This window comes from Pseudomonas sp. S1(2024) (assembly GCF_046557535.1).
The window spans coordinates 1-114,758 of the sequence record NZ_JBKGFP010000007.1 but is presented as its reverse complement, the minus strand read 5'-3'; the positions used below and the strand labels follow the sequence as shown (position 1 = coordinate 114,758).

The 114,758-nt window shown below is 58.8% G+C and carries 106 protein-coding genes and 1 pseudogene (1 of these 107 running past the window's edge); 48 read left to right on the top strand and 59 right to left on the bottom strand.

The features are described 5' to 3' along the window. Positions 1-1,032 carry the 5' portion of a PLP-dependent aminotransferase family protein gene (locus ACLCGK_RS05340; protein WP_410951442.1) on the bottom strand. The gene continues 513 nt to the left of window position 1, outside the view, so only the first 1,032 of its 1,545 coding nucleotides appear in the window; it begins with the start codon at positions 1,030-1,032; the stop codon falls past the left edge of the window. Between the two features lie 90 nt (positions 1,033-1,122). Between ACLCGK_RS05340 and ACLCGK_RS05335 the strand changes: the two genes are divergently transcribed. From ACLCGK_RS05335 to ACLCGK_RS05325, 3 genes are read left to right on the top strand one after another with little or no spacing between them, the layout of a single operon-like run. Beyond that, the gene (locus ACLCGK_RS05335) at positions 1,123-1,752 is read left to right on the top strand and encodes an FMN-binding negative transcriptional regulator (RefSeq protein WP_410951441.1); all 630 of its coding nucleotides are present in this window, start codon (positions 1,123-1,125) and stop codon (positions 1,750-1,752) included. A gap of 11 nt (positions 1,753-1,763) precedes the next feature. Continuing rightward, entirely contained in the window at positions 1,764-2,210 is a 447-nt protein-coding gene (locus ACLCGK_RS05330; protein WP_039612355.1) for a GNAT family N-acetyltransferase, read from the top strand. A gap of 8 nt (positions 2,211-2,218) precedes the next feature. Next, positions 2,219-2,890 carry a GNAT family N-acetyltransferase gene (locus ACLCGK_RS05325; RefSeq protein ID WP_410951440.1) on the top strand — a complete coding sequence of 224 codons (672 nt, stop codon included), beginning with the start codon at positions 2,219-2,221 and terminating at the stop codon, positions 2,888-2,890. A gap of 147 nt (positions 2,891-3,037) precedes the next feature. Here the strand turns inward: ACLCGK_RS05325 and ACLCGK_RS05320 are convergent, their stop codons facing one another. The 4 genes from ACLCGK_RS05320 to ACLCGK_RS05305 all read right to left on the bottom strand — a co-directional run bounded on the left by ACLCGK_RS05320 (position 3,038) and on the right by ACLCGK_RS05305 (position 8,060). Next, positions 3,038-3,316, bottom strand: a complete 279-nt coding sequence (locus tag ACLCGK_RS05320) for a helix-turn-helix domain-containing protein (RefSeq protein WP_025341142.1) — start codon at positions 3,314-3,316, stop codon at positions 3,038-3,040. After that, complete coding sequence (locus ACLCGK_RS05315) at positions 3,313-4,638, bottom strand: type II toxin-antitoxin system HipA family toxin (protein WP_410951439.1); 1,326 nt, start codon at positions 4,636-4,638, stop codon at positions 3,313-3,315. Before ACLCGK_RS05315 ends, ACLCGK_RS05320 begins: the two co-directional genes overlap by 4 nt. Positions 4,639-4,824: 186 nt before the next feature. Further along, positions 4,825-6,633 (bottom strand): sodium-extruding oxaloacetate decarboxylase subunit alpha, encoded by a 1,809-nt coding sequence (gene oadA, locus ACLCGK_RS05310; protein WP_013974836.1) that lies wholly within the window; start codon positions 6,631-6,633, stop codon positions 4,825-4,827. Positions 6,634-6,644: 11 nt separating this feature from the next. After that, positions 6,645-8,060 (bottom strand): acetyl-CoA carboxylase biotin carboxylase subunit, encoded by a 1,416-nt coding sequence (locus tag ACLCGK_RS05305; RefSeq protein WP_013974837.1) that lies wholly within the window; start codon positions 8,058-8,060, stop codon positions 6,645-6,647. Positions 8,061-8,249: 189 nt separating this feature from the next. Here ACLCGK_RS05305 and ACLCGK_RS05300 point away from each other — a divergent pair, with 189 nt between their 5' ends. After that, complete coding sequence (locus ACLCGK_RS05300) at positions 8,250-9,212, top strand: LysR family transcriptional regulator (protein WP_269806119.1); 963 nt, start codon at positions 8,250-8,252, stop codon at positions 9,210-9,212. Here ACLCGK_RS05300 and ACLCGK_RS05295 read toward each other — a convergent pair. After that, positions 9,154-9,372 carry a PA3496 family putative envelope integrity protein gene (locus tag ACLCGK_RS05295; RefSeq protein ID WP_080563834.1) on the bottom strand — a complete coding sequence of 73 codons (219 nt, stop codon included), beginning with the start codon at positions 9,370-9,372 and terminating at the stop codon, positions 9,154-9,156. The genes ACLCGK_RS05300 and ACLCGK_RS05295 overlap by 59 nt on opposite strands. A 215-nt stretch (positions 9,373-9,587) precedes the next feature. Further along, entirely contained in the window at positions 9,588-10,454 is an 867-nt protein-coding gene (gene hexR, locus ACLCGK_RS05290) for a transcriptional regulator HexR (protein WP_011536461.1), read from the bottom strand. Positions 10,455-10,557: 103 nt separating this feature from the next. Here hexR and zwf point away from each other — a divergent pair, with 103 nt between their 5' ends. The 5 genes from zwf (at position 10,558) to ACLCGK_RS05265 (ending at position 16,351) form a co-directional block, all read left to right on the top strand. After that, the gene (gene zwf, locus ACLCGK_RS05285) at positions 10,558-12,000 is read left to right on the top strand and encodes a glucose-6-phosphate dehydrogenase (RefSeq protein WP_410951438.1); all 1,443 of its coding nucleotides are present in this window, start codon (positions 10,558-10,560) and stop codon (positions 11,998-12,000) included. 87 nt (positions 12,001-12,087) lie between these two features. Further along, positions 12,088-12,402: a hypothetical protein gene (locus ACLCGK_RS05280; RefSeq protein WP_410951437.1), complete on the top strand. Its 315-nt coding sequence runs from the start codon at positions 12,088-12,090 to the stop codon at positions 12,400-12,402. Positions 12,403-12,532: 130 nt separating this feature from the next. Then, complete coding sequence (gene uvrD / locus ACLCGK_RS05275; protein WP_322490641.1) at positions 12,533-14,719, top strand: DNA helicase II; 2,187 nt, start codon at positions 12,533-12,535, stop codon at positions 14,717-14,719. A 255-nt stretch (positions 14,720-14,974) separates the two neighbouring features. Further along, positions 14,975-15,829, top strand: a complete 855-nt coding sequence (locus ACLCGK_RS05270; protein ID WP_003260050.1) for a Tim44 domain-containing protein — start codon at positions 14,975-14,977, stop codon at positions 15,827-15,829. 114 nt (positions 15,830-15,943) lie between these two features. After that, positions 15,944-16,351 carry an SMI1/KNR4 family protein gene (locus ACLCGK_RS05265; protein WP_013974843.1) on the top strand — a complete coding sequence of 136 codons (408 nt, stop codon included), beginning with the start codon at positions 15,944-15,946 and terminating at the stop codon, positions 16,349-16,351. Between the two features lie 211 nt (positions 16,352-16,562). On the opposite strand, the gene ACLCGK_RS05260 is transcribed toward ACLCGK_RS05265, so the two are convergent. Further along, the gene (locus tag ACLCGK_RS05260) at positions 16,563-18,323 is read right to left on the bottom strand and encodes a cation:proton antiporter (protein WP_013974844.1); all 1,761 of its coding nucleotides are present in this window, start codon (positions 18,321-18,323) and stop codon (positions 16,563-16,565) included. Positions 18,324-18,666: 343 nt separating this feature from the next. Between ACLCGK_RS05260 and ACLCGK_RS05255 the strand changes: the two genes are divergently transcribed. Next, positions 18,667-19,152: an acyl-CoA thioesterase gene (locus ACLCGK_RS05255; protein ID WP_003260046.1), complete on the top strand. Its 486-nt coding sequence runs from the start codon at positions 18,667-18,669 to the stop codon at positions 19,150-19,152. On the opposite strand, the gene pdxY is transcribed toward ACLCGK_RS05255, so the two are convergent. Then, entirely contained in the window at positions 19,149-20,021 is an 873-nt protein-coding gene (gene pdxY / locus ACLCGK_RS05250; protein WP_410951436.1) for a pyridoxal kinase PdxY, read from the bottom strand. The two genes, ACLCGK_RS05255 and pdxY, sit on opposite strands and share 4 nt — an antisense overlap. 120 nt (positions 20,022-20,141) lie before the next feature. Between pdxY and ACLCGK_RS05245 the strand changes: the two genes are divergently transcribed. Next, on the top strand, positions 20,142-20,534 hold the full coding sequence (locus tag ACLCGK_RS05245) for a DUF3301 domain-containing protein (RefSeq protein ID WP_013974846.1): 393 nt from the start codon (positions 20,142-20,144) through the stop codon (positions 20,532-20,534). On the opposite strand, the gene ACLCGK_RS05240 is transcribed toward ACLCGK_RS05245, so the two are convergent. From ACLCGK_RS05240 to zigA, 3 genes are read right to left on the bottom strand one after another with little or no spacing between them, the layout of a single operon-like run. Then, on the bottom strand, positions 20,535-21,506 hold the full coding sequence (locus tag ACLCGK_RS05240; protein WP_410951435.1) for a CobW family GTP-binding protein: 972 nt from the start codon (positions 21,504-21,506) through the stop codon (positions 20,535-20,537). 40 nt (positions 21,507-21,546) lie between these two features. Continuing rightward, complete coding sequence (locus tag ACLCGK_RS05235) at positions 21,547-22,173, bottom strand: DUF1826 domain-containing protein (RefSeq protein ID WP_410951434.1); 627 nt, start codon at positions 22,171-22,173, stop codon at positions 21,547-21,549. Then, positions 22,170-23,378: a zinc metallochaperone GTPase ZigA gene (zigA, locus tag ACLCGK_RS05230; protein ID WP_410951433.1), complete on the bottom strand. Its 1,209-nt coding sequence runs from the start codon at positions 23,376-23,378 to the stop codon at positions 22,170-22,172. Before zigA ends, ACLCGK_RS05235 begins: the two co-directional genes overlap by 4 nt. A gap of 202 nt (positions 23,379-23,580) precedes the next feature. Here zigA and folE2 point away from each other — a divergent pair, with 202 nt between their 5' ends. After that, a complete protein-coding gene (gene folE2 / locus ACLCGK_RS05225) occupies positions 23,581-24,486 on the top strand; it encodes a GTP cyclohydrolase FolE2 (protein WP_410951432.1) in 906 nt (301 codons plus the stop codon). On the opposite strand, the gene ACLCGK_RS05220 is transcribed toward folE2, so the two are convergent. Continuing rightward, positions 24,470-24,997 carry a DUF3617 domain-containing protein gene (locus ACLCGK_RS05220; protein WP_015272374.1) on the bottom strand — a complete coding sequence of 176 codons (528 nt, stop codon included), beginning with the start codon at positions 24,995-24,997 and terminating at the stop codon, positions 24,470-24,472. The two genes, folE2 and ACLCGK_RS05220, sit on opposite strands and share 17 nt — an antisense overlap. Positions 24,998-25,128: 131 nt before the next feature. On the opposite strand from ACLCGK_RS05220, the gene cls reads away from it, so the two are divergent. After that, positions 25,129-26,568, top strand: a complete 1,440-nt coding sequence (cls, locus tag ACLCGK_RS05215; protein ID WP_410951431.1) for a cardiolipin synthase — start codon at positions 25,129-25,131, stop codon at positions 26,566-26,568. Positions 26,569-26,708: 140 nt separating this feature from the next. On the opposite strand, the gene cfaB is transcribed toward cls, so the two are convergent. Next, the gene (gene cfaB / locus ACLCGK_RS05210; protein WP_410951430.1) at positions 26,709-27,893 is read right to left on the bottom strand and encodes a C17 cyclopropane fatty acid synthase CfaB; all 1,185 of its coding nucleotides are present in this window, start codon (positions 27,891-27,893) and stop codon (positions 26,709-26,711) included. 207 nt (positions 27,894-28,100) lie between these two features. Between cfaB and lpdA the strand changes: the two genes are divergently transcribed. The 12 genes and pseudogenes from lpdA to guaB all read left to right on the top strand — a co-directional run bounded on the left by lpdA (position 28,101) and on the right by guaB (position 43,792). Then, positions 28,101-29,501, top strand: a complete 1,401-nt coding sequence (gene lpdA / locus ACLCGK_RS05205; protein ID WP_410951429.1) for a dihydrolipoyl dehydrogenase — start codon at positions 28,101-28,103, stop codon at positions 29,499-29,501. 651 nt (positions 29,502-30,152) lie between these two features. Then, a complete protein-coding gene (locus tag ACLCGK_RS05200; protein WP_410951428.1) occupies positions 30,153-31,247 on the top strand; it encodes a competence protein CoiA family protein in 1,095 nt (364 codons plus the stop codon). Positions 31,248-31,944: 697 nt separating this feature from the next. Next, on the top strand, positions 31,945-32,271 hold the full coding sequence (tnpA, locus tag ACLCGK_RS05195) for an IS66-like element accessory protein TnpA (protein ID WP_410951427.1): 327 nt from the start codon (positions 31,945-31,947) through the stop codon (positions 32,269-32,271). Continuing rightward, positions 32,268-32,603 carry an IS66 family insertion sequence element accessory protein TnpB gene (tnpB, locus tag ACLCGK_RS05190; protein ID WP_410951426.1) on the top strand — a complete coding sequence of 112 codons (336 nt, stop codon included), beginning with the start codon at positions 32,268-32,270 and terminating at the stop codon, positions 32,601-32,603. The genes tnpA and tnpB overlap by 4 nt, the downstream gene beginning before the upstream one ends. Positions 32,604-32,750: 147 nt before the next feature. Beyond that, a pseudogene (gene tnpC, locus ACLCGK_RS05185) lies at positions 32,751-34,264 on the top strand (IS66 family transposase). Positions 34,265-34,429: 165 nt separating this feature from the next. After that, positions 34,430-35,191 (top strand): FadR/GntR family transcriptional regulator, encoded by a 762-nt coding sequence (locus tag ACLCGK_RS05180; RefSeq protein WP_410951425.1) that lies wholly within the window; start codon positions 34,430-34,432, stop codon positions 35,189-35,191. A 2-nt stretch (positions 35,192-35,193) separates the two neighbouring features. After that, positions 35,194-36,363, top strand: coding sequence for a siderophore-interacting protein (locus ACLCGK_RS05175; protein WP_410951424.1), 1,170 nt, complete (start codon positions 35,194-35,196; stop codon positions 36,361-36,363). Between the two features lie 29 nt (positions 36,364-36,392). Then, complete coding sequence (locus ACLCGK_RS05170) at positions 36,393-38,597, top strand: TonB-dependent siderophore receptor (RefSeq protein ID WP_410951423.1); 2,205 nt, start codon at positions 36,393-36,395, stop codon at positions 38,595-38,597. Positions 38,598-38,604: 7 nt separating this feature from the next. Beyond that, positions 38,605-39,849 carry a hypothetical protein gene (locus ACLCGK_RS05165; RefSeq protein WP_410951422.1) on the top strand — a complete coding sequence of 415 codons (1,245 nt, stop codon included), beginning with the start codon at positions 38,605-38,607 and terminating at the stop codon, positions 39,847-39,849. 196 nt (positions 39,850-40,045) lie between these two features. Beyond that, a complete protein-coding gene (locus ACLCGK_RS05160; RefSeq protein ID WP_410951421.1) occupies positions 40,046-40,786 on the top strand; it encodes a TrmH family RNA methyltransferase in 741 nt (246 codons plus the stop codon). A 275-nt stretch (positions 40,787-41,061) separates the two neighbouring features. Further along, positions 41,062-42,273 carry an MFS transporter gene (locus tag ACLCGK_RS05155; protein ID WP_410951420.1) on the top strand — a complete coding sequence of 404 codons (1,212 nt, stop codon included), beginning with the start codon at positions 41,062-41,064 and terminating at the stop codon, positions 42,271-42,273. 55 nt (positions 42,274-42,328) lie between these two features. Beyond that, complete coding sequence (guaB, locus tag ACLCGK_RS05150) at positions 42,329-43,792, top strand: IMP dehydrogenase (protein WP_410951450.1); 1,464 nt, start codon at positions 42,329-42,331, stop codon at positions 43,790-43,792. A gap of 10 nt (positions 43,793-43,802) precedes the next feature. Here guaB and ACLCGK_RS05145 read toward each other — a convergent pair whose 3' ends face one another. Then, positions 43,803-44,510, bottom strand: a complete 708-nt coding sequence (locus tag ACLCGK_RS05145) for a FadR/GntR family transcriptional regulator (protein ID WP_410951419.1) — start codon at positions 44,508-44,510, stop codon at positions 43,803-43,805. Between the two features lie 155 nt (positions 44,511-44,665). Between ACLCGK_RS05145 and ACLCGK_RS05140 the strand changes: the two genes are divergently transcribed. From ACLCGK_RS05140 to ACLCGK_RS05130, 3 genes are all read left to right on the top strand, one after another. After that, positions 44,666-45,547 (top strand): fumarylacetoacetate hydrolase family protein, encoded by an 882-nt coding sequence (locus ACLCGK_RS05140; RefSeq protein WP_410951418.1) that lies wholly within the window; start codon positions 44,666-44,668, stop codon positions 45,545-45,547. After that, positions 45,544-46,329: an alpha/beta fold hydrolase gene (locus ACLCGK_RS05135; protein ID WP_410951417.1), complete on the top strand. Its 786-nt coding sequence runs from the start codon at positions 45,544-45,546 to the stop codon at positions 46,327-46,329. Before ACLCGK_RS05140 ends, ACLCGK_RS05135 begins: the two co-directional genes overlap by 4 nt. 118 nt (positions 46,330-46,447) lie before the next feature. Continuing rightward, on the top strand, positions 46,448-47,776 hold the full coding sequence (locus ACLCGK_RS05130; RefSeq protein WP_410951416.1) for an amidohydrolase family protein: 1,329 nt from the start codon (positions 46,448-46,450) through the stop codon (positions 47,774-47,776). Positions 47,777-47,869: 93 nt separating this feature from the next. On the opposite strand, the gene ACLCGK_RS05125 is transcribed toward ACLCGK_RS05130, so the two are convergent. The 4 genes from ACLCGK_RS05125 to ACLCGK_RS05110 form a co-directional block, all read right to left on the bottom strand. Continuing rightward, positions 47,870-48,613 carry a FadR/GntR family transcriptional regulator gene (locus ACLCGK_RS05125; RefSeq protein ID WP_410951415.1) on the bottom strand — a complete coding sequence of 248 codons (744 nt, stop codon included), beginning with the start codon at positions 48,611-48,613 and terminating at the stop codon, positions 47,870-47,872. After that, a complete protein-coding gene (locus ACLCGK_RS05120; protein WP_410951414.1) occupies positions 48,573-49,058 on the bottom strand; it encodes a FolB domain-containing protein in 486 nt (161 codons plus the stop codon). Before ACLCGK_RS05120 ends, ACLCGK_RS05125 begins: the two co-directional genes overlap by 41 nt. Positions 49,059-49,061: 3 nt before the next feature. Continuing rightward, entirely contained in the window at positions 49,062-49,619 is a 558-nt protein-coding gene (gene folE, locus ACLCGK_RS05115) for a GTP cyclohydrolase I FolE (RefSeq protein WP_410951413.1), read from the bottom strand. 81 nt (positions 49,620-49,700) lie between these two features. Continuing rightward, complete coding sequence (locus tag ACLCGK_RS05110; RefSeq protein WP_410951449.1) at positions 49,701-49,955, bottom strand: LysR substrate-binding domain-containing protein; 255 nt, start codon at positions 49,953-49,955, stop codon at positions 49,701-49,703. A gap of 227 nt (positions 49,956-50,182) precedes the next feature. Here ACLCGK_RS05110 and ACLCGK_RS05105 point away from each other — a divergent pair. Beyond that, a protein-coding gene (locus ACLCGK_RS05105; RefSeq protein ID WP_410951412.1) for an IS3 family transposase occupies positions 50,183-51,402 on the top strand; the annotation gives its coding sequence in 2 pieces (ribosomal slippage) (positions 50,183-50,519 and positions 50,519-51,402; 1,221 coding nt in all). A 147-nt stretch (positions 51,403-51,549) separates the two neighbouring features. On the opposite strand, the gene ACLCGK_RS05100 is transcribed toward ACLCGK_RS05105, so the two are convergent. After that, positions 51,550-51,873: an antitoxin Xre/MbcA/ParS toxin-binding domain-containing protein gene (locus tag ACLCGK_RS05100; protein WP_410951411.1), complete on the bottom strand. Its 324-nt coding sequence runs from the start codon at positions 51,871-51,873 to the stop codon at positions 51,550-51,552. A gap of 330 nt (positions 51,874-52,203) precedes the next feature. On the opposite strand from ACLCGK_RS05100, the gene ACLCGK_RS05095 reads away from it, so the two are divergent. Continuing rightward, positions 52,204-53,127, top strand: a complete 924-nt coding sequence (locus ACLCGK_RS05095) for a TniQ family protein (protein ID WP_410951410.1) — start codon at positions 52,204-52,206, stop codon at positions 53,125-53,127. On the opposite strand, the gene ACLCGK_RS05090 is transcribed toward ACLCGK_RS05095, so the two are convergent. From ACLCGK_RS05090 to ACLCGK_RS04965, 26 genes are all read right to left on the bottom strand, one after another. Continuing rightward, positions 53,099-54,577: a TnsD family Tn7-like transposition protein gene (locus ACLCGK_RS05090; RefSeq protein WP_410951409.1), complete on the bottom strand. Its 1,479-nt coding sequence runs from the start codon at positions 54,575-54,577 to the stop codon at positions 53,099-53,101. The two genes, ACLCGK_RS05095 and ACLCGK_RS05090, sit on opposite strands and share 29 nt — an antisense overlap. Positions 54,578-54,601: 24 nt before the next feature. After that, positions 54,602-56,050, bottom strand: a complete 1,449-nt coding sequence (locus tag ACLCGK_RS05085; RefSeq protein WP_410951408.1) for an ATP-binding protein — start codon at positions 56,048-56,050, stop codon at positions 54,602-54,604. Beyond that, the gene (locus ACLCGK_RS05080) at positions 56,047-58,215 is read right to left on the bottom strand and encodes a transposase (protein ID WP_410951407.1); all 2,169 of its coding nucleotides are present in this window, start codon (positions 58,213-58,215) and stop codon (positions 56,047-56,049) included. Before ACLCGK_RS05080 ends, ACLCGK_RS05085 begins: the two co-directional genes overlap by 4 nt. Next, positions 58,208-59,107 carry a TnsA endonuclease N-terminal domain-containing protein gene (locus ACLCGK_RS05075; RefSeq protein WP_410951448.1) on the bottom strand — a complete coding sequence of 300 codons (900 nt, stop codon included), beginning with the start codon at positions 59,105-59,107 and terminating at the stop codon, positions 58,208-58,210. Before ACLCGK_RS05075 ends, ACLCGK_RS05080 begins: the two co-directional genes overlap by 8 nt. A 266-nt stretch (positions 59,108-59,373) precedes the next feature. Then, entirely contained in the window at positions 59,374-61,209 is a 1,836-nt protein-coding gene (gene glmS / locus ACLCGK_RS05070) for a glutamine--fructose-6-phosphate transaminase (isomerizing) (RefSeq protein WP_410951406.1), read from the bottom strand. Between the two features lie 3 nt (positions 61,210-61,212). Beyond that, a complete protein-coding gene (locus ACLCGK_RS05065; protein WP_015268400.1) occupies positions 61,213-61,989 on the bottom strand; it encodes a DeoR/GlpR family DNA-binding transcription regulator in 777 nt (258 codons plus the stop codon). A gap of 307 nt (positions 61,990-62,296) precedes the next feature. Next, on the bottom strand, positions 62,297-63,664 hold the full coding sequence (gene glmU / locus ACLCGK_RS05060) for a bifunctional UDP-N-acetylglucosamine diphosphorylase/glucosamine-1-phosphate N-acetyltransferase GlmU (protein ID WP_410951405.1): 1,368 nt from the start codon (positions 63,662-63,664) through the stop codon (positions 62,297-62,299). A 123-nt stretch (positions 63,665-63,787) separates the two neighbouring features. After that, positions 63,788-64,207 (bottom strand): F0F1 ATP synthase subunit epsilon, encoded by a 420-nt coding sequence (locus ACLCGK_RS05055; RefSeq protein WP_003260039.1) that lies wholly within the window; start codon positions 64,205-64,207, stop codon positions 63,788-63,790. Positions 64,208-64,250: 43 nt separating this feature from the next. Further along, entirely contained in the window at positions 64,251-65,627 is a 1,377-nt protein-coding gene (atpD, locus tag ACLCGK_RS05050; protein WP_013974904.1) for a F0F1 ATP synthase subunit beta, read from the bottom strand. Positions 65,628-65,654: 27 nt separating this feature from the next. Continuing rightward, complete coding sequence (gene atpG, locus ACLCGK_RS05045; protein WP_013974905.1) at positions 65,655-66,515, bottom strand: F0F1 ATP synthase subunit gamma; 861 nt, start codon at positions 66,513-66,515, stop codon at positions 65,655-65,657. Positions 66,516-66,563: 48 nt separating this feature from the next. After that, complete coding sequence (atpA, locus tag ACLCGK_RS05040; protein ID WP_013974906.1) at positions 66,564-68,108, bottom strand: F0F1 ATP synthase subunit alpha; 1,545 nt, start codon at positions 68,106-68,108, stop codon at positions 66,564-66,566. Positions 68,109-68,129: 21 nt separating this feature from the next. Further along, positions 68,130-68,666 carry a F0F1 ATP synthase subunit delta gene (locus ACLCGK_RS05035; protein WP_003260034.1) on the bottom strand — a complete coding sequence of 179 codons (537 nt, stop codon included), beginning with the start codon at positions 68,664-68,666 and terminating at the stop codon, positions 68,130-68,132. Between the two features lie 12 nt (positions 68,667-68,678). Then, on the bottom strand, positions 68,679-69,149 hold the full coding sequence (locus ACLCGK_RS05030) for a F0F1 ATP synthase subunit B (RefSeq protein WP_003260032.1): 471 nt from the start codon (positions 69,147-69,149) through the stop codon (positions 68,679-68,681). Positions 69,150-69,205: 56 nt separating this feature from the next. After that, positions 69,206-69,463 (bottom strand): F0F1 ATP synthase subunit C, encoded by a 258-nt coding sequence (gene atpE, locus ACLCGK_RS05025; RefSeq protein ID WP_003097235.1) that lies wholly within the window; start codon positions 69,461-69,463, stop codon positions 69,206-69,208. 144 nt (positions 69,464-69,607) lie between these two features. Beyond that, complete coding sequence (atpB, locus tag ACLCGK_RS05020) at positions 69,608-70,477, bottom strand: F0F1 ATP synthase subunit A (RefSeq protein ID WP_003260030.1); 870 nt, start codon at positions 70,475-70,477, stop codon at positions 69,608-69,610. Between the two features lie 16 nt (positions 70,478-70,493). Continuing rightward, the gene (locus ACLCGK_RS05015; protein WP_008092225.1) at positions 70,494-70,901 is read right to left on the bottom strand and encodes a F0F1 ATP synthase subunit I; all 408 of its coding nucleotides are present in this window, start codon (positions 70,899-70,901) and stop codon (positions 70,494-70,496) included. Positions 70,902-71,050: 149 nt separating this feature from the next. Further along, on the bottom strand, positions 71,051-71,923 hold the full coding sequence (locus ACLCGK_RS05010; protein WP_003260029.1) for a ParB/RepB/Spo0J family partition protein: 873 nt from the start codon (positions 71,921-71,923) through the stop codon (positions 71,051-71,053). 9 nt (positions 71,924-71,932) lie between these two features. Then, positions 71,933-72,724, bottom strand: coding sequence for a ParA family protein (locus ACLCGK_RS05005; protein WP_012274913.1), 792 nt, complete (start codon positions 72,722-72,724; stop codon positions 71,933-71,935). 18 nt (positions 72,725-72,742) lie between these two features. Beyond that, the gene (gene rsmG / locus ACLCGK_RS05000) at positions 72,743-73,393 is read right to left on the bottom strand and encodes a 16S rRNA (guanine(527)-N(7))-methyltransferase RsmG (RefSeq protein WP_013970242.1); all 651 of its coding nucleotides are present in this window, start codon (positions 73,391-73,393) and stop codon (positions 72,743-72,745) included. Continuing rightward, positions 73,390-75,282 (bottom strand): tRNA uridine-5-carboxymethylaminomethyl(34) synthesis enzyme MnmG, encoded by a 1,893-nt coding sequence (gene mnmG, locus ACLCGK_RS04995; RefSeq protein ID WP_015268403.1) that lies wholly within the window; start codon positions 75,280-75,282, stop codon positions 73,390-73,392. The genes rsmG and mnmG overlap by 4 nt, the downstream gene beginning before the upstream one ends. A gap of 570 nt (positions 75,283-75,852) precedes the next feature. Continuing rightward, complete coding sequence (gene mnmE, locus ACLCGK_RS04990; protein ID WP_410951404.1) at positions 75,853-77,223, bottom strand: tRNA uridine-5-carboxymethylaminomethyl(34) synthesis GTPase MnmE; 1,371 nt, start codon at positions 77,221-77,223, stop codon at positions 75,853-75,855. An 88-nt stretch (positions 77,224-77,311) separates the two neighbouring features. Next, positions 77,312-78,994: a membrane protein insertase YidC gene (gene yidC, locus ACLCGK_RS04985; RefSeq protein WP_013970245.1), complete on the bottom strand. Its 1,683-nt coding sequence runs from the start codon at positions 78,992-78,994 to the stop codon at positions 77,312-77,314. 2 nt (positions 78,995-78,996) lie between these two features. Continuing rightward, complete coding sequence (gene yidD / locus ACLCGK_RS04980; protein WP_080563709.1) at positions 78,997-79,242, bottom strand: membrane protein insertion efficiency factor YidD; 246 nt, start codon at positions 79,240-79,242, stop codon at positions 78,997-78,999. Then, positions 79,235-79,639 (bottom strand): ribonuclease P protein component, encoded by a 405-nt coding sequence (gene rnpA / locus ACLCGK_RS04975; protein ID WP_003253166.1) that lies wholly within the window; start codon positions 79,637-79,639, stop codon positions 79,235-79,237. The genes yidD and rnpA overlap by 8 nt, the downstream gene beginning before the upstream one ends. A gap of 13 nt (positions 79,640-79,652) precedes the next feature. Next, positions 79,653-79,787, bottom strand: a complete 135-nt coding sequence (gene rpmH / locus ACLCGK_RS04970; RefSeq protein WP_003253163.1) for a 50S ribosomal protein L34 — start codon at positions 79,785-79,787, stop codon at positions 79,653-79,655. Between the two features lie 85 nt (positions 79,788-79,872). Next, complete coding sequence (locus ACLCGK_RS04965) at positions 79,873-80,214, bottom strand: hypothetical protein (protein WP_410951403.1); 342 nt, start codon at positions 80,212-80,214, stop codon at positions 79,873-79,875. Positions 80,215-80,382: 168 nt separating this feature from the next. On the opposite strand from ACLCGK_RS04965, the gene dnaA reads away from it, so the two are divergent. The 4 genes from dnaA to gyrB are packed head-to-tail and all read left to right on the top strand — an operon-like array spanning position 80,383 to position 86,609. Next, a complete protein-coding gene (gene dnaA, locus ACLCGK_RS04960) occupies positions 80,383-81,921 on the top strand; it encodes a chromosomal replication initiator protein DnaA (RefSeq protein ID WP_024087935.1) in 1,539 nt (512 codons plus the stop codon). Between the two features lie 40 nt (positions 81,922-81,961). Beyond that, a complete protein-coding gene (gene dnaN / locus ACLCGK_RS04955; RefSeq protein WP_003260019.1) occupies positions 81,962-83,065 on the top strand; it encodes a DNA polymerase III subunit beta in 1,104 nt (367 codons plus the stop codon). A gap of 15 nt (positions 83,066-83,080) precedes the next feature. Next, entirely contained in the window at positions 83,081-84,184 is a 1,104-nt protein-coding gene (gene recF / locus ACLCGK_RS04950; protein ID WP_003260018.1) for a DNA replication/repair protein RecF, read from the top strand. A 4-nt stretch (positions 84,185-84,188) separates the two neighbouring features. After that, positions 84,189-86,609 (top strand): DNA topoisomerase (ATP-hydrolyzing) subunit B, encoded by a 2,421-nt coding sequence (gene gyrB, locus ACLCGK_RS04945; RefSeq protein ID WP_013970249.1) that lies wholly within the window; start codon positions 84,189-84,191, stop codon positions 86,607-86,609. Between the two features lie 63 nt (positions 86,610-86,672). On the opposite strand, the gene ACLCGK_RS04940 is transcribed toward gyrB, so the two are convergent. Next, on the bottom strand, positions 86,673-87,080 hold the full coding sequence (locus ACLCGK_RS04940; protein WP_410951402.1) for an RcnB family protein: 408 nt from the start codon (positions 87,078-87,080) through the stop codon (positions 86,673-86,675). A 241-nt stretch (positions 87,081-87,321) separates the two neighbouring features. After that, positions 87,322-88,614 (bottom strand): sigma-54 interaction domain-containing protein, encoded by a 1,293-nt coding sequence (locus ACLCGK_RS04935; protein ID WP_410951401.1) that lies wholly within the window; start codon positions 88,612-88,614, stop codon positions 87,322-87,324. Between the two features lie 222 nt (positions 88,615-88,836). Between ACLCGK_RS04935 and ACLCGK_RS04930 the strand changes: the two genes are divergently transcribed. The 3 genes from ACLCGK_RS04930 to ACLCGK_RS04920 are packed head-to-tail and all read left to right on the top strand — an operon-like array spanning position 88,837 to position 91,847. Continuing rightward, complete coding sequence (locus ACLCGK_RS04930) at positions 88,837-89,721, top strand: MBL fold metallo-hydrolase (protein WP_015268429.1); 885 nt, start codon at positions 88,837-88,839, stop codon at positions 89,719-89,721. A gap of 39 nt (positions 89,722-89,760) precedes the next feature. Further along, the gene (locus ACLCGK_RS04925; RefSeq protein ID WP_410951400.1) at positions 89,761-91,032 is read left to right on the top strand and encodes an FAD/NAD(P)-binding oxidoreductase; all 1,272 of its coding nucleotides are present in this window, start codon (positions 89,761-89,763) and stop codon (positions 91,030-91,032) included. Further along, on the top strand, positions 91,029-91,847 hold the full coding sequence (locus tag ACLCGK_RS04920; protein ID WP_410951399.1) for a sulfite exporter TauE/SafE family protein: 819 nt from the start codon (positions 91,029-91,031) through the stop codon (positions 91,845-91,847). Before ACLCGK_RS04925 ends, ACLCGK_RS04920 begins: the two co-directional genes overlap by 4 nt. Here the strand turns inward: ACLCGK_RS04920 and ACLCGK_RS04915 are convergent. Then, a complete protein-coding gene (locus tag ACLCGK_RS04915) occupies positions 91,836-92,723 on the bottom strand; it encodes a LysR family transcriptional regulator (RefSeq protein ID WP_013970255.1) in 888 nt (295 codons plus the stop codon). The two genes, ACLCGK_RS04920 and ACLCGK_RS04915, sit on opposite strands and share 12 nt — an antisense overlap. A gap of 232 nt (positions 92,724-92,955) precedes the next feature. On the opposite strand from ACLCGK_RS04915, the gene ACLCGK_RS04910 reads away from it, so the two are divergent. Continuing rightward, the gene (locus ACLCGK_RS04910; protein WP_410951398.1) at positions 92,956-94,602 is read left to right on the top strand and encodes a GMC family oxidoreductase; all 1,647 of its coding nucleotides are present in this window, start codon (positions 92,956-92,958) and stop codon (positions 94,600-94,602) included. A gap of 98 nt (positions 94,603-94,700) precedes the next feature. Next, the gene (locus tag ACLCGK_RS04905; RefSeq protein ID WP_410951397.1) at positions 94,701-96,320 is read left to right on the top strand and encodes an MFS transporter; all 1,620 of its coding nucleotides are present in this window, start codon (positions 94,701-94,703) and stop codon (positions 96,318-96,320) included. A 323-nt stretch (positions 96,321-96,643) separates the two neighbouring features. On the opposite strand, the gene ACLCGK_RS04900 is transcribed toward ACLCGK_RS04905, so the two are convergent. The 4 genes from ACLCGK_RS04900 to glyQ are packed head-to-tail and all read right to left on the bottom strand — an operon-like array spanning position 96,644 to position 101,002. Further along, complete coding sequence (locus tag ACLCGK_RS04900) at positions 96,644-97,429, bottom strand: lysophospholipid acyltransferase family protein (protein ID WP_025337179.1); 786 nt, start codon at positions 97,427-97,429, stop codon at positions 96,644-96,646. A gap of 46 nt (positions 97,430-97,475) precedes the next feature. Next, complete coding sequence (gene gmhB / locus ACLCGK_RS04895) at positions 97,476-98,003, bottom strand: D-glycero-beta-D-manno-heptose 1,7-bisphosphate 7-phosphatase (RefSeq protein WP_015268435.1); 528 nt, start codon at positions 98,001-98,003, stop codon at positions 97,476-97,478. A 3-nt stretch (positions 98,004-98,006) separates the two neighbouring features. After that, entirely contained in the window at positions 98,007-100,058 is a 2,052-nt protein-coding gene (gene glyS, locus ACLCGK_RS04890) for a glycine--tRNA ligase subunit beta (protein WP_003260006.1), read from the bottom strand. Further along, positions 100,055-101,002, bottom strand: coding sequence for a glycine--tRNA ligase subunit alpha (gene glyQ / locus ACLCGK_RS04885; protein WP_013970261.1), 948 nt, complete (start codon positions 101,000-101,002; stop codon positions 100,055-100,057). The genes glyS and glyQ overlap by 4 nt, the downstream gene beginning before the upstream one ends. Before the next feature lie 83 nt (positions 101,003-101,085). Between glyQ and ACLCGK_RS04880 the strand changes: the two genes are divergently transcribed. Both ACLCGK_RS04880 and ACLCGK_RS04875 read left to right on the top strand, forming a co-directional pair. After that, positions 101,086-101,637, top strand: coding sequence for a DNA-3-methyladenine glycosylase I (locus ACLCGK_RS04880; protein ID WP_003260004.1), 552 nt, complete (start codon positions 101,086-101,088; stop codon positions 101,635-101,637). Positions 101,638-101,678: 41 nt separating this feature from the next. Then, positions 101,679-102,566 (top strand): lysophospholipid acyltransferase, encoded by an 888-nt coding sequence (locus ACLCGK_RS04875; RefSeq protein WP_003260003.1) that lies wholly within the window; start codon positions 101,679-101,681, stop codon positions 102,564-102,566. A gap of 97 nt (positions 102,567-102,663) precedes the next feature. Here ACLCGK_RS04875 and ACLCGK_RS04870 read toward each other — a convergent pair whose 3' ends face one another. Genes ACLCGK_RS04870 through def form a run of 5 tightly spaced genes read right to left on the bottom strand, consistent with a single transcriptional unit; the run spans position 102,664 to position 107,193 of the window. Beyond that, positions 102,664-102,978, bottom strand: coding sequence for a tetratricopeptide repeat protein (locus tag ACLCGK_RS04870; protein WP_015268437.1), 315 nt, complete (start codon positions 102,976-102,978; stop codon positions 102,664-102,666). A gap of 11 nt (positions 102,979-102,989) precedes the next feature. Continuing rightward, positions 102,990-104,363, bottom strand: coding sequence for a Trk system potassium transporter TrkA (trkA, locus tag ACLCGK_RS04865; RefSeq protein ID WP_410951396.1), 1,374 nt, complete (start codon positions 104,361-104,363; stop codon positions 102,990-102,992). Between the two features lie 23 nt (positions 104,364-104,386). After that, positions 104,387-105,697: a 16S rRNA (cytosine(967)-C(5))-methyltransferase RsmB gene (gene rsmB / locus ACLCGK_RS04860; RefSeq protein WP_410951395.1), complete on the bottom strand. Its 1,311-nt coding sequence runs from the start codon at positions 105,695-105,697 to the stop codon at positions 104,387-104,389. Further along, positions 105,694-106,626 (bottom strand): methionyl-tRNA formyltransferase, encoded by a 933-nt coding sequence (gene fmt, locus ACLCGK_RS04855; protein WP_410951394.1) that lies wholly within the window; start codon positions 106,624-106,626, stop codon positions 105,694-105,696. The genes rsmB and fmt overlap by 4 nt, the downstream gene beginning before the upstream one ends. Positions 106,627-106,686: 60 nt before the next feature. Then, complete coding sequence (gene def, locus ACLCGK_RS04850; protein ID WP_003260000.1) at positions 106,687-107,193, bottom strand: peptide deformylase; 507 nt, start codon at positions 107,191-107,193, stop codon at positions 106,687-106,689. Positions 107,194-107,400: 207 nt separating this feature from the next. Here def and dprA point away from each other — a divergent pair, with 207 nt between their 5' ends. From dprA to ACLCGK_RS04830, 4 genes are all read left to right on the top strand, one after another. Further along, a complete protein-coding gene (dprA, locus tag ACLCGK_RS04845) occupies positions 107,401-108,498 on the top strand; it encodes a DNA-processing protein DprA (protein WP_410951393.1) in 1,098 nt (365 codons plus the stop codon). Between the two features lie 42 nt (positions 108,499-108,540). Beyond that, positions 108,541-109,098, top strand: coding sequence for an L-threonylcarbamoyladenylate synthase (locus ACLCGK_RS04840; RefSeq protein ID WP_015268440.1), 558 nt, complete (start codon positions 108,541-108,543; stop codon positions 109,096-109,098). A gap of 440 nt (positions 109,099-109,538) precedes the next feature. Further along, positions 109,539-109,850 carry a hypothetical protein gene (locus ACLCGK_RS04835; RefSeq protein WP_410951392.1) on the top strand — a complete coding sequence of 104 codons (312 nt, stop codon included), beginning with the start codon at positions 109,539-109,541 and terminating at the stop codon, positions 109,848-109,850. A gap of 325 nt (positions 109,851-110,175) precedes the next feature. Then, positions 110,176-110,382, top strand: a complete 207-nt coding sequence (locus ACLCGK_RS04830; RefSeq protein ID WP_156510855.1) for a hypothetical protein — start codon at positions 110,176-110,178, stop codon at positions 110,380-110,382. 171 nt (positions 110,383-110,553) lie between these two features. On the opposite strand, the gene ACLCGK_RS04825 is transcribed toward ACLCGK_RS04830, so the two are convergent. Continuing rightward, entirely contained in the window at positions 110,554-111,519 is a 966-nt protein-coding gene (locus tag ACLCGK_RS04825) for an NADPH:quinone reductase (protein WP_410951447.1), read from the bottom strand. A 147-nt stretch (positions 111,520-111,666) separates the two neighbouring features. On the opposite strand from ACLCGK_RS04825, the gene hemF reads away from it, so the two are divergent. From hemF to ACLCGK_RS04810, 3 genes are all read left to right on the top strand, one after another. Beyond that, positions 111,667-112,578, top strand: coding sequence for an oxygen-dependent coproporphyrinogen oxidase (gene hemF, locus ACLCGK_RS04820; protein WP_019098072.1), 912 nt, complete (start codon positions 111,667-111,669; stop codon positions 112,576-112,578). A gap of 25 nt (positions 112,579-112,603) precedes the next feature. Further along, positions 112,604-113,428 (top strand): shikimate dehydrogenase, encoded by an 825-nt coding sequence (aroE, locus tag ACLCGK_RS04815; RefSeq protein WP_410951391.1) that lies wholly within the window; start codon positions 112,604-112,606, stop codon positions 113,426-113,428. Between the two features lie 255 nt (positions 113,429-113,683). Then, positions 113,684-114,634 (top strand): IS110 family transposase, encoded by a 951-nt coding sequence (locus tag ACLCGK_RS04810; protein WP_410951390.1) that lies wholly within the window; start codon positions 113,684-113,686, stop codon positions 114,632-114,634. Positions 114,635-114,758 lie beyond the last annotated feature (124 nt).

Below are 114,758 nucleotides of genomic sequence, written 5' to 3'. Positions count from 1 at the left end.
CCCATGCCGGTCGAGCGCCGCAAGCGGGGCCAAGGGCGCACCGCTGTAGCGATACTCGCCGTCGTAGTCGTCTTCGATGATCCAGCCTTCGCTGCGCTCGGCCCAGGCCAGCAGTTCCAGGCGTCGCGCCAGGCTCATGGTCACCCCGGTCGGGTACTGGTGGGCTGGCGTGACATAGGCCAGCCGGCAATCCGTCAGTTGCCCAAGCCGGCGACAGTCCATGCCGTCCTCGTCCACCGGCACGCCACATAACCTGCCACCGGCCAGCGCAAAGGCATGCCCGGCTGCGCGGTAACCCGGGTTTTCCACAGCCACACCGTCGCCCGGCTGCAACAGCAACTGTGCACAAAGGCTGATGGCCTGCTGTGCACCACTGGTGATCACAATTTGTTCAGCGGTACAACTCAGCCCACGCGAGCGACGCAGGTAGGCCGCGATCAGTTCGCGCAACAGCGGCTCACCTGCCGGGTCACCATAACCCAACTGCGCCGGAGCCGGGTTGCGCCAGAAACCCGCCTGCAGCTTGGCCCAGACGTCGAACGGGAACAGGTCGAACGCCGGAATACCGACGCGAAAAGCCCGCGGTGCATCGCTTATTGGGGGCGGCAGATGGTTACTTTTCAGGCGCTGCAAAGGCTCGCTGGAACAGCGTTTGCTGGATAAATCCTCAGTATTTTCTGAAAGGGATGTGGATAAGTCTGTTGATAACCCACGGGATAACCCTGTGGATACTTTTGTGGATAGTTTTGCACTGGAGAGCTTCGGTAACTGGCTCACATAGGTGCCGTCGCCTACCCGGCTTTCGATGTAGCCCTCGGCATATAGCTGGTCATAGGCCCGCACCACACTGTTGCGTGACAGCGCCAGCATAGCGGCCAGATCACGAGTGGCCGGTAGCCGTGTGCCACTGCTCAGGCGCCCGTCCAGCACCCGCGCACGTAGCGCCTGGTACAGCTGCTGGCTGAGCCCGCGGCGGCGATCGAGGTCGATCCCGGCAGGGTCGAAAGGCAACACGAGGGGGCGCTCGTTCATGGCATTGGACCTATAAAAACAGCTGTTAATGGCTCTTACTATGAACCAATAGCCTGCCTAGGATGGAGCCATCGCACAAGGAAACCGAGCATGTACAACAGCAAACCCCATCAGGAACACGACCTCGGGCGCCTGCACCAGCACATGCTCGACACCCGTCTGGCCATCCTGGTCAGCCAGGGCGAACAAGGCCTGCTGGCCACGCACCTGCCAGTGCTGGTCGATATTGCCGAAGGCGAATTCGGCACCGTCTATGCCCACCTGGCGCGGGCCAACCCCCAATGGCACGACCTGAGGCAAGGCGGCGAAGCCCTGCTGGTGTTCCCCGGCGCCGATGCCTATGTCAGCCCCGGTTACTACCCGAGCAAGGCCGACAACCCCAAGGTGGTGCCAACCTGGAACTACTTGGCCGTGCACGCCTATGGCCCAGCCGAAGTGATCCACGAAGCCGAACCCTTGCTGGCCATTGTCAGCCGACTGACCGAGCGCCACGAACAAGGCCGCGGCGAACCGTGGAAAGTCACCGACGCCCCGCGTGATTACCTCGATGGCATGCTCCGCGCCATCGTCGGTGTTCGCTTGCCCATCACCCGCCTGCAAGGCGCGCGCAAGCTAAGCCAGAACCGCTCTGAGCAAGACATTGCCGGCGTGCGTAAAGGCCTTAGCACCAGCCCTGATTACCTGGATAACCAACTCGCGGCGCATATGCGCCAACTCTGAAGGAATAGCCCATGTCCAGCGTTACCCTGCGTCCTGTCACCACCCAAGACCATGCTGCCTGGCTCGCCCTGTGGCAGGCCTACTTGCACTTCTATGAATCCGAATTGGCCGATGAGGTCAGCCTCAGCACCTGGCAACGCCTGCTCGACCCAAACGAACCGACCCATTCAGCCTTGGCCTGGGTCGATGGCAAGGCGGTGGGCATGGTCAACTTCATCTACCATCGTTCCAACTGGAGCATTGGCAACGCCTGCTACCTGCAGGACCTGTACGTGGACAGCGGGCAGCGCGGCCTGGGCATCGGCCGCCAGCTGATCGAGCACGTCTACGCCCAAGCCAAGACCGACAACTGCATCAAGGTGTACTGGGTGACCCATGAGACCAACGCCACCGCCATCAGCCTGTACCAACAGGTTGCCGAGCGCTCGGGCTTCATCCAATTCCGCAAAGAGTTCTAAGGCCGAACATGACCGACGCATTGAACTGGAAACCCGCCGCAGTCCCACAGGCCGAGCCTATCGACGGCCGTTTCATCCGCCTCGAAAAGCTTGACCCAGCGCGACATGGCGACGACCTCTGGGAGGTGTTGCAAGGCCCGGCTGCCGATCCGGTACTGTGGGACTACTTACCCTATGGCCCATTTGCCGAGCGTGCCGCCTTCGACTGTTGGCTGGAAGGCAACGCCGCCGGCCGCGACCCGCTGTTCTACACCGTCATCGACCGCACCAGCGGCCAGGCCCAGGGCATCCTGAGCCTGATGTCGATCGTGCCCGACCACGGCCGCATCGAAATCGGCCACATCGCCTTCGGCGCTGCCATGCAGCGTACGCCCAAGGGCACCGAGGCGGTGTATTTGCTGGGCAAGCTGGGCTTCGAGCTGGGCAACCGCCGGCTGGAGTGGAAGTGCAACAACGCCAACGCCCGCTCCAGGCGCGCGGCGGAGCGGTTTGGCTTTGTGTTCGAGGGGGTTTTCCGCAAGCACCTGGTGGTGAAGGATCACAATCGGGATACGGCGTGGTACTCGATAACCGATGATGAGTGGCCGACGGTGGCTGCCGGGTTCGAGCGGTGGTTGAGCGAGGAAAACCAGAAGCCCGAGGGGCAGGTGCAGACCTTGGAGGCATGCCGCCAAGGTTGAGAATTGCACTGGGCCAACCGGCCTCTTCGCGGGCTTGCCCGCTCCCACAGGTTTTCCACAAGTCTTGAGACTGGTGGTGTACCTGTGGGAGCGGGCAAGCCCGCGAAGAGGCCGGCAAGCCCAACACAGACCTGATGTTGGGCGCGCTCAGATCACCTTCCGCTGACGCCTGACAACCCCCATTTGCAAACCAAAAGGACGAAACACGGCATTCATTGATTTGAGTGTCGGGTTTCCTTCCCCTTGCTCGATCTGAATAAGCGTGCGCAGTGAAATCTTGCACATCCTGGCAAACTGAGCCTGTTGCAGATTGGCCACCGTGACCCGCAAATGCCTCACTCCAGCACCGAGTTCCCAAGTGCCATCGGCGATGCCTCGTTGAACATCGTCGATTACCTGGGCACGTTGTTCGGGCGTAAGCGTCATAGCAATTTCCACTCTTTCATTCGTTGCTCAAGCAGCCTCAAGTGGACCGCTGGATGATTCATGACGGCATCAGGCAAGCCCGCAGCACTGAGCAGATCAGGTAAAGCCAACAGGCGTGCGGCATCCTGCCGTAACCGGTCAAAGGCCAGCTGCGGGTCGATCAGATCGGCAAGGCTGGTGCATGCTGCCCACCAGTCGATGTCGCCAGCACGCTCTATGTCCGCCGCCCATTTGGTAGTCCGTGTAATACCTTCCGCGTCCAGCACCATCGGCGCCAGATCATAAATGGGCGCCAACCTGACGGAGTTGGCCCCACGGATGACCGCCATGTTCCGCCCATGATTGTCGGCATTACCCACAACCTTGTTGATAAGGTCGCGGCGCAGGTAGTCGGCAATCAGGTCATAGATCTGTTGGTCTTGCCCGGCTTGTGTCCAAAGCGCCGCCAGGTTCCTCAGCACTTCCCCATGGTCCATCCGGCTACCGGGCTGGGTGATGCCTGACAACGAGTAGATGGACTCGACCGCTAGCCGTTGCACACCGTGCGGGCTGATCTCGCGGTCAAAGCGGCGCATCCACAGGCTGGGCTTTGTACCCTCCTCCAACGCCATGTCGTTCGTCGCCACAGTCTCCACGCCCAAGGCTTGCAATGCGCGGTAGTACAGATATTCAGCCCGCAAGATATCCTGGTCGTTGTTCAGGGCCTGATTGCGGGCGAACTTGATGAACCAGTGCCGGCAGGCTTGCCCATCATCGAGTGCAGCATCGGGATAGAGAAGACCGTCATGGTCCTCCGTCATCAGTAGCTTGGGTGCCTCACCGCCCGCGCCCGTAGCCCCACCGATGGCAGCACCTTGCTCGTAGGCGTACTCAAGAAAACGTTGATCGCGAGAGATCACATCCTGCCTGGCAAAGCCCATTGGCTCACGTGTGTCCAGATAGTTCATGGATTCCTTGATGCGCATGTTTCCTACTGGCGCCGGTGTACTCCTTGCCAAAAGAAACATGTCATCACTGACACCGTCGGGCTTTGCCTGGCCGATGTGCGCCATGAGGAAGCGCTTGGCCGCACCGGATGGCGCAATGTCATGAACGAACGCAGGGGCAGCAGGGAGCATGAAGCTGTCGAAGTCTACCGGTAGCCGGGCACTGACCGCCTTGGCGGCAAAGCTCTGGTAGGCATCAAGGTTGTCTCTGACATAGGACGCTTCATAGGCGACGGCGCACGGCCCATGAAAGCCTTGTTCTGGCCGCAAGAACGTCAACGTCATAGCGTCCTGCCAAATGCCGTCTGCAAAGACCTGAAGGGTTAGCGGGTACATGTGTGACCTGCTGCAGCTGTTAAGACAATCTGCAATATAGTGCATTAACCTTTTCAGTAAGCACATAGAGTATGCACTTTACTGCACATACATTATACCAACCCCAGGCCTGAATGCATTTTAATGCATAAAAAAAGGGGAGCATCCGCTCCCCAGAGGTAAACCGCTTGTAGATTAGGGCTTATCTCAGCCCTCGATCTCGATCAGGATCTCGCCCGGTGTCACGCGGTCGCCCTTGGCCACGTGGATGGCCACGACCTTGCCAGCGATACCCGCCTGCACTTCGGTCTCCATCTTCATGGCTTCGGTGATCAGCACGGCCTGGCCGGTCTTGACCATGTCGCCTTCCTTGACCAGCACATCGACGATGTTGCCTGGCATGGTGGTGCTGACGTGGCCCGGGGCGCTGGCCTGCTTGCGCTTGCTGCTGCCGCCACCGACGAATTCGTTGAGCGGCTCGAACACCACTTCTTCCGGCATGCCGTCGATCGACAGGTAGAAGTGGCGCTTGCCTTCGGCCTTCACGCCCACACCGGTGATGTCGACGCGGTAGGTTTCGCCGTGCACGTCGATGACGAACTCGGTCGGTACGCCTTCACCGCTATGGGACGCCACTGCGCCCGCTTCTGGAATTGGCAACAGGACTTCAGGGGTCAGGGTGCCGGCTTCGCGTTCTTCGAGGAACTTGCGGCCAATGTCCGGGAACATGGCGAAAGTCAGCACGTCTTCTTCGCAACGGGCCAGGGCGCCGATATCGGCACGCAGCTTGGCCATTTCCGGCTTCAGCAGGTCGGCCGGGCGCACGTCGATCACTTCTTCGCTGCCGATCGCCTGACGGCGCAGCTGCTCGTTGACCACGCCCGGAGCCTTGCCGTAACCGCCTTGCAGGTACAGCTTCACCTCGTTGGTGATGGTCTTGTAGCGCTCGCCGGCCAGCACGTTGAAGAACGCCTGGGTACCGACGATCTGCGAGGTCGGGGTTACCAGCGGTGGGAAGCCGAGGTCTTCACGCACGCGCGGGATCTCAGCCAGCACTTCGTTCATGCGGTTGAGGGCGCCCTGCTCCTTGAGCTGGTTGGCCAGGTTGGAAATCATGCCGCCCGGTACCTGGTTGACCTGCACGCGAGTGTCCACGGCGGTGAACTCGCTTTCGAACTGGTGGTACTTCTTGCGTACGGCATAGAAGTACAGGCCGATTTCCTGCAGCAGCTCCAGGTCCAGGCCAGTGTCGAATTCGCTGCCCTTGAGCGCGGCAACCATCGACTCGGTACCTGGGTGGCTGGTGCCCCAGGCGAAGCTGGAGATGGCGGTGTCGATGTGATCGGCGCCGTTTTCCACAGCCTTCAGCTGGCACATTGCGGCCAGGCCGGCAGTGTCGTGGGAGTGGATGAACACCGGCAGCGACTGCTCGGCTTTCAGCGCCTTGACCAGTTCGCCGGTGGCGAACGGGGTCAGCAGGCCGGCCATGTCCTTGATCGCGATCGAGTCGCAACCCATGGCTTCCATCTGCTTGGCCTGGTTCACGAAGGCTTCGATGGTGTGCACCGGGCTGGTGGTGTAGGCGATGGTGCCCTGAGCGTGCTTGCCGGCAGCCTTGACCGCTTCAATGGCCACGCGCAGGTTACGCACGTCGTTCATGGCATCGAAGATACGGAATACGTCGATACCGTTGACCGCGGCCTTGGCGACGAACGCCTTGACCACGTCGTCGCTGTAGTGGCGGTAGCCCAGCAGGTTCTGGCCGCGCAGCAGCATTTGCAGGCGGGTGTTGGGCAGCGCTGCGCGCAGCTTGCGCAGGCGCTCCCACGGGTCTTCCTTGAGGAAGCGCACGCAGGCGTCGAAGGTGGCGCCACCCCAGACTTCCAGCGACCAGTAGCCGACCTTGTCGAGCTTATCGCAGATCGGCAGCATGTCTTCGGTACGCATGCGGGTGGCCAGCAGGGACTGGTGGGCGTCGCGCAGGATCGTGTCGGTTACGTGAATTTTCTTGGACATTATGGGGTTCCTCACAGGCCTGCGTGGGCGGCGATGGCGGCGGCGATGGCCAGGGCCAGCTCTTCGGGTTTGCGCTTGATCGAGTAATTGGTCAGTTCCGGGTGGCTTTCGACGAAGCTGGTGTTGAACTGGCCGCTACGGAATTCCGGATTGCGCAGGATTTCCTGGTAGTACGCGGCGGTGGTCTTCACCCCTTGCACGCGCATGTCGTCCAGGGCCCGCAGGCCGCGGTCCATGGCTTCTTCCCAGGTCAACGCCCACACCACCAGTTTCAGGCACATGGAGTCGTAGAACGGCGGGATGGTGTAGCCGGTGTAGATCGCCGTGTCGGTACGCACGCCTGGGCCGCCGGGTGCGTAGTAACGGGTGATCTTGCCGAAGCTGGGCAGGAAGTTGTTCTTCGGATCTTCGGCGTTGATGCGGAACTGCAACGCGTAACCGCGGTGCTGGATGTCTTCCTGCTTGACCGACAGCGGCAGGCCCGAGGCAATGCGGATCTGCTCACGGACGATGTCGATACCGGTGATTTCCTCGGTGATGGTGTGTTCCACCTGCACCCGGGTGTTCATTTCCATGAAGTACACCTCGCCATCGGCGAGCAGGAACTCCACGGTACCGGCGTTCTCGTAGTTCACCGCCTTGGCCGCACGCACCGCCAGGTCGCCGATGTAGGCGCGCTGTTCGGGGGTGAGCTGAGGGCTCGGGGCGATTTCGATGAGTTTCTGGTTGCGGCGCTGGATCGAGCAGTCGCGCTCGAACAGGTGCACGACGTTGCCAAAGCTGTCACCGAGGATCTGCGCCTCGATGTGCTTGGGGTTGACGATGCACTTTTCCAGGAACACTTCCGCAGAACCAAAGGCCTTGGTAGCCTCGGAGATGACGCGGGGGAAATTCTGTTCCAGTTCTTCACGGCTGTTGCAACGGCGAATACCACGGCCGCCACCACCAGAGGTGGCCTTGAGCATGACCGGGTAACCGATGCGGTCACCTTCGCTCAGGGCTTCGTGTATATCGGCAACGTTGCCTTCTGTACCCGGGGTTACCGGCACACCAGCGGCGATCATGGTGCGACGCGCTTCGGTCTTGTCGCCCATGCGGCGGATGACCTCGGCGGCCGGGCCGATGAACTTGATCCCGCGCTCGGCGCAAATCTCTGCCAGTTCAGCATTTTCCGACAGGAAACCATAACCTGGGTGCAGGGCATCACAGCCGGTTTCCACAGCCAGGTTCACCAGCTTGCGCGGGTTCAGGTAACCGGCCAGCGGCTCGGCACCAATGCTGTGGGCTTCATCGGCGCGCTTGACGTGCAACGCATGGCGGTCGGCGTCGGAATAGATCGCCACCGAGCGAATGCCCATTTCGGCGCACGCACGCACGATCCGAACTGCAATTTCACCTCGGTTGGCGATCAGGATTTTTTTTATCACTGGAGTCTTCCCAAAGCCGTAGGAACAGTCGAGCCGGTTCTCCCGGTCGGCGCGTGACCAGACGTTGCTGGCCAGTCGCACATTCACCCTAGCGCTGTAGGTTGATAAACAAAAATCAATATTTGTTAGGGGCTGTATTAGCAAAAGCTTATAGTGCGGTAACAAGGTGTTGCCGAAGGGCGGATAAAAATGCGTAAGTCCTTGATGCGTATGACTTTGCGTCAATTGCAGATCTTCAACGAGGTATGCGATTTGCGTTCGTACAGCCGTGCGGCGGAAGAGATGGCGCTTACGCAACCCGCCGTTAGTCTACAGATCCGTCAGCTCGAAGAGCTGATCGGTCAGCCGCTGTTCGAGTACGTGGGCAAGAAGCTTTACCTGACCGAAGCTGCCGAGGCCCTGCAACGCGCCAGCCGCGATATCTTCGGGCGCCTGGAGAGCCTGGACATGCAGCTTTCGGACATGCAGGGCTCATTGCAGGGGCAGTTGAAACTGGCGATCGAGTCCAGTGCCAAGTACTTCGTGCCACACCTGTTCGCGGCCTTCAAGCAGCGTCACCCGGAGGTCAACCTGACCCTGACGGTGGTCAATCGCGCCCAGGCCATCCGCCGCCTGTCGGACAACCGCGACGACCTGATCATCATGTCCATGGTGCCGCAGGACATGGGCCTGGATTTTCTGCCGTTCCTCAACAACCCGATTGTCGCGGTGGCACCGCCCGAGCACCCGCTGTGCAAACTGGAGCAACTGCGCCTGCAGGACCTGGAGCCTCATACCCTGCTGGTCCGCGAACAGGGTTCGGGCACGCGCAAGGCTTGCGAGGAATACTTCAAGGACAAGCGCGTGCATTTCACCCAGACCCTGGAGGTGGCCTCGGCCGACGCCCAGCGCGAGTGCGTAATTGCCGGGCTGGGCATTGCCATGCTTACCCGCCATGCGGTCAACCTGGAGCTGGCTACCGGTGTATTGAGGGAGCTGCCGGTGGAAGAACTGCCGCTGTACCGCAGCTGGTGCGTGGTGCAGTCCAAGGCCAAACGGCAGTCGCCGGTGGCCTTGGCCTTTCTGGCATTCATCCGCAGCGAACGTGCGCTGATCAGCGCGCTGGTTGAGCGTTTTTCGGGGAAGCTGCTGCCGACGCCTGCCAGACCGTGAGCTCTTGCAGTTCGGGGTAGTCCACTAGTTCGCGGAGCAGTTGACGTTGGTCGCAATAGCTTTCGATCGCGCGGCGGTATTCCATGCGGCGCTGATCCTTTTCCTGCTGCTTGCGAGCCTTGGCGCTGGGTTGGTACGTACCGTCGAAGTCACGAGCCATTGCCTGTCTCCCAGATAGGATGCGGGAGTTTCAGACTGGCTTGAGTGGTTTACGGTTTGGCTGTGGAATGGTGACAAAACAGTGAATTTTTGCTGCCTGTGCTGGCCCTATCGCCGGCAAGCCAGCTCCCACAGGTACTCCACAGGACTCGAGGCCTGTGGTGACTGTGTGGGAGCCCGGCTTGCCGGCGATAGGGCCAGCACAGGCAATGCAGATCAGTCGTCGGTAGCCTTGATCGACTTGGGCGACAAGCGCAGGCTGCGCAAGCTGCGCTTCACGCTCTTCAGGTGGTTGACCAGGCTCGGCCCGCGCGCCATGGCCACGCCCATGGCCAGCACGTCGATCACCACCAGGTGGGCGATACGAGAGGTCAGCGGGGTGTAGATTTCGGTGTCTTCATGCACATCGATCGCCAGGTTTACCGTCGATAGCTCCGCCAGCGGTGTCTGGCTTGGGCACAGGGTAATCAGGTTGGCGCCGCTCTCACGGACCAGGTTGGCGGTAATCAGCAGGTCCTTGGAGCGGCCCGACTGGGAAATGCATACCGCCACATCACCCGGCTTCAGGGTCACCGCCGACATCGCCTGCATGTGCGGGTCGGAATAGGCTGCCGCGCTGAGCAACAGACGGAAGAATTTGTGCTGAGCATCGGCCGCCACCGCACCGGAGGCACCAAAGCCATAGAACTCCACACGCTGCGCCTGGGCCATGGCAGTCACCGCCTGCTGCAGCGCTTGTGGGTCGAGGTGCTCGCGCACTTCCATCAGGGTGTGCAGCGTGGTGTCGAAGATCTTCAGGCTGTAGTCGGCGACCGAGTCGTCTTCATGGATGGCGAACTGGCCGAAACTCGCCCCCGCAGCCAGGCTCTGCGCCAGCTTCAGCTTCAGGTCCTGGAAGCCCGAGCAACCGATCGCGCGGCAGAAACGCACGATGGTCGGTTCGCTGATACCCACGCTGTGCGCCAGATCGGCCATGGAGCTGTGCATGACGGCAGCCGGGTCGAGCAGCACGTGGTCGGCTACCTTGAGTTCCGATTTGCGCAGCAGGTGGCGCGATTGGGCGATATGTTGCAACAGATTCACAGGCTGGACTCGGTTATGATCGGCTGGCCGGGTTGTAGCTTTCTTGTAGTTATACTACATGGACGCCAACCCGCCCAGTTAAACGAACGTGGAGAGTGGTGGTTTGACTATTCCTTGCGACATTCTGGTCTTCGGCGGCACCGGCGATCTGGCCCTGCACAAATTGCTTCCGGCGCTCTACCACCTGTTTCGCGAGGCCCGTCTAAACAACGCCGTGCGGATCATCGCGCTGGCACGACGCAACTTGCCACGTAACGATTATCTCAAGCTCGCCGAACGCCATTGCCGGGCACAGATTGCCCGCAACGACTTCGACGAAGAGGTCTGGCAGCGGTTTTCCGCACGGGTCGACTATTTCGCCATGGATGCTTCGCAAAGCGCCGACTTCGGTCGCCTGGCGCGCTACCTGGGCGAACCCGGCGGCTTGACGCGCATCTTCTACCTGGCCACCGCCCCCAATCTGTTCGTGCCGATTGCCAAGCACCTGCATAACGCCGGCCTGGCAGACACTGAGGCGCGCATCGTGCTGGAAAAGCCGATCGGCCACTCGCTGGAATCGGCTACCGCCATCAACGAAGCGATTGGCGCAGTGCTGGAGGAAAACCAGGTATTTCGCATCGACCACTACCTGGGCAAGGAAACCGTGCAGAACCTCATGGCCCTGCGTTTTGCCAACGCCCTGCTGGAGCCGGTGTGGCGCAACAACCAGGTTGATCACGTGCAGATCAGCGTTTGCGAGACCCTGGGTGTAGAGAACCGTGGTGCCTACTACGACCGCGCCGGGGCGACCCGCGACATGTTGCAGAACCACCTGCTTCAGCTGCTATGCCTGGTGGCCATGGAGCCCCCCGCGCAGTTCGAGGCCGAAGCGGTGCGTGACGAGAAAGTGAAGATCCTGCGAGCCCTCAAGCCCATCACTGGCCAGGACGTGCAGGACAAGACCGTACGCGGCCAGTATGGCGCCGGGCGCATCGGCGGCCAGGAAGTGCCGGCTTATTACTTCGAAAAGGACGTCGACAACGACAGCGACACCGAAACCTTCATCGCCATCGAGGCGCACATCGACAATTGGCGCTGGGCGGGCGTGCCCTTCTACCTGCGAACCGGCAAGCGCATGGCACGGCGCTCATCGCAGATCGTCATCCAGTTCAAGCCGGTGCCCCACGAGCTTTTCAATGGTGGCCAGGTCAACCAGCTGCTGATTCAGCTGCAACCGGACGAACGCATCAGCCTGCGAATGATGACCAAGAGCCCAGGCAAGGGCATGCGCCTGGAACCTGTGGACCTGGACCTGAACCTGGCCCAGGTGTTCAGCCAGACCCGCCGCTGGGACGCCTACGAGCGCCTGCTGCTGGATGTGCTGGAGGGCGACTCGACGCTGTTCATGCGCCGCGATGAAGTGGAAGCGGCCTGGGCCTGGATCGACCCGATCATCAAGGGCTGTGAAGAGCACTTCCAGGCGCCGCGACCGTACCCGGCAGGCTGTAATGGGCCAGAGCAAGCCAACAGCCTGCTCGCCAGGCACGGCAGGCACTGGCATAGCTGAAGCACTGCCCTGCTCCCCTGGCAGGCCAAAGGGCAGAAAGTAGCCCAGCGCACTGGCGCTACTTTCAACCCGAGACAGGAGCAGACAATGGCCATTATCACCAACCTCGTTGCAATCAACGACATCGCTCACGGCAAGCAGGTTTTCAGGGTTCACGGCACCGTTACGGTCGCCTCCCCGGCCATCGAACCGGTGCTGGTCGAACCCAAGCTGCGCCACAGGGGTGGCTGGGAAGTGCTTGAGCTTCAACTTCTGGATAGCGGCGCAATCACTCCGCAGGTGCTGACGGAAAAAACCGTGGCTTTCGAGCGTGCAGGCGGCACTGGCTGGAAAACCGTGGAGATCATTCATACAGATGGTTCGCAGCGCTGCGAAATTCGTACCATCGAGGCGATTGACTGAGCCGCTGCCGGCCAGGTCGCCCGAGCGGTGGCCTGGCACCTTCCATCGGCTCGATGAACGGGCATGTGGCAGGTGAATATTTATACAGTAGAGGTTTGCCCCATTTCCTGCCGCGCCCTAGAATGGCCCGATGCGCACAGACGACCTCTCCCTCCTGCTGAATTCCCTCAACGATGCCCAACGCCAGGCCGTAGCGGCCACGCTAGGGCGTCAACTGGTGCTTGCTGGCGCCGGTTCCGGTAAAACCCGCGTGCTGGTGCACCGCATTGCCTGGCTGATCCAGGTGGAGCAGGCATCGCCGCACTCGATCCTGTCGGTGACCTTCACCAACAAGGCCGCGGCAGAAATGCGCCAGCGTATCGAGCAACTGCTGGGTATCAACCCGGCGGGCATGTGGGTCGGCACCTTCCACGGCCTGGCCCATCGCCTGCTGCGGGCCCATTGGCAGGAAGCGAGGCTGGTGCAGAACTTCCAGATCCTCGACAGCGACGACCAGCAGCGCCTGATCAAGCGGGTGATGCGCGAGTTGGGCCTGGACGAGCAGAAATGGCCGGCACGCCAGGCCCAGTGGTTCATCAACGGGCAAAAGGACGAAGGCCTGCGTCCACAGCATATCCAGGCCGGGGGCGACCTGTTCCTGTCGACCATGCGCGACGTCTATACCGCCTATGAGCAGGCCTGCGAGCGCGCCGGGGTCATCGACTTCTCCGAGCTGCTGCTGCGCGCCCTGGACTTGTGGCGCGACCACCCGGGCCTGCTGGAGCACTACCAGCGGCGCTTCCGCCACGTGCTGGTGGACGAGTTCCAGGATACCAACGCCGTGCAGTACGCCTGGCTGCGCCTGCTGGCGCGCGGCGGTGACAGCCTGATGGCGGTGGGCGATGACGACCAGTCGATCTACGGCTGGCGCGGTGCCAAGATCGAGAACATTCACCAGTACACTGCCGACTTCCCCGACGCCGAGATGATCCGCCTGGAGCAGAACTACCGCTCCACCGGTGGCATCCTCAAGGCGGCGAACGCGCTGATCGCCAACAACAGCGGGCGCCTGGGCAAAGAGCTGTGGACCGACATGGGTGAAGGCGAACCGCTGACCCTGTATGCGGCCTACAACGAGCACGACGAAGCGCGCTACGTGGTGGAAACCATCGAGAGCCTGGTCAAGAAGGGCAATGCGCGCAACGAGATCGCCATACTGTACCGTTCCAACGCCCAGTCGCGGGTGCTGGAAGAAGCCCTGCTGCGCGAACGCATCCCCTACCGCATCTACGGTGGCCAGCGCTTCTTCGAGCGCGCCGAAATCAAGAACGCCATGGCTTACCTGCGGCTGATCGAAGGCCGTGGCAACGATGCAGCCCTGGAGCGGGTGATCAACGTGCCGCCACGTGGCATTGGCGAAAAAACCGTCGAAGCCATCCGCGAGCACGCCCGCCACAGCCAGGTGTCGATGTGGGAGGCCATGTGCCAGCTGCTCGCCGCCAAAGCCCTGAAAGGCCGCGCGGCCAGTGCCCTGGGTGCGTTCATCGAGCTGATCGAGGGGTTGGCGGCCAAGGTCGTGGACATGCCACTGCATACCATGACCCAGACCACCATCGAGCAGTCCGGGCTGATCATCTACCACCAGGAAGAAAAGGGTGAGAAGGGCCAGGCACGGGTAGAAAACCTTGAGGAACTGGTCAGCGCAGCGCGCAACTTCGAGTCTACCGACGAAGACGCCGACCTCTCGCCTCTCTCGGCATTCCTTGGCCACGCCTCGCTCGAAGCAGGCGATACACAGGCCGACGAGCATGAAGACAGCGTCCAGTTGATGACCTTGCACAGTGCCAAGGGCCTGGAGTTTCCGTATGTGTTCCTGGTGGGCATGGAAGAAGGCCTGTTCCCGCACAAGATGAGCCTGGAAGAGCCTGGCCGCCTGGAAGAGGAACGCCGCCTGGCTTATGTGGGTATCACCCGCGCCATGCGCCAGCTGGTCATGACCTACGCCGAAACGCGTCGCCTGTATGGCAGCGAGACCTACAACAAGGTGTCACGTTTCGTACGCGAAATTCCGGCAGGCCTGGTTCAGGAAGTGCGCCTGTCCAACAGCGTCAGCCGACCGTTCGGCGGGGCCAAGACGGCCACGAACAGCAACCTGTTCGCCAATGCCAGCATTCCGCAGACCGCGTTCAACCTTGGCCAACGTGTGCAGCACGCGGTGTTTGGCGAGGGTGTGATCCTCAACTTCGAGGGCTCCGGCGCCCAGGCGCGTGTGCAGGTGAATTTTGCCGAAGGGAGCAAGTGGCTGATGCTGGGGTATGCCAAGCTCGAGGCCATCTGAAAGCCTGCGCGGTCCCTTGTAGGAGCGGCCTTGTGTCGCGATAGGGCCGCAAAGCGGCCCCACAATCATGGCGTTGACGCTGATATCTTAGGGCTGCTTCGCAGCCCTTTCGCGACACAAGGCCGCCCCTACAGGTCCGTCATAAGCACCTTGTAACATTCAGGCAAAAGCTCGAAACATTATGTCGCTGGTCATGTGCCCGGGAACCTGTGCACCATGACGCGCGTGCAATCCACAACAGGGGATATCCCACTTATGCAACGTTTTCTTAGCATCGCTCTGGCGCTCTGCGTCGGCCTGACGCTGAGCCTGGATGCCAACGCCAAGCGTTTTGGCGGCGGCAAGAGCTCGGGCTCCGCGCCTATTCACCAGACCCGCCAGGCCACGCCAACCACGCCTGCCGCCGCGCCGACCGCACCTGGCCGTGCCGCTCCGGCCGCCAGCGGTGCTTCGCGCTGGCTGGGCCCTCTGGCCGGCCTCGCCGCCGGTGGCCTGCTGGCTTCCATGTTCATGGGCGACGGTTTCGAAGGCTTCCAGATCATGGACTTCCTGATCGTGGCGCTCATCGCCTTCCTGGTGTTCCGCTTCATCGCCGCGCGCCGTCGCCAGCAGCAGCCGCAAATGGCCATGCCGGGCCATGCGCCGATGCAGCGTGAAACTCACGCGCAGCCTGCCCAGCCGTCGATCTTCGGTGGTTCGGCCGCACCTGCTGCCGCAGCCGCCCCGGTGATCAACGCCCCGGCCTGGTTCAACGAGCAGAACTTCCTGGCTGCTGCCCGTAACCACTTCCAGGCGCTGCAGCAGCACTGGGACGCCAACGAGATGGACAAGATCGCCGAGTTCGTCACCCCGCAGATGCTCGAGTTCCTCAAGCGCGAGCGCGCCGAACTGGGTGATGGCTTCCAGTCCACCTACATCGACAACCTCGAGGTGCAGCTGGACGGTGTCGACGACCGCGCCGACCGTACCGACGCCACCCTGACCTTCCGTGGCGTGTCGAAAAACTCGCGCTTCGACCAGGGCGAAGTGTTCAGCGAAAGCTGGCACATGGTTCGCGCCCAGGGCGAAAACCAGCCTTGGCTGGTGGCCGGTATCCGTCAAAACGGCTAACCGCTGCGTGCTGCACAAAAAACCCCGGGCCTGTCCCGGGGTTTTTGCTTTTGCCAGAGTGGCCTACTAGGGTATAACGCGCAGCGTTGTCATCTAGGTCAGAGGAAGTGAACCGTGGAAGAAGTGATCGAACAACTCCGTGAAGCCAACGAGCCAGTGCCGGTGCCCCTTGAGCTTCCCGACGAGGACCTGCTGGTCGAAATCGAAGAAGAGCTGTTCATTAACATTCCGTTCGTGTTCAAAGAGTTCCTGCTGACCGTCAGTGACGTGGTGTATGGCTCACTGGAGCCGGTGACCGTTACCGACCCACAGTCACATACCTACCTGCCCGACGTCGCCGCCAACGCCTGGGATGCCGGCGTGCCACGTGACCTGATTCCACTGTGCCAGGACGGCGACAACTACTACTGCGTCGAAGAGGATGGCACCGTGGTGCTGTGGGATGCCGAAGAGGAAATCGTCGGTGAAGACAGCTGGGAATCGGTGTGGCACTGGGCGCGGGATGTCTGGCTGGAGAGCTGATCTCTATTCCATTGCCCAGGCCCTAATTGATTTAGCAGGGTCCTGTGGGAGCGTCGCGCTTACGAATTGAGTTCTCCGATCTGAGACAGAGAATTATGGCCTAGTGCCATCTATACAGTTAAAATCGCCAGGCTTTCTGCGCATGGCGACATCGCTACCGCTCCATCCCCTCGGACGACGGTGAAATCTTGCGCAGGGAGCATTGCCCTCTTCAGTGCGTATTCTCGCGGCTGTTCTCCAGCGTCTCCAGCAAGGCAATCTGCATGCGCGTATGCACGCGGATAAACCAGCGCCACAGCAAGGCCACCACCACCGCAGCCACCACGGCAATCACCAACAGCAGTTCGCTGGTGGGCAGAATGCTCGCCGACAGCGCCGACAGCAGCAGGAAAATCACCAGCAGCGACAACAACGGGATCACCTCGGCAATAACTCGGCGCACGCGCTGAGTATGCCGTCCGGCCGTTTCCGGTTTGACGCCCATCTCTGCCAGCAGCATCGACAGCGCCTTGAGCTTTCGATAGGCGGCAATCAGGAATGGCAGCGACAGCAATAGCGCTGCGCCCCAGATCAGCGCTTTCTGTTGGCTGGTATCGCTGACCCACTCGCTGAGCCAGTTGCCGATCCGCTCGGCGAAATAGCCACCACTGAAGAAGATGGCGATCACCAGCGCCAGGTTCACCCCAACCTGCAACAGGATGCGCCGGATCATCGCCGCGAGCATGGCGCTCTCGCCTTGCGGCTGGATGCTCCGCAACCATTCGCCATACAACGACAACACCCGCGCCAGGCGGCTGGGCACCACCTTGCCCAGCTTGAGCGACAGCGGGTCGGCGGCACGGATCAGGTAGGGTGTCAGCAGCGTCGTGATTGCCGATACCGCCACAGCCACCGGGTAGAGGAAGTCGCTGGTCACCTGCAGAGTCATGCCCAGCGCGGCGATGATGAAGGAAAACTCGCCAATCTGCGAAAGCCCCATGCCCACCCGCAGCGATGTGCGCCCGTCATTTCCGGCAATGAAGGCGCCCATGCCACACGACAACATCTTGCCCAACACCACCGCCAGGGTAATGACCACGATTGGCCAGGCGTAGTCGATCAGCACCTGGGGGTCGATCATCAGGCCGATGGCGACGAAGAAGATGGCGCTGAACAGGTCGCGTACCGGTTCGATCAGGCTCTCGATCTTCAGCAACTGGCGCGATTCGGCCATGATCGCGCCAATCAGGAAGGCGCCAAGCACCATGCTGTACTCGAGCTTCACCACCAGCAGGCAGAAGCCGAAGCACAGGCCCAATACGGTTATCAGCAGCATCTCGTTGCTTTCGAACTTGGCCACGTAGGCCAGCAGGCGCGGCACCAGCAGGATGCCGATGACCAGCGCGACGATCATGAACAGCGACAGCTTGCCGACAGTGGAGAACACCTCGCCCGAGCTGACCGTGCCGCTGACGGCGATGCCCGACAGCAGGGCGATGATGCCGATACCGAGGATGTCCTCGACGATCAGCACGCCGAATATCAGCTGGGCGAAACGCTCGTTCTTCATCTTCAGGTCGTTGAGCGCCTTGACGATGATGGTGGTCGAGGAAATCGCCAGGATGGCGCCGAGGAACAGCGAATCCATGGTGTTCCAGCCGAACCAGCGGCCGATCTCGAAGCCGATCCAGATCATCAGCACGATTTCCAGGAACGCCGCGATGAACGCCGTGGCGCCTACCTTGAACAGCTTGCGCAGGCTGAATTCGAGCCCCAGGCAGAACATCAGGAAGATCACCCCCAGCTCGGCGAGGGTCTTGATGGTGTCTTCATCGTGGATCAGGCCGAACGGTGGGGTGTGCGGGCCGATGATGAAGCCGGCGACGATGTAGCCCAGCACCACAGGCTGCTTGAGGCGGTGAAAGAGAATGGTGACCACGCCAGCAACCAGCATGATGACTGCCAGGTCCTGGATGAAGCTGATGGCATGCATGGCGTGATACTCCTTTTCTCGTCCGTTGCTGGATACCTGGGCAGACCGCTCCTCTGCCAAGGAAACCCTGAGCGAGCAGCAAGTACATACTGTTTGGAATGCAGGAAAAGCCCATGTTGCATGGGTGCAGTCAGGTTAACATCGCACCCCGCCGCAAAGAGGCGGTGCAATATGCAGAAACAGATCGGCTGGAAAAGCGCCGCTGATGGCATTATCGGCGTGACGATGGAGCGTCAGCCAACGTCCCGTACCAGGAAGGCAAATTCAAAAGAGGGGAACAGAAGTGTCTGCAGATAATGCCCCCCATTCGCCCGATTCCGCGCAACCTCACCGTGAGCACACTATGGAACCTGGAAACGCCCAGCTGAGCATGACCGTCCTGATGACCCCGGACATGGCCAACTTTTCTGGCAACGTACATGGCGGCACCCTGCTCAAGTACCTCGACGAAGTGGCCTATGCGTGCGCCAGCCGCTATGCCGGCAGCTATGTAGTCACCCTGTCGGTCGACCAGGTGATCTTCCGTGAGCCGGTGCACGTGGGTGAACTTGTGACCTTCCTGGCGTCGGTAAACTACACCGGCAACACCTCGATGGAGGTGGGCATCAAGGTGGTGACCGAGAACATCCGCGAGCGCTCGGTGCGCCATTCCAACAGCTGCTTCTTCACCATGGTCGCGGTCGACGACAACCGTCGCCCGGTGCAGGTGCCGCCGCGCCAGCCGCAAAGCAGTGAAGAAAAGCGCCGTTTCCTGCAGGGCCAGCAGCGCCGACAGATCCGCCAGGAGCTGGAAAAGCGCTACCAGGACCTGAAAACCGACGCGATTTAAAGCGCCAGCAGCTGTGCCTCGAAGCGTACCCTTGGGTGCGCAATGCGGTCCTGGGCCCGCACCAGTTGCAGTTCATAGCTGGAGCAGGCCTGGGTTTCGAGCAGCACTTCGTGTACGGCCGCAGCGGTGAATTCGAACGCCTGCACCCAGCTGTCGCCGAGTAGGACGCGGGCCAGGAATAGGCCTGAGGTCAGGTCACCCACCCCTACCGGCTGCCGCGGGAACGCCAGCAGCGGGCGGCGCAGGTGCCAGCTTTGCTCGGCGGTCACCAGCAGCATCTCGAACTGGTCCTCGGCGCGCCCGGGGTAAGCAAGGTGCTTGACCAGCACCACCTGCGGCCCGCGCTGCAACAGGCTGCGCGCCATGTTCACGCAGTCCTCCAGCGACTGCGCTCGGCGGCCACAGAAGCTGTCCAGCTCCAGCTGGTTGGGGCACAGGATGTCGGCCCTGGTAGCCGCCTCATCGAGCAGGAACTCGCTCACTTCCGCTGGCACGATACAGCCCTTCTCAGGGTGCCCCATGACCGGGTCGCAAAGGTACAAAGCCTTTGGGTTGACTGCCTTGATCCGCTCGACGCCGGCCTGAATCGCCCGACCTTGTTCGGCACTGCCCAGGTAACCGGACAACACCGCATCGCAATGGCCCAGCTCGCCGATGTTGGAAATGCCTTCCACCAACGCAGGAATTTGCGCGGGGGCAAGCACTTCACCCGCCCACTGGCCATACTGTGTGTGATTGGAGAACTGCACGGTATTGAGCGGCCACACATTGACCCCGATACGCTGCATGGGAAACACCGCGGCGCTGTTGCCGGCGTGGCCGAACACCACGTGGGACTGGATGGCGAGCAGGTGCGGGGTACGTTTCATGCGGGAGGTTTCCAAAGCTGTTTCAGGGATTGTGCGCGACGCAGTATGAACTCGATTGCCACCTGTACGACAGGCCAGGGACGCAGTTAAGCTGGATCGACCTGTTTGGAGCATATGCAAATGTTGACCCTGGAAAACCTCTTCGTCCTGATGCTGGTCGCCACGGCAGGCGCCTGGTTGTGGCACAACCACGGGTTGCGCGAGAAAGCCCTGGAGCGGGTCAAACAGCATTGCGCCAAGCTCGACCTCGAACTGCTCGACGACGCGGTCGCACTCAAGCGCATCGCCTTTGTCCGTGACGCCAACGGCCGCAAGCGCCTGGCGCGCGTCTACGCCTTCGAATTCACCGTCACGGGCGAACAGCGCCACCCCGGTACCGTGACCCAGTTCGGCGCCCACAGCGTGCAGATCGAACTAGCGCCCTACCCGTTCGAGATCAAGACCCCGCCGCGCGCCGACAATGTCATCGAGATGCAGCAGTGGCGCCAGGAGCACAACCGCTGGCGCAACTGATCAGCTGACACGACATTCGCTCAACCCGGCCTGCAGCGCGGATTGCGATTGCGGCTGGTCGAAAATCAGCTCGATACGCGTATCCCTGCGCCAGTCGCTGGGCTGCCAGGCGGGCATGTCCCCATTCAGGCCATTGAATGATTGCCAGCCCTCCACGCTGTGGATAACCCCTTTCGCGCGCCGCCACGGCCAAGCCCGCAAGAACACCTGAAGCCGCTGTGGATAAAACTGCTGGCCAGGGTGCCAGCGCCAGCCGATGCTCCAACCCCCCTCTCCCTGCTGTGCAAGACAGATCGGCTGCCCGGGGTCTGCCCATAGCGCTGCCGGTGGATTTACAAGATTGTCGACAATCCTATTATCCACAAGCGAGCTGTCGACAATGCCATGGGGTACAGCCGGAAGGTCCGACAAGGGCAGCCAACCTTGGACGGTCCAGAATATTTTCTTTTCATGAAATTTATTAGTTATCAACAACTTAGCGCTTTCATCCACAGCCTCTGATTTGTTCAAGACAACGCTTTCAGCAGCATCGAACGCCTGCTGTTGAGCCTCCGGAAGCTGTTCGTTCCGGACCATCGACTGCGCGTCGACGACCATCAGCAATGGCTGTATTGTCAGCACTCCAGCCCAAGGGGCTTTTTGCAACTGAGCAAGCAACTGCAAGGGATGACCCAGTCCGGACGGCTCGATGAACAGCCGGTCAGGGCGGGATTTGCGCAGCAGTCGGCCCAGGCCCACCTGGAACGGCATGCCATTGACGCAGCACAGGCAGCCACCTGCGACCTCGCCTATGGCGATACCGTCTTCGTCACGGCCGAGCAGGGCCGCATCCAGGCCTACCAGGCCGAACTCATTGATCAATACAGCCCAGCGCTCATTGGCCGGACGCTGGGCCAACAGATGACGGATCAAGGTGGTCTTGCCGACCCCCAGTGGGCCGGCAATCACATGGGTGGGAATGTTCTGCAGCATGGGGAGGCTTCGGGCGATGGCGATGCCTCACTATGCGCCGTCAGGCCAGCCAGTCAAGGCTGAGCAGCAGGCGCCCCTGCTGCCCCGATGGCGACCGATGCACCAGGCCCGCACCTTCGTTGCCCTGCCACTTTTCACCTTTGAGCACCGCCACATCGCCAGCTTGCAAGTACTGAACGTTATCCACAGGGATTATTGCTGTGTGTAAGTTACCACGAGGGCTCGCGTCCTCTTTCAACCACTCGCTACCTGGGCCTGCGTAGGTAGTGAGCAGACGCAGCGGAACGTTATCCACATGGAAGCGCGGGCACATCGGGCCTGTCAGTACCCGCAGGCGCAAACCTACCCGCTGCGCACCCACCAGGCAGGTATAGGCCGCCACCAGCCAGGCCACATCCGCCACGAATGCCTCATAGCCGTGCAAATCGGCCGCTTCGCGCAAGAGTTCGGTGAATACCGGCATGTGCCGCTCGTCCACATCGATGACGCGCTGGTCTGCCAAGGGCTGGCCGAGGCTGACCACCAGCGCGGCAAAGTCCTCCAGTTGCGGCGGCAAACGTCGGCGCCATACCGCCAGGTTTACGCCATCCTGCAGCACATCGGTCAGCACCTGCGGTGTCTCGCCAAATACCTGGAAAATATCCACAGGCTTGCGTGCAGGGTTCATGCTGCGGCCTCCTCATGCCATGAACCGAACGGATCGGGCAGGCGCAACCAGCCCATGTGCCCCAATTCCATTTCCTGATCGGTCAAAAGGCATGCATCGAGTGCATTGGATAATTCTTCGAAGTCGATATTCTGCCCGATGAACACCAGTTCCTGGCGGCAGTCACCGCTCTCGGCAACCCAGTTCTTCAAGATCGCGGCAGTGTTATCCACATCCTGTGGCCACTGCTCGCGCGGCACGAAACGCCACCAGCGGCCCGCCAAGCCATGGCGCATCATGCCGCCTGCCTGCGACCAGCTTCCGGCTTCCTGGTATTTGCTGGCCAGCCAGAAAAAACCTTTCGAACGCAGCAGGCGGCCATTGCTCCAGGGCTTGTGGATAAAGTCGAAAAAGCGCTGTGGATGAAAGGGGCGCCGGGCCTGCCAGGTGGTGGCGGCAATGCCATACTCTTCGGTTTCCGGCACATGCTCGCCGCGCAACTCTTGCAGCCAGCCCGGTGCCTGGGCGGCCTGGTCGAAGTCGAACAGGCCGGTGTCGAGGATGCGGTCCAGCGGTACCTGGCCCATGACCATGGGCACGATCTGCGCCCGAGCATTGAGGCTGCGCAGAATGGCCATGAGCTCTTCGCGCTCGTGCTGGCTGATCAGGTCGATCTTGCTCAGCAACAGTACATCGGCGAACTCGATCTGCTCGATCAGCAAGTCACTGATTGAGCGCTCGTCTTCCTCACCCAGGGTTTCGCCACGGCTGGCCAGGCTGTCTGCTGCCTGGTAATCACGCAGGAAGTTCAGGCCATCGACCACAGTGACCATGGTGTCCAGGCGCGCCATGTCGGACAGGCTACGGCCCTGTTCGTCGCGGAAGGTGAAGGTCTCGGCCACAGGCAGTGGCTCCGAGATCCCCGTGGACTCGATCAGCAAATAATCGAAACGCCCTTCTTCAGCCAGCCGCGCCACTTCCTCGAGCAGGTCTTCACGCAGCGTGCAGCAGATGCAGCCATTGCTCATCTCCACCAACTTCTCCTCGGCACGGTTGAGGCTTACGTTGCGCTGCACCTCGCTCGCATCGATGTTGATTTCGCTCATGTCATTGACGATGACCGCGACTCGCAGGTTGTCGCGGTTACGCAGCACATGGTTGAGCAAGGTGCTCTTGCCGGCGCCAAGGAAGCCGGATAGCACGGTGACAGGGAGACGGTTGGACATGGCGAAACCTCTTCAGGCGAGCGCATTCGAAACGATGCATTGCACAATGTTATAAAGTAACAATACAATTTCGCCAAGCCGTTCGTGACGAATGAGTGCCCACCGGGAGGAAAAGTGAACCCGCCACGTACCAGGGTGCCCCTCCTGGCATTGCAGCTTGATCGGTGATGGCCGCTGATCTCCCTTTTGTTTGGAATACCAGATGACTCAGCTCAAGCTCCCCGACATTGCCGCACAAACCCATGAATACGCCTTACCTTTGAACTGGGTGGGTATGTGCGGGATCGCCCAACCTGTACAGTTCGAGGGGCGCACAGCAGCTGCCACGGTCGATGCCGGCGTTAGCCTGGTAGACGGCAGCTCACGCGGTATCCATATGTCGCGGCTTTATCTCGCCCTGGAGTCGTTGGAACATCAGCCTCTGACGCCGCTCACCATCCGCCAGCTGCTGGGTGACTTCCTCTGCAGCCACGAAGGCCTTTCTTCCGCCGCCTATCTGCGTTTGCGCTTCGAGCATCTACTGAAAAGGCCTGCGTTGATCAGCCCGTTGGAGGGTTGGAAGAGCTATGCCGTCACAGTCGATGCAAGGATCGAAAATGAAATGTTCCACGTGGAACTATCCGTTTCTGTCCCTTACTCCTCGACCTGCCCATGCTCGGCTGCACTTGCACGGCAACTGATTCAGCAGCAGTTCCAGGCGCATTTCAGCGCAGAGCAGGTCGACAAATCTGCAGTGCTGCAGTGGCTTGGCAGCGCCGAAGGCATCGTAGCGACGCCCCATAGCCAACGTAGTAGCGCGCAAATCCAGATAAGGCTGCGCAGCAATCAGCAGGTTCTGCCAATCACCGAGTTGATCGACCGCATAGAAGCAAGCCTGGGGACAGCGGTGCAGACCGCAGTTAAGCGCGCAGACGAACAAGCCTTTGCCTTGGCCAACGGCCAGAATCTGATGTTCTGCGAAGACGCCGCACGACGCCTGCACAAGGCGCTACGGCAAATGGAATGGAGCACGGCCTTCAAGCTGCGCGTGGAACATGCAGAAAGCCTGCATGCCCACGATGCTGTCGCGACCAGCCAGTGGCAATGGGATGTCAGCTGCGCGGCTTGACCGAGCCGCAGTCATTACCCAACCACACGGCACGGGTGTTCATGCTGCCTTGCTGCTGTACACCCGAAGCGTTGAATGTACCGTTGACCTGGGTGGTGAATTCCCGGTCACTGAGGAAAGTCGCCTGGCCACTGCCCTGCGCTTTGGGGCAGCTGAACTGGAACTTCCATACATTGCCGGTGCGGTCGGTTATCTTTTGTGTACAACCTGACTTCGGGTCCTGCAGAGGGATATCGTTGGTTGCCACCTGTTCTGGCGTCAGGCACGAGCGCACCCCCTTACCCCCAACAGTCACTCCCTGCTTGGCCAGCACCCCTTCCATCATCGCGCGCTGCTCTGGCGGCAGGTTCTTCAACTGGCCGAGCATGAACTCCATATCGGGTAACGGCTTGCCATCGACCTGCATGTTGCTGGTGGTCAGCTCCCACAAACCTGGCTGTAGCATTTGAGCATGCACCAGCGGGCTGCTCACACCTAGGGCCAACGCCAACAGTGGCAGACGAATCTTCATGGACGAACGCTCCTGGAAAAAGCCGGCCAAGCGGGCCGGTCTGTGCCTTAGACGCCAAATCCACCTGCAGGTTGCAAGGCGGACCGGGAACGTGTTCTGTTACTCAAGTGTACTCGGCAAGCAGGATGAATATGGACTACCACAGCCCCTACTTCTTCGGTTACCTACTCGGCCTGGTTCACCTGCTGGGTATCGTCGCCGCACTGCACGCACTGTTCACCGTGCGCACTGCTCAGGGCGCAATCGCCTGGGCCATGCCGTTGTTCTTCATCCCTTACCTCACCCTGATCCCTTACCTGATTTTCGGTGCGCGCTCGTTCTATGCCTACATCAAGGCCCGGCGCCAGGCCAACCAGGAAATGCATGTGGCCATGGCCAACCTCAACTGGCGGCCTTGGGTAGAAGAAGCCCTCACGGCCCGCGAGTCGGAAAGCTATGCGGCATTGCGCGCCATGCCCAAGCTCGGGCGCATGCCCTGCCTTGCCAATAACGAGGTGAAGCTGCTGATCGATGGCAAGGCAACATTCGATGCAATATTTGCCGCCATCGAAAAAGCCCGCGACGTGGTGTTGGTGCAGTTCTTCATCATCCATAACGACAACCTTGGCAAAGCATTGCAGGAACTGCTGCTGCGCAAAGCCGCCGAGGGGGTGCGGGTGTTCGTGCTGTATGACCGTGTCGGCAGCCATGCCTTGCCGGCAAGCTACAGCCAGTTGATGCGCGACGGTGGTGTACAGATTCATGCCTTCGCAACCCGCCGGGGCTGGTTCAACCGCTTCCAGGTTAACTTCCGTAACCACCGCAAAATCGTGGTGGTGGATGGCTTGCTCGGTTTCATCGGCGGGCACAACGTGGGCGATGAGTACCTCGGTGGCCACCCGCAGCTTTCACCTTGGCGCGACACCCACGTGCAGATCAGCGGGCCGGTGCTGGCCTGCCTGCAGGAATCGTTCGCCGAGGACTGGTACTGGGCCACGCGCCAGCTACCGCCGCTGATTCTGCCGGACGCCTACCCTGACAACGGCGTGCTGTGCCAAGCCTTGGCCAGCGGCCCGGCCGATCCACAGGAAACCTGCTCGCTGTTCTTCCTTGAGGCGATCCATTCAGCCACCCGGCGCGTGTGGATCACCAGCCCGTACTTCATCCCCGACGAGGCGGTGTTCGCCGCGTTGCGTTTGGCGGTACTGCGTGGGGTCGATGTGCGAGTGCTGATTCCGTCACGCCCAGACCATCGCATTGTCTATGCCGCCTCCAGCCTTTTCGCCTTCGAAGCGGTACGTGCAGGTGTACGCATGTTCCGCTACCAACCGGGCTTCCTGCATCAGAAGGTGGTGCTGGTGGATGACGATGTCAGCGCTATAGGCAGTGCCAACCTGGACAACCGCTCGTTCCGCCTGAACTTCGAAATCACCCTGCTGACAGTCGATCGCGGCTTCGCTGATCAGGTCGAGAACATGCTGAACAATGACTTTGAACAGGCACGGGAAATTACTGCGGAGGACAGCCGCGATACTCATCGGCTGCAGCAACTGGGGATGCGGATTGCTCGGCTGATTTCGCCGATCCTGTGAAGCTGGATGCGGTCACTGTGGGAGCGGGCGTGCCCGCGAAACAGGCGGCGCAGTGGATGGCCCGGCTTTGCCGGTGTTCGCGGGCTCGCCCGCTCCCACAAAAACTGCGCCAGACAGAATCTCCCACAGCGGTTGCGTTATTAGCGATACAGGTCTTCACGCGTCCAAGGCAGGTCATGGTGCCCATCGGCGTACGGCTTCACGGCCAGAATCTGATGCAGGTTGATCCAGCCCTTCTGGAAGGCATAGGCACACCCGGCCAGGTACAGGCGCCAGATGCGCAAGGTCTTCTCGGGCACCAGCGCCGCCGCCTTGTGCAGCTGGTTCTCCAGGTTCTCGCTCCAGTGGTGCAAGGTCTTGGCGTAGTGCAAACGCAGGCTCTCCACGTCTACTACCTCCAATCCCGCTTCACAGATGCTGGCACTGATCATCGACAGGTGCGGCAGCTCGCCATGGGGGAACACGTAGCGATCGATGAACTCGCCAGCGCCACGCCCGACCGGGCGACCATCCACATGCTTGGCGGTAATACCGTGATTCATCACCAGGCCCCCTTCCCTCACGGCACCGAACAGCTTCTGGCTATACAGCGCCAAGTTGGCATGCCCGACATGCTCGAACATGCCAACGCTGACAACCTTGTCGAAGCGGCCGTCCTGAGGCAGGTCGCGGTAGTCGAGAATCTGCAGGTCGACCTTGTCGGCCAACCCCTCTGCCTTCACCCGCTTGCGACCGAGCTTGAGTTGCTCCTTGCTCAAGGTGATACCAAACACCTTGGCGCCATATTCGCGAGCAGCGAAACGCGCCAGCCCGCCCCAGCCGCAGCCGACGTCGAGCAGGTAGTCACCTGCGTCCAGGCGCAGCTTGCGGCACAGATGATCGAATTTGTCCTGCTGTGCCTGATCCAGTGTGTTGTCCGGCTCGCGGAAGTAGGCGCACGAGTAGGCCATGTCCTGATCCAGCCATAGCTGGTAGAACGCGTTGGAAACATCGTAATGGTAGGAAATGGCTTCGGCGTCGGTGCTCTTGTCATGGGCCCGGCGCTGCGGTGGGGCGTCGTCCTCATCGGTCAGTAGCGCTTCGCTCAGCTCATCGCATACGCGGATGGCTTCACCAATATCGCCCTCCAGCTCCAGCTTGCCTTCGACGAATGCCGTGCCCAGCTGGTCCATGCTCGGGTGGCTCAACTGGCTGATCAGCTGTGGCTCCTTGACCAGGATAGTGACCTGCGGGCTAGGTCCCAGATCGAACTGGTTACCGTCCCACAGTTTCAGCCGCAGCGGCAGATGCAGGCTCTGCAGTGCCGGTGGAAGTTGCGCAAGCATGAACGACCCTCCTGTCCGTATTTGGCCACGACGCCTGATATTTCGAACGTCGCCGGATCAGAGTAGTTCATTCGTGGGATGTTTCCTCTAAACGAGACCATGGTCTAGAACCAACTGATCTTATCCACACAGCAGATTGTATACAATTTTTGCATCTCAGCTTAACCTTGTGCCCCTCTTGCGCTTCTTCATCCTGGAGTTGAACCCATGAAATCCTATGACGTGGTGATCATCGGCGGTGGCCCTGGCGGCTACAACGCAGCCATCCGCGCCGGCCAACTGGGCCTGAGCGTAGCCTGCGTGGAAGGCCGCTCTACCTTGGGCGGCACCTGCCTGAACGTGGGCTGCATGCCCTCCAAGGCGCTGCTGCATGCTTCCGAGCTGTATGAAGCCGCCAGTGGTGACGAGTTCGCCCACCTCGGTATCGAAGTCAAACCTAACCTCAACCTCGCCCAGATGATGAAACAGAAGGACGAGAGCGTGACCGGCCTGACCAAGGGCATCGAGTACCTGTTCCGCAAGAACAAGGTCGACTGGATCAAGGGCTGGGGCCGCCTGGATGGCGTCGGCAAGGTCGTGGTCAAGGCTGAGGACGGTAGCGAAACCGCACTGCAGGCCAAGGACATTGTCATTGCCACCGGCTCCGAACCTACGCCCCTGCCGGGCGTGACCATCGACAACCAGCGCATCATCGACTCGACCGGCGCGCTGTCGCTGCCACAGGTGCCCAAGCACCTGGTCGTCATCGGCGCCGGCGTGATCGGCCTTGAGCTGGGTTCGGTATGGCGCCGCCTGGGCAGCCAGGTCACGGTCATCGAATACCTCGACCGCATCTGCCCGGGCACCGACGAAGAAACCGCCAAGACCCTGCAGAAGGCCTTGGCCAAACAAGGCATGGTGTTCAAGCTGGGTAGCAAGGTGACCCAGGCGAACGCCAGCGCCGATGGCGTGAACCTGACCCTGGAGCCAGCAGCTGGCGGCACCGCAGAAACGCTGCAGGCTGACTATGTACTGGTCGCCATCGGTCGCCGCCCTTATACCAAAGGGCTGAACCTGGAAAGCGTGGGCCTGGAAACCGACAAGCGCGGCATGCTCGACAACGATCACCACCGCACTTCCGTGCCGGGTATCTGGGTGATTGGCGACGTCACCTCCGGCCCGATGCTGGCGCACAAAGCCGAAGACGAAGCGGTGGCCTGCATCGAACGCATCGCCGGCAAGCCCCACGAGGTCAACTACAACCTTATCCCTGGCGTGATCTACACCCGCCCGGAGCTGGCCACCGTGGGCAAGACCGAAGAGCAGCTCAAGGCCGAAGGGCGTGCCTATAAAGTCGGCAAGTTCCCGTTCACGGCCAATAGCCGCGCCAAGATCAACCACGAGACCGAAGGCTTCGCCAAGGTCATCGCTGATGCCGAGACTGATGAAGTGCTGGGTGTGCACCTGGTAGGTCCAAGCGTCAGCGAGATGATCGGTGAGTTCTGCGTGGCCATGGAGTTTTCGGCCTCGGCGGAAGACATCGCCCTCACCTGCCACCCCCACCCTACCCGCTCCGAGGCCCTGCGCCAGGCAGCGATGAATGTGGACGGGATGGCGATGCAGATATGATGTGAGATAGCCGGGGGCTGCTTTGCAGCCCATCGCGACACAAGGCCGCTCCTCCAGGAGAACGCAATTTCCTGTAGGAGCGGCCTGGTGTCGCGACGGGGCGCAAATGTTGCCTATTAATAATCTTTGTCACAAAACCTCTTGGATTTCGCGGCCTAGCGGGGACGCTGATCCTGGGGAATCAAAAATAAAGGTTGTCACAAGGCATAGTTTTTCAAAAATTCTTGGGCTTTTTCGTTTAATAAAGGTTGTCACAACAATAAAGGTTGTCACAGAAAAGGTTCAGCCACAGAAAAATCACAGAGATATACCGTGCAAAAACCCCGGAAAAATTATGATGGTATCTTTTAGGGGGACGGGTAACCGGTGCTACCGCTCTTTCGTTTTGGATAATTAAAACTGTCGCGGGGTATTAAAATCTGTCGCAGGCTGGCCGCCGTCGTGACGGGCCGTTACCAAATTAGTATCCTCCAGTGCTGCTAGCTGGGCTTCGCTCCTGACAGACGGGCCAGGTGGCTATGGCTCAAATTCTGGCTTTCTGAATCTTAACTGCGTCTTTGAGACATGGAGGTTGACTTGGCTTGCGTGGGCTTAGTGAACGGCTGCCGCACTGTGGCCTCAGTGCTTAGCGATGAAGATTGGAAGAAAGTCGTGAAGCTGTCGAAACGCCGCCAGGTGCTCATGGCGGATACGAATCTTCCTGCACAGGCCAAAACCCGTAGATGGGATGGCGGCATCACCAGGTACTTTTCCCATTTCCCTGGAGAGAGCCCAGAGGGCTATACCAATACTGAAAGCCCAGAACATATCGCCATGAAGATGGCCATCTATAAAGCACTGGTCGATCTAGGCATTCGAGCCGAGCTTGAAGACGGTGTAGACGATTGGCGAGCTGACATACTGGTTGGCGACTCAGCCTTTGCTCCGCGCCTAGCAATAGAAGTGCAGATTTCGCCCCAGTCAGCGCAGCAGACATATGTGCGTACTGAGCAACGCAATCGGTCTGGTGTTCCCACCCTTTGGATTTTCGGCAGTGCCGGCCTGACGGGCGTTATCTGCGAGGATCTAGCACGGAGCAACCCCGTCTTCATCGCAAATACGCCCCAGGATGCAGCCGATATAGCTAGCGCGGTGTGTCGTGGCCATGCATTCTACGATGACTTGTTGCAGTACCAGCAAACGCCTGCCAGGCCAGTTGCACTACTCGTGAACTGTACATGCGGGGACAGATGGCTATATCCGTTCGGTTCCGTTTTGCTTCTTAACAGAATCTCTGGGGAAACAGCCCCGTTGTTCATCAGTTGCTTTAGGACTAGCAAGGTTGGGAAAGGGCTTCTACCTTCAGCCAGAATGAGGGCCGTGGAAAGGTATTTCGACTTGGGCATGTCTTCCGTGAAAGCAAGCGCCGAAAAATATGGTGTTGGATTTGGTCAGCCATCCGAGGTATGGCATCGCTATGGGCGATTTGGAAACATAAAATCTGGCATTCGGGTATGGGAGCGTAGCTATAGCTGCCCGGCCTGCGCCAGTACGCCTGAACCGCTGACGCGGGGATTACCAAAAGGGGTAGACCTGTTGATGTGCCCAGTCCCAGTCGCCACCACCGTCGATGCGCGTTCTGTTCTTAACGTCACATCGTGCTGGAGAACGTACAGGCAGGATGGCTGGGTTGAGTCTGTAATGTGTGAGCGTAGATGGAAGGATGAATTCATCTACCCGCTCAGGTCAGCGATTGCGCAGGCGTGACTGGCTGAACCGTTGCAAGTGCCGAATCTGCTGGTTGCGGCAGTTTTAATTCTCTACGCCTCCGCTCCACGGCAGCGAATTGAGGCATTGCGACAGTTTTGCGTTTCCTCCAGAGCTGGCTTGATGCCCACAAAGCCTGCCTTCGCCGCGACAGTTTCAATTCTCCAAATCCAGAGCCCATTGGTGGCTCGCAGGCACCCGAGCGACACTGCAGCAGTCACCTACGGATGGACGCAAACGGAACGGTCGTAAGCCGTAACCGTCCGGGCAACACACCTTCCTGATGCCATCGCTTAAGGCGATGGTGTCCACCTAAATTTAAGTGGACACCATTTTTAGCCTTTTTAAGCGGACGTGTAGGATTTGGAAATAAATGCGACGTTTTGGAAATTTATGCGACGTTTTCGGGATTATTCGTGACATAACCTCACTCTCTACGGCGCAGCTGCCGAGCTCTTCCAGAAATATCATGGAATGGCCAATCAACGTCTTAGCTGCATGCGGATCAGGGTGTCGTCACGACCCCAAAAATGATGGAGCAATTCAGCCGCCAAATGCGCTGCAATCAACCAATAACGTCAGTGTTAAGTAAGGGGCCGGCGAAGTCATCTACTCAGCCAGCAGATCAAGAGCGATAAGGGCAATTGTGTCCACGATTTTTTAAGCGGACGCAATTACTCTTAACGTGAGGATCCCCATGCGCCAACGGCACACCTATTCCAAATTCCTCAAAGCCCAAGTCATTCAGGAATGCCAGCAACCGGGCATCTCTGTCTCCAGTGTCGCCCTGAGGCATGGCATCAACGCCAATGTCGTCCGTCGATGGCTGCCGTCCAAGCGCAACAATGCGGCGGTCGCGAATTTACCGGCTTTTGTGCCCCTACCGCTTGCCCCTGCGGATCAGGCAATGCCTGAGCCATCAATCAGCATCGACATACCGTACGAGCAAGGGGTCTTGACCGTGAGATGGCCGGCTTCCGATCCGGCAGGATGTGCACGGTTTGTGCGCGGCCTGACACGATGATTCGTATCGACTCGATCTGGCTCGCCACCGACCCCCTGGATATGCGCGCCGGTACCGAGACCGCCTTGGCGCGGGTAGTGGCAGTGTTCGGTGCGGCGCAGCCGCACTGTGCTTATCTGTTTGCCAATCGCCGCGCCAATCGCATGAAAGTGCTGGTGCACGACGGCCAGGGCATCTGGCTCGCGGCCCGTCGTTTGCACCAGGGCAAGTTCTTCTGGCCCGGCTCTCGACACGGTACACAGATGGAATTGGGGGCCGAACAATTGACCGCTTTGGTGCTGGGTTTGCCCTGGCAGCGCCTCGGGTCGAGCAACACAATTTCCTTCCTCTGATGCCGGCCATGGCCGGCCTGTCCGGGTAATTGGCCGATGAGCCTGTCGTCGATTTTGGCCTGTTCTGGCAAAGTCGGCGGCATGATTTCACCTTCCCATCTCAACCAACTAGATCCTGAATAACTGCGCGCTTTGGCGGCGCAGTTGATGCAGCGTGTCGAGACCCTCGACCATCAAGTCGACACGCTGGGTAAGACCGTTGAGACGATGGGCCAGAAGATCAACCGCGACCAAACGCTGATCCAGAAACTGACCCACGAAATCGCTCAGCTTAAGCGCTTCAAGTTTGCCAAGCGCAGCGAACAATTAATCAGTCCAGCTCAAGCCAGCCTGCTCGATGACCTGATCGACGCTGACATCGCGGCCATCGAGGCGGAGCTGGAGGCGCTGCAAGCCACTCCCGTGTCGACCGAGACCAAGCAGAAACCTAAGCGCACAACTTTGCCGCAGCAGTTCCCGCGTACCCTGATCCACCACGAGCCGGACAACACCCAATGCACTTGCGGCTGCGCCCTCAAGCGCATCGGCGAGGATGTCAGCGAAAAACTCGACTACACGCCGGGCGTGTTCAGCGTCGAACGCCACATCCGTGGCAAGTGGGTTTGTGATCAATGTGAAACTTTGATCCAGGCACCGGTACCGGCACAGATCATCGACAAAGGCATCCCGACCGCCGGCTTGCTGGCCCAGGTGATGGTCGCCAAGTACGGTGATCATTTGCCGCTGTATCGTCAGGAAATGATCTTGCCCGGGCTGGCTTGGCCATCCCCCGCTCAACCCTGGCGCAGTGGGTCGGTACCTGCGGAGTGCAGTTACAGCCGCTGGTCGATGCCCTACGCGAGGCAATACTTGAGCATGACGTGGTGCACGCTGACGAAACCCCGGTGCCGGTACTCATGCCTGGTGCGAAGAAAACCCATCGTGCCTATGTCTGGGCTTACGCCACCAGCGCGTTTGCCGACATCAAGGCGGTGGTTTACGACTTCAGCCCCAGCCGTGCGGGCGAACATGCCCGGCGCTTCTTGCAAGACTGGAAGGGCAAGCTGGTGTGTGACGATTTCGGGGGTTATAAAGCCTCGTTTTCGCTCGGCGTGACCGAACTCGGCTGCATGGCCCATGCTAGACGCAAGTTTTTCGACCTGCATGCCACTAACAAAAGCCAGCTAGCCGAACAGGCCTTGCGTTACATCCAGTTACTCTACGAAATAGAGCAAGACGTCCGCGACTTGGAGCCAGATCTACGCCGCCGAATACGACAAGAAAAAGCTGTACCGGTGATGGATGCATTGCATGCCTGGATGATCGTCCAGCGCGAACGTGTGCACGACGGGGTGGCTATCGCCAAGGCCTTCGACTACAGCCTGAAACGTTGGACGGCACTGTCTCGCTACCTCGATGACGGTGCGATCCCCATCGACAACAACCACGCGGAGCAGCAAATCAGACCGTGGGCCTTAGGTCGCAAAAATTGGCTCTACGCCGGATCGGTGCGCAGCGGCCAACGTGCAGCGGCGCTGATGAGCCTGATCCAATCGGCCAAACTCAACGGCCATGATCCGTACGCCTATCTGAAGGACGTGCTCATGCGACTGCCAACGCAACGGGCAAGCGAGATCGCGGAGCTGTTGCCGCATAGCTGGATGCCGTTACGCAACCTGTAATCCCCACGCGCTTACAGTGTTAATGCCGAGGAAGCACTCGATCTGAGTTTAGGCTCCCGACACTCGTCACCCATCCGCCACGGCGCATAAGAATAAATCTCATTGTCGCATCAAACATGGGATGTTAGGATCATCCCCTTTGAAGCTTCTTGCTCGGTGACAATCATGCAAACAACTTTCCCTGGTTCATCGGTGGTCAGCTCTACGAAAAGTCGCCACTGGATTTCATCCACCATTGATGCAATCCGTCTACGCATCGCCAACCAGACACTGCGCGTTGGTGATCGACTGCCAGCCGAGGCAGAGCTGCTTGAGCAGATTGGCGGCAGTCTCAACACGGTGCGCCAAGCGGTACGAACGCTTGTGAACTGGCAGTTTCTGGAGTTCCGCCCAGGCGATGGCTTGTACATTGGAAAAGCTCGGCAGTCAGTCGAGGCATGGCGGCAACACAATCGGACCGGCATCCGCGATCACTTGGAAATGCAGTATCTGCTGGAGGTGGACGCAGCGCGTCTGGCTGCGCGTCGTCGCAACATGAACGATATTCGCCGCTTGAGGGAGTGCCTGGCATTACGCGGTGAGTACAGCACAAACGACAACTTGGATGACTTCATCATTCGTGATCGCGAACTGCATATGGCAATTGCCGTTGCTTCTCACAACCTGGCGCTGCAAACGATGTATCGCTCTTTCAGCGTTTTAATGCGCAGCCATATGTTCGCGATTTTTGCTGACGGACAATTGCTGGACATTGATTTTGCGGCCCACAACGCGGTCGTTGAATCGATCATTTACGGCGATGAGGAAGCAGCTGTGGCGTCAGTGAAAGCAATGCTGATCCCGCCAATTGAACAACTCAACCAACTCTTGGGCAACGACAGCGGTGCTCTAACCCAGGCCGAGCGCTTGGGCACTATGTGGGTTTAAACATGAGCAGACAGATTTTTTCCATCAGTCAATGCACACGCATTGAAATGCGATTGCTCAAGGCATTGCGCGCGTTGAAATGGAAGGACAACTGGCCGGCACAGGCTGGTTTTTTTCTAGAAGAAATTGGACTGGAATCTTCGCAGACGTTTGTTTTTTCGAGCCTGATTGACGCTGTGATCAAGGCTGACCCCGAGTTTTATTTACTTGGTCCTGTCTCACCTTTTGTCTCGCGCGATGAGCTGAATTTGCTGGCGGCACTAGGAAATGCATCTCGCAAAGCCATCAATAGCACTGAGGGTCAGGACATCACTATCCCCCCTGTGGTGGGAACCTTGGTAGATGAATGCGGAGCGGAGTTGCGCAAGGCAAGAGTGCTCATGAAGACCCGCTCCCCCCTGATGAACAGTCGAACAGTGCCAGGCATCACGTCCCAAGTCGTTTCATTTCAGGATGATCGAACGCTTCGTAACGTCAAGGTGGTGTCAGTTCATCGGCCGACGCCTGGTGTGAGGCGCGTTATTTTAGGTGGCCACTCACTGAAGACGTTCCAGACAGATTTGCCTGCGCAATGGGTGAAAATCTTTCTACCGGACGGCACTGCTCACCCTGTAGGTCGCGCCTTCACCATTCAACACTTTGATGCAGTTAAGAAGGAGCTCACGTTCGACATTACGCTGCACGAAAGAGGGCCAATGTCTCGATGGGCATTGAACGCCAAACCAGGAAATGCACTGCAACTCGCTGGCCCACGTGGTGGTTTTAAGGGTGTAAGCCCAAGATCGTGGCTGCTTTTGGCCGCAGACGAAACAGGTCTGCCTGCGATCGCGTCTATCGTGAGACAGCTGCCTGCTGACCTCGTGGTGCATATATTCGCCGAGATTGCGGACGAAACCGAACGCCCATTCTTGGAGGTTCAACCTCGCGTACATATTCGATGGATCTACCGAAATGGCTCGCCAACCCAGGATCCTGAAACCTTGAGCGAAGTACTTCGCTACAGCCCACTCCCAGCCACTGGTGGTGATGCCTGGATCGCTGCCGAAGCCTCGGTCATTCGAACTATTCGCACGCATTTGTTGCGAGAACGTGGATTCGAATTGGGCCGTGTTCACGCCGCTGGCTATTGGAAGCGTGGCGAGCAGGATCACTGTGATTTAGCTGCTGGCTAAAAACTACTATAGCCTATCGGAAACAAGACATGGATAACCGGTGCATATTCATCGGCGGGGCTTCGTTCGCCTTGGTTTTGGGGTTTGCCCCGCAAACCGTGCTAGCTGCAGTTGTGGATGGTAAATCTGCAGACCCCGCTCCAGCAGGAACTATTGTCCTCACCGATGTGAAAATAGAAGGCACAGCAGTCGAGCAGACCGATGAGGTGAATGGCGTAGTCGCACACCAATCAAAGGCCGGCACGAAAACAGCTGCTGACCTCTCCGAGGTACCACAGTCAATCTCGGTTGTGGGTCGTACACAGATGAATCAACAAAAGGCACAGACCGTAGCCGAGGCTCTTAAGTACACGCCAGGAGTGTTTGCTGATGCCCGTGCGGATGGCTTGTTCGATGGATTGTTCATTCGTGGGTTTGGTGGCTTCGGCGGCCTTGCGAACTTCTCCAAGCTGCTCGATGGTTTGCCACTTCAATCAGGGCAATACTTGGCGACCCCAGCGGTAGACCCTTACCTGTTGGAACGTATTGACGTGCTCAAAGGGCCGGCTTCTGTGCTGTATGGGCAGACCAGCCCCGGTGGCGTGGTCAACCTGGTCAGCAAGCGCCCAACCATGACAGCGCAGCATGAAGTCGAACTCCAGACAGGTAGTCGGGGACGCGAGCAGATCGCGACTGACCACTCCGGCCCCATCGATGATCAAGGGTTGTGGAGTTATCGACTCGCCGCAATCAGCAAAAGAGCCGATACCCAGATCGATCGCACTGAAGAACAACGCGTTGCGATTGCCCCCAGTCTGACCTGGCGCCCCAACGATGATACTTCGTTGACCCTGCTCGCCAGTTATCAGAAGGACCCGTCCAGCTACTACACCGGTTGGGTACCTGCCTCGGGGTCAGTACTGAAGAGTAGTAATGGAAAAATATCGCGACACTTTAATCCTGGAGAGCCTTCGGTTGATGCCTACGACCGTGAGCAAACGCTTTTTGGTTATGAATTCAGCCATCAGTTAAATGACACGTGGTCGTTCAGACAGAACACCCGCTACATGGACCTCAACTCTGAATACAAAGGGTTCATGGTCAATTTTGTAAATCCTTTTTCCGCCACGCAGCCCGGCGAGCTCAATCGACTGGCTGACCACAGCATTGAGAAGCAGCAGACTTTCAGCGTCGACAACCAACTAGAGGCGAACTTCAATACTGGCGCTCTGGAACACAAGGCACTGATTGGATTTGAGCATGATCGCGCGCGCTCCAGCATGCGATTTGGTCGATCCTTCAGTGTGAATGGAATCAACTATCTGCACCCGGCTTACGCCGACGCCATCGTACTGCCTGCGTTGACGAGCCACACCGTGCAGACCCCTGAACAGAACGGTTTGTACCTGCAGGACCAGATTAAAGCGGGTAAGTGGACTTTCCTCACTGGTCTTCGTCAGGACTGGGTGAAATCAAGCACTGAAGATAAAACCGCCGGCAGCCGCACTCACCAATCAGACCAGGATCTGAGCGGCCGCGTTGGCGTCGTATATGCCTTCGATAATGGAATCTCGCCATATGCCAGCTATTCCACTTCATTCGAGCCTGTAATCGGAACGGATGCGCAGGGTCAAGCTTTTCAGCCCACCAAGGGCGAGCAGTATGAGATAGGCGTCAAGTACCAGCCTGTAGGGTGGGACAGCTTTATCACGCTCTCTGCATTTCAAATCAAGCAAAAGAACGTCCGATCCACTGACCCCGACAACGCGCTTTATTACGTGCAGATCGGAGAGGTCCGCGTTCGAGGGGCAGAGTTGGAGGCGCGTGCAAATCTGACCGATCAAATAAGCCTGCTCGCGGGCTATTCGGTCCTTGATCCTGAAGTGACTAAAGATACCGACAATACCAATGAAGGCAATCGTCCCGTTTCGGTGCCATTGAGTCAGGCATCTGCCTGGTTGGACTACGCGTTCAGAGGGCAACTCGATGGCCTCAGCAGCGGCATAGGTCTGAGGCATATTGGGAAGTCTTACGGGGATACAAGTAATGATCTCTCCGTTGATTCCTACACGTTGGTGGATGCCGCTCTCCGATATGACCTGGGCAAAGCTTCCTCTGCGCTGAAAGGTTGGTCAGTCGCCGTCAACGTGAACAACCTAAACAACAAACACTACGTAGCTTCCTGTTTCTCTGAGGGTGGCTGTTTCTATGGCGCAGAGCGAACCACGCTCGCGAGCTTGAAATATTCCTGGTGAGGTATGTATGGGTGCGTTGAATCGTTTGCAGGACGAAGTGATGCATCGTAAGCCTCACTTAGCCCTCAAGTCGTTCTGGGTATTGTTTTCGGTCGGGCTGTTGTACGTGTCTTTCGGTGTCTGTTTTGGACTCCTCGAGTATGGAGTCCCTCCGATCTTGATGTCCCGAGGGGTCGATCTGGCATCAATGGGATGGGTAATAGCGCTGTACATCCCGTTTGGCCTGACATTCCTATGGGCGCCGCTGATCGATGCAAAATCACTACCCTGGTTGAGCTATCGCATTGGTTGGATTGCACTTTCGCAGTTGCTCAGTTCGGCACTGCTGGTCGTGATCGCGCTCGGCGAAAATTACTCACCGGCAGTGTTGTTTGGCCTGGGCCTGGCCGTCTGCTTCGCAATCGCAACCATGGATCTTGCGCTCGATGCGTTGGCTGTGGATATCGTCGGATCAAAATACCGGGCGACGGCTGCCGGACTGAAAGTCGCGGCATTGGCGCTGGGCGGACTGATTGGAGGCGGCGTGCTGGTTGGGTCGTTCGATCGCTTGGGCTGGAGCGGCACTTTTTTGCTGACGGCGGCATTACCGCTGGTGACATTGCTGCCTGTGCTCACACTGATATATGCCGATAGACCGCAATCCTTCGGTGCAGCACGGGCAAGTATTCTGACCACTCTTCGCAGGCCCGGAGCGCTAAGGCAGACCCTGTTGCTCTCACTTACCACCACAGCAACCATCGCGCTGGTTTACTTCCAGCGGCCAATATTGGTTGAAATGGGAGTGCCACTCAGTGACATCGGTTGGGGCCTGGGAACCCTAGCGCCGATTGCTAATAGCTTTGCTGCTCTGGCCATCGTGCCGATTCTGGCCCGGACCTCTCCAGCAAAAACACTTGCGATGCTGGTGTGCTTATCGGCGCTTTTCGCTGGCGGCACAGTTATGAGTATTCAGATGGCCTCTACCAAAGCAGTCATGGTCTGGGCGTTGCTCCAAGGGGTTGCAAGCAGCGCACTGTCGGTCATTATTTACGCGCTCATTCTCAAATGGTCCAGCCGGGACCAGTCCGCCACTGACTACTCAGTTCTCTGTGGCACCAGTCGTTTGCTAGCGACGGTGACGCTCATGGTTGTGCCTCAAGTCATCCCGTACCTGAATTGGGCAGCGTTCTACGCACTCGCGATAGCAACACTGTGCATTGTTGCCCTCCTGATTCGCCGGGAGGTAGCCGATTTAGCAGGCTCGGGGTCATAACTAACCAGTCATTTTTTCCACTCGCGCGCAACAATCGGCTCGGGCAGATCGAACTTCAAAACTTTCAATATTAAACGCATGACGTATTAGAGCGCCGCTGCGCCCCAGAAAAAACTTGACTAACTCATTGCGACCTCAAGTGTCGTTCTACTCGTAATCTTTTCCGCCAATCAATATACGCCACGAATAATTAACTATGACCAACGCTCAATTCAAACGAATTCAATCTCTCAGACATCGTAAATCTCGATCGGAGCAGCGCGCTTATTTAGTTGAGGGGGAGAAGTGCGCCCGTGAATGGTTGATGTCAACAGTACAGCTGCATTGCATTGTCGCAGTTAGAAGCTGGATCGAAACCAATGCCGAGTTGATCGCTCGTCATCCGGAAGCCATCCTAATCCATGCTGAAGAATTTGAAATGGAGCGTCTAACCAATTTAACGCATGCACAAAAGGTCCTGCTGGTTGCGGAGCAGGCGGATGCTGTCGATTATTTTTCTCATGCCGATAATTGGCAACTGTACCTGGATAAAATACAGGACCCAGGCAACATGGGGGCGATCATCCGTATCGCTGACTGGTTTGGCATTCGCAATATTTTATGCTCACCAGACTGTGTTGAAATTTATAACCCTAAAGTAATCCAGGCCTCAATGGGCAGCCTTCTCAGAGTTGGATTTACTGAACTAACTCACGAACATTTTTTGACAATCAACAACAAGCCCATCTATGCAACTTCATTGGCGGGAAAAAACATAAAGAAACTCGAACAGCGGCCCTGTGGTGTAATCGCCATGGGCAATGAGGGCCGAGGATTATCCGAAGTGATCCTGCAGTCAGCACAGTATCAAATAATGATACCGCGGGTAGGTGGTGCAGAGTCCCTTAACGTTTCAGTCGCTGCAGGCATTATCTGCTCCGAGTTAATCCTGGGATAAGTGGACTGAGCAGCAATAGAACACTGTCAAATTCGACACTTTAACGACCTATCGCCGCTGAAATTTATGAGGGCTGACATGCCTCCTTTTAGTACGAAATCGTGAAAATTCACAGCCCATAACATGGGATGTTAGGATCAATGGCGTTGTGTCGTTAAACATGGGATGTTAGGATGAATAACATTCAGCCTTAGCACGGTAACGATCATGCGCACCTCAGCTCCCATCCCGACGATCATCCACTGCCCCCTCAGCATTGCTTGCCGGAAGACGTGATGGCCCTTAAGTCTCATCCGGGCTCTCACCAGCTGCGCATCCTATTTTCAGTCGGTTTTTTGTACCTCTCCTTTGGTATTTATTTCGGCCTGCTTGAGCAGGGCGTGCCCCCCATCTTGTTGGATAGAGGGCTGGATTTAACGTCGATGGGATGGGTCATTGCGCTCTATATCCCCTTCGGCCTGACGTTTCTATGGGCGCCCATGATCGATGGAAAAGCCTTGCCCTGGCTGGGGTATCGCATGGGTTGGATCGTGCTGTCCCAACTGGTCAGCTCATTGCTCCTGATCGTTATCGCCTTCGCCGGCGCTGCTTCGGCCAAGCTTTTATTTGGCCTAGGCATCGTGGCCTGTATTGCAATTGCAACCATGGATCTGACGCTCGACGCACTGGCTGTCGACATTGTCGGACCTAGGTACCGGGCCATGGCCGCGGGGCTAAAAGTTGCCGCACTAGGGTTAGGAGGGCTGATTGGAGGCGGGGTGCTGGTCGGCTCCTTCGATCAACTGGGATGGACAGGAACGTTCTTGGTGACAGCAGTAATACCACTGTTGATATTGCTGCCTGTGCTGTCACTGATGCCTGAAGATAAGCCGCGCGCCATGAGCGCTATGCCTGCCAGTATTCTGATTACCTTTTGCCGGCCAGGGGCTTTGAGGCAGATTGTTCTGCTTTCACTAAGCACCACCGCGACAGTCGCGCTGGTCTACTTCCAGAGACCGATTCTGGTTGAGATGGGCGTACCGCTGAGCGATATCGGCTGGGGATTGGGAACGTTAGCCCCGATCGCTAACAGCATAGCTGCGCTTGCGGTTGCCCCTATCCTGGCTCGAACTGCTCCAGTTAAGGCTTTGGCGCTGCTCGTAATACTGTCGGTGATTTTCTCCATCGGGACAGTGGTAAGCATTTCCGCAACATCCTCCAGAGCGGTAATGGTTTGGTCGCTGCTTCAAGGGATAGGAAGCAGTGCTCTGTCAGTAATCATTTATGCGCTCATTCTTAAATGGTCCAGCCAAGAGCAGTCTGCTACCGACTACGCCGTTCTGTGCGGCATCAGTCGCTTGTTAGCCACTGTGACGCTTATGGCTGTTCCTCAGGCGCTCCCTTATCTGAATTGGGCAGGGTTCTATGCCATCACCATAGGAACCCTGCTCGTCGTGACGTTCCTGATTCGGCGAGAGGTCGCTCACTTGGCGGAAGTGGGGCCATGACCAGCGATTCCTGCCGTTCTTGTTCGTGTTTTATTTCTCTCGCCTCGGAGGTTCAATCATGAGAATCAAACAAGATGTACTGGCGTTCGATGATGTTTTGCTGGTCCCTGCCTACTCGGACATCCTGCCCAAGGACACCGACCTGACCAGCCAGCTCACGCGCAAGATAAAACTGAATATTCCGCTGACCGCCGCCGCCATGGACACCGTTACGGAGTCGCGCCTGGCCATCGCATTGGCACAGGAGGGCGGTATCGGGTTTATCCATAAAAACATGACGATTAACCAACAGATATATGAAGTATCGAGGGTAAAACGCCATGAGTCGGGCGTGGTGCGTGACCCTTTAACCGTAATGGCAGATCAATCGATCGGCACGGTTATCTCACTGGCGGCTGAGTACAAAATCTCCGGATTTCCAGTGGTAGATAGCTTCAACCAACTGGTCGGCGTAGTGACCAACCGTGATTTGCGTTTTGCAGGCGAGATCGAAAAGCCGGTGTCGATGATCATGACGCCCAAGCAAAAACTCATCACGGTTCCGGATGGCTCCAGCATCGCCATGGCCAAAGCCAATATGCATCAGCACCGACTGGAAAGAGTTCTAGTGGTCGATGAGGACTTCCGACTGACAGGCCTGATTACCGCTAAGGACATTCAGAAATCCACCGAGCATCCTCTGGCTTGCCGAGACACGCTCGGCCGCCTGCGTGTAGGCGCTGCTGTAGGCGTTGGCCAAGATACAGATCTTCGTGTTGAGGCGCTTATCAAGGCCGGTGCTGATGTGATTGTCGTGGACACTGCTCACGGCCATTCAAAGGGTGTGATCGATCGCGTCCGCTGGATCAAACACTACTTCCCCGAAACTGAAGTTATTGCAGGCAACATTGCAACACCGGAAGCCGCCTTGGCACTGGTTAAGGCAGGGGCCGATGCTGTGAAGGTGGGTATCGGTCCTGGATCAATCTGTACGACCCGCGTCGTTACCGGAGTCGGTGTTCTTCAGATCTCCGCCGTGGCCAACATTGCTGAGGCACTCAAAGGAAGTGGCGTGCCGCTTATTGCAGATGGCGGCATTCGTTTCTCTGGCGACATCGCTAAAGCTCTGGCGGCTGGAGCGCACACCGTGATGTTGGGTGGCCTGTTTGCAGGAACTGAGGAAGCACCAGGTGAGACTGAGCTCTTTCAGGGGCGCAGCTATAAGAGCTATCGAGGCATGGGATCTTTGGCCGCAATGCAGCAAGGCTCCAAAGATCGCTACTTTCAGGACAGCACTCAGAGCGCTGACAAACTCGTGCCTGAAGGCATCGAGGGCCGGGTACCTTACAAAGGAGCCTTGTCAGCTATTGTCCATCAGTTGTTGGGTGGATTGAGGTCATCCATGGGGTATACCGGATGCGCAACCATCGAGCAGCTTCATGAGAAGGCCGAATTTGTTCGCATAACCGGTGCGGGCTTGCAGGAGTCGCACGTGCATAACGTGCAAATCACCAAGCAGGCGCCCAACTATCAAGGCTAAACAGACAGGTCTAGTTGCGACCAAACAGGTTGCGCTGGACCTGCACCAAATGCGCTTCAATCAGCTCGCGAGACAGCTTTTCGTCACGGTCACGCAATGCGTCAACAATAGCTCGGTGCTGACCTTCGTACTGGCTTCGGCGCTCCGGGGTCAACGAATTTTTCTTCAGCCGGCCCCACTCTCCCTCCTCTCGAACTTGAGTAATGAGCTCCAGAATCTTAAGGAAAAAGTTGTTATGCGTTGCCTCGGCGAACGCTTGGTGAAGTGCGCCATCCCAGTGCTCAAACTCTTCGATCGTCGTCGCGGCCTCAGAGCGGACAATGCACTCGCTCATTTTTTCGAAATCAGAAGCTGTGGCATAGCGGACGATCAGGCTTGGCATCTGGGTTTCGATCAGCAGTCGAGCTTCCATCAGCTCAGCTGGACTGGTCTGGGCAGAAGTAGGGCGTGCTTGTACCTGAGGGATGATCTGGCTGACGTTGTCTGAAACAAACGTTCCGCTGCCAACCGTCTGTGTAATCAAGCCCATTTCTTTGAGGTTCGACAACACGCGCCTGACAGCCCCACGTGAGGCTTGGAAAGATTCACTCAGTTCTCGTTCGGCAGGCAGCTTATGGCCTCCTGGAAGCCGGCCACTTTCGATCTCTTCGACCAGATACCTAGCCAAGTTCCGTGCACCGTCGGCGCGTACGGACTTTTGGGCCACTGCTTCACTCACGCTGAAAGCCTTGTCTGTAAGGGGATGGATGCCACTGGAGGTAAAAGATATACCAATTGGTCTTATTTTGCAAAAAAATGGTTGCAATGGATCTTTTGTGGTTCTATATTTCGCCTCGCCTGGACCAAAACAAGACCGCAAGAGGACCAATACCAATGAAATTCGCAACCATTGAAAACGCCGACGGCACCCAATCTGTTGTCGTCGTTAACAGCGAAACTGAGCGATTCTGGCCTGTTTCCGATCTGATTTCTGGTTTTAAGGGCGACATGAACCAATTGGTTCTTGAATGGGACCAGCTCAAGTCAGACCTTGCTCCTAAGGGAGAAGGCTTGCCGTTGGAAAGTGTGACCGTCAAAGCCCCCATTCTGCCACGTCGGAACCTGTTCTGCGTCGGCAAGAATTACCACGAACATGCTGCTGAGTTCAGCAAATCCGGCTTCGACCACAGCGCAAAAGAAGGCGAAGTCGCACCTGAGTTCCCGGTGGTTTTCACCAAGATTCCGGAATCCGTAATCGCTACCAACGAGCAGATCCCTCGCCACGCCAATGTGTCTGACCAGTTGGATTACGAAGCTGAGTTTGCAGTCATCATCGGTAAGGGTGGCCGAGGCATCTCGAAAGCCGACGCTTACTCCCACGTCTTCGGCTACACCATCGTCAATGACATGACCGCTCGCGATCTGCAAAAGCAGCACCGTCAGTGGTTCCTCGGCAAGTCGCTGGACGGCTTTTGCCCAATGGGCCCGTGGATCGCTACCTCTGATGAGGTGAACCCTGCTGATGCCACTATCAAGTGTTGGGTCAACGGTGAGCTGCGCCAGGACTCCAATGTTGGTCAGCTGATTTTCGACATTCCTACTCTGATCGAAACGATTTCCGCTGGCATCGAGCTTAAGCCTGGCGATGTCATCGTGACCGGTACCCCCGTTGGCGTGGGTATTGGCTTCACACCACCGCGATTCCTCCAGTCCGGTGACGTAGTACGAATTGAAATTGCCGGTATCGGCGCACTTGAAAATGAGGTAGCAGCATGAGTACTCAAATTCTGAATTACGTTGCAGTAGAAGTTTCGGGCGAGGGCACCCCACTGTTGTGCATCCACGGCCTGGGTGGCTCCTCCAATACCTGGACTCCGGTTCTTCCTGCTTTGGAAGGTTTCAAAGTAATTCGCATTGACCTGCCGGGCAGTGGCCGTTCTCCTCTGGGCAAAACTCCGCTTTCCATCGATTTCTACGTGGAAACGGTAGAGCGTGTGCTTGAATCGTTGAACATCGACAAAGTTCATCTGGTGGCTCACTCGATGGGCACGATTGTCGCTGCACACTTCGCAGCCAAACACCCTGAGCAGGTCAGCAGCCTGGCCCTCTTCGGACCATTGCTCGCCCCGCCAGATGCTGCGCGTGTGGGTATTCAGGCGCGTGCCGACCTGGCCGGCAGCGGCGGTGTTGCTGCTATGCAGGAAATTGCCGACGCAGTTGCAAAAGGCGCTACCGCCCAGCAAACCAAAGACAACCAACCAGCAGTTATCGCACTGGTTCGTGAATGCATCATGCGCCAGTCTGCGGAAGGCTACAGTCAGAGTTGTGCAGCGTTGGCCAAAGCTCAGCCAGCGGCAGTGGAGAACATCTCTGCACCTGTCCTGCTTGTGACAGGCGACCAGGATGGTGTGGCACCGGTTGCAGCAGTGCAGGCATTCACAGAGCGCCTGAGCAACGCACGTATGCAAACCCTCGAAGCTTGCGGTCACTGGACCACCTTTGAAAAACCAGAGCAATGCGTTAGCGAGCTGAAAAACTTCTACGCATCCATCGCGTAATTGATGTGGCGGTCGGCGTAACAACCTTCGCTGACCGCCACCGTTAAACAGGAGCGAGTCTTAAAGCAACCCGGCACTACGAGCCTGTGAAGCTCGATAAAAATTTCGGAGAATTCAGATGCACAATAATAAGATTGCATTCACGAATGTCACCATTTTCGACGCCAGCGGTGACAAGCCTTTCAAAGGTAGCGTTTTGGTTGAGGACAACCGCATCAAGCGCATCTTTCGCGGCAATGCCAAGCCGCATGATCTAGACGCCCAAACTATCGATGGTAAAGGCGCCTTTCTGATGCCTGGTATGACGGAGGCTCATACCCATTTCTCATGGAATGACCAGCCAACGCTCAACGCAATTCAGTTCATGCCACCCGAGGAGCATATTCTCTGGTGCGTAGGTGTCGCCAAACGTTACCTCGACATGGGCTGGACCTCTTGCATTGGAGCAGCCGCCGCCAAGCCTCGGCTGGACGTGGTCATGCGCAATGCGATCAACTCAGGGCAGTTCCCTGGGCCTCGCTACCTTGCCGGTAGCCAAGAGGTTTCCACGATCGGAGCTCTGGGTGATAACACCCTGCCACACCTGCCATTTCCAGAGCTGAACTTCGGCGCTTTGTGCTGCGGACCTGAGGAAATCCGCAAGTCGGTTCGCACCTTCATCAAGTACGGTGTCGATCATCTGAAGATTAACCTTTCAGGTGAATACATCGCGGGTATCCCAGCAGAAACCTCTCCCTTCTCGGAAGAAGAAGTAGCGATGCTGGTGAGCGAAACCAAACGATTCGGCAAGCGCGTTGCGGCCCACGCCCGTTCGGCTGAGTCGGTAAAACAATGTGTTCGTTATGGTATCGATATCATCTACCACGCCAGCTTCGCGGACGAAGAAGCACTCGACATGCTTGAGGCGAACAAGGAAAAGCATTTTGTAGCACCAGGGTTGGCGTGGTTGATCCGCACCACCTACAACGCGTCAGAATGGGGTATTACGCCGGCGATTGCGGAAAAGATGGGCTATAAGCGCGAGCTTGAAATTGCCTGTGAAACTCTGCAAAAGATGCACAAGCGTGGTATTCGCGTGCTTCCTGGCGGTGACTATGGCTTTGCCTGGATGCCTCATGGCACCAATGCAATGGACCTCGAGTACTTCACGACCTATCTGGGCATGAGCAACATGGAAGCGCTCGTTGCTGCGACCAAGCTCGGTGGCGAAATCATGATGCAAGGTAGCGAGCTTGGCCAAATCAAGGAAGGCTATCTTGCTGACCTGATGTTGGTCACGGGTAATCCACTGGCTGATATTCGCGTGCTTCAAAAACCTGAAAACATCGCACTGGTCATGAAAGACGGAGCCATCCACAAAAGCTCGTTTGCAATTCAACCTCCAGGTGCCGCTATGCATCACTTGCCAGGTCAGCAAAACGAACCAATGGCTATGGTATTTACATGATAAAGGGCGCCTCAGGGCGCCCTTATTCAATCTGCCCCCTAGGCTAAGGACTGATGCTCCCGACCATCATTCTCAAATCGATAGAGGCAACCATCACTTCCAAAACGTTGCGCCGATCTTGTTCATCCATTTTGCATTTCCAGGCTGCGTGCCTAGCAACTCGTCGAGCTTGGTTATCAGTGGTTGCAGCATATTGCGAGCGGCAAAGGCTGCTGACTCCTCATCGCCAGCCACAATGGCATCAACGATAATTTCGTGGTCTTTGAGGCTAGGCTCAGGCAATTGAGCGTCTGAAAAAATGCTCTTGGTGTGGCTGTGTATGGAGGCGTTGAAGTAGGCATACAGTGCTTGCAAGGCATCATTGTGTGAGGCCGTTGCGATCGCGACATGGAAGTTGCGATCACGGTCGAGAAACTCGTCGAGGTCGCAAGAGCTTGAATACTCTCCACGCTGGTCAAGCGCAGCTTTCAAGCGAGCTATGTCTTCGGGGGTTCGGCGACGTGCCGCAAATCGCGCGGCCTCAGCCTCCAGAAGACATTGCAGTTCAAGGTGATCGCGTAATCCCGTGCGGTTGAGCTTACTCACCGTTTGCGCGGGATCCAGTTCGCGACGGACATAGGTACCGTTACCTTGGCGAACCTCCAACATTCCCGAGTGAGAAAGCACCCGAATGGCTTCACGGATGGTATTGCGGCCGACGGCGAACTGTTCCGCCAGCTCTGCCTCTTTGGGAATGCACTCGCCAACTTTCCACACCCGCTGGTCGATCAGTGAGCGTATGGTCTGGATAGTGGACTCAACCAGCGAGAGGCGTGGAACGGGGGTTTGACTTGTCATGACTTGATTCATTCTCTATGTAAGCGATAGATCCTGAGATCCCATATTTTTCATTATACGCAGGGCCGACTGTCGATCGTCGAGCCGTTAACGTTACGGCGACGGATTCGGTGAACCTCAGGGCGAGCAATCGCTCGACCTTTATCTTGGCGTACTCAACCGACTCAAACGTCATCACCTTATTGAGCAACTCCTGAGCAAGGCGCTCAAGGAGTGCAAACCGCTCATTCTCAACGTGTGGAATGAGGGAATTGACTACTTTCTGGTAGTCGACCGCAGCATCGACGTCGTTGTCTCTCATCGCCTCGCCGGCGTCATACATCATGATCAGACTTATACGAAGATCCTGCTTGTAGAGCATCTCTTCTTCGAGCACGCCAACGTAACCGCGCAGGCTGACGTTGTTGATTTCAATCCTGGCCAAACCTGATTTGATAATGCGCATGGCTTAACTCCTGCGTATTAGTCCCAGAAACTCTTGCCGGGTGCTGGCCGAATCTCGGAACGACCCGAGCATTACAGAGGTTTGCATCAGAGAGTTTTGCTTCTGCACACCCCGCATCATCATGCACATGTGCTGTGCTTCAATGACGACGCCAACACCCTGCGCATCTGTCACTTCACGAATGGCTTCGGCGACTTGCTGTGTCAGGTTTTCTTGAATCTGCAGTCGCCGGGCGAACATATCGACGATACGTGCCACTTTTGAAAGACCCAGAACATTCCCATTGGGTATGTAAGCGATATGGGCCTTGCCGATGAAAGGCAACAGGTGGTGTTCACAGAGAGAGTAGAGCTCGATGTCTCTTACGATGACCATCTCGTCAGTGGTTGCAGAGAAAAGCGCGCCGTTAACCACATCGTTCAAGCTGAGGTCATAACCGCTGCAGAGGTAGCGCATAGCCTTCGCTGCACGCTTGGGTGTGTCTACAAGTCCTTCGCGATTAGGATTTTCCCCAAGGCCCTCCAGTATCCCTCGGTAATTTTGTTGCAATGACTCGTTCACGGAAAGGTCCTGACGGATTTAGGAATGCAAAGATCCTAACATCCTATGTATGGCATTTCAACGAACAGCCCGATACCCGGTTCAGCGTCGGGATACCCGGCTTCGCAGAAAATCTGCGAGAACTCGTACCCGTTCGGGGATGTAACGGGTAGGAGGGAATACGAGAAAAAACTTAAACACGTCATCGGAATGCCAATCCGTAAAAATCGGAATGAGCCTCCCTTCCTCTACTTCGACGTTTGCGTAGTAGCTAGGCACTTGAATGATGCCCAAGCCCTTACAAGCCGCAGCTACTAAGGCCAAACCATTATCGCTACCAATCCTGCCTGCCGGCAGGAAACTATGGGTTTCCTTACCTTTTCGATAACTCCAGCGCCGACCCTCCTTCGGCGAGCGCTGCTGAGGAGGCCACTATGGCAGCCAGGATGGCGGTGATACTTTTGATGACTTTCATTTCAATCACTCCACTAGACGTGACTGAAGATTAAGGTTTTGAACGAGCCCCATGAAAGACAGGACACCGTTTCCCCCTTACGATAAGGGATAGGCAAACGGTTATGTTTATGACTAACAGCAACGATAAGAGTGGTGAGCTTTTGGGACAGGAGCGGCGGCGCCGCTGGAGCCCGGAGCAAAAGCTGGCCATGGTTCGCGAGAGCCTTGAGCCAGGGCAAAGTGTGTCGGTCGTCGCTCGGCGAAACGGTATCAATGCCAATCAACTGTTCCTGTGGCGCAAGCTGTATCAGGACGGCAGCCTGTCGGCGGTCAGTGCCGGCGAAGCCGTGGTGCCGGCCTCCGAGCTGAGCGATGCGCTCAAGCAGATCCGTGAACTGCAACGGATGCTGGGCAAGAAAACAATGGAAGCCGAAATCCTCAGAGAGGCCGTGGAGATCGCCCGGTCGAGAAAATGGATTGCGCACTCACCCTTGTTGCCGGGGGACGACCAGTGAAGCTGGTCAGCGAATGTCTCGGTGTGGCGCGCTCGCAATTAACGGTTCGAATCAAGCAATCGGTATCGCCCAAGACACGGCGATGCAGGCCTGTAAACGATGCTGAGTTGGTGGCCGAAATCCAGCAACAGGTCAGCGAACTGCCCAGCTATGGCTACCGTCGAGTCTGGGGATTGCTGCGTCGCGCCCGTGAAACCCAGTTGCTACCCGCGATCAACGTGAAGCGGGTTTACCGGGTTATGCGTGATCACAACCTGCTGCTTGAACGCCGGATCAAACAACCCGGCGTGCCGCGTCGGCACGAAGGCCGTATTGCGGTGCAAACCAGCGATACGCGTTGGTGCTCGAATGGCTTTGAATTTCGTTGCGAGGACGGCGCCAAACTGAGCGTGACCTTCGCCTTGGACTGCTGTGATCGCGAAGCCATCGGCTGGGTCGCCAGCCCAACCGGGTACAGCGGCGATGACATCCGCGACTTGATGCTGGAAAGCGTGGAAAAGCGCTTCGGTGATCAACTGCCTGCAACGCCGGTGCAGTGGCTCAGCGATAACGGTTCGGCCTACACCGCCGAACAGACGCGCCTGTTTGCTCGACAGATCGGCTTGCAGCCGGTGACCACACCGGTGCGTAGCCCACAGAGCAATGGCATGGCAGAGAGCTTCGTGAAGACGATCAAGCGCGACTACGTGGCGCACATGCCCAAGCCGGATCGAGAAACGGCGCTGCGTAACCTGGCCATTGCCTTCGAACATTACAACGAGCAGCATCCGCACAGCGACTTGAACTACCGTTCACCGAGGGAGTTCAGGCGCTTGGCAGTGGCATCAATTTAACGGGGAGTTGGTATCCGGTTTTGAAGGGGCAAGTCCAGGTTTTGTCGCTGTCAATTGAGTGATACGGGGATTACAAGGTTGTAAGTCCCGCTTGCAGAAGAAGGTAGCGTTGCGTCTTCACCGCAAACCAATTCCCCCTTAGGCAAACTACTGGTAGACACCCAAGCGTAGACGCTCAAGATAGTCCGCTACCACGCTGAACCCGAGCGACGTGTCGAGCATTTCGAAGGGTACAAAACCCATCAAATGACCGCACGGCCGACAAAGCCACTGCTCCGCGAGCATCTGAGAGCCAAATACCTTCGATGCAAGCTCCAGTCCTTTCGCATATTGGAACGCCACCGCGCTCTGCTGGGCATCCAGGCGATGGGCCTGAACTGGAAGGCTCAGACGGTGAATGCTTCTGGTCGATCTTCCTGTGATTCGCCCGACGAGGTTACGAGCCTTGAACAGGCTCGATGACTCGACCATGCACTTCACGTCGCTGAAAATGAATCCTGTTTGGATTAGACGCAGGAGCTCCAGCTGGCTCAACTCGTCAGGGTGGGTATGAAGTAGGTGGAACGTTGGTGGAAAGGCCTGCGATTCAACAGGTGGGCGCGTGCTTGTAGGATTCACTGCATCGACCTCCTCTTGTGCGTTGGCTGCCAGACTAGAGCCATTTTGATTCCCAAGCTCGTCCGACGCCCTTTCACCTTTACACCTTAGCCCAACACGATCACTAATGTGGATGCGATACCGGTGTCTTCTAACTAAAATGGCATACCGCTCGTCTAGCAACGTGTATCAGAACCTTATTTCATGAAAATTTTCGCACCATTACCTGGAGAATATATCGCATCAGCGCTTAAGCGAGGCAATGAGCTTCTAGGTATTAAATCGCTAAAAACTGAAGATTTCTATATAAAACCGATACCTCGTATTGGCTTCGGGGTAAATAAAACCTTAAGTCCCCTGCAAACAGAGTGGCGGCCGCATCAAGAATTTTATTACCCAAAGCTACTAGACGAACACAAAATTTCGGAATTAGTTCTGAACAATCACACTTTGCATCCTATGATAGCTGCCCTCGGGCGTCATCGAGCGACCGCAATCGTCACACCGAAGACTTGGGAAAAAGTTTGTCCAGATTGTGTTCGCGAAGACCTGGATAATTGCGGAACCCCCTATATTCATTGCAGGCACGTGTTGGGTTCCGTACAGGTTTGCAGTACTCATGCCTGCACTCTAATCGAGACGTGTCCGTCCTGCTCAATGCCACTTAAAAAGCACGATATTGGTCACCTAGCCAAGTGTAGCAAACACGACAAATGGCCAAGACGTCAAAAACGAGAGTTCGGATCAACCCGTCATATGTACGCACAATTTGTCGCAGATCTTTTGGACTATCGCGGCCCGATGATCAATGATGGAATAGCAGACTTTGTCGCGTATGCAAGTCTCATGATAAATCGAACTTGCGCATTCGAAAAAACCGAGCTGAATATTTCCAAACTTATCAACAAAGAAATGGGAATAGATTCGAAACTTACCACTGCAAATATTTCTACCAGCAATAAATATCCTATCTATGTGTTTCTGGGGTGCTACACCGCTAAAAACTATTTAAACTTGATTAATAATAAGTATGAGCAAGACGTCCTGCGAGAGAAGAAAAGAACGATATTTATTAAGCTTTTGTACGAGGCCAATAAAACTAATCCATATCGTCACGTATCTGCGTAAAGACTTCATTTTCGGACACGCGAGATATCCGTATTCCTGCATAACGGTAGAGAACACTCATGGCACAGTTTTCAGTCAGAGAGTATTCTCGAATTGCCCACCGGATTTTACGTAGCTGGTGGTCATGAGTAGACTCAAGCAAATCCGCCATCAACCTTATGCTCATCGGAAAGTTTTGTGGCATTTTGAGGAAAGCGGGACCGTTTTTGACACGCCTGCATAGAGCAGCACGGGTGACCTGCTGAGGCTTTCCGTCTACAGAAAGAATGATCGTCCTCGCTTTAGCGAGCTGCAATGCAAGGGCCGAGTCCCTGGATTGCCAATCGACCAAAATTCTTCGATCTCTGTGGTAGGGGTTCGCAGCAACATAACGGGCCAACCATTCCCTGTCGTTGCGGTACAACCACTGATAACCCGGCTTGTCATGACATTTGAGGTTCGCACTTTTTGCAAAGGCTATTCGCCGGGCGTGAAGGTCATCGTCATGCATGAGGTTCTCCGATTTATCACGCCGGACCACAACACCGGCGCAAATATTGGCCTCTAGACGGTAGGTCTTCAGATGTTCCAGCCCTAGATCAAGGAGCCAACACAGAAAATAGAATTTTAAGGGCTGCACGATTCGACCTTGTCGCCGCAACATCTGAAAGACCCAGTCAGCGGACCTGACCATTTCTTCAAACTCGGCGGCGCTAGGACTACACCGAAGTCGCCTGGTTAAGAAATTTCTCAGCATCTGCTCTCTAATTCGTCCAGACCTGATAAAACCCATCTCGTCCAAACGGTTCCTGAGCAAATTTCCAGCCTGAATCGTTTTCATCTCATCGGGATGGTCGAGTCCCCATAGCTGCATGCGGGCAATGGCAAAGGCCCCAGTGTGGTCACCGCAGTCCATAACCGGCGTTCCAGCAGATTCCCCCGGAAGCAACATACAACGCCAGTCTGCCCCTCCGGGAAATCTCATTGCTTGTAGTACTTCGCGGTGGCGTGGACAGATGCAAGCGCCCGAAGCCTGGTGAATACGGTGCCAATAGGCTAAGCCGCACTCCAGAGTGTCCTCTCTCACGCAGCTCTCGCAATACCTAAACGAGGCGTGTTGGAGGAAGCGCGATGCTGTAATGCCCAAGGCCATCTTGAGGCCTGTACCTCGATTACCGCCCATTAGAACGGCGGCATCGCGGCCTTTCTCGTCATTTAAAAAAGGCAAATAAAGCGGTAAAAGTGTGAAGCGCTCGATCAGCTCTCCTACGGAGATGGCACCTCCCAGACGCTCAGACAGAGCCCCTAAGCAGCACGGCAGGATAGAACCGCATGTACGCGAGTAGCTGCCGAAGAGCTCTTGGCTTGTCACACGGTATCCCGGATTCGCCGCTAGCTTGTGATAGCGCACGGCCAGGCTATAGAGCGACTCATCCGGAAACGGCTTTGGAAAGAACAGAAGATTAGCCACTGCCCTGAACTCCCCTGCCTCATGTCACCAGGAAGAATCCCTATCTACCCAGCCGCGCTGTTCGAGCTGAGCCTGAAGGTCTTCGTCCTTCGAAAAATGCACGTTAGTTAACGCGCCATCAGCAACCGGTACGACCGTACGACTTGGAGCCTTCGGCACCGATTTATCTTTGGCTAGAGGTGGAGGAGTAATCGCGGCTTGTGTAAGTAGCGAAAGATGAGCCCTGTCCGCCCGGCGAGCCAAGTCGTAGCTCATCATCTGGGCGATTTGGTCTTTTGTAGGCATCATGTCCTCGAAATCAGCAATCTGAAGAGGATCACCGCTTCGTAGGGCCTCGATGGGCTTGTGCAAAAGCCTCATTTGATTGTCATACACCTGCTGAAGCACCGTTGGCGTAATGGTGTCGATGCCCTCCCAAATTACATGGCGCTGCGCAAGCATAAGCAGTTTCGCTAGGAAATCTGTATTGCCCTGAGTGAGATCATAGATCTTGGACAGGAGCTCATTCGTCAGGGGAGCGCAGGATGCCGTCCAGTCATAGGCCCAGAGCTGGGACACCAAGTGCTCCCAAAACGGATCGTCTTCGCTGAATCGGTCAAAAGCGATTGGCCCCATTCCCGCCGCTCTTCGGGCATTGCGCAGCACACCAGAAAATAGCGGAAGCATTGCGTTGGTACCTACATAGACGAGCGGAACGCCCGCATCGTTGGATAAAGTTACGAAGAAATTCAGCAACTTTTCACGATCCTGCCCCCCTCGCGACGAGCAAAGATGCTGCATTTCATCAATTATCAAAGCACCGATGAAAAAGGTTTTGCACAGCTGACTGATGTGCTGGAGCATTACGCTGATGCTGTTGGCGGCACCACCTCTTCGCGAGTATTTTTCGACTCCTAACGCAGCATCCAGTGCCGAGAAGAATGCTGCACAAAAACCGCGTAACGAGCCGTCATGAGGACACTCAATCTTTAGCCATACAACCTGGGTTTCGATGAGAATCGCGTCTTTATATCTGCTGTGACTGATAACCTGCGGATAAAGCCTTGCTATGGAATTAAGCGCTGTGGTCTTGCCCATACCACTCAGGCCGATGAGGGTCATCGTCTCAGCGGTAGACATGAATCCATGGCCCTTGGCTTCCGCTGAGGAAGGCAACCGATGCCTAACAGAGGAGGCCAACAGAGGATTGCGGCCCGTATATCCGTACCGAATCAGCTGGCTGAAGAGGTCTTCAAGACGCAGGTGGATTTCAAATGGAACCACAACATCTTTCAGCCGGTTGATCCCGTGGCCGCGAAGCTTCGGGGGCAACGCTCGTTCGGCCTCGTCGGGCTTTGGCGGGAGGTTCCCAACGCGTCTGACCACATCAACATCCGAAAGAATTCTAGGCAAGCATTCGATCAGCGGGTTCCCATCGTACTGAGGCATGCCTGTAGGAATGTATTCTGCGGGGGAGAAGGTCAAATCGTTCATGTCTCAGCCTCGCTTCCCTCGCTGACCACTAGTTTTAGAAACGCCGCGCTTCTCGCGGAACTGGGCCTGCCGGTGACTAGCTTAGAATTTTCTGCCACAGGAGACGTGTTATCCACAACGCGTAGCTGATTCAGATCAGCGGTATGGGAATCGCGCTCGGTCTGAGCTTCGGTAGCACGCTTGGCACGTTTGTCCCGCTTGAAATCTGCATTCGATTTCGGGTCACCCTGCGCGGCACGTTTGGATTTGGCACGGTCAAGGATTTCCTCTTGCCGCCCCCTTACCAGCGCCGCAGTATTATCACTGTCATAACGAGCATCCGGCGAAACCTGGTTCAGGACATGGATCATATCAAGAACCTCCTCCATACGGAGTCCACCATATTTCTGCCTTTGCTGCGGTACAATAGTTAAAGCCTCAAAACCTGCTTCGGACTTGATCCAACAATTTTCAATAGAGTTAGGATCATAGAATACTCGAACATATTTCGTCCGCAGGTTGTGCGAGCGCTCCAACCACTCCTCACGCAATGCTGTTTGACATGTATACTGTACTCCTTGGAAAACAATACCGCCTCGACTGATACGACACTCCTGAGATGGCAATAAGGCAATTTTCAACTCAGCCGGAGATACCACTTTTGAATTTATTGGACTATTAGCCTTCGACCAATTCCAAACCGCAATAGGCGTTGCTTCTACACCGTCAGCAATCATCTCGCGATTTAAAAGGTGTGGTATTCGTAGGCTTTTATTGTGCGCCAAGACTCCTACAATAACCATTTCGGTGAACTCGTCGATATCCAAAATCGCATCGAGTTGGTAGTCCCTATCGCCACGCTCCATTTTGCGAGCATCCACTCCGCCTGGGATAAATTTCAAGTCGAGGTGTTCATTGATGAGACGGAAGCGGCTCTCAATGATCCCTTTCCAATCAGGCCTGAAGGGAGGCAAAATTTCCACCGCTAGCCCCAAGCTTTGCGATAGCGTTGCCCCTGCCTCGCTTAGAAGCTCTGCCCGGTCAGCAACAATTTCGACTGGCAGGTGCGAGCATGGCCAGTCAGCCTCATCGATATCAACATTGTATCGCTTGCAAAACTCAACCTTTGGGGTGCAAGCGTTGTATATCGCGTGTCGAGCCCCGTTCCAGCTGGGTCCCTCAAGGCCCACGTGAATCCCTACAATCATTCTAGTATAGGTATCGACGACCACATAAAGTATGGGGCGCCCAATGAGCCATAGCCTGTTAACGCGATGCACTAAATAGACATCAGCGATGGTGGAATCTATCTCGTATCGGTGGGCTGCCCCCATCAGGCCTTGAGACGCTGAGCCAACGATAGCACGATGATCCTTGTTGTATCGGATAGAACCGCCACGCACCTTGAGTTTATAAAGATCATCGAAAAACAATTTACCGTGATATCTAAGCTGGGTAGTAGTCGGGTAACTGCCGCGTACAATATTCCCTTTCGAGCCATCTGGGAGAGTTTCTCTATAAAATTTGTTTAACATCCACTTATGGGCATCTTTCAGGGTGCCGCATTTGCCGCTGGCGACCCGCCCGTAAGCTAAACGGATATGAGAGAGATGGCGCTGCTCGAGCGTGATGGCCCCACCATCATTAACAACGACACCAAGATACTTACGCGGCCTACCGGGGATAATGCCTGAGGATCGATCCTTTTTCTTCCCTCGTCCACCGCAAGCGCTAGTGTTCCAAAGAAACGCGTTAGGTGTCTGACCCATGCTCCAGTAGCGGTATAAAAGCCGGTATATCTGCTTACGCTCTACTCCTGTCTCTAGGGCATGCCTAGCAACAAGCCCCCCGAATCCCGGCCCAAGAATTTCCAAGGCGGAGCGATCTTCTACTAAACCTCTTAAAAGGTTCCAATTTCGATTACGGCTAGCTTTTTCATTTTCACTAATTTCATCATCGCATCTGAGCAGATGTAAAGGGACCATTTCTGGACTTAAGACTGCGCGCCCTGAATCAATATCGTCAATCAAAACGGACTTGTCAATCGGCCACGGCTTGCTGGGATTCGTACTCAGCTCAATTACAATAACAGAATCATTATTTATGCCTAATATCCTAACCACTTTTTTTAGTAGGCTAGGTTCTACTCCAGGAGTAACAATGCTGTTGACTTTAAGATCAAGCATGATGGGAAACCTCGCTTGGCAGAGACAAAGCCGCTGACCTTTGGCTCGGCCATACGTGCAACGGCTGCGACAAGCTTATTACTTTCGAGGTAAGATCAGACTCTAAACGACCGATCCATAGCAGGTGATGAAAGAGGCGCTTTACGCCCATATACTCAATGTATAGGTCACGAGACGCCTTATCAAAAAGAACTTTTAACGGTATTTGATCAGTATTTGCCCCCTCGATGTATTCAAGCAAGTTGCCGATGTTCTTCTCCGTCGGCAAAGAGGGATGGATACTGGCGTATGTCCTGAGAATCCTGAGGTTTGCTAACTTTATCTTCGAGAGGTTTTCGTGCAGGACCAACTTCCAGTCCACGCCCCTCATTGCCCAGTATTTTTTCTCAATGGCTAGCTTTTCAGCTATTCGATTCCGCGCATGAAGATCAGCCTGCTCTAATTCTTTTCGATATTTCACTGAGCGAGCAGCTAGCCTGGCTTCGCCAGAGGAATCCAAAAAGGTAATGAGAAAGTCCGTCGTCATAACGACAGGTATTTGCGTGCCAGGATATACAGGGTGCCTACAGTTAATGCTTGAGGCAATTGCTTGGGTCTCAGCCTGTGTCAGCAGAGGATACTGCTCTCGAATATCGATGATCGAGGCATTATGCTCAAGAACAGTGAGGTAATCTCGCTCTGCATTGGACAGCAGGTGGTGAGTGCGATGAATTTTTACTCCCGCAATCATATGAGAGACACCCTTTGATTTGATATCCCACACCTTGATCCATGGCTTATAGGAATCTCTCACTCCATTTCCACGACCCGATTGAATTTTTTTATCTATTTTTGACTGGGTCATCAGCAAGCGATGCGCGGCCTTGACCGGAGCTATGGGCACAGATGCCATGTTCGAGACGCTCATGATTGGGCGACCCGCTCGACCAGGACGAGGAAGGGTGTCGTGCAAAAAGGACACGCCAGAGAGCGGGCTCAGCCAGGACAACAGTCACAGCGATGCGTAGAGGATTGTCACCCGAATCTTCAAGGCCTGGCTCCGGCCCGATGTGCGGTCGGAGCCTGCCTTGTGACAACCTTTATTACGTTGTGACAACCTTTATTGTTTTGTGACAACCTTTATTATTCAAAAACAGCAAAGCGCCCCTGGCTTCTGGCTTACTCGACCGTAACCGACTTGGCCAGGTTACGCGGCTGGTCCACGTCGGTGCCCTTGAGCACGGCCACGTAGTAAGACAGCAGCTGCAGCGGGATGGTATACAGGATCGGCGCCAGGGCGTCGGCGATGTGCGGCACCTTGATCACGTGGGTACCTTCGCCATTTGTCATGCCGGCCTGCTCGTCGGCAAACACTACCAGCTCGCCACCACGGGCGCGTACTTCCTGCAGGTTGGACTTCAGCTTCTCCAGCAGTTCGTTGTTCGGCGCAACGGTTACCACTGGCATGTCGTTGTCCACCAGCGCCAGCGGGCCGTGCTTCAGCTCGCCTGCCGGGTAGGCTTCGGCGTGGATGTAGGAGATTTCCTTGAGCTTGAGCGCACCTTCCATCGCCACCGGGTACTGCGCACCACGGCCGAGGAACAGGGTGTGGTGCTTGTCGGCGAATAGCTCGGCGATTTTCTCGACGGTGGCGTCCATGGCCAGGGCTTCGCCCAGGCGGGCCGGCAGGCGGCGCAGTTCATCAACCAGCTCGGCTTCGACGCCAGCTTCCAGGGTACCGCGCACCTGGCCCAGGGCCAGGGTCAGCAGCATCAGCGAAACCAGTTGGGTGGTGAAGGCTTTGGTCGAGGCCACGCCGATTTCCGGGCCGGCCAGGGTCAACAGGGTCAGGTCCGACTCACGCACCAGCGAGCTGATACCGACGTTGCAGATCGCCAGGCTGCCGAGGAAGCCCAGCTCCTTGGCGTTGCGCAGTGCGGCCAGGGTGTCGGCGGTTTCGCCAGACTGCGAGATGGAGACGAACAGAGTGTCCGGCTGCACCACCACCTTGCGGTAACGGAACTCACTGGCTACTTCGACCTGGCACGGGATCCCGGCCAGGCTTTCCAGCCAGTAACGGGCGACCATGCCGGCATGGTAGCTGGTACCACAGGCAACGATCTGCACGTTGCGCACCTTGGCGAACAGTTCGGCAGCCTGCGGGCCGAAGGCCTGGACCATCACGTTGTCCTTGCCCAGGCGGCCTTCCAGGGTGCGCTGCACCACGCTTGGCTGCTCGTGAATTTCCTTGAGCATGAAGTGGCGGTAGGTACCTTTGTCGGCAGCTTCGGCACCTTCGTGGTACTGCACGGTTTCGCGCTGGACCTTGTGGCCATCCTGGTCCCAGATGGAGACCTGGTCACGGCGAATTTCGGCGATGTCGCCTTCTTCCAGGTACATGAAGCGGTCGGTGACCTGGCGCAGGGCCAGCTGGTCGGACGCCAGGAAGTTCTCGCCCAGGCCCAGGCCGATGACCAGCGGGCTGCCACTGCGTGCGGCTACCAGGCGGTCAGGTTGCTTGGCACTGATCAGCGCCAGGCCGTAAGCACCATGCAAGCGCTTCACCGCAGCCTTCAGGGCATCGGTCAAGTCCGGAATGCTCTTCAGGGTGTGGTGGATCAGGTGGACGATGACTTCGGTATCGGTCTGCGAAGTGAAGACATAGCCAAGGCCCTTCAGCTCTTCGCGCAGTTCTTCGTGGTTCTCGATGATGCCGTTGTGCACCACGGCCACTTCATTGCCCGAAAAGTGCGGGTGGGCGTTGCCCTCGGTCGGCGCACCGTGGGTGGCCCAGCGAGTGTGGGCGATGCCCAGCTGGCCGGCCAGTGGCTCAGCAGCAACAGCGGCTTCCAGTTCACTGACCTTGCCGATACGGCGACGGCGCTGCAGTTCACCGTTCTGGGTGAGGACGGCCAGGCCGGCGCTGTCGTACCCGCGGTACTCAAGACGCTTGAGGCCTTCGATCAGGATGGCTGTGATGTTGCGCTCGGCGACGGCACCAACGATTCCACACATGGTTTATTGCTCCTGGCTGATCGCGGCGCAGATCAGGTTGATGCCGCGGGCTTGAATTTGTTCGCGTGCCGCTGCGGGCAGGCGTTCGTCAGTAATAAGGGTGTGCACGCTGCCCCAGGGCAGCTCGAGGTTGGGGATCTTGCGCCCTACCTTGTCCGATTCGACCATCACGATCACTTCGCGGGCGACTTCGGCCATGACCCGGCTCAGGCCGAGAAGTTCGTTGAAGGTGGTGGTGCCGCGGCCGAGATCGATACCGTCGGCGCCTATGAACAGTTGGTCGAAATCGTAAGAGCGCAACACCTGCTCAGCCACCTGGCCCTGGAACGACTCGGAATGAGGGTCCCAGGTACCACCGGTCATCAGCAGCACCGGCTCGTGTTCAAGGTCGCAGATGGCGCGGGCCACGTTCATCGAATTGGTCATCACCACCAGGCCAGGATGGCGGCCCAGTTCGGGGATCATGGCTGCCGTGGTGCTGCCGCTGTCGATGATGATGCGCGCATGTTCGCGGATACGCGCCACAGCAGCGCGGGCGATCGCCTTTTTATAGGAAGACACCGGCTGGGCAGGTTCACCGAGCAGCTCTTGAGGCACCGGGACCGCGCCACCATAACGCCGTAGCAACAGGCCATTGGTTTCCAGGGCAGCGAGGTCCTTGCGGATGGTGACCTCCGAGGTAGCGAAACGCTTGGCCAACGCGTCCACACTCACCTCGCCCTGCTCGCTGAGCAAAGCCAGGATGTTGTGCCGCCGCTGCGGGGTGTTTCGTTTCGACATGAGCGCTTAAGTTTCGATTCGAAAGATAATGATGGCAATCAAAACCTAAGATGAGCGATTCGTCAAGTCGTCACTGCCCTGTGGATAGATTCTCTCTGCACTGGCGCGGCCCCTGTAGGAGCGGCCTTGTGTCGCGATGGGCCGCAGCGCGGCCCCAGGGGTTTTCGAGGCAACACAGAAATTGTCGGGCCTACTTTGCAGTCCGTCGCGACACAAGGCCGCTCCTACAGAGGCTGCGATATGCCGCAAAATAAAAAGCCGACCTATTTACATAAGTCGGCTTTCGATCGAAACAGCTGTGTATAACTCAGCTCTTCTTGATCTTCTCCGGCCGCTTCCAACCCGAGATGTTGCGCTGACGCGCACGAGCCACCGCCAGGTCGCCTGCCTCCACGGTCTGGGTGATAGTCGAACCGGCAGCTGTGGTCGCACCAGCCTTGATTTCCACAGGCGCTACCAACGAGTTGTTGGAGCCGATGAACACGTCCTCGCCCATCACGGTCTTGAACTTGTTGGCGCCATCGTAGTTGCAGGTGATGGTGCCGGCGCCGATGTTGGTGCGTGCACCGATTTCGGCATCGCCCAGGTAGGTCAGGTGACCGGCCTTGGCGCCTTCCCCGAGGTGGGCGTTTTTCAGTTCGACGAAGTTACCCACATGGGCCTTGGCGTCCAGCACGCTACCCGGGCGCAGGCGGGCGAACGGGCCGGCATCGCTGCCCTCGCCCATCACGGCACCTTCGAGGTGGCTGTTGGCCTTGACCACTGCACCTTTGCGCAGGGTGGTGTTCTTGATCACACAGTTCGGGCCGATCTGCACATCGTCCTCGATGACCACCTTGCCTTCGAGAATCACGTTGATATCGATCAGCACGTCACGGCCAACGGTCACTTCACCGCGGACATCGAAGCGCGCCGGGTCGCGCAGGGTCACACCCTGGGCCATCAGGCGACGACCTTCGCGCAACTGGTAGTGGCGCTCCAGCTCGGACAGCTGGCGACGGTCGTTGGCGCCCTGCACTTCCATCGGGTCGTGCGGCTGTTCAGTAGCCACCACCAGGCCATCGGCCACAGCCATGGCGATGACGTCGGTCAGGTAATACTCGCCCTGAGCGTTGTTGTTCGACAGGCGGCCCATCCAGTCGGCCAGGCGCGCGGCTGGCAGGGCCAGAATACCGGTGTTGCCTTCCTTGATTGCTTTCTGCTCATCGTTGGCGTCCTTGTGCTCAACGATGGCGGTCACCTTGCCCTGCTCGTCACGCACGATGCGGCCATAGCCGGTCGGGTCGTCGAGGGTCACCGTGAGCAGGCCCAGCTGCTGCTCGTTGGCCTTCGCCAGAAGACGCTGCAGGGTTTCCACTTCAATCAACGGCACATCACCGTACAGCACCAGCACGGTTTCGGCGGTCAAGGCCGGCAATGCCTGGGCAACCGCATGGCCGGTACCCAGCTGCTTGTCCTGCATGACGAAGTTCAGGTCGTCGGCGGCCAGGCGCTCGCGAACCAGCTCGGCACCATGGCCAATGACCACATGAATACCTTGCGGCTGCAGCTGGCGCGCGCTGTGGATAACATGGCCGAGCATGGAGTTGCCGGCAACCGGGTGCAGCACCTTGGGCAGCGCCGAGCGCATGCGGGTGCCTTGTCCGGCGGCGAGAATAACGATATCGAGTGACATTACTGGCTACCAATCCTGGGTGGTCAGTGAAATGACCGGGGGGAGAGAAATCAGAAAAAGAAAAAGGGTAGCCGAGGCTACCCTTTTACTCAATCGCAACAGAAGCTATCAGCCGAGGGCCGATTACTTGCCTCTGCGCATTTGCTGGACGGTACGCAGCTGAGCTGCGGCCTCGGCCAGACGTGCGGCGGCGGCGCCGTAGTCGAAGTCCGCGCCTTTCAGATTCAGGGCGTTCTCGGCAGCCTTGAGGGCTTCCTGAGCCTGAGCTTCATCCAGGTCTGCAGCACGTTGCACGGTATCGGCAAGCACCTTGACCATGTTCGGCTGAACCTCGAGGAAACCACCAGAGATGTAGAACACCTCTTGGGCGCCACCCTGCTTGGTCAGCGTGATCGGACCAGGCTTGAGATTGGTGATCAGCGGCGCGTGACCCGGAGCGATACCAAGATCACCTAGGTTACCGTGCGCAACTACCATCTCGACCAGGCCGGAGAAGATCTCTCCTTCCGCGCTGACGATATCGCAATGGACTGTCATAGCCATCTGCTTGCCTCAACCTGATAGCGCCCCTTGCGGGGCGCAGGAATTACAGTTTCTTGGCTTTCTCGATCGCTTCGTCGATGCTGCCGACCATGTAGAACGCTTGTTCTGGCAGGTGGTCGTAGTCACCTTTGAGGATGCCGCTGAAGCCAGCGATGGTGTCTTTCAGGGAAACGTACTTGCCTGGCGAACCGGTGAAGACTTCGGCCACGAAGAACGGCTGCGACAGGAAGCGCTGGATCTTACGAGCGCGGGCTACCAGTTGCTTGTCGGCTTCGGACAGTTCGTCCATACCCAGGATCGCGATGATGTCTTTCAGCTCTTTGTAGCGCTGCAGAACATACTGAACGCCACGAGCGGTCTCGTAGTGCTCGTTGCCGATCACGTTCGGGTCCAGCTGGCGCGAAGTCGAGTCCAGTGGGTCGACCGCTGGGTAGATACCCAGGGAGGCGATGTCACGGGACAGAACGACGGTGGCGTCCAAGTGGGCGAAGGTGGTCGCAGGCGACGGGTCGGTCAAGTCGTCCGCAGGTACGTATACGGCCTGAACGGAGGTGATCGAACCTTCCTTGGTGGAGGTGATACGCTCTTGCAGAACGCCCATCTCTTCAGCCAGGGTCGGCTGGTAACCTACTGCCGAAGGCATACGGCCCAGCAGTGCGGATACTTCGGTACCGGCCAGGGTGTAACGATAGATGTTGTCGACGAACAGCAGAACGTCGTTACCTTCGTCACGGAACTTCTCGGCCATGGTCAGGCCGGTCAGCGCTACGCGCAGACGGTTTCCTGGTGGCTCGTTCATCTGACCGTAGACCAGCGCTACCTTGTCGAGAACGTTGGAGTCCTTCATCTCGTGGTAGAAGTCGTTACCCTCACGAGTACGCTCACCCACACCAGCGAACACGGAGTAACCGCTGTGTTCCATGGCGATGTTACGGATCAGTTCCATCATGTTTACGGTCTTGCCGACACCGGCGCCACCGAACAGACCAACCTTACCACCCTTGGCGAACGGGCAAACCAGGTCGATAACCTTGATGCCGGTTTCCAGCAGGTCGTTGCCGCCTGCCTGGTCAGCGAACGAAGGCGCTGGCTGGTGGATACCGCGACGCTCTTCTTCGCCGATCGGGCCGGCCTCGTCGATCGGGTTGCCCAGTACGTCCATGATACGGCCCAGGGTGGCCTTACCAACAGGAACGGAAATGGCAGCGCCGGAGTCAACGACTTCCAGACCGCGCTTCAGGCCTTCGGTCGAGCCCATCGCAATGGTACGAACCACGCCGTCGCCCAGCTGCTGCTGAACTTCCAGGGTGGTTTCCGCGCCTTGTACTTTCAGCGCGTTGTAAACACTCGGCACGACGTCACGTGGGAATTCCACGTCGATGACGGCGCCGATGATTTGAACGATACGTCCGCTACTCATAGCTGGATCCTCTGAATATTTGAACCGTTAAACCGCGGCAGCGCCGCCGACGATTTCCGAGATCTCCTGGGTGATCGCAGCCTGACGCGCCTTGTTGTAGATCAACTGAAGCTCTTTGATCAAATCACCGGCGTTGTCTGTGGCGTTCTTCATGGCGATCATCCGGGCCGCTTGTTCAGCAGCGTTGTTCTCGACCACCGCCTGGTACACCTGCGACTCCACGTAACGCACCATCAAGCCGTCCAGCAGCTCTTTTGCGTCGGGTTCGTACAGGTAGTCCCAGTGATGCTTGAGATCCTGATCCGGGGTTGCCACCAACGGTACCAATTGCTCGACCGTTGGCTTCTGGGTCATGGTGTTGATGAACTTGTTCGAAACCACCGAGAGGCGATCGATACGGCCGTCCAGGTAGGCGTCCAGCATCACTTTGACGGAGCCGATCAGATCGTTGATCGATGGCTCTTCGCCCAAGTGGCTGATCGCGGCTACGACGTTGCCGCCAAAGATGCGGAAGAAAGTCGCACCCTTGCTGCCGATCACGCACAGGTCGATTTCCACGCCCTGTTCGCGGTTTTCGTTCATGTCCTTGACCAGGGCCTTGAACAGGTTGGTGTTCAAGCCACCGCACAGACCACGGTCACTGCTCACCACGATATAACCGGCGCGCTTTACAGGGCGCTCGATCATGAACGGGTGGCGGTATTCCGGGTTGGCGTTGGCCAGATGACCGATCACCTGGCGGATACGCTCCGCGTAAGGACGGCTAGCAGCCATGCGCATTTGTGCCTTGCGCATCTTGCTGACCGCCACTTTCTCCATGGCGCTGGTAATTTTTTGCGTGCTTTTGATGCTCGCAATCTTACTGCGAATCTCTTTTGCGCCTGCCATGTATCACCTATCAGGTTAGCAAGCGGGGGCCTGAGCCCCCGCTGCGGCTTACCAGGTCTGGGTGGCCTTGAACTTCTCGATACCGGCTTTCAGGCCTGCGTCGATTTCGTCGTTGAAGTCACCCTTCACGTTGATCTTCGCCATCAGTTCAGCGTGATCACGGTTGAAGAAGGCGATCAGTGCTTGCTCGAAGCTACCAATCTTGGAGACTTCTACGTCAGTCAGGAAGCCACGCTCAGCGGCGTACAGCGACAGAGCCATGTCCGCGATGGACATCGGCGCATACTGCTTCTGCTTCATCAGCTCGGTAACGCGCTGACCATGCTCCAGCTGCTTGCGGGTCGCTTCGTCCAGATCGGAAGCGAACTGGGCGAATGCAGCCAGTTCACGGTACTGAGCCAGAGCGGTACGGATACCACCGGACAGTTTCTTGATGATCTTGGTCTGAGCGGCACCACCTACGCGGGATACCGAAACACCGGCGTTCACTGCTGGGCGGATGCCCGAGTTGAACATGGCCGATTCCAGGAAGATCTGACCGTCGGTGATGGAAATCACGTTGGTCGGAACGAACGCGGAAACGTCGCCAGCCTGGGTTTCGATGATCGGCAGGGCGGTCAGGGAACCGGTCTTGCCAGTGACTGCGCCGTTGGTGAACTTCTCGACATACTCTTCCGAAACGCGCGATGCACGCTCCAGCAGACGGGAGTGGAGATAGAACACGTCGCCTGGGTACGCTTCACGTCCTGGTGGACGACGCAGCAGCAGGGAGATCTGACGGTAGGCAACGGCCTGCTTGGACAGGTCGTCGTAAACGATCAGGGCGTCTTCACCGCGGTCACGGAAGAACTCGCCCATGGTGCAGCCGGCGTATGGCGCCAGGAACTGCAGTGCGGCGGATTCCGAAGCACTGGCAACGACCACGATGGTGTTGGCCAGGGCGCCGGCTTCTTCCAGCTTGCGAACGATGTTGGCAACGGTGGAACGCTTCTGGCCGACAGCAACATAAACACAGAAAATACCGGAGTCTTTCTGGTTGATGATGGCGTCGATGGCCATGGCGGTCTTGCCGATCTGACGGTCACCGATGATCAGCTCACGCTGGCCACGGCCGACAGGGATCATGGCGTCGACGGACTTGTAGCCAGTCTGTACAGGCTGGTCTACCGACTTACGCCAGATCACGCCTGGAGCGACCTTTTCGACCGCGTCGGTTTCGGTGGTGGTCAGAGGACCTTTGCCATCGATCGGGTTACCCAGAGCGTCGACGACGCGGCCCAGCAGGCCTTTGCCGACCGGAACTTCCAGGATACGACCGGTGCACTTGGCGCTCATGCCTTCGGCGAGGGTGTCATAGGCACCCAGGATCACTGCACCTACGGAGTCTTGCTCCAGGTTCAGGGCCATGCCGAATACGCTGCCAGGGAACTCGATCATTTCGCCGTACATGACGTCGGCCAGACCGTGGATCCGCACGATACCGTCGGATACCGAAACAACGGTACCTTCGTTACGGGCTTGGGAGCTCACATCGAGGTTGTCGATGCGGCCCTTGATGATTTCACTAATTTCGGAAGGATTGAGTTGCTGCATTGCTCTGCTGCCCCTTCAAACTCAAGATTTCAATGCTTCGGCCAGTTTCGCGATTTTGCCGCGAACAGAGCCATCGATTACCAGGTCACCAGCGCGGATGACGACGCCGCCAATCAGGCTGGCATCCTCCGACGCGTGCAGGCGCACTTCCTGGCCTAACCGTGCACTGAGAACCTTGGCGAGTTTGTCTTGCTGTTCTTGGTTCAACGCGAAGGCACTGGTGACTTCCACGTCCACGGATTTCTCTTGCTCGGCCTTGTACAGGTCGAACAGGGCGGCAATCTCCGGCAGAAGCAGGAGACGGTCGTTTTCCGCGGCAACATGAATGAAATTCCGTGCCTGTGCATTGAACTTGTCACCGCACACGTCAATGAACGTGGCGGCCTTTTCTGCGCTCGTCAGTCGCGGGGCCTTGAGCAGGCGCTGCATGGTGTCGTCTTGCGACACCGCAGCAGCCAGGCCGAGCATGGCTGACCAATTGGCCAGTTGCTGATGGGCCTGGGCATGCTCAAAGGCAGCCTTAGCGTAAGGTCGGGCCAACGTGGTCAGTTCTGCCATGATCGCCCTCGCTTAAATTTCAGCGGCCAGTTTGTTAACCAGCTCCGCATGCGCGTTTTGATCGATTGTGGCGCCAAGGATCTTTTCAGCACCACCAACGGCCAGGGCACCCACTTGGGCGCGCAGGGCGTCTTTAGCGCTGTTCAGTTCCTGTTCGATCTCGGCCAGAGCCTGAGCCTTCACACGGTCAGCTTCGACGCGGGCCTGATCACGGGCTTCCTCGACAAGCTGAGCAGCGCGTTTCTTGCTTTGCTCGATGATTTCGGCTGCCTGTGCTTTAGCTTCACGCAGTTGCTGACCCGCTTTCTCTTGGGCCAGCTCCAGGTCGCGAGCTGCGCGGTTGGCAGCGTCCAAGCCGTCGGCAATCTTCTTTTGGCGCTCTTGCAGGGCAGTGATGACCGGAGGCCACACATACTTCATGCAGAAGAGTACAAAAATCAGAAAAGCAACGGATTGGCCAATCAGGGTTGCATTAATGTTCACGCCAACACCTCGCTCGGTCTTAATTCATACAGCCATCAACTCGTGGTGACGAGTGATTAGCCGGCGATCTGACCAACGAACGGATTCGCGAAGGTGAAGAACAGAGCGATACCAACACCGATCATGGTTACGGCGTCGAGCAGACCGGCAACGATGAACATTTTAACCTGCAGCATCGGAACCATTTCTGGTTGACGAGCAGCGCCTTCCAGGAACTTGCCGCCCAGCAGGCCGAAACCAATGGCGGTACCCAGAGCACCCAGGCCGATCAGCAGAGCAACAGCGATAGCGGTCAGACCAACTACAGTTTCCATCTTTCCTCCCGACTTTTACGTCGTATTGGTTAGGTTTTTAGTTTGAAGCGGTAAAACAAATCGTTTGGTACAGCATGCCCTTGCGGACTTTTTAAGCCCTCCCCCCGAACAGGCGGGGAAGGCTATCAGACACGCCAGGCGGTCTTAATGGTTATCTTCGTGAGCCATCGACAGGTAGACGATGGTCAGCATCATGAAGATGAAAGCTTGCAGGGTGATGATCAGGATGTGGAACACAGCCCACGCCCATTGCAGCACCACACCCAGGCCGCTGAGCCACAGCAGGCCGGAGCCGAACATTACAGCGATCAGGATGAACACCAGTTCGCCGGCATACATGTTGCCGAACAGACGCAGTGCCAGCGAGATCGGCTTGGCGATCAGGGTGACGAATTCCAGCAGGAAGTTGACCGGAATCAGCAGGATCTGAACGAAGATGTTCTTGCTGCCGAACGGGTGCAGGGTCAGCTCACCGATGAAGCCGCCCAGGCCCTTGACCTTGATGCTGTAGAAGATGATCAGGGCGAACACGCAGAAGGCCATGGCCAGGGTCGCGTTCGGGTCGGTGGTCGACACGGCGCGGAACGGAATGTGCGGGTCACCGGAGATCAGGATGGCCAGCTGAGGAATCCAGTCGACCGGTACCAGGTCGACGGCGTTCATCAGGAATACCCAGACGAAAATGGTCAGCGCCAGCGGAGCGATTACCGGGCTACGGCCGTGGAAGGAGTCCTTCACGCTGCCATTGACGAAGTCCACCATCACTTCTACGAAGTTCTGCAGGCCGCCAGGTTGGCCGGAAGTCGCCTTCTTGGCCGCCATGCGGAAGATGAACAGGAAGATCAGACCCAGCGCGACGGACCAACCCAGGGTGTCCAGGTGGAACGCCCAGAAGCCCATTGCCTTGGCTTCTGCAGCCGAATGGGCGAAGCCCCAGCTGCCGTCTGGTAGTTGACCGTAGGTCAGGTTCTGCAAGTGGTGCTGGATATAGCCCGAAGCGGTTTCTGCTGCCATGGTTGCCTCAAACGCCCTAAGGTCTCGAAAGTCTTTTATTCATCAGCAGGGGCGCGAACCAGCTGACCAAAAGGGTCAACACGAAGACGCCGAATACTGCTAACGGCGCCAGTGGCTTCACTCCTGCGAAGGTCAGTGCAAAAAGCACTGCCGTCAAAATCATCTTGCCTGCCTCGCCAGCGTAGAACGACTTGACGATGGCTTGTGCCGCCCGGGCCCCGCTGAAGCGAAATGCCTTCCAGGCGAAATACACATTGGGTAGCCAGGCAATCAAACCTCCGCAAAGGCCTGAATATCCACTGACCGCCCCTTTCCACTGCCACAACACCAACGTTGCCAGCAGCAGTACGACGAATTGAGCCAGCAGTACCGGGAAAACCGCCCAGCGATGGAAAGGCAGGCGGTTTGGCGTGCGGATTTCCATCACAACTGCTCCTCGGAAGTCGACCAGCAAGTCAGTTATGACTTGGCATAATTTGTGCCGACAAAATGCGCGCAGAGTATAGGGGTGGATTAACCCCTATTCAACTATTCGGTAGTGATTTCCGACTGCGCGCTACAACGGGAATTGTTTCAGCGGATGTGAGCAAGCACGCCTTGCAACTCGTCAAGCGAGTTGTAGCGAATAACCAATTGGCCTTTGCCCTTGTTGCCATGGCGGATCTGCACGGCCGAGCCCAGGCGCTCTGCGAGCCGCTGTTCAAGGCGTGCGATATCCGGATCAGGTTTGCTCGGTTCGACCGGATCAGGTTTGTCGCTGAGCCACTGACGAACCAGTGCCTCGGTTTGGCGCACGGTGAGGCCACGTGCGACAACATGACGCGCCCCCTCTTCCTGGCGGTGTTCTTCCAGGCCGAGCAATGCACGGGCGTGCCCCATCTCCAGGTCGCCATGGGCGAGCATGGTCTTGATCGCGTCAGGCAGGGTGATCAGGCGCAGCAGGTTGGCCACCGTCACCCGCGACTTGCCCACGGCATCGGCCACCTGTTGCTGGGTGAGCTCGAACTCCTGCTGCAGGCGCTGCAGGGCCAGCGCCTCTTCCAACGGGTTGAGGTCTTCGCGCTGGATGTTCTCGATCAGCGCCATGGCGATGGCGGCTTCGTCGGGCACTTCGCGGACCATCGCCGGGATCTTGTCCAGGCCAGCCTGCTGGGTGGCGCGCCAGCGGCGCTCACCGGCGATGATCTCGTAGCGGTTGCCATCGATCGGGCGCACCACGATCGGTTGCATCACGCCATGGTTGCGAATCGAGTGCGCGAGCTCTTCCAGCGCCTCCGGGTCCATGTCCCGGCGCGGCTGGTACTTGCCACGCTGGATCAGCTCGACCGGCAGGTGTTGCAGTTCTTTCTGGTCGATCTTCACAGCCTGCTCTTCGAGCGCGCTGACGGAAGGACCACTGAGCAGTGCATCCAACCCACGTCCGAGACCCCGTTTCTTGACGGCCATACGGATTCCTTAAGTTGTTTGTGCAGTGCGTGATTGACGGCGTTGACGGCGTACCAGTTCCCCGGCCAGGGCCAGATAAGCCAGCGCGCCTCGCGATTGCTTGTCGTAGGCCAGGGCCGGCATGCCGAAGCTCGGGGCCTCGGCCAGGCGAATGTTGCGCGGAATGACCGTGTCGTACAGCTGCGGGCCAAAGTGCTCCTTCAGCTGCGCCGAGACATCATTGTTCAGGCTCAGGCGCGGATCGTACATGGTCCGCAGCAGGCCCTCGATCTTCAGCTCCGGGTTCAGCCGGGCGGCGATGCGCTTGATGTTATCCACAAGGTCGCTGAGACCTTCCAGTGCGTAATACTCGCACTGCATCGGGATGATCACGCCATCTGAAGCGACCAGGGCGTTGAGCGTCAGCATCGACAGCGACGGAGGGCAATCGATGAGGATGTAGTCGTAGTTCTCGCGGATAGGCGCCAAGGCGTTGCGCAGGCGGCTCTCCTTGACCTGCATTTCCAGCAGCACCACTTCGGCGGCTGTCAGGTCACGGTTGGCCGGCAGCAACTGGAAACCACCGTGCTCGGAGTAATGCATGGCCTGGGCCAGGTCGCATTCCCCGATCAACAGGTCGTAGACCGAGTGCTCGAGCTCGTGCTTGTCCACACCGCTGCCCATGGTGGCGTTGCCCTGCGGATCGAGGTCGATCAGCAGCACACGACGCTTGGTCGCGGCCAGCGAGGCGGCGAGATTGATACAGGTGGTGGTCTTGCCCACACCACCTTTCTGGTTCGCGATTGCGAATACCTTAGCCATTGTTGCGTGTGTTCCCAGTCATGCCTTGCGGCGCAGTATCAGCAGATGGCGCTGGCCCTGGCAACCTGGAACGGTCAGGGCCTGCTCGCTTTCCACTGTGAAGTCTGCGGGCAATGCTACCAGTTCATCGGCAGGATGCAGCCCCTTCATTGCAAGCCATTGCGTCCCGGTGTCGCCCAGGTGGCGGGTCCAGTTGGTGAAGTTCTCCATGCTGCTGAAGGCGCGGGAGATGATTCCGCTGAACGGTTGTGTCGGCTGGAAGGCTTCGACCCGACTGTGGATAACCGTGAGGTTGTCCAACTTGAGCTCCATTTTCACCTGGGTCAGGAAGCGGGTCTTCTTGCCGTTGGCGTCCAGCACCGTCACGCGCTTGTGCGGATGCAGGATAGCCAATGGGATGCCGGGCATGCCACCGCCACTGCCGACATCCAGCCAGTTGTCACGCTCGCTGTGGATAAACGGCATGACACTGAGGCTGTCGAGCAGGTGACGCGACACCATCTCGTCGGGGTCGCGCACGGCGGTGAGGTTGTAGGCTTTGTTCCATTTGATCAACAGGGCGAGGTAGCCGAGCAGCTTCTCGTGATGCTCGGCGCTCAGCTCGACACCGAGCTGGCGCGCACCTGTGGACAACTCTTCAGCGTGTTGCGGGGTGACCAGGGAACTCAAGCGCTTTGCTCCAATTCGCGGCCAGCGCCGCGTTTTTTCAAGTGAATCAGCAACAGGGAAATCGCCGCTGGGGTCACGCCCGGGATACGCGAAGCCTGACCCAGGGTTTCCGGACGGGTCTGGCCCAGCTTGCCCTGGATTTCCTTGGACAGGCCGGAAATCGTCGAGTAATCGATATCCACAGGCAGGCGGGTGTCTTCGCTGGCACGCAGACGTGCGATTTCATCCTGCTGGCGATCAATGTAACCAGCGTACTTGGTGCGGATTTCGACCTGCTCGGCGACCTGTGGATCAATCGCTTCACCGCCGGTTGCCTCAATCAGCCCGGCGTAGTCGATTTCCGGGCGCGCCAGCAGGTTGAGGAGACTGTACTCGTGGCTGAGCGGAGTACCGAACTTATCCACAATGGCCTGGCCTTGCTCGGTGTTCGGGCGGACCCAGGTCGACTTCAGACGCTGCTCCTCGCGTTCGATGCCGTCGCGCTTGGCGCAGAAGGCGGCCCAACGCTGATCGTCGATCAGGCCAAGTTCGCGGCCCTTTTCGGTCAGGCGCAGGTCGGCGTTGTCTTCGCGCAGGATCAGGCGGTACTCGGCACGCGAAGTGAACATGCGGTACGGCTCCTGGGTACCCAGGGTAATCAGGTCGTCGACCAGTACGCCGATGTATGCCTCGTCGCGGCGCGGGCACCAGCTGTCTCGGCCCTGCGCACGCAGGGCGGCATTGGTCCCGGCCAGCAAGCCTTGTGCGCCGGCTTCTTCATAACCGGTGGTGCCGTTGATCTGGCCGGCGAAGAACAGACCGCCGATGACCTTGGTCTCGAGGCTGTACTTGAGGTCGCGCGGGTCGAAGTAGTCGTATTCGATGGCGTAGCCCGGGCGCACGATGTGTGCGTTTTCCATGCCGCGGATCGATCGCACCAGCTCCAGTTGCACATCGAACGGCAGCGAAGTGGAAATACCGTTGGGGTAAAGCTCATGGGTGGTCAGGCCTTCCGGCTCGATGAACACCTGGTGGCTTTCCTTGTCGGCGAAGCGGTGGATCTTGTCTTCGATCGACGGGCAGTAGCGCGGGCCGACACCTTCGATGACACCCGAGTACATCGGCGAACGGTCGAGGTTCGAGGCGATGATCTCGTGGGTGCGCGCATTGGTGTGGGTAATCCAGCAGCTCACCTGACGCGGGTGCATCTGGGCGTTGCCCATGAACGACATCACCGGGATCGGCGTATCGCCTGGTTGCTCGGTCATCACCGAGAAGTCCACCGAACGGCCGTCGATACGCGGCGGGGTACCGGTTTTCAGGCGGCCGACGCGCAGCGGCAGTTCACGCATGCGGTGGGCCAAGGCGATCGAAGGCGGATCACCGGCGCGACCACCGGAATGGTTTTGCAAACCAATGTGGATAAGCCCACCGAGGAAAGTACCGGTGGTCAGTACCACCGATTCGGCGAAGAAACGCAGGCCCATCTGGGTCACCACGCCTTTGACCTGGTCCTGCTCGACGATCAGGTCGTCGCAGGACTGCTGGAATATCCACAGGTTCGGCTGGTTTTCCAGGATTTCACGCACCACTGCCTTGTAGATGGCGCGGTCGGCCTGTGCACGGGTAGCGCGTACAGCCGGGCCCTTGCGGTTGTTCAGAACGCGGAACTGGATGCCGCTCTTGTCGGTGGCCAGCGCCATGGCGCCGCCGAGGGCATCGATCTCTTTGACCAGATGGCTTTTGCCAATACCGCCAATGGCGGGGTTGCAGCTCATGTGACCGAGGGTTTCCACGTTATGGGTCAACAGCAGGGTTTTCACACCCATGCGTGCAGACGCAAGCGCAGCCTCGGTACCGGCATGGCCGCCGCCGATGACGATCACTTCAAAACGGGAAGGGAAATCCACCACGCACCTCGTGCCTGTTTTTGCGAATAGAGAAGGTAAGCGGACAAGTATAGGGACTTCACCCCCTTTAAAGAAACCGTCTGAGCAAATTTTGACCAGTCTGTGGATGAGTGGCAGCCAACAGAAATCAAAGAGGAAAAATTTAAAAAAGCTTTGTTTTTATGTTTATTCTTATGCACAAGCTTTGCTGTGGATAAGGTTATGTAGGCCTTTATTCATGCTGTGTAGAGAAAAATTAAACCCTGTGGCTGGAGTACCATGAGGGCTATGGATAACACGATTTAGCCTGTGGATTAAATGACTGTTTACCCACAAGCAGGTTTGTCCTCAGAAAAAAAGCCTGCTTATCAACGGAGCTGAAGGCGAGTTTTCCACAGGGCTCCTGAGAGCAGATCGGGGTAGGTGAATGAAAAAAATGTGAACCTGCACCGGCCTCTTCGCGGGTAAACCCGCTCTCACAGGGGTCTGCACAGCCTTCAGGTGCGGCGCGATTTCCATAGGAGCTGCGAAATTTGAGGCAAAAAAAAGCCGCTCCCGAAGGAGCGGCTCTTGGTTTTGCCTGGCTGTGAATTACTTGCCGATGCAAAAGCTGGAGAAAATCCGCCCCAGCAGGTCATCAGAGCTGAATGCCCCGGTAATCTCCCCCAGGGCCTGCTGCGCCTGCCGCAGGTCTTCCGCCAACAGCTCACCCGCACCAGCCAGGGTCAGTTGTGCACGGCCATGTTCCAGGTGCTCACTGGCCTGGCGCAGGGCATCCAGATGGCGCCGGCGAGCGCTGAAACCACTCTCCGCCGTCTGTTCATAACCCATGCAGGCCTTCAGGTGGTCACGCAGCAACTGCAGCCCTGCATCGTCCCCTTTGGCACTGAGGGTGATCGTTACATGGCCGTCATCGCACTGTTCCAGCGCTACCCGCTCACCACTAAGATCGGCCTTGTTCCGAATCAGCGTTACCTTGGCCGGGTCTGGCCGTTGGTCGAGAAATTCTGGCCACAGGGCAAACGGGTCGCTGGCCTCGGGCGCGGTGGAGTCCACCACCAACAACACCCGGTCTGCCTCGCCAATGGCCTTCAGCGCACGTTCCACGCCAATCTTTTCCACATGGTCATCGGTGTCGCGCAAACCGGCAGTATCGACCACGTGCAGCGGCATGCCATCGATGTGGATATGCTCACGCAGGATGTCCCGCGTGGTGCCGGCAATGTCGGTGACGATGGCCGCTTCCCGTCCGGCCAGCTGGTTCAGCAGGCTCGACTTGCCCGCATTCGGCCGACCGGCGATAACCACGGTCATGCCATCACGCAGCAAGGCCCCCTGCCCGGCTTCCCGCTGCACTGTGGACAACTCGGCGCGAACAGTATCGAGCATCGAAAGCACATGGCCATCGGCGAGGAAATCGATTTCTTCCTCGGGGAAGTCGATCGCCGCCTCGACGTAGATGCGCAGGGCTATCAATGCTTCGGTCAGGCTGTGCACACGCTTGGAGAACTCCCCCTGCAGCGAACGCAGTGCGTTGCGGGCAGCCTGGCTGGAACTGGCTTCGATCAGGTCGGCAATGGCTTCGGCCTGGGCCAGATCGAGCTTGTCGTTGAGGAATGCACGTTCGCTGAACTCACCCGGGCGAGCCAGCCGACAGCCAACCTGTACACAGCGCTGCAGCAGCATATCCAGCACCACCGGGCCACCATGGCCCTGCAGTTCCAGCACGTCCTCGCCGGTGAACGAATTCGGCCCGGGGAAGAACAGCGCGATCCCTTCATCCAGTACCAGGCCTTCCTCGTCGCGGAACGGGCCGTAATGGGCGTGGCGCGGGGTAAGCGTACGGTCGGTGATCAACTGGCCGGCCTTGGCGGCCAGAGGGCCGGACAACCTGACAATACCCACACCGCCGCGGCCCTGGGCGGTGGCAATGGCGGCGATGGTTTCACGCACAGTGTTCATGCTCGAAAGCCTCTACGACAAAAACGACAGATAGCAAAAACGCCCCACTAGGGGGCGTTTTTTATTCACAGGCTAGCGCAGTAGCCTGTCAAGCAGCAGCTTTTTTGCTGGCTGCTTCGATGCTGCGAGTGATGTACCACTGCTGTGTGATCGACAGGCAGTTGTTCACAACCCAGTACAGCACCAGACCAGCCGGGAACCACAGGAAGAAGAAGGTGAAGATGATCGGCATCATTTTCATCACCTTGGCCTGCATCGGATCCGGCGGCGTCGGGTTCAGGCGCTGCTGGATGAACATGGTGGCGCCCATGATGATCGGCAGGATGAAGAACGGATCCTTGATCGACAGGTCGGTAATCCACAGCATCCATGGGGCCTGGCGCATTTCCACGCTTTCCAGCAGTACCCAGTACAGGGCCAGGAACACTGGCATCTGCACCAGGATCGGCAGGCAGCCGCCCAGCGGGTTGATCTTCTCTTTCTTGTACAGCTCCATCATCGCCTGGGACATCTTCTGGCGATCGTCACCGAAGCGTTCCTTCAGTGCAGCGAGCTTTGGCGCGACGGCACGCATGCGCGCCATCGAACGGTAGCTGGCAGCCGACAGCGGGAAGAACAGGCCTTTGATCAGCATGGTCAGCACGATGATCGACCAGCCCCAGTTACCCAGCAGGCTGTGGATATGTTGCAGCAGCCAGAAGATCGGCTGGGCGATGAACCACAGGAAACCGTAGTCGACAGTCAGTTCCAGACCTGGGGACAACTCTTTCAGCTTGGACTGGATTTTCGGGCCGGCATACAGCATGGCGCTGGTTTCGACCTTGCCGCCAGCAGGCACGCTGATGGCCGGGCCGGTGTAGCCGATGATGTAGTTGCCCTGGCTGTCCTTGCGGGTCTGGACAACGTTATTGTCCGACTTGGCCGGAATCCAGGCGGTCACGAAGTAGTGCTGCAGCCAGGCAACCCAGCCGCCGGACACATTTTCTTTCAAATTGCCTTTGTCGATATCCTTCATCGAGACCTTTTTGTAAGGCTCGGAAGGGGTCCACAGGGCAGCGCCCAGGTAAGTAGCGGTGCCGGTGGCAGTGCTCGACGACGGATCGGAGCTGGCATCACGCTTGAGCTGGGCAAACATGTTGCCGCTCCAGGCCTGGCCGCTCTGGTTGTCGATCAGGTAGCTGACGGTCAGGTCATACTCGCCACGCTTGAAGCTGAAGCGCTTGATGTAGTTGACGCCGTTGTCGCTGAACTTCAGGTCGACCACCAGTTGTTCCTGACCATCGGCCAGCTGGTAACCCTTCTTGTCACTAGCGTACAGAGGACGACCGGCAGGACGTGCATCCGGACCGTTGACGCCGGTCAGGCCGCTTTGTGCCAGGTAGACACGCTCGCCACCGTTGTCGAACAGTTGGAACGGAATGTCCGGGTGGTCCTGACGACGTGGGTACTGCGGCAGGTTCAACTGGACGATGTCACCACCGACCGGATCGATAGCCAGTTCCAGGACATCGGTCTTGACCCGGATCAGGTCCTTGCTGACCGCAACCGGCGCCAGTTCGGCAGCGCTGGTTTCGGCGTTGGCGCTTGGCACATCGGCGCTGGCGCCGGCATTACCGGCCGGTACGCCATCCGGCAAACCCGGGGCAACGGTGCTGGCAGCAGTATTCTGAGTCGGCAGGGCAGCCTGGCCGTAGTCCTGGTTCCACTTGAGGACCATGACGTAGGACACGATTGCCAGGGCGACGATCAGGATCGTGCGTTTAATATCCATGATTACTCGGCTATCGAAGAAGTTCGGGAGGAAGGAGCGGGAGGAACGGGATCGAAACCGCCGTCGTTCCACGGATGACAACGCCCCAGGCGACGAACGGCTAGCCACCCACCACGCCAGAAGCCGTGGTTTTCGATGGCTTCATAAGCGTAACAGGAGCAACTGGGGAAGAAACGACAGTGGTTGGCCATCAGAGGACTAATGGCGTAACGGTAAAACTGGATCGGAACGAGCGCCAGTTTACGCATCTTGGCTGTCTACCCCTGCGGAATTGGCGGTCACTGCTGGAGTGGGCCGGCTGCGCGCCAGGCGTTTCCAGAGTTTGCCAAAGTGTTGGTGCAATTCCGGGTTTTCTATCTCACCCAATCCCTTGCGCGCGACGATCACAATGTCCAACCCGGCAAGCAATTGCTGGTTCAGGCGAAAGGAATCGCGCATCAAGCGCTTGAGGCGGTTGCGTTGAACGGCGAGCTTGACGCTCTTCTTGCCGATCACCAGGCCGAGGCGTGGGTGATCGAGGCCGTTCTCACGAGCAAGGATCAGCAGGTTTTTCCCTGGAACCTTGCCGGTTGGGGAGTCGAAGACCGCTTTGAAATGTCGGGGTGTAAGCAGTCGCTTTTCCCGACTGAAGTCCTGACTCACCACCTGTGCCGAAAAATCAAATGGCCAGACGCTTACGGCCTTTGGCACGACGACGCGACAGAACAGCGCGGCCGTTCTTGGTAGCCATACGGGCACGGAAGCCGTGGGTGCGCGCGCGCTTGATGGTGCTTGGTTGGAAAGTACGTTTCATGGCGTGTTACCTGGTTTGTCGACGACGGGCCGGGATGGCCCCCTTTTTAAGAGACCGGCGATTCTAGAGAAAGCAAGCCCGTAGGTCAATTTCCAACCAGTCTTTCCATATAGAGCACGTGATGGACGGTGCGTGCTTGTCCATCCCCCAAGGGTGCTTGATCGGACACACGAATTGGGGACAACATGAAAAAAAAGAAGAGACATATAAAAAGCTTTTCTGAAGAATCTATAAATCTTAAGTGGATAACCTTCTGTGGATAACCTGCTTGAGGCCAGAAAATACGGGCTGTACAGAGTTTTACAACTGTGTTCTCAACCGGTGCTGCGCTTGTTTTCTTCGTGGTCAAAAGCTGTGGATTAAATCGATGCTTATCCACAGCAGAGTTATCAACAGACCTGACCTCAGGGTTGTGCATAGCGCTCATGGGTGCTTATCCACAGGGCTTATTCACAGTGCGGCGAAGTCTTTTTGGTCGATAAATGGCTGTTTTGTCATGGTTCCTAACGTGTCCACATGTGGATAACTGAACGCTCGACCGGTACAATGGCGGTTTGTTTTTGCCTCATCCGGCTTTCAAACTCAGGGGATATCCGTGTCAGTGGAACTTTGGCAGCAGTGCGTGGAGCTTCTGCGCGATGAACTGCCTGCCCAGCAATTCAACACCTGGATCCGTCCGCTACAGGTCGAAGCCGAAGGCGACGAGTTGCGCGTCTATGCGCCTAACCGTTTCGTTCTCGATTGGGTCAATGAAAAGTACCTGGGTCGTTTGCTCGAGCTGTTGGGCGAAAACGGCAGCGGCATTGCGCCTGCCCTTTCCTTGTTGATCGGCAGCCGTCGCAGCTCCGCGCCACGTGCCGCACCCAACGCGCCAGTAAGTGCTGCGGTGGCCGCCTCGCTGGCCCAGAGCCAGGCCCAGAGCCAGACACAGAAGGCAGTGCCGGCAGCGGTCGAACCCGTCGCCGTCGCGGCGGCCGAGCCTGTGCTGGTCGATGAACTGGCCGAGCCATCCTCGCGTGACAGCTTCGATGCCATGGCCGAGCCGGCTTCTGCGTCGGCCGGCAGTGCCCGGACCGAACAGCGCACCGTGCAGGTAGAAGGTGCGCTCAAACACACCAGTTACTTGAACCGCACCTTCACGTTCGACACCTTCGTCGAAGGTAAGTCGAACCAGCTGGCGCGCGCGGCTGCCTGGCAGGTGGCAGACAACCCCAAGCATGGTTACAACCCGCTCTTCCTTTATGGTGGTGTGGGCCTGGGTAAAACCCACCTCATGCATGCTGTGGGTAACCACCTGCTGAAGAAGAACCCGAACGCCAAGGTCGTGTACCTGCATTCGGAGCGCTTCGTCGCGGACATGGTCAAGGCTCTGCAACTCAACGCCATCAATGAATTCAAGCGTTTCTACCGCTCGGTGGATGCGTTGCTGATCGACGATATCCAGTTCTTTGCCCGTAAAGAGCGCTCGCAGGAAGAGTTTTTCCACACCTTCAACGCCCTGCTTGAGGGGGGCCAGCAGGTAATCCTTACCTCTGACCGCTACCCCAAGGAGATCGAAGGCCTGGAAGAGCGTCTGAAGTCGCGCTTTGGTTGGGGCCTGACGGTGGCCGTCGAGCCACCAGAGCTGGAAACCCGCGTGGCGATCCTGATGAAGAAGGCCGACCAGGCCAAGGTCGAACTGCCGCATGACGCGGCCTTCTTCATTGCCCAGCGCATCCGTTCCAACGTCCGTGAACTGGAAGGCGCATTGAAGCGGGTGATCGCTCACTCGCACTTCATGGGGCGCGACATCACCATCGAACTGATTCGTGAGTCGCTCAAGGACCTGCTGGCGCTCCAGGACAAACTGGTCAGTGTGGATAACATTCAGCGTACCGTCGCCGAGTACTACAAGATCAAGATCTCCGATCTGTTGTCCAAGCGTCGTTCGCGTTCCGTGGCGCGTCCACGCCAGGTGGCCATGGCCCTGTCCAAGGAGCTGACTAACCACAGTCTGCCGGAAATCGGCGACATGTTCGGTGGTCGCGACCATACGACCGTGCTGCACGCCTGCCGCAAGATCAACGAACTGAAGGAATCCGACGCGGACATCCGCGAGGACTACAAGAACCTGCTGCGGACGCTGACGACCTGATGGCCGTCTGCGCAGCTAATTGAAGGCAAGGGACTAGACCATGCATTTCACCATTCAACGCGAAGCCCTGTTGAAACCCCTGCAACTGGTCGCCGGTGTCGTCGAGCGCCGTCAGACCTTGCCGGTCCTGTCCAACGTATTGCTGGTCGTGCAAGGCCAGCAACTGTCGTTGACCGGTACCGACCTGGAAGTCGAACTGGTAGGCCGCGTGCAACTGGAAGAGCCGGCCGAGCCTGGCGAAATCACTGTCCCGGCCCGCAAGCTGATGGACATTTGCAAAAGCCTGCCGAACGACGCCCTGATCGATATCAAGGTCGACGAGCAGAAACTGTTGGTCAAGGCCGGCCGTAGCCGCTTTACCCTGTCGACCCTGCCAGCCAATGACTTTCCGACCGTGGAAGAAGGCCCGGGCTCGCTGACCTGCAACCTGGAACAGAGCAAGCTGCGCCGTCTGATCGAGCGCACCAGTTTCGCCATGGCCCAGCAGGATGTGCGCTACTACCTCAACGGTATGCTGCTGGAGGTTTCCCGCAACACCCTACGAGCTGTGTCCACTGACGGTCATCGCCTGGCGCTGTGCTCCATGAGCGCACCGATCGAGCAGGATGATCGCCACCAGGTCATCGTGCCACGCAAAGGTATCCTCGAACTGGCACGCCTGCTGACCGACCCGGAAGGCATGGTCAGCATCGTCCTGGGCCAGCACCACATTCGCGCCACCACCGGTGAATTCACCTTCACTTCCAAGCTGGTGGACGGCAAGTTCCCGGACTACGAGCGCGTACTGCCCAAGGGCGGTGACAAGCTGGTGGTCGGCGACCGTCAGGCGCTGCGTGAAGCCTTCAGCCGTACTGCGATTCTTTCCAACGAAAAGTACCGCGGTATCCGCCTGCAACTGGCTGCTGGCCAACTGAAGATCCAGGCCAACAACCCCGAGCAGGAAGAAGCTGAAGAAGAAATCAGCGTGGACTACGAAGGTAGTTCGCTGGAAATCGGCTTCAACGTCAGCTACCTGCTGGACGTGCTGGGCGTAATGACTACCGAGCAAGTTCGTCTGATCCTGTCCGATTCCAACAGCAGTGCCCTGCTGCAGGAAGCTGGCAATGACGATTCTTCCTACGTTGTCATGCCAATGCGTCTGTAACCCGTAGCAGGCGAAATGTCTCTTCGACGTATCATGGTCACCGCGGTGCGCAACTTGCACCCGGTGACACTCTCACCGTCCCCCCGCATCAACATCCTTTACGGCGCCAACGGCAGCGGCAAAACCAGCGTGCTTGAGGCCGTGCACCTGCTCGGGCTGGCGCGCTCGTTCCGCAGCACCCGCCTGAACCCGGTTATCCAGTACGAACAACCGGCCTGTACCGTGTTCGGCGAAGTGCAATTGGCCGAGGGTGGCAGCAGTAATCTGGGTGTATCCCGGGAGCGGCAGGGGGAGTTCACTATTCGCATTGATGGGCAGAATGCGCGGAGTGCGGCGCAACTGGCTGAATTGCTACCGCTCCAGCTCATCAATCCGGACAGTTTCCGCTTGTTGGAAGGCGCTCCGAAAATACGCCGCCAGTTCCTGGATTGGGGGGTGTTCCACGTGGAACCTCGTTTTCTGCCAGCCTGGCAACGGCTGCAGAAGGCACTGCGGCAGCGGAACTCATGGTTGCGGCATGGTACACTTGACCCAGCTTCGCAAGCCGCCTGGGACCGGGAATTGTGCCTGGCCAGTGCGGAAATAGATGAATACCGTCGCAACTACATCAAGGCCTTGAAGCCCGTCTTCGAGCGAACCCTGAGCGAACTGGTCGAGCTGGACGGGTTGACCCTTAGCTACTACCGAGGCTGGGACAAGGACCGGGAACTGCAAGAAGTACTCGCTTCCTCTCTCCTTCGCGATCAGCAGATGGGCCACACTCAGGCCGGTCCGCAGCGTGCTGATCTGCGTCTTCGTCTGGCTGCCAACAATGCAGCCGACATCCTGTCGCGTGGTCAGCAAAAGCTGGTGGTGTGCGCATTGCGCATTGCCCAAGGCCACCTCGTTAGTCAGGCTCGCCGCGGTCACTGTATTTATCTCGTGGATGACTTGCCGTCCGAACTGGACGACCAGCATCGCCGCGCGCTGTGTCGCTTGCTTGAAGAATTACGCTGCCAGGTGTTCATCACCTGTGTAGATCACGAATTACTGAGGGAAGGCTGGCAGACGGAAACGCCAGTTGCTTTGTTCCACGTGGAACAAGGCCGTATCACCCAGACCCACGACCATCGGGAGTGAATGCATGAGCGAAAATCAAACGTACGACTCCTCCAGCATCAAGGTGCTGAAAGGTTTGGATGCCGTGCGCAAGCGCCCCGGCATGTACATTGGCGACACCGATGATGGTAGCGGCCTGCACCACATGGTCTTCGAGGTGGTCGACAACTCGATCGACGAAGCCCTCGCCGGTCACTGCGATGACATCACCGTCATCATCCACCCGGACGAATCCATCAGTGTGCGCGACAACGGTCGCGGCATTCCGGTCGACGTGCATAAAGAAGAAGGCGTTTCCGCAGCCGAGGTCATCATGACCGTGCTGCACGCTGGCGGTAAGTTCGACGACAACTCCTACAAGGTATCCGGCGGTTTGCACGGCGTAGGTGTTTCTGTAGTGAACGCCCTGTCTGAGAAACTGGTACTGACCGTTCGCCGTAGCGGCAAGATCTGGGAACAGACCTACGTTCACGGTGTTCCACAGGCACCGATGGCGGTTGTCGGTGACAGCGAAACCACCGGTACCCACATCCACTTCAAGCCTTCGGCTGAAACCTTCAAGAACATTCACTTCAGCTGGGACATCCTGGCCAAGCGTATCCGCGAACTGTCGTTCCTCAACTCGGGCGTTGGCATCCTGCTGAAGGATGAACGTAGCGGTAAGGAAGAGTTCTTCAAGTACGAAGGCGGCCTGCGTGCGTTCGTCGAATACCTGAACACCAACAAGACCCCGGTCAACTCCCAGGTATTCCACTTCAACGTCCAGCGTGACGATGGCGTGGGTGTTGAAGTCGCCCTGCAGTGGAACGACAGCTTCAACGAAAACCTGTTGTGCTTCACCAACAACATTCCGCAGCGTGATGGCGGTACTCACCTGGTGGGCTTCCGTTCCTCGCTGACCCGTAGCCTGAACAGCTATATCGAACAGGAAGGCCTGGCCAAGAAGAACAAGGTGGCGACCACTGGCGACGACGCCCGTGAAGGCCTGACCGCGATCATCTCGGTGAAGGTGCCGGACCCTAAGTTCAGCTCGCAGACCAAGGACAAGCTGGTCTCCTCGGAGGTGAAAACCGCCGTGGAACAGGAGATGAACAAGTACTTCGCCGACTTCCTGCTGGAAAACCCGAACGAGGCCAAGGCCGTCGTTGGCAAGATGATCGATGCTGCCCGTGCCCGTGAAGCGGCACGTAAAGCCCGTGAAATGACTCGCCGTAAAGGCGCGCTGGATATTGCTGGCCTGCCAGGCAAACTGGCGGACTGCCAGGAAAAGGACCCTGCCCTTTCCGAACTGTACCTGGTGGAGGGTGACTCCGCGGGTGGCTCGGCGAAGCAAGGCCGCAACCGTCGTACCCAGGCAATCCTGCCGTTGAAGGGTAAAATCCTCAACGTCGAGAAAGCGCGCTTCGACAAGATGATCTCGTCCCAGGAAGTGGGCACGCTGATCACTGCACTGGGCTGCGGTATCGGCCGCGAAGAGTACAACATCGACAAGCTGCGTTATCACAACATCATCATCATGACCGATGCTGACGTTGACGGTTCGCACATCCGTACCCTGCTGCTGACCTTCTTCTTCCGTCAGTTGCCGGAGCTGGTCGAGCGCGGCTACATCTACATTGCCCAGCCACCGCTGTACAAGGTGAAGAAAGGCAAGCAGGAGCAATACATCAAGGATGACGAGGCCATGGAAGAGTACATGACCCAGTCGGCCCTGGAAGATGCCAGCCTTCACCTGGACGAGTCGGCACCAGCGGTTTCCGGTGTACAGCTGGAAGCATTGGTGAATGAATTCCGTAGTGTCATGAAGACACTCAAGCGTCTGTCGCGCTTGTACCCAGAAGAGCTGACCGAGCACTTCATCTACCTGCCGGAGGTCAGCCTGGAACAGCTGGGTGACCACGCTGTGATGCAAGCCTGGCTGGCACAGTTCCAGGAACGTCTGAATAACAGCCAGAAGTCCGGCCTGGTTTACAAAGCCAGCCTGCGCGAAGACAAAGAGCGCAACGTATGGTTGCCAGAAGTGGAGGTTACGTCCCACGGCCTGGCCAGCTATGTCACCTTCAACCGAGACTTCTTTGGCAGCAATGACTACCGTACCGTAGTCAACATTGGTGCCAAGCTGTCCAGCTTGTTGGGCGAAGGTGCTTATGTGCAGCGCGGTGAGCGCCGCAAGGCAATTGTCGAGTTCAAGGAAGGCCTGGATTGGCTGATGAACGAAACCACCAAGCGCCACACCATCCAGCGATACAAAGGGCTGGGCGAGATGAACCCTGAGCAGCTGTGGGAAACCACCATGGACCCAACCGTCCGCCGTATGCTCAAGGTCACCATCGAGGATGCGATCGCTGCCGACCAGATCTTCAACACCCTGATGGGTGATGCGGTCGAGCCGCGTCGTGACTTCATCGAAAGCAACGCGCTGTCGGTATCGAACCTGGACTTCTGATCCGGTGTAGATCGCCAGGCACTAAAAAGCCCGCGAAAGCGGGCTTTTTAGTGCCTGTAGAAATCAGTAACCGCTGAGGACGTTGACGATCACACCACTGGCAATAGCCACCAGCACATAGTCCCCATTCACATACAACCAGCGGTGATCACGTGGTGGCGCATACAGGTGGCGTGCTTTCCAGTCGGTCACCCAGTAACGGTCGCCGCGGTAGTGCGGGTCAACCACATGGCCACGCTGCCACTGCTGATGCGGAACCGGCATGCCCGGTTGTGGGCGGAAATTCGGGTCGCGATAAGCGGGACCGCGGCCATTATCATGTCGGCCTTGGTACTGTGGCTGACCATGCGGTGGGTTGCCTTGGTGCAATGGGCCGCCATCATGCCGGTCAGGTGGGCCTGGCTGCGCGAAACTGGCCAAGGGGGCGCTGAGCATGAGCGTGGCGCAGATCACGGTCAGGGTTGTCTTCATTTTGCGGTCCTCTGCATGTTGACGCCTGGCGGAAGCTGACTGGCTGCCAGGTTCGGTTAACTGATCAGACCACAATCATTCCCGCTTAATGTCAGGACAGAGGTAAAGGTCCGGTAAAGGTCTGAGGAGGCGCGGTGGATGGCACCGGCTTCGCCGGGGTTCGCGGGTGAACCCGCTCCCACAGGATGTGTGTTGCCCTCGGGAATAAGCAGGCCCTTGTAGAGCGCGTTAACCGAAGGCGTCAATTCAGGCCAAGCTCCTTCAACCGGCGATACAGGGTGCGCTCGCTCAGGCCAAGGTGACGGGCCAGTTCACTGCGCGAGCCCTTGAACTGTTGCAGTGCCTGGGCCAGCTCACCCAGGTGATTGCGCCGGCCATCTGCCGTGATCGCCCCTGTCGACCCAATGTCCTCCGGCAAATGCTCGGGCCGGATAAGTCCGTCGTCCGCAAACAAACGCGCCCTTTCCAGAATGTTGCGGAGTTCGCGAATATTGCCTGGGAATGGATGCAGCACGAGTTTCTGCAAGGCCTCGTCGCTCAGCCTGGGTGTCGGCTTGCCGGCCATGCGCTGCAGCAGGCTCTGGGCGAGCAACGGCAGGTCTTCTGCTCGTTCGCGCAATGCCGGCAGACGTATCGGGAAGCCGCTGATGCGGTAGTACAGGTCTTCGCGGAAGGTGCCGTCCGCGACCATTTGCCTGAGCGGTTTATGGGTTGCCGACACCAGGCGAAAATCCGAATGCACCGTGCGCAGGCTACCCACCGGGCGGAAACTGCCGGACTCGATCAGGCGCAGCAGCTTCACCTGCATCGCCAGCGGTACTTCGCCAATTTCATCGAGGAACAGGGTGCCGCCATGCGCCGCTTCAGCCAGGCCGATCTTGCGCTGGTTGGCGCCAGTGAACGCGCCCTTCTCGTAGCCGAACAACTCGCTCTCGAACAACGATTCGGTCAGGCCGGTACAGTCAACCACCACCAACGGGCCGTTGGCCCGGGGGCTACCCAAGTGCACTGCGCGGGCGAACAGTTCCTTGCCGGTACCCGACTCACCCTGTAGCAACACCGGGATCTGCGCCGGTGCCGCACGTTGCAGGCTGGCCAGGGCCGCTTTGAACGCTGGCGCGCGGCCGACCAGCCCTTGTTCCTGAGGCTGCGCCGACGCGAGGGTGATGCTGGTCAGGCGTTCGACAAAGGCCACCACCCTGCCCTGTTCATCCAGGATCGGCCGCAGCTCTACATCCACATGCTCGGGGCCGCGTGGCGTGTGATGAATGTGCAAAACCCGCTCCGGCGCCTTGCTGTGCCACGCCTTGCGCATCGGGCAATGCTCGCCGGCCTGGTCGCAAGGCACAGCGTAGTGGTGCGAGACCTTGTGGCATTTCTCACCCAGCGGCGCCTGCTCATGGCGACCGAACTGGCGGCGATAGGCAGCGTTGGCCGCCAGCATGTTGTAGTCGGTATCTAGCACGATGGTTGGCAGGGCATCGTGCTCAAGATAGGAAACCAAAGCTAGGATGAGGGGATGGGCTTCAGGCATGACGGCACCGATTGAATGACCGGCGCAGGGTAACAAGGACTGCCAAACACTGCCATTGGCTGACAGTCGACTGCCATCTGCGCCGCCACTGTCGTCGGCAATTGTCAGCAACGGGCCGGTTTTATTGGCCAGAGCGCAGGAAAATGCCTGGCATGCATCTTGATAAACCTCCTGGCACTGCCTACGCCTGTACAAGGCTGGGCGGATAAATTGGAGAACGCGATGATCATCGGCAACAACCTGCACGTGGACGCCTTTTACGACAAGGCGACCTCGACCATCAGCTACTTGGTCATGGACGGCGAAACGCGCAAGTGTGCGTTGATCGACAGTGTCCTGGACTATGACCCCAAGTCGGGGCGTACCTGCACTGCTTCGGCGGACCAGTTGATTAACCGGGTGAAGGAGCTGCGAGCTGACGTGCAGTGGGTGCTGGAAACCCATGTGCATGCCGACCACCTTTCGGCGGCGGCCTATTTGAAGGAAAAGCTTGGCGGCCATACCGCCATCGGCGCGCATATCACCCAGGTACAGAAAGTGTTCGGTGCCCTGTTCAACGCCGAGCCTGGCTTCGCCCGCGATGGCAGCCAGTTCGATGTGCTGTTCGAGGACGAGGAAGGTTTCCGCATTGGCAACCTGCATGCCCGTGCGTTGCACACCCCGGGGCACACACCTGCGTGCATGAGCTTCATGATCGAGGACGCCGGCGAGACAGCGGTGTTCGTCGGCGACACCCTGTTCATGCCCGACTACGGTACTGCCCGTTGCGACTTCCCTGGGGCTGATGCTCGCACCCTGTACCGCTCGATCCGTCGCCTGCTGGCCTTCCCCGACCAGACCCGGCTGTTCATGTGCCACGACTACCTGCCAGGTGGCCGTGACATGCAGTACGTCACCACCGTGGCCGAGCAGCGCGCCAACAATATTCATATCCACCAGGGCATCGATGAGGACAGCTTCGTCGCCATGCGTGAAGCCCGCGACAAGACCCTCGACATGCCCGTGCTGATCCTGCCTTCGGTGCAGGTAAACATGCGCAGCGGCCAGTTCCCCGCGCCGGAAGATAACGGTGTGAGCTACCTGAAGATTCCGCTGAACAAGCTGTGACCGCCCTGCCCCATAACCAGATTTACAGGATTTACCGCCATGCCTGCCTTGTTGTCCCCTGCCAATACCGACCACCACAAAGTGGTCATCGTCGGTGCCGGCGCCGCCGGAATCGCCACCGCTTCCAGCTTGATCAGCCGTGACCCGTCGCTGGATGTGACCTTGATCGACCCCGCCGAAGTGCATTACTACCAGCCCGGCTGGACCATGGTCGGTGCCGGTGTGTTCAATGCGCCAAGCACTGCTCGCACCATGGCCTCGACCATTCCACGCGGCGTTCGCTGGATAAAGGCACGTGTGCAGGGGTTCGACCCGCTGGGCCAACTGGTCCTCCTCGAAGGCGGCCGCGCCATCAGTTATGAACAGTTGGTGGTCTGCCCCGGCCTCAAGCTGGATTGGGCGGCCATTGATGGCCTCAGCGAGACCTTGGGCCGCAATGGCGTCACCTCCAACTACCGCTACGACCTGGCACCCTATACCTGGGAACTGGTGCAGAAGCTCAAGCAAGGCCGAGCGCTGTTCTGCCAGCCGCCCATGCCGATCAAGTGCGCAGGCGCCCCGCAGAAGGCGCTGTACCTGTCTTGCGACCACTGGCTGCGGCATGGTCACCTGGGGGCTGTGAAAGCCAGTTTCTTCAATGCCGGCGCAGTATTGTTCGGTGTGGCGGACTACGTGCCCGCATTGATGAAGTACATCGACAAGTACGCCGTGGATCTCAATTTTTCCCATCGCCTGGTCGCCGTGGACGGCCCGAACAAGCGCGCCACCTTCGTGCGCACCTTGGCCGATGGCAGCAGCGAAACCCGTATCGAGGCCTTCGACATGCTGCACGTGGTACCGCCGCAGGTAGCACCGGACTTCATTCGTGAAAGCCCGTTGGCCGACAGCGCCGGCTGGGTCGATGTCGACCCGCACACCCTGCGCCATCGTCACTTCACCAATGTCCATGCCCTTGGGGACGTGACCAACACCAGCAATGCCAAGACCGCCGCCGCTGCACGCAAGCAGGCTCCGGTCGTGGCCAACAATGTACTGGTGGCCCTGGGCAGGTTGCCTACCCTTGCCCAGTACGATGGTTATGGCTCGTGCCCGCTCACAGTCGAGCGCGGCAAGATCGTCCTGGCCGAGTTCACCTATGGCGGCAAGCTGGCTCCAAGCTTCCCCAACTGGTTGCTGGATGGCCGCAAGCCGACACGTCTGGCCTGGTTGCTCAAGGCGCAGGTGCTGCCACCCTTGTACTGGAAAGGCATGCTCAAGGGCCGCGAGTGGCTGGCACGGCCACAGCCGTTGGTAGCCGAGGGTCGTCAGTGATCGAACATCAAATACTGGGAGCGGGCCTGGGCGCGATCATCGGTGCCGTGCTGGCGTTGACCGGTGCCGGCGGTGGCATTCTCGCAGTGCCTTTGCTGGTGTTCGGCCTGGGGCTGTCGATGGTCGAGGCGGCACCGGTCGGCCTGCTGGCCGTAGGCATGGCGGCAGCGGTGGGTGCTGTGCTGGGCTTGCGGCAGGGCCTGGTGCGCTACCGGGCGGCGCTGTTCATCGCATTGATCGGTGTGGCAGCGGCGCCGTTCGGGCTGATGCTGGCGCACCGCCTGCCGAACACGCCACTGCAGTTGGTGTTCGCCGGGGTGTTGGTGTATGCCTGCCTGCGTATCTGGCGCAAGGCGGCCAAGGAACTGCGCGGCGAAGCCAATGATGCCCATCGCTACATCGAACCCTGCGTGCTGAACCCGCTGCAGGGCCGTTTGCGCTGGACCCTGCCCTGCGCGCGCGCCCTGGCCTTCACCGGCGCATTGTCCGGGCTGCTGTCCGGCCTGCTGGGCGTGGGCGGTGGCTTTGTCATCATCCCGGCCCTTAACCGCTACACCAACCTGCGGATGGCCAGCATCGTCTCCACTTCGCTGGCGGTGATCGCGCTGGTGTCCACCGGCAGTGTGGTCAGCGCCAGCCTCGCAGGGGTCATGCACTGGCAGGTTGGCGCCCCGTTCGCCGTCGGTGCGGTGCTCGGCCTGCTGCTGGCGCGGCCATTGGCGACCAGGCTGGCCGGGCCGCGCTTGCAGCAGATGTTTGCCGTGGCCGGTTGGGCTGCGGCCCTGCTGCTGTCCGGCAAGGCGCTACTGGGCTAGCAGCTCGCTCTGTTCTGCCGCGCACAGCGCCAGCAGGTAGTCCCACACTACCCGCAGGCGCACTGACTTGTGCAGTTCGCGGCGGGTGCAGATCCAGTAGCTGCGCTGGATGGTTTCGCCAGGCAGCACGCGCACCAGCGTCGGGTCGTGGCGGGCCATGTAGTTGGGCAGTACGGCGATGCCCAACCCGGCGCGGGCGGCGGTTTGCTGGGCGATCACGCTGGTGCTGCGAAACACCACGTTGGGGGCCCGGCAGAAGCTGTTGAGAAACAGCAGTTCCTGGCTGAACAGCAAGTCATCGACGTAGCCGATCCAGCTGTGCCGGGCCAGGTCCTCGCGGTTACGCAGCGGGGGCGCGCGATCCAGGTAGTCCTGGCTGGCGTACAGGGCCAGGCGATAGTCAGTGAGCTTGCGGGTGATCAGCAGGTCGGCGTTGGGCCGTTCCAGGTGGATGCTGATCTCCGCCTCGCGGTTGAGGATGCTGACGAAGCGCGGCACTGCCACCAGCTCCACTTCCAGGCCGGGGTAGCGGTCGAACAGCGCATTCATGCGCGGGGTGAAGAACATGATGCCGATGCCTTCGGTCACCCCCAGGCGAATCTTGCCCAGCGGCGTGATGGCCTGGGTGATTTCTTCCTGCGCCAGCAGGGCGACGTTTTCCATGGCTTCGGCGTGCTTGAGCAGGGCCTGGCCCGAGGGGGTCAGTTCATAGCCCTGGGCATGCTGCACGAACAGCGCAGTCCCCAGGCTTTGCTCGATGCTCTCGATGTGCCGGGCCACGGTGCTGTGGGTGGTGTTGAGGCGCTTGGCGGCGGTAAGCAGGCGGCCGCTGCGCTGCAACTCGAGGAAAAACCGCAGATCGTTCCAGTCGAACATGCTGATCCTTTTTGGCAGTTCGTTCCGGCCTCTTTGGCGGGGAGAAACACCCCCCCCCCCCCAGAAGGTTGCTGTTTTTTGTGGGGGACCCCCCCCCCCCCAAAAAGAGGCCAGTACAGACTTACCACTGTGCTAAAACGCACAGCGGCTGCGCGAAATCTCGTGTTTCCTCCACGAAATTACTCACTAAGATGGATCGGGACAAGAATAATAATCAGGCCCGAGGTTGCACATGCCATCAGCCGATTCTGTCTTCGACTACGTGGTCGTAGGTGCCGGTCCCGCCGGTTGCCTGTTGGCCAATCGTTTGTCCGCCGATCCTTCCTGCCGAGTACTGCTGCTGGAAGCGGGTGGGCGCGACAACTATCCCTGGATCCATATCCCCGTCGGTTACCTCTATTGCATCGGCAACCCGCGCACCGACTGGTGCTTCAAGACCGAGGCGCAGCCCGGCCTGGGCGGTCGTGCGCTGGGCTATCCACGCGGCAAGGTGCTGGGTGGCTGCTCCTCGATCAACGGCATGATCTACATGCGCGGCCAGGCCGCCGACTACGACCGTTGGGCCGAGCAAGGCAACGACGGCTGGGCCTGGAAGGACGTACTGCCGCTGTTCAAGGCCAGTGAAAGCCATTTTGCCGGCGCCAGCGAGCACCACGGTGGTGATGGCGAATGGCGGGTCGAGCGCCAGCGCTACAGTTGGCCGATCCTCGATGCCTTCCGTGATGCCGCCGAGCAAAGCGGCATCGGCAAGGTCGATGACTTCAATACCGGCGACAACCAGGGCTGTGGATATTTCCAGGTCAACCAGCGCAGCGGTGTGCGCTGGAACGCTTCCAAGGCTTTCCTGCGGCCGATCAAGGACCGCCCCAACCTCACCGTGCTGACCGGCGTTCAGGTTGACCAGGTGCTGCTCAACAACACCCGTGCACGGGCGGTAAAGGCGTTCTGGCAGGGTGCCTGGCACGAGTTTGCGGCACGTCGCGAGATCATCCTCTGTGCGGGTGCTGTGGGCTCTCCCGGTATCCTGCAGCGCTCCGGCATCGGCCCGCGGCAGTTACTGGAAAGCCTGGGCATTGGCGTGCGTCACGACATGCCCGGTGTTGGCGGCAACCTGCAGGATCACCTGCAGCTGCGCCTGATCTACCAGATCCGCAATTCCCGTACCCTGAACCAGATGGCCAACAGCCTGTGGGGCAAGATGGGCATGGGCCTGCGCTACCTCTATGACCGCAGTGGCCCGCTGGCCATGGCCCCGAGCCAACTGGGCGCGTTCGTGCGTTCGAGCCCGGAGCAGGCCACTGCCAACCTGCAGTACCACGTGCAGCCGCTGTCACTTGAACGCTTCGGCGAGCCACTGCACAGGTTCCCGGCCTTTACCGCCTCGGTGTGCAACCTGCGCCCGGCCAGCCGCGGGCGTATCGATATCCGCAGCAGCGACATGAACAGCACGCCGCTGATCGACCCCAACTACCTCAGCGACCCCCAGGACCTGCGCGTCGCCGCCGATGCCATTCGTCTTACCCGGCGTATCGTCCAGGCCCCTGCCCTCGCTGCGTTCGACCCAAAGGAATACCTGCCGGGCCCAGCCCTGCAAACCGAAGAAGAGCTGTTCGAAGCCGCCGGCAAGATCGGCACGACCATCTTCCACCCGGTCGGCACCTGCCGCATGGGCAATGGCGAACTGGACGTTGTGGATAACCAACTGCGCGTGCACGGCATCCCCGGCCTGCGCGTGGCGGACGCCTCGATCATGCCGCAGATCACCTCTGGCAATACTTGTTCACCCACCCTGATGATCGCCGAGAAGGCGGCGCAACTGATCCTCAAAGGAGCTGCCACCCAGACCTATTTGAACGAAGACGCGATACCGACGCCCTGACCCCGGGTGCGTGCAGTACCGGCAGCTGGCGGTCAGAAGCTGCCGACAGTGGAACAAGAAGAATAATCACTGTGGCCTGCGGGCCGAGGACAGCAACGATGTCGGATTACATCCAAGAGCAGAGTGCGGCGGCCAGCAGCTCCAGCCGTCGTGAAGAACGCAAGATCATTTTCGCGTCATCCCTCGGGACAGTTTTCGAGTGGTATGACTTTTTTCTCTATGGTGCGCTGGCAGCGGTCATCAGCAAGCAGTTCTTCGCTGGCGTGAACGACACCACAGCCTTCATCTTTGCCCTCATGGCCTTTGCCGCCGGCTTCCTGGTGCGTCCGTTCGGTGCGCTTGTGTTCGGCCGGCTGGGCGACATGATCGGGCGCAAGTACACCTTCCTGGTCACCATCGTGCTGATGGGCCTGTCCACCTTCGCGGTGGGGTTGTTGCCCACCTACGCCAGCATCGGCATCGCGGCACCGATCATCCTGGTGGTCCTGCGCATGCTGCAGGGGCTGGCGCTGGGTGGTGAATACGGCGGTGCGGCCACCTATGTGGCCGAGCATGCGCCGCCCGGCAAGCGCGGTTTCCACACGGGTTTCATTCAGTCCACCGCCACCCTTGGCCTGTTGTTGTCGCTGGTGGTGGTGCTGGGCAGCCGCTATATCAGTGGCGACCAGTTCGAAACCTGGGGCTGGCGCCTGCCGTTCCTGCTGTCGATCGTGCTGCTGGCGATTTCCACCTGGATCCGCATGAGCATGCACGAGTCGCCGGCCTTCGTGAAAATGAAGGCCCAGGGCAAGGTCAGCAAGTCGCCGATCCGTGAGTCGTTCACCTCCTGGCCGAACCTTAAAGTGGTGCTCACCGCCCTGTTCAGCATCAACGCCGGGCAGGCCGTGACCTTCTACACGGCGCAGTTCTACGTGCTGTTCTTCATGACCCAGATGCTGAAGATGGACCCGGCCCAGGCCAACACCCTGCTGATCATCAGCGTGGTCATTGGTGCGCCGTTCTTCGTGTTCTTCGGCTGGTTGTCCGACCGTATTGGCCGCAAGCCGATCCTGATGCTCGGCCTGCTCCTGGCCACGGTGCTGTACTTCCCGCTGTTCAAGGCGCTGAGCCACTACGCCAACCCACAGATCGACGCGGCCAGCCGCCAGGCGCCGATCGTGGTCACTGCCGACCCGAGAGGCTGTACTTTCCAGTTCGACCCGGTAGGCAAGGCGCGCTTCGACAGCCCCTGCGACAAGGTCAAGACATTCCTGGTCAAGCAGGGCTTGCCATACAGCTCGGTGGATGTGGCAGGTAGCGATGTGGTGGTGAACATCGGTGACAAGACCATCAACGGCTTCGACGAAGCGGCCATGCGTGCGGCGGTGGAACAGGCTGGCTACCCGGCCAAGGCCGACCCTGGGCAGGTCAACCAAGTGATGGTGGTGGTGCTGATCGTGGCGATGATCCTGATCGCGACCATGACCTATGGCCCGCTGGCGGCGGTGATGGTCGAGCTGTTCCCCACTCGCATCCGCTACACCTCCATGTCACTGCCCTACCACATTGGCAACGGCTGGTTCGGTGGCTTCCTGCCAACGGTGTCGTTCGCGCTGGTGGTGTACACCGGGGATATCTTCTATGGGCTGTGGTACCCGGTGCTGGTGACCGGGATCAGCCTGGTGGTGGGGATCTTCTGCCTGAAAGAAACCAGGGATGTGGATATCGACAAGATCTGACGGTTGGCACGGGCTTCTTGTAGGAGCGGCTTTGTGTCGCGAAAGGGCTGCAAAGCGGCCCCGGGGCATCAGCAGTGATGCACAAATTGCTGGGGCTGCCTTGCAGCCCTATCGCGACACAAGGCCGCTCCTACACCGATCACCTACACCCGCATGAGCCCATAAAAAAACCGGCTGTAAAAGCCGGTTTTCTTATGCCCCAAAAAAACTTATGCACGATTTTCAGAAAAATGTCATACACAGAAATAAATAGCTAATTCAAACACTTAGCGATCACTTCTGGCTTTTAATCCAAAAACAGTTCACAAGTTATCCACAGATGGTCAGGCCATCTGTTCCTGGGGTTTTTCCTCTGCTGGCGGCAGCGAACCCATGGCCCGCTGGGTCGCTTCGTTCCACGCCGCAGCGCGGTCGTTGAGCTCGGCAATGGCCCGTGGCCCGGTGCCGTTGGCGTACATCGGCTCGCCAATCACCACCTCGATTGTGCCCGCGCGCTTGCCCCAGCCGGTCTTGGGCCAGAACTTGCCGGCGTTATGGGCAATCGGCAGCACCGGCAGGCCGGCATTCACTGCCAGCGCGGTACCGCCACGGGAGAACTTGCCCATGGTGCCGAATGGCACGCGGGTGCCTTCCGGGAAGATCAGCACCCAGGTCTTCTGCTTGAGCAGCTCGTCACCCTTGCTGGCTACCTGGCGCAGGGCTTCCTTGGGGTTATCGCGGTTGATCGCGATCGGCCGCAGCATGGCCATGGCCCAACCGAAGAACGGCACGTACAGTAACTCGCGCTTGAGCACCTGGCTCAGCGGCGAGAAATACTGGGAAAGGAAGAAGGTTTCCCAGGTGCTCTGGTGGTTGGACAGGATCACGCAAGGCTCATCAGGCACGTTCTCGGCGCCAGTGATCTTGTAGTCGATACCCAGGATGGTGCGCACCAGGAACAACGCGCAACGGCACCAGTACACGTTGATGAACTTGTAGCGCTTGGGGAACGACAGGAACGGCGCAACGAAGAAGCTCAGCGAGCACCACAGCAGCGAACTGGTGCCCAGCAGCAGGTAAAAAAGAAAGATTCTGATCGCCTGCAGGATCGACATAGTGGCTTGTACCATTGCGGGGCATGCCCGCCTGAGAAAAATGCGCCCGAAGGCGCACTGTTTAAATTAGTTCTCTGGCGATAGCTGCCAGATCGTCGAAAATCAGTGTAGTTTCCGGGACGCCTTTTTCCAGGGTCCGCTCGCCCTTGCCGGTTTTCACCAACACGGGTTGTGCACCGACGGCCAGGGCGGCCTCCAGGTCACCTTTGCTGTCGCCAACGAACCAGACGCCTTCCAGGCCGACCTGGTAATGCTCGGCGATCGCCCGCAGCATGCCAGGCTTGGGCTTGCGGCAATCGCAGCCTTCGTCCGGCCCGTGCGGGCAATACACGATGTGGCCCACTTCGCCACCCTGCTCGGCCACCAGCGCGCGCAGGCGCGCGTGCATGGCCTCGAGGGTAGTCAGCGCATAGTAGCCACGGGCAATGCCGGACTGGTTGGTGGCCACGGCCACCGTCCAGCCCGCCTTGCTCAACTGCGCGATCGCATCGACCGAGCCAGGGATCGGCACCCACTCGTCCAGCGTCTTGATGTAGGCGTCGGAGTCGTAGTTGATTACTCCGTCACGGTCGAGAATCAGCAGTTTCAAGGCTTACCCCAGCAGCGAAATGTCGGCCACGCCCAGGAACAGGCCGCGCAGGCGGCTGAGCAGGGCATAACGGTTGGCGCGTACCTTGGCATCCTCGGCGTTGACCATCACCGCCTCGAAGAAGGCGTCGACCGGGTCACGCAGGGCCGCCAGGCGGGCCAGCGATTCGCTGTACTGGCGTGCAGCAGCCATCGGTTGCACGGCCTGGTCGGCCTGCTGGATGGCCGAGTACAGGGAGAACTCGTTGGCGTTGTCGAAGTACTTCGGCTCGACGTGATCAGCGATGGCGCCTTCGGCCTTGCTCAGCAGGTTCGACACGCGCTTGTTCACCGCGGCCAGGGCCTCGGCTTCCGGCAGCTTGCGGAAGGCTTGTACAGCCTGCACGCGCTGGTCGAAGTCCAAGGCAGAACCTGGCTGCAGGGCACGGACCGACAGGTAGGTGGCCACGTCGATGCCTTCGTCTTCGTAACGCGCACGCAGGCGGTCGAAGATGAACTCCAGCACCTGTTCGGCCAGGCCGGCGGCCTTGACCTTGGCGCCGAACTGCTTGACCGCGAACTCGACCGCACCGGTCAGGTCCAGGTCCAGCTGTTTCTCGATCAGGATACGCAGCACGCCCAAGGCGGCACGGCGCAGGGCGTACGGGTCCTTGCTGCCGGTAGGCAGCATGCCGATGCCGAAGATGCCGACCAGGGTGTCGAGTTTGTCGGCGATGGCCACCGCAGCACCGGTGAGGGTCTGCGGCAGCTCGGCGCCAGCACCGCGCGGCATGTACTGCTCGTTCAGGGCCAGGGCCACGTCTTCCGGCTCACCGTCGTTGAGCGCGTAGTAGTAACCGGCCACACCCTGCATCTCAGGGAATTCGCCGACCATCTCGGTGGCCAGGTCGCACTTCGACAGCAGGCCGGCGCGGCCGGCGCGCTGGGCGTCGCCGCCGATCAGCGGGGCGATGAAGGCGGCCAGCCTGGAAACGCGCTCGGCCTTGTCGTACACGGTACCCAGCTGAGCCTGGAACACCACGTTCTTCAGGCGCTCGTTGAAGGTTTCCAGCGGCTGCTTCTTGTCCTGCTTGAAGAAGAACTCGGCGTCGGTCAGGCGTGGGCGCACGACCTTCTCGTTGCCTTGCACGATCTGCTTCGGGTCGCGGCTCTCGACGTTGGCCACGGTGATGAAGCGCGGCAGCAGCTTGCCTTCGCTGTCCAGCAGGCAGAAGTACTTCTGGTTGTCCTGCATGGTGGTGATCAGGGCTTCCTGCGGCACTTCGAGGAAGCGCTCCTCGAACGAGCACACCAGCGGCACTGGCCACTCGACCAGGGCGGTCACTTCGTCCAGCAGCGCCGGCGGCACGATGGCGCTGCCTTCCTGCTGCATGGCCAGCTCGGCGGTACGCTTGCTGATCAGCTCCCGGCGCTCGGCGAAGTCGGCCAGCACGTAGGCTTTGCGCAGGTCTTCGACGTAGTTGGCCGGGGTGGTGATGACCACGTTTTCCGGGTGGTGGAAGCGGTGGCCACGGGATTCACGGCCTGCCTTCTGCGACAGGATGGTGCAGTCGACCACTTGGTCGCCCAGCAGCATCACCAGCCATTGGGTCGGGCGCACGAACTCTTCACGGCTGGCCGCCCAGCGCATGCGCTTGGGGATCGGCAGGTCGTTGAGCGAGTCTTCGACGATGGTCGGCAGCAGGCCGGTGGTGGCCTTGCCCGGGATGTGCTGGGAGAAGCGCAGCTTGGGGCCGCTCTGGTCGATTTCCGACAGCTCCACACCGCATTTCTTGGCAAAGCCCAAGGCAGCCTGGGTCGGCTCGCCGTCTTTGAAAGCAGCCTGCAGGGGCGGGCCGTCGATATTGATGCTGCGGTCAGGCTGTTGCACGTCCAGCTGGCGGATCAGCACGGCCAAGCGGCGCGGCGCGGCGTAAACCTGCTTGCCGGTGTAGTTCAGGCCAGCGGCCTGCAGGCCCTTCTCGATACCCGCCAGGAAGGCTTCGCCAAGGCTGGCGAGGGCCTTCGGTGGCAGCTCCTCGGTGCCCAGTTCTACCAGGAAATCTTGAGCACTCATTGTGCAGCCTCCAGCTTAGCCAACACTTCGTCACGCAGTTCAGGGGTGGCCATCGGGAAGCCCAGGCGTGCGCGGGCTTGCAGATAGCTTTGCGCCACGTCCCGGGCCAGGGTACGTACACGCAGGATGTAGCGCTGGCGCTCGGTTACCGAGATGGCGCGGCGGGCGTCCAGCAGGTTGAAGGTGTGCGAGGCCTTCAGGACCATTTCATAGGTCGGCAGCGGCAGCTCAAGCTTGATCAGGCGGTTGGCTTCGCTTTCGTAGAAGTCGAACAGCTCGAACAGCTTGTCGACGTTGGCGTGCTCGAAGTTGTAGGTCGACTGCTCCACCTCGTTCTGGTGGAACACGTCGCCGTAGGTGACCTTGCCGAACGGGCCGTCGGCCCACACCAGGTCGTACACCGAGTCGACGCCCTGGATGTACATGGCCAGGCGCTCCAGGCCGTAGGTGATTTCACCAGTGACTGGGTAGCACTCGATGCCGCCTACCTGCTGGAAGTAGGTGAACTGGGTGACTTCCATGCCGTTGAGCCAGATTTCCCAGCCCAGGCCCCAGGCGCCGAGGGTCGGCGATTCCCAGTTGTCTTCGACGAAGCGAATGTCGTGGACCAGCGGGTCCAGGCCGATGGCTTTCAGCGAGCCGAGGTACAGCTCCTGGAAGTTGGCCGGGTTGGGCTTCAGTACCACCTGGAACTGGTAGTAGTGCTGCAGGCGGTTGGGGTTTTCGCCATACCGCCCGTCGGCAGGGCGACGGCTTGGCTGCACATAGGCGGCGTTCCAGGTTTCTGGACCCACGGCGCGCAGGAATGTAGCGGTGTGGAAAGTGCCGGCGCCTACTTCCATATCGTAGGGCTGAAGCACCACACAACCTTGCTCGGCCCAATAGTTCTGCAGGGCGAGGATCAGGTCTTGGAAGGTACGCACGGCTGGCGTAGGCTGGCTCACGAAATTCACCTGTATCTGGGGATGCGGATGTAAAGAGCGGGAGTATAACCTGATTCGCCTCGCCCTCTACTCATTGGAGCCTTATGCCACGCTGCTTTTGGTGTACCGACGATCCGTTGTACCAGGCCTACCATGACCAGGAATGGGGAACGCCCCAGCGTGACCCGGCGTTGCTGTTCGAGATGCTTTTGCTCGAAGGGTTCCAGGCGGGGCTTTCGTGGATCACCGTATTGCGTAAACGCGAGCGTTATCGCGAGGTGATGCACGGCTTCGATCCGGTGAAACTCGCCGTCATGAGCGACGAACGCATCGAGGAGTTGATGCAGGATGCCGGCATCATCCGCAACCGCCTCAAGCTCAAGGCTGCCAGGCGTAATGCCCAGGCCTGGCTGGCTGTGGACAACCCCGCCGACTGGCTCTGGTCATTCGTCGGTGGTGCGCCGAAGATCAACCACTTCACTGGCCGCAGCGAGGTGCCAGCGGTTACCGATGAAGCCAAGGCGATGAGCAAAGCCCTGCAGAAAGCCGGCTTCACGTTCGTTGGCCCTACCATCTGCTATGCCTTCATGCAGGCCACCGGCATGGTCATGGACCACACCACCGATTGCGATCGCTACGCCGCCTTGTTGCGCTGAGGGGTTACAATGCGCGCCTTGCTGAAATAAGGAATTCGCCTGTGGAAAAGTTCAAGGGCGCCCTGATGGTCGGGGTGCTGCGTCTGTTTGCCAAGCTGCCCTGGGGCGCTGTGCAGCGCGTCGGCGCCGGTATTGGCTGGCTGATGTGGAAGATCCCCAACGGCTCGCGCAATGTCGTGCGCATCAACCTCGCCAAGTGCTTCCCGGAGATGGACCCGGCCGAGCGCGAGCAGCTGGTGGGCCGCGCGTTGAAGGATATCGGTAAATCCTTCGTCGAAAGTGCCTGTGCCTGGATCTGGCCGCCGCAGCGCTCGCTGGAGCTGGTCAAGGAAGTGCACGGCCTGGAAGTGCTGGAGCAGGCGTTGGCCTCGGGCAAGGGCGTGGTCGGCATCACCAGCCACCTGGGTAACTGGGAAGTGCTGAACCACTTCTACTGCAACCAGTGCAAACCGATCATCTTCTATCGCCCGCCGAAGCTGAAGGCGGTGGATGACCTGCTGCGCGAGCAGCGGGTGCAGATGGGCAACCGCGTGGCGCCTTCGACCAAGGAAGGCATCCTCAGCGTGATCAAGGAAGTGCGCCGTGGTGGTCAGGTGGGTATTCCTGCCGACCCAGAGCCGGCGGAGTCGGCCGGGGTGTTCGTGCCGTTCCTGGGTACCCAGGCGCTGACCAGCAAGTTCGTTCCGAACATGCTGGCCGGGGGCAAGGCGGTTGGGGTGTTCCTGCATGCCCTGCGGTTGCCTGACGGCTCGGGCTTCAAGGTGTTCCTGGAGGCGGCGCCGGAAGAGATGTACAGCACCGACGTGACCGTGTCGGCGGCGGCGATGAGCAAGGTGGTCGAGCGCTATGTGCGCGAGTACCCGAGCCAGTACATGTGGAGCATGAAGCGCTTCAAGAAGCGCCCGGCTGGCGAGCCACGCTGGTACTGAGATTTTCACTGTCCCCTGTGGGAGCGGGTTTACCCGCGAATGCGTCGGTGAATCTAACATCGCATTCGCGGGTGAACCCGCTCCCACAGGGACCGCGTTAACCTGATGTCTTGCTGAGCTTCTTCAGAAACACGGTCATCTCTTTCTCGGCCTGCTTGTCCCCATGGGCCTGCGCCGCCACGATCCCCTCCTCCCAGGCCTTGCGCGCCGCCGCCAGGTCACCCTGCAGCTGATGCGCCTTGCCCAGCAGCTTCCACGCCGCCGAGTACTTCGGGTCCTGTTCCACGCACCGTGCCAGATGCACCGCCGCTTCAGCACCATTGCCTTCGTCCAGCCAGGCCTTGCCCAGGCCGAACCTCAACAACGGGTTATCCACACCCTTGGCCAACATCTTCTCCAGCGATTCGCGCATGCCCTGTGCTCCTAGAAGAAACTCAAGCCGACGTGGAACAGCTTCTCCACATCCCGGATATTTTTTTTGTCCACAACGAACAGGATCACATGGTCGCCCGATTCGATCATGGTGTCGTCGTGGGCAATCATCACCTCTTCGTCACGAATGATCGCGCCGATGGTGGTGCCCGGTGGCAGCGCGATGTCTTCGATCGCCTTGCCGACCACCTTGCTCGACTTCGAATCCCCGTGCGCCACCGCTTCGATCGCCTCGGCCGCGCCGCGGCGCAGCGAGTGTACGCTGACGATGTCGCCCCGGCGCACGTGCGCCAGCAGGGTGCCGATGGTGGCCAACTGTGGGCTGATGGCAATGTCGATGTCGCCACCCTGCACCAGGTCGACATAGGCCGGGTTGTTGATGATAGTCATCACCTTGCGGGCGCCCAGGCGCTTGGCCAGCAGCGACGACATGATGTTGGCCTCGTCGTCGTTGGTCAGGGCCAGGAAGATGTCGGCGTCGGCGATGTTCTCCTCCAGCATCAGGTCCTTGTCCGAGGCGCTGCCCTGCAGCACCACGGTGCTTTCCAGGGTGTCGGAGAGGTGTCGGCAACGGGCCGGACTCATCTCGATGATCTTCACCTGGTAGCGGCTTTCGATGGCCTCGGCCAGGCGTTCGCCGATCTGCCCGCCACCGGCGATGACCACACGCTTGTTGGTTTCGTCGATACGGCGCAGCTCACCCATCACCGCGCGGATGTCCTTCTTCGCGGCGATGAAGAACACTTCGTCGTCTGCTTCGATCACCGTGTCGCCCCGCGGGGTGATCGGGCGGTCGCGGCGGAAGATGGCCGCCACGCGGGTGTCGACGTTGGGCATGTGCGCGCGGATCTGGCGCAGTTGCTGGCCTACCAGCGGGCCACCGTAGTACGCCTTCACTGCCACCAGCTGGGCCTTGCCTTCTGCGAAGTCGATCACCTGCAGCGAGCCTGGGTGCTCGATCAGGCGCTTGATGTAGTTGGTCACCACCTGCTCGGGGCTGATCAGTACGTCGACCGGGATATGGTCGTTGTCGAACAGCTCTTCGCGGGTCAGGTAGGCCGACTCGCGCACCCGGGCAATTTTTGTTGGGGTGTGGAAAAGCGAATAGGCCACCTGGCAGGCGACCATGTTGGTTTCGTCGCTGTTGGTTACCGCCACCAGCATGTCGGCGTCGTCGGCACCGGCCTGGCGCAGCACCGTAGGCAGCGAGCCGCGGCCTTGAACGGTGCGGATATCCAGGCGGTCGCCCAGGTCGCGCAGGCGGTCGCCGTCAGTGTCGACCACGGTGATGTCGTTGGCTTCGCTGGCCAGGTGCTCCGCCAGCGTACCGCCTACCTGTCCTGCGCCGAGGATGATGATCTTCATCCGCTACTCCCTACCTTTTGTTTTTATCCGCGCGAGGCGGCGATCTTGATCAGCTTGGCATAGTAGAAACCGTCGTGGCCGCCTTCCTGGGCCAGCAACTGGCGGCCGTGGGGCTGGCGCAGGCCGGCTTCGGTGGCCAGGTCCAGCTCACGGGCGCCCGGGGTGCGGGCAAGGAAGGCATCGATCACTTCGGTGTTCTCGGTCGGCAGGCTGGAGCAGGTGGCGTACAGCAGCATGCCGCCCACTTCCAGGGTCGGCCACAGGGCATCGAGCAGCTCGCCTTGCAGCGTGGCCAGGGCCGGGATGTCGTCGGCCTGACGGGTCAGCTTGATGTCAGGGTGGCGGCGGATCACGCCGGTGGCCGAACAGGGGGCATCGAGCAGAATGCGCTGGAACGGCTTGCCGTCCCACCAGCTGGCGGTGTTGCGGGCATCGCAGGCGATCAGCTCGGCGTCCAATTGCAGGCGGTCGAGGTTCTCGCGCACGCGGGTCAGGCGCTTGGCTTCGAGGTCGATGGCCACCACGTGGGCCAGGCCGGCTTCGGCTTCCAGCAGGTGGCAGGTCTTGCCACCCGGTGCACAGCAGGCGTCGAGCACGCGCTGGCCGGGGGCCAGTTCCAGCAGGTCGGCGGACAGCTGCGCGGCTTCGTCCTGCACGCTCACCCAGCCTTCGGCAAAGCCTGGCAGGCCGCGCACATCGCAGGCTTCGGCCAACACGATACCGTCACGGCTGTACTGGCAGGCGCTGGCGCCAACGCCTGCCTCGGCCAGCAGTGCCAGGTAGGCATCGCGGCTGTGGTGGCGACGGTTGACCCGCAGGATCATCGGCGGGTGGGCGTTGTTGGCGGCGCAGATGGCCTCCCACTGCTCTGGCCAGAAGGCCTTGAGCGACTTCTGCAGCCAGCGCGGGTGGGCAGTGCGTACCACCGGGTCGCGCTCCATGCCGGCCAGCAATTCTTCGCCTTCGCGTTGGGCGCGACGCAGCACGGCATTGAGCAGGCCTTTGGCCCACGGTTTCTTCAGCTTGTCGGCACAGCCGACGGTCTCGCCGATGGCAGCGTGGGCCGGGATACGGCTGTAGAACAGCTGGTACAGGCCGACCAGCAGCAACGCCTGCACATCGGCATCGGCGGCCTTGAACGGCTTCTGCAGCAGCTGCGCCGCCAGCAGGTCCAGGCGTGGCTGCCAGCGCGCGGTGCCGAATGCCAGGTCCTGGGTCAGGCCGCGGTCGCGTTCATCGACCTTGTCCAGTTGCGCTGGCAGCGAACTGTTCAGCGAGGCCTTGCCACTGAGTACAGCGGCAAGGGCACGGGCGGCGGCGAGACGTGGGTTCATTGGCCCAGCACCTTGCCGCTGGCGAATTTCTCGCGACGGCTGTTGAACAGGTCGCTGAAGTTCAGTGCCTTGCCGCCGGGCAGTTGCAGACGGGTCAGGCTCAGTGCCTGGTCACCGCAGGCGACAACCAGGCCGTCCTTGCTGGCGGAGAGGATCTCACCCGGGTTGCCTATCGCTGTGGACAAGTTGGCGGCCAGCACTTTCACGCTTTCGCCATCGAGGGTGCTGTGGCACACCGGCCACGGGTTGAAGGCACGGATCAGGCGTTCCAGCTCGACGGCCGGGCGGCTCCAATCGATGCGCGCTTCGTCCTTGTTCAGCTTGTGCGCGTAGGTGGCCAGGGCATCGTCCTGCACTTCACCCTGCAGCGAACCATCGGCCAGGCCGGCGATGGCTTGTACGACTGCGGGCGGGCCCATCTCGGCCAAGCGGTCGTGCAGGCTGCCGCCGGTGTCCTCGGCGCTGATCGGCGTGACCACCTTGAGCAGCATCGGGCCGGTGTCCAGGCCCGCTTCCATACGCATCACGGTCACACCGCTCTCGGCGTCGCCGGCTTCCACGGCGCGCTGGATCGGTGCGGCACCGCGCCAGCGGGGCAGCAGGGAAGCATGGCTGTTGATACAGCCCAGGCGCGGGATATCCAGCACCACCTGCGGCAGGATCAGGCCGTAGGCGACCACTACCATCAGGTCCGGCTTCAGCGCCGCAAGTTCGGCCTGGGCTTCGGCGTTGCGCAGGGTCGGCGGTTGGAACACCGGGATGTCATGGGCCACAGCCAGTTGCTTGACCGGGCTCGGCATCAGCTTCTGGCCACGGCCAGCGGGGCGGTCGGGCTGGGTGTAGACGGCCACGATCTCGTACGGGCTGTCGAGCAAGGCCTTGAGGTGTTCGGCGGCAAACTCTGGAGTGCCTGCAAAGACGATGCGCATGGAGTTCTCGCTTCAAAAAAGAAAAAGGCTTGCCGGAGCAAGCCTTCTGGAAGGTGGGGATCAGGCTTGCTGGCGGTGCTGCTTTTCCAGCTTCTTCTTGATCCGGTCGCGCTTGAGCTGCGACAGGTAGTCGACGAACAGCTTGCCGTTGAGGTGATCGAATTCATGCTGTACGCACACCGCCAGCAGGCCTTCGCACTCCAGCTCGTATGGCTTGCCGTCGCGGTCCTGGGCCTTGACCCGCACACGCAGCGGGCGGTCGACGTTCTCGTAGAAGCCAGGTACCGACAGGCAGCCTTCCTGGTACTGGCCCATGTCGTGGGTCAGCTCTTCGACCGTGGGGTTGATGAAGACGCGCGGCTCGCTGCGGTCTTCACTGAGGTCCATGACCACGACCTGCTGGTGCACGTTGACCTGGGTGGCGGCCAGGCCGATGCCAGGGGCTTCGTACATGGTTTCAAACATGTCGTCGATCAGCTGACGCAGGGCGTCGTCGAACACCGTCACCGGCTTGGCGATGGTGCGCAGGCGCGGGTCCGGGAATTCGAGAATGTTCAAGATGGCCATAAGGTCAGGCAGTCACTGTGCGTTCGGTTGAAAACTGAGCACACATAATAAAGGGAAACGGGGATTTCAGCACCTGTGAAAGCTCGTCTAGGGTTTTCAGGGCCAGCTTATTGCCCATTCGATGGACAGGTTGTCAAAGCGTTATCAACAAAGTTATCCACAGTTTGTGCCACGTCGATGGCCCCGATTCGATCAAGGATGATCCCCATGCAGACCTACCATTCGTCGCCTCTTCCGCCTGCCGAACTGGAGGCCCGATTACGCCTGCACCGGCTGCCGGATACGGGATTGCGTCGCTTTAACACCTTGCTTGAGGCTTTTGGCAGTGCCTCTTCGGCACTGTGTGCACCCGCCGGCGCCTGGCGCGCATTGGGCATACCCCAGGCCACCATCGATGCCCGGCGCAGTGCCGAAGTTCGTGAGGGTGCACTGGCCGCAATGGCCTGGCTAGAGCGCCCTAGCCAGCATTTACTGATGTGGGATGGCCCTGGCTACCCGCCACTATTGGCGGAAATCGACGATGCCCCTCCACTGCTTTTCGTCGCTGGCAACCCGGCCTTGCTCGAGCGCCCACAGCTGGCAATTGTGGGCAGCAGGCGTGCTTCACCCCCAGCACTCGACACTGCTGCGGCATTTTCCCGCTACCTGGCGCAGGCCGGTTTCACCATTACTAGCGGCTTGGCCGTGGGTATCGACGGTGCCGCTCATCGGGCCGCATTGCAGGCTGGCGGGGGCACGATTGGCGTGCTCGGTACGGGGTTGCAAAAACTTTATCCACAGCGCCACAAATCGCTTGCGCAAGCGATGATCGACAACGGTAGCGCGCTGGTTTCCGAGTACCCGTTGGATGCCGGGCCGCTACCTGGCAACTTCCCGCGGCGCAATCGCATCATCAGTGGCCTGTCGCTGGGCGTGCTGGTGGTCGAGGCAAGCCTGGCCAGTGGTTCGCTGATCACCGCACGCCTGGCTGCCGAGCAAGGCCGCGAGGTGTATGCCATACCGGGCTCCATCTACCACCCCGGGGCCAAAGGCTGCCACCAGTTGATCCGTGACGGCGCGCTGCTGGTGGAGAGCGTGGAGCAGATACTGGAAAGCCTGCAGGGCTGGCAGAACCTGCCGCCTGCGGTTGTGGATAAATTCGACCATCCCCTGCTCGCCCTGCTGCACGCTGCGCCACAAACCAGCGAAAGCCTGGCCCACTGCAGCGAGCTGCCGCTGGCCGACGTGCTGGCGCAGCTGACCGAACTGGAGCTGGAAGGCCGGGTCAGCAATGAAGCCGGGCGTTGGTTTGCCCGCGCGGGCTAAGTACACTGCTCACAAGCAAGGTATATAGGCGGAGTAACAGAAATGGTGAGCAGTTTTCGTGTGCAACAAGCCGCACGTGAGATCCGGGCGGGCGCAGTGATCGCCTATCCGACGGAAGCGGTCTGGGGCCTGGGCTGCGACCCGTGGAACGAGGACGCGGTGTATCGCCTGCTGGCGCTGAAGTCGCGGCCTGTGGATAAAGGCCTGATCCTGGTAGCCGACAACATCCGCCAGTTCGACTTCTTGTTTGAGGATTTCCCCGAAGACTGGATCGACCGCATGGGCAGCACCTGGCCGGGGCCGAACACCTGGCTGGTGCCGCACCAGGACCTGTTGCCCGAATGGGTTACCGGGCAACATGACACCGTGGCACTGCGGGTCAGTGACCACCCGGTGGTACGTGAGCTGTGTGCGTTGGTGGGGCCGTTGATTTCCACTTCGTGCAACCCGGGCGGGCGCCCGGCGGCTAAGACCCGGTTGCGGGTGGAGCAGTACTTCCATGGGCAGCTGGATCTGGTACTGGGCGGGGCCTTGGGTGGAAGGAAGAACCCGAGTGTGATTCGCAACCTGGCCACAGGCGAAGTCGTTCGGCCAGGCTAACTCATACCCACAGGCCTGGCCGGGACCTCCTGTGGGAGCGGGCGAGCCCGCGAAGAATCCAACGCGGTGCCTGGCACGGGCTGCGCCCGTGTTCGCGGGCATGCCCGCTCCCACAGGTCAGGGCCAAGCCCCCCAGATTTTTCTGATTTTATCCCGAATGGCTGTCCAGCTTGCGGCTTGGGAAATATCCTACAAGCCGCGTCCCCTGCCATCACCTTCTCAGTGGGAACCAGTGCCTCTAGGCTTCATCCGTCGCTGAATACCTTGGCGATCGGGTGTGGTAGCCCGGATGCATTTTTTCCATGGCAGTCTATGGCGGCTGTGCGTGGGAGGCTTTCGAGCCTGCCTGGATTGGAAAATGCCCGGGTCTACCACCTCGCGTACAGTTGCCACCCATTCACGTGGTAGTGATTGGTGGCGGCAATGAGGAGCATTTTCCAATGATGAAGAAAATAGTCCCCGATCCACCGCTTCCCTGCACCTCTACTCGCCCCTTCGGCCGCTGCGATGCCGGCCACGAACCGCTGTTCACCGTAAACCCGAACATTTCCGCCGAGGACGCCTTGGTTCATGTAGCTCTGTATCTGCGAGGCGCCTACGAAACGGGCTCGAAAGCCCTTGAGTACCTGCGCGAAGAAGGCCGTGGCATGTATTGGTCGAGCCTGCATTCCATTGAATTGGCAGAGGGATTGGTGGAGGCGATTCTCGATGGTATCGAGTCGATACCAACCACCCGTTCTCCACAGGCATAGCGCCCTATTCAAGGCCGACGCAGTACCTGTGGGAGCGGGGCCGGCGTAGCCGGTGCCATTCACCGCGGTGTACGACCGGAGACATCCTTTGAACTGGTTTTCGCTGGCCGATCCGGCGATGGAAAAATCATTGTACTAGTTCACCCCTATGCGCCAATTTGCTCGACTCACTCACAGCGCGCCGACTCCCTAGCTGCTATCGGCAAACTGTATTGACTCTGTGCTAACACAATACTTGAAAATAGAGAACTATTAAAAATGCCAGTTGTTTGGTTTTGTTTTATTAGACACAGTTGACCTGCACTTACAACTGAGGTGTTTTGAAATGAATTATGAATATAGTGTGCTGGTGTTGAGTGGTGGAGTACCAGGGACGCCGCTTCCGGTCAATGATGCGGAATTCCTGTTCAAGCATCTAGAAAAAGACTCTAATTTAAATGTTTCTGGAAAAAATTACGTGGTTTCTGGTAAGACTGTAATGGTTGGAGCGGGAAGTACTTATAAGTGCGCCCTGGGTGTAAAAGAGATCTGAAGGCTATTATCTGAAATTTGCGTTCGCCTGATTATCGTTGTGACGATTTCTTGACAAAGAATTAAGGCAATGGTATTGCTCCGCTCGCCTGTTTTAACGATCAAACGCAGCAATACCACTGCCAAAATTCTTATTTTATATATAGGCTTGATAAGCCGAATTGTACTTCTCTCAAGGTAAGAGAACCGTCGACCCCACCGTACGCCGTGCCGACAACTCGCTCTGCGCCTTGGCCGCCTCACTCAGCGGATACCGCTGCTGGATATCCACTACCAGTTTCCCACTACCAATCATCGCAAACAGGTCATCGGCCATGGCCTGGGTATTCTCGGCATTGTTGGCATAGCTCGCCAACGTCGGTCGGGTCACATACAGCGAACCCTTCTGCGCCAGAATTCCCAGGTTCACCCCGCTCACAGCCCCCGAGGCATTGCCAAAGCTCACCATCAACCCGCGCGGCTGCAGGCAATCCAGCGAGGTCAGCCAGGTGTCGGCACCCACACCGTCATACACCACCGGGCATTTCTTGCCGTCGGTCAGCTCCAGCACCCGCTTGGCCACGTCTTCACGGCTGTAGTCGATGGTCGCCCAAGCCCCCAGCGCCTTGGCCCGCTCGGCCTTCTCGGCAGAACTCACGGTACCGATCAGCTTGGCGCCCAAGGCCTTGGCCCACTGGCACGCCAACGAACCCACACCACCAGCTGCTGCGTGGAACAGGATCACGTCACCCGCCTTCACCTCATAGGTCTGCTTCAGCAGGTACTGCACGGTCAAACCCTTGAGCATCACCGCCGCTGCCTGCTCGAAGCTGATATTGTCGGGCAGCTTCACCAAGTTGGCTTCCGGCAGCGTATGCACCTCGCTGTACGCGCCCAACGGGCCGCCGGCATGGGCCACGCGGTCACCCACTTTCAGCCGGGTCACGCCCTCGCCCACGGCCTCGACCACGCCAGCCGCTTCAGTGCCCAGCCCTGAAGGCAGGGATGGCGGTGCATACAGCCCGCTGCGGAAGTAGGTATCGATGAAGTTCAGGCCGATCGCATGGTTACGTACACGCACCTGCTGTGGCCCTGGCGGGGCTGGTTCGAATTCCACAAACTGCAGCACTTCCGGGCCGCCATGCTGGCTGAACTGGATACGCTTGGCCATCTCGCACTCCTGTCGTATGGGTCGGGAAAAGGCCTTCTATCGGACGCCTTTGCTTGATCGCCGTCAACTGCGGCGCGCGGGCTGGGGGTGGTATGCTACGCGGCGAATTCTTCCCTGCCCGTTCCTGGTGACCCGATGACTAGCCGCACCGAGGCCGTGAAAGCCTACCTGCTCGACCTGCAAGACCGCATCTGCTCTGCCCTCGAAGCTGAAGACGGCGGCGCCCGCTTCGTCGAGGACGCCTGGGTGCGCGAAGCCGGTGGAGGGGGCCGCACGCGGGTGATCGGCGATGGCAAGGTGATCGAGAAAGGCGGGGTCAACTTTTCCCACGTGTTCGGCGCCGGTCTGCCGCCGTCGGCCAGTGCCCACCGCCCCGAGCTGGCGGGCCGTGGCTTCGAGGCCCTGGGGGTGTCGCTGGTGATCCACCCGCACAACCCGCATGTGCCCACTTCCCACGCCAACGTGCGCTTCTTCATCGCCGAAAAGGAAGGTGAAGAGGCTGTCTGGTGGTTCGGCGGCGGCTTCGACCTGACCCCGTACTACGGCAATGAAGAAGACTGCATCCACTGGCACCGTGTGGCCGAGCAGGCCTGCGCGCCGTTCGGTGCCGACGTGTACCCCCGCTACAAGGCCTGGTGCGACCGCTACTTCCACCTCAAGCACCGTGGCGAGCCACGCGGCATCGGTGGCTTGTTCTTCGATGACCTGAACGAGTGGGACTTCGACACCTGCTTCGCCTTCATCCGCGCCATCGGCGACGCCTACGTCAACGCCTACCTGCCGATCATCCAGCGCCGCAAGGACACCCCTTACACCCCGCAGCAGCGCGAGTTCCAGGAATACCGCCGTGGCCGCTACGTGGAGTTCAACCTGGTCTACGACCGTGGCACCCTGTTCGGCCTGCAGTCCGGTGGCCGCACCGAGTCCATCCTCATGTCGCTGCCGCCGCAGGTGCGCTGGGGCTACGACTGGAAGGCCGCGCCCGGCAGTGAAGAAGCGCGCCTGACCGAGTACTTCCTGCAGGACCGCGACTGGCTCGGCCAGTAAGCCTGTGGACAATCAAGGAGCCGTCATGGACCAGTACGTCGTTTTTGGTAACCCCATCGGCCACAGCAAGTCGCCGCTGATCCATCGCCTGTTCGCCGAACAGACCGGCCAGGACCTGGAATACGCCACCCTGCTGGCGCCGCTGGACGAGTTCAGTGACTGCGCACGCGGCTTCTTCAAGCAAGGCCGCGGTGCCAACGTCACCGTGCCGTTCAAGGAAGAGGCCTACCGCCTGTGCGACAGCCTGACCCCGCGTGCCCAGCGCGCTGGCGCGGTGAACACGCTGAGCAAGCTGGCCGATGGCAGCCTGCAGGGCGACAACACCGATGGCGCTGGCCTGGTGCGCGACCTGACGGTGAATGCCGGGGTCGAGCTGGCGGGCAAACGCATTCTGATCCTGGGTGCTGGTGGTGCGGTGCGTGGCGTGCTGGAGCCGATCCTTGCGCACAAGCCGCAGTCGCTGGTGATTGCCAACCGTACCGTGGAAAAGGCCGAGCAGCTGGCGCGTGAGTTCGATGAGCTGGGGCCGGTGGTGGCCAGCGGGTTTGCCTGGTTGCAGGAACCGGTGGATGTGATCATCAATGCCACCTCGGCGAGCCTGGCCGGTGAGTTGCCGCCGATTGCCGACAGCCTGGTCGAGGCGGGGCGCACGGTTTGCTACGACATGATGTATGGCAAGGAGCCTACGCCGTTTTGCCAGTGGGCAGAGAAGCTGGGGGCGGCCAAGGTGCTGGATGGGCTGGGGATGCTGGCTGAGCAGGCGGCTGAGGCGTTCTTTATCTGGCGTGGGGTGCGGCCGGATACGGCGCCAGTGTTGGCTGAGTTGCGCCGGCAGCTGGCTCGCGGCTGAGATTGCCGGGGCCGCCTTGCGGCCCATCGCAGGCAAGCCAGCTTGTGTCTTCAAGGTCTCTTAAACTCGAAAGGGTGAGAGCAGTGGATGGCAGACTGAAAGCCAGATGTGCTCTAAAGCACGAGTGGGAGCCTAGTCGCCATCCACCTCTCACTCTGACCTAAGCCCGAACAGTTGAATGAGTGGCGAACTCGTAGTCACAAGCTAGGGCTAAGTCAGAGTGCTCTCACTTCTTGAGTGTAAGAGGGCTTGGCGATGATTTCCTACTTCGTTGGTCTCGACGTTTCGAAAGCGACTCTGGATGTGGGCTTTCTTCCTGAAAGTATTCCCCAGTTCCAGGTCAGGAATGACCCAGAGGGCTTTGCGCAACTGATCGCATGCCTGAACGAGCTTGAGGTCGAACGGGTCTTGCTGGAAGCCACTGGTGGCTATGAACGAGCCGTATTCAAAGCCTTGCGACTGGAGGGTTTGAACGTCATCAGGGTCAACCCCAAGCGCTGTCGGGACTATGCGAGTGCCATGGGCAAAATTGCCAAGACTGACAAGATCGACGCCCAGATGCTGGCGCGGTTTGCCAGGGATTTCGAGGACTTGCCGCAGATAGAGCCTAATCAAGATCGGGATGAACTGGGAGAGCTCATCAAACTCCGTGGCAATCTTGTCCAGCATCGGGATGATGACAAGCGTCGGATGAAACAAACCACTTCAGTTACGGCCATTACCGTTTATACCGAGCATGTCGCTTACCTGAATGATCAGATTAAGGCTTTGGACAAGGCGATTGAGCGCGCCTCGAACGTGCTGGATCGCACGACAGCCATGCGGCTAAGGTCTGTGAAAGGGATTGGCGTCATCAGTTGTGGCACCTTCATGGCCTACCTACCTGAGCTGGGACGCGTGACGGGGCGCGAAATTGCAGCCTTGGCTGGGTTAGCGCCGTACAACAAAGACAGCGGCAAGAAGAGTGGCCCGAGGAAGATCGAAGGCGGGCGTTACAGAGTCCGCAAGGCGGCCTACATGTCGATCTGGTCAATGATCCAGCATGTCCCAGAAGTTAGAACCCGCTATGAAGACCTGATAGCCCGAGGCAAGTGCGCAAAAGTTGCCGCAGTGGCGTGCATGCGCGTGTTGCTGGTGCGCCTGAACGCAATGCTGCGTGACGGAACGGAGTGGAAAGAGCTCAAGCCTCAGGTACCCGCAACCTGATCACGAACGAGGATCGATTTTCTACAAATGCGGGCTTCGCCAACGACACCGCTACGCGGTATCGAGCGAAGCCCTGCCCGAATGGCACGCTTGAAAATAAATTTCTAAAGACAGTTGCTCCCAC

What these genes read in the sequence shown, in the direction of transcription:
- yidC (WP_013970245.1), bottom strand. Translation starts at nt 78,994, where the DNA reads ATGGATATTAAACGCACGATCCTGATCGTCGCCCTGGCAATCGTGTCC.
- ACLCGK_RS04905 (WP_410951397.1), top strand. Translation starts at nt 94,701, where the DNA reads ATGTCGGATTACATCCAAGAGCAGAGTGCGGCGGCCAGCAGCTCCAGC.
- ACLCGK_RS05100 (WP_410951411.1), bottom strand. Translation starts at nt 51,873, where the DNA reads ATGGTCGAGTCATCGAGCCTGTTCAAGGCTCGTAACCTCGTCGGGCGA.
- ACLCGK_RS04925 (WP_410951400.1), top strand. Translation starts at nt 89,761, where the DNA reads ATGCCTGCCTTGTTGTCCCCTGCCAATACCGACCACCACAAAGTGGTC.
- ACLCGK_RS04910 (WP_410951398.1), top strand. Translation starts at nt 92,956, where the DNA reads ATGCCATCAGCCGATTCTGTCTTCGACTACGTGGTCGTAGGTGCCGGT.
- fmt (WP_410951394.1), bottom strand. Translation starts at nt 106,626, where the DNA reads ATGCGCATCGTCTTTGCAGGCACTCCAGAGTTTGCCGCCGAACACCTC.
- ACLCGK_RS05010 (WP_003260029.1), bottom strand. Translation starts at nt 71,923, where the DNA reads ATGGCCGTCAAGAAACGGGGTCTCGGACGTGGGTTGGATGCACTGCTC.
- def (WP_003260000.1), bottom strand. Translation starts at nt 107,193, where the DNA reads ATGGCCATCTTGAACATTCTCGAATTCCCGGACCCGCGCCTGCGCACC.
- ACLCGK_RS04880 (WP_003260004.1), top strand. Translation starts at nt 101,086, where the DNA reads ATGCCACGCTGCTTTTGGTGTACCGACGATCCGTTGTACCAGGCCTAC.
- ACLCGK_RS04940 (WP_410951402.1), bottom strand. Translation starts at nt 87,080, where the DNA reads ATGAAGACAACCCTGACCGTGATCTGCGCCACGCTCATGCTCAGCGCC.
- ACLCGK_RS05270 (WP_003260050.1), top strand. Translation starts at nt 14,975, where the DNA reads ATGCAACGTTTTCTTAGCATCGCTCTGGCGCTCTGCGTCGGCCTGACG.
- gyrB (WP_013970249.1), top strand. Translation starts at nt 84,189, where the DNA reads ATGAGCGAAAATCAAACGTACGACTCCTCCAGCATCAAGGTGCTGAAA.
- ACLCGK_RS05135 (WP_410951417.1), top strand. Translation starts at nt 45,544, where the DNA reads ATGAGTACTCAAATTCTGAATTACGTTGCAGTAGAAGTTTCGGGCGAG.
- ACLCGK_RS05015 (WP_008092225.1), bottom strand. Translation starts at nt 70,901, where the DNA reads ATGGAAATCCGCACGCCAAACCGCCTGCCTTTCCATCGCTGGGCGGTT.
- ACLCGK_RS05335 (WP_410951441.1), top strand. Translation starts at nt 1,123, where the DNA reads ATGTACAACAGCAAACCCCATCAGGAACACGACCTCGGGCGCCTGCAC.
- ACLCGK_RS04840 (WP_015268440.1), top strand. Translation starts at nt 108,541, where the DNA reads ATGGTGAGCAGTTTTCGTGTGCAACAAGCCGCACGTGAGATCCGGGCG.
- ACLCGK_RS04930 (WP_015268429.1), top strand. Translation starts at nt 88,837, where the DNA reads ATGATCATCGGCAACAACCTGCACGTGGACGCCTTTTACGACAAGGCG.
- ACLCGK_RS05085 (WP_410951408.1), bottom strand. Translation starts at nt 56,050, where the DNA reads ATGAACGATTTGACCTTCTCCCCCGCAGAATACATTCCTACAGGCATG.
- ACLCGK_RS05320 (WP_025341142.1), bottom strand. Translation starts at nt 3,316, where the DNA reads ATGACGCTTACGCCCGAACAACGTGCCCAGGTAATCGACGATGTTCAA.
- ACLCGK_RS05295 (WP_080563834.1), bottom strand. Translation starts at nt 9,372, where the DNA reads ATGGCTCGTGACTTCGACGGTACGTACCAACCCAGCGCCAAGGCTCGC.
- ACLCGK_RS04935 (WP_410951401.1), bottom strand. Translation starts at nt 88,614, where the DNA reads ATGCCTGAAGCCCATCCCCTCATCCTAGCTTTGGTTTCCTATCTTGAG.
- ACLCGK_RS05075 (WP_410951448.1), bottom strand. Translation starts at nt 59,107, where the DNA reads ATGGCATCTGTGCCCATAGCTCCGGTCAAGGCCGCGCATCGCTTGCTG.
- uvrD (WP_322490641.1), top strand. Translation starts at nt 12,533, where the DNA reads ATGCGCACAGACGACCTCTCCCTCCTGCTGAATTCCCTCAACGATGCC.
- aroE (WP_410951391.1), top strand. Translation starts at nt 112,604, where the DNA reads ATGGACCAGTACGTCGTTTTTGGTAACCCCATCGGCCACAGCAAGTCG.
- ACLCGK_RS05065 (WP_015268400.1), bottom strand. Translation starts at nt 61,989, where the DNA reads ATGTCGAAACGAAACACCCCGCAGCGGCGGCACAACATCCTGGCTTTG.
- ACLCGK_RS05095 (WP_410951410.1), top strand. Translation starts at nt 52,204, where the DNA reads ATGAAAATTTTCGCACCATTACCTGGAGAATATATCGCATCAGCGCTT.
- ACLCGK_RS05035 (WP_003260034.1), bottom strand. Translation starts at nt 68,666, where the DNA reads ATGGCAGAACTGACCACGTTGGCCCGACCTTACGCTAAGGCTGCCTTT.
- mnmE (WP_410951404.1), bottom strand. Translation starts at nt 77,223, where the DNA reads ATGAACACTGTGCGTGAAACCATCGCCGCCATTGCCACCGCCCAGGGC.
- ACLCGK_RS04870 (WP_015268437.1), bottom strand. Translation starts at nt 102,978, where the DNA reads ATGCGCGAATCGCTGGAGAAGATGTTGGCCAAGGGTGTGGATAACCCG.
- ACLCGK_RS05300 (WP_269806119.1), top strand. Translation starts at nt 8,250, where the DNA reads ATGCGTAAGTCCTTGATGCGTATGACTTTGCGTCAATTGCAGATCTTC.
- ACLCGK_RS05325 (WP_410951440.1), top strand. Translation starts at nt 2,219, where the DNA reads ATGACCGACGCATTGAACTGGAAACCCGCCGCAGTCCCACAGGCCGAG.
- ACLCGK_RS05005 (WP_012274913.1), bottom strand. Translation starts at nt 72,724, where the DNA reads ATGGCTAAGGTATTCGCAATCGCGAACCAGAAAGGTGGTGTGGGCAAG.
- ACLCGK_RS04830 (WP_156510855.1), top strand. Translation starts at nt 110,176, where the DNA reads ATGAATTATGAATATAGTGTGCTGGTGTTGAGTGGTGGAGTACCAGGG.
- ACLCGK_RS04835 (WP_410951392.1), top strand. Translation starts at nt 109,539, where the DNA reads ATGATGAAGAAAATAGTCCCCGATCCACCGCTTCCCTGCACCTCTACT.
- ACLCGK_RS05080 (WP_410951407.1), bottom strand. Translation starts at nt 58,215, where the DNA reads ATGCTTGATCTTAAAGTCAACAGCATTGTTACTCCTGGAGTAGAACCT.
- ACLCGK_RS05260 (WP_013974844.1), bottom strand. Translation starts at nt 18,323, where the DNA reads ATGCATGCCATCAGCTTCATCCAGGACCTGGCAGTCATCATGCTGGTT.
- atpB (WP_003260030.1), bottom strand. Translation starts at nt 70,477, where the DNA reads ATGGCAGCAGAAACCGCTTCGGGCTATATCCAGCACCACTTGCAGAAC.
- tnpA (WP_410951427.1), top strand. Translation starts at nt 31,945, where the DNA reads ATGCGCCAACGGCACACCTATTCCAAATTCCTCAAAGCCCAAGTCATT.
- oadA (WP_013974836.1), bottom strand. Translation starts at nt 6,633, where the DNA reads ATGTCCAAGAAAATTCACGTAACCGACACGATCCTGCGCGACGCCCAC.
- ACLCGK_RS05245 (WP_013974846.1), top strand. Translation starts at nt 20,142, where the DNA reads ATGTTGACCCTGGAAAACCTCTTCGTCCTGATGCTGGTCGCCACGGCA.
- dprA (WP_410951393.1), top strand. Translation starts at nt 107,401, where the DNA reads ATGCAGACCTACCATTCGTCGCCTCTTCCGCCTGCCGAACTGGAGGCC.
- ACLCGK_RS05280 (WP_410951437.1), top strand. Translation starts at nt 12,088, where the DNA reads ATGGCCATTATCACCAACCTCGTTGCAATCAACGACATCGCTCACGGC.
- ACLCGK_RS05180 (WP_410951425.1), top strand. Translation starts at nt 34,430, where the DNA reads ATGCAAACAACTTTCCCTGGTTCATCGGTGGTCAGCTCTACGAAAAGT.
- rpmH (WP_003253163.1), bottom strand. Translation starts at nt 79,787, where the DNA reads ATGAAACGTACTTTCCAACCAAGCACCATCAAGCGCGCGCGCACCCAC.
- ACLCGK_RS05170 (WP_410951423.1), top strand. Translation starts at nt 36,393, where the DNA reads ATGGATAACCGGTGCATATTCATCGGCGGGGCTTCGTTCGCCTTGGTT.
- ACLCGK_RS05315 (WP_410951439.1), bottom strand. Translation starts at nt 4,638, where the DNA reads ATGTACCCGCTAACCCTTCAGGTCTTTGCAGACGGCATTTGGCAGGAC.
- pdxY (WP_410951436.1), bottom strand. Translation starts at nt 20,021, where the DNA reads ATGAAACGTACCCCGCACCTGCTCGCCATCCAGTCCCACGTGGTGTTC.
- tnpB (WP_410951426.1), top strand. Translation starts at nt 32,268, where the DNA reads ATGATTCGTATCGACTCGATCTGGCTCGCCACCGACCCCCTGGATATG.
- zigA (WP_410951433.1), bottom strand. Translation starts at nt 23,378, where the DNA reads ATGTCCAACCGTCTCCCTGTCACCGTGCTATCCGGCTTCCTTGGCGCC.
- ACLCGK_RS05175 (WP_410951424.1), top strand. Translation starts at nt 35,194, where the DNA reads ATGAGCAGACAGATTTTTTCCATCAGTCAATGCACACGCATTGAAATG.
- yidD (WP_080563709.1), bottom strand. Translation starts at nt 79,242, where the DNA reads ATGCGTAAACTGGCGCTCGTTCCGATCCAGTTTTACCGTTACGCCATT.
- ACLCGK_RS05165 (WP_410951422.1), top strand. Translation starts at nt 38,605, where the DNA reads ATGGGTGCGTTGAATCGTTTGCAGGACGAAGTGATGCATCGTAAGCCT.
- ACLCGK_RS05140 (WP_410951418.1), top strand. Translation starts at nt 44,666, where the DNA reads ATGAAATTCGCAACCATTGAAAACGCCGACGGCACCCAATCTGTTGTC.
- dnaN (WP_003260019.1), top strand. Translation starts at nt 81,962, where the DNA reads ATGCATTTCACCATTCAACGCGAAGCCCTGTTGAAACCCCTGCAACTG.
- ACLCGK_RS05220 (WP_015272374.1), bottom strand. Translation starts at nt 24,997, where the DNA reads ATGAAGATTCGTCTGCCACTGTTGGCGTTGGCCCTAGGTGTGAGCAGC.
- atpG (WP_013974905.1), bottom strand. Translation starts at nt 66,515, where the DNA reads ATGGCAGGCGCAAAAGAGATTCGCAGTAAGATTGCGAGCATCAAAAGC.
- ACLCGK_RS05125 (WP_410951415.1), bottom strand. Translation starts at nt 48,613, where the DNA reads ATGACAAGTCAAACCCCCGTTCCACGCCTCTCGCTGGTTGAGTCCACT.
- atpA (WP_013974906.1), bottom strand. Translation starts at nt 68,108, where the DNA reads ATGCAGCAACTCAATCCTTCCGAAATTAGTGAAATCATCAAGGGCCGC.
- folE2 (WP_410951432.1), top strand. Translation starts at nt 23,581, where the DNA reads ATGACTCAGCTCAAGCTCCCCGACATTGCCGCACAAACCCATGAATAC.
- ACLCGK_RS05235 (WP_410951434.1), bottom strand. Translation starts at nt 22,173, where the DNA reads ATGAACCCTGCACGCAAGCCTGTGGATATTTTCCAGGTATTTGGCGAG.
- ACLCGK_RS05330 (WP_039612355.1), top strand. Translation starts at nt 1,764, where the DNA reads ATGTCCAGCGTTACCCTGCGTCCTGTCACCACCCAAGACCATGCTGCC.
- ACLCGK_RS04915 (WP_013970255.1), bottom strand. Translation starts at nt 92,723, where the DNA reads ATGTTCGACTGGAACGATCTGCGGTTTTTCCTCGAGTTGCAGCGCAGC.
- glmS (WP_410951406.1), bottom strand. Translation starts at nt 61,209, where the DNA reads ATGTGTGGAATCGTTGGTGCCGTCGCCGAGCGCAACATCACAGCCATC.
- ACLCGK_RS05255 (WP_003260046.1), top strand. Translation starts at nt 18,667, where the DNA reads ATGGAACCTGGAAACGCCCAGCTGAGCATGACCGTCCTGATGACCCCG.
- lpdA (WP_410951429.1), top strand. Translation starts at nt 28,101, where the DNA reads ATGAAATCCTATGACGTGGTGATCATCGGCGGTGGCCCTGGCGGCTAC.
- ACLCGK_RS05120 (WP_410951414.1), bottom strand. Translation starts at nt 49,058, where the DNA reads ATGCGCATTATCAAATCAGGTTTGGCCAGGATTGAAATCAACAACGTC.
- atpD (WP_013974904.1), bottom strand. Translation starts at nt 65,627, where the DNA reads ATGAGTAGCGGACGTATCGTTCAAATCATCGGCGCCGTCATCGACGTG.
- glmU (WP_410951405.1), bottom strand. Translation starts at nt 63,664, where the DNA reads ATGTCACTCGATATCGTTATTCTCGCCGCCGGACAAGGCACCCGCATG.
- cfaB (WP_410951430.1), bottom strand. Translation starts at nt 27,893, where the DNA reads ATGCTTGCGCAACTTCCACCGGCACTGCAGAGCCTGCATCTGCCGCTG.
- glyS (WP_003260006.1), bottom strand. Translation starts at nt 100,058, where the DNA reads ATGAGTGCTCAAGATTTCCTGGTAGAACTGGGCACCGAGGAGCTGCCA.
- ACLCGK_RS04900 (WP_025337179.1), bottom strand. Translation starts at nt 97,429, where the DNA reads ATGGTACAAGCCACTATGTCGATCCTGCAGGCGATCAGAATCTTTCTT.
- ACLCGK_RS05240 (WP_410951435.1), bottom strand. Translation starts at nt 21,506, where the DNA reads ATGCTGCAGAACATTCCCACCCATGTGATTGCCGGCCCACTGGGGGTC.
- cls (WP_410951431.1), top strand. Translation starts at nt 25,129, where the DNA reads ATGGACTACCACAGCCCCTACTTCTTCGGTTACCTACTCGGCCTGGTT.
- atpE (WP_003097235.1), bottom strand. Translation starts at nt 69,463, where the DNA reads ATGGAAACTGTAGTTGGTCTGACCGCTATCGCTGTTGCTCTGCTGATC.
- ACLCGK_RS04810 (WP_410951390.1), top strand. Translation starts at nt 113,684, where the DNA reads ATGATTTCCTACTTCGTTGGTCTCGACGTTTCGAAAGCGACTCTGGAT.
- ACLCGK_RS05130 (WP_410951416.1), top strand. Translation starts at nt 46,448, where the DNA reads ATGCACAATAATAAGATTGCATTCACGAATGTCACCATTTTCGACGCC.
- ACLCGK_RS05055 (WP_003260039.1), bottom strand. Translation starts at nt 64,207, where the DNA reads ATGGCTATGACAGTCCATTGCGATATCGTCAGCGCGGAAGGAGAGATC.
- ACLCGK_RS05160 (WP_410951421.1), top strand. Translation starts at nt 40,046, where the DNA reads ATGACCAACGCTCAATTCAAACGAATTCAATCTCTCAGACATCGTAAA.
- rsmB (WP_410951395.1), bottom strand. Translation starts at nt 105,697, where the DNA reads ATGAACCCACGTCTCGCCGCCGCCCGTGCCCTTGCCGCTGTACTCAGT.
- recF (WP_003260018.1), top strand. Translation starts at nt 83,081, where the DNA reads ATGTCTCTTCGACGTATCATGGTCACCGCGGTGCGCAACTTGCACCCG.
- trkA (WP_410951396.1), bottom strand. Translation starts at nt 104,363, where the DNA reads ATGAAGATCATCATCCTCGGCGCAGGACAGGTAGGCGGTACGCTGGCG.
- ACLCGK_RS05155 (WP_410951420.1), top strand. Translation starts at nt 41,062, where the DNA reads ATGGCCCTTAAGTCTCATCCGGGCTCTCACCAGCTGCGCATCCTATTT.
- ACLCGK_RS04965 (WP_410951403.1), bottom strand. Translation starts at nt 80,214, where the DNA reads ATGAGCGCTATGCACAACCCTGAGGTCAGGTCTGTTGATAACTCTGCT.
- hemF (WP_019098072.1), top strand. Translation starts at nt 111,667, where the DNA reads ATGACTAGCCGCACCGAGGCCGTGAAAGCCTACCTGCTCGACCTGCAA.